The sequence below is a fragment of the Halobacteriovorax sp. HFRX-2_2 genome (genome assembly GCF_043196705.1).
Lineage (GTDB): Bacteria > Bdellovibrionota > Bacteriovoracia > Bacteriovoracales > Bacteriovoracaceae > Halobacteriovorax_A.
The window spans coordinates 11,030-99,506 of record NZ_JBEBMT010000005.1; the positions used below are offsets into that span (position 1 = coordinate 11,030).

Below are 88,477 nucleotides of genomic sequence, written 5' to 3' on the forward strand. Positions count from 1 at the left end.
ACTTGAAACAAAGCAAATCTTTGACTCAATTCAGGCCCAAATGGACACCGAACGTTACCTCATTATCAATAAATCATGGTATAACAACCTCTCATCATGGCAGCCAAAAACGGCGAAGATGAAAGAGTTTAAGAAAACAATAATTAAACAAGAAGAAATAAAAACTTCCATTTCGAAAAAGTCTAATATCGAAACTCTAACGTTTCCAGATCTTGTGACTTTTGATCCTATAGAGCAATTAAGGGCCCTACAGAAAAATTGGAAGCAAACGGAGAAAGAAGTATGATGAAAGGTGCTAAGGCAAACGTTGTTGAAGCAATTGGTAATACGCCAATCGTAAAATTAAATAGTATCGGAAAAGATACAAATTGTGAGTTCTACGTAAAATTAGAATATATGAACCCAGGTGGATCAACAAAAGATCGTATCGGTGCTTATATGCTTGATCGTGCCGTTGAAGAAGGCGTTCTTAAACCAGGTGGAACAATTATTGAAGGAACATCTGGAAACACAGGTGTTGGTCTTGCAATGTGGGCAGCAGTTCACGGTTACAAATGTATTTTCGTACTAGCTGACAAGCAATCAAAAGAGAAAATTGATAACCTAAGAGCATTCGGTGCAAAGGTTGTTGTCTGTCCAACAAATGTTGAACCTGAAGATCCACGCTCTTACTACTCTGTTTCTAAAAAACTTTCGGAAACAATTCCAAATTCATTTTATGTAAATCAATACGATAACCTACATAACAGAAATACTCACTACACTTGGACTGCTCCAGAAATGTATGAGCAAACGCAAGGTGACTTTGATGTTTTCATGGCAGCAGTTGGTACAGGTGGAACAATCAGTGGATGTGGCCGTTACTTCAAAGAAAAAATGGATAAGGTAGAAGTCGTTGGTGTTGACTGTGTTGGTTCAATCATCGCCGGTTACCACAAAACAGGAGAGATGGGTCAAGCTCACTCATATGTTCTAGAGGGTGTTGGTGAAGACTTTATTCCTGAAAACTACGACTTTGATCTAATTGACGACTTTGAAGTTGTTAATGATAAAGAATCATTTCTTATGACAAGAAAGCTTCTTAAAGAAGAAGGTATTTATGCTGGTGGTTCTGCTGGTGCCGTAATTGAAGGTGCTCTAAAGTACGCAGCTAAACAAACTGAACCAAAGAAGATCCTAATTCTTCTTCACGATTCAGGAAACCGTTACGCTTCAAAAATCTATAATGATGATTGGATGAGTGATGGTGGTTACCTTGATTCATCATTTAATGTTCAAATCTCTGAAGTATTAAATACTCTAGGTAAGGACGGAAATATTATTACAGTACAAGACACGACAACAATTGGTGAGGCCATTACGCTAATGGAAGAGAAAAACATCTCTCAAGTTCCTGTTCTAAACAAGGACGGTGATGTACTTGGTCTATGTACTGAAAGAAGTCTTATTAAACCTGTTATCATGGGCGAGTTCCAAAAAGATGATAATATTTCACTAGCGATCACAAATAAATACCGTGTTGTTGATTGTAATGAACTACTTGAGACTGTAGCTGATGCTCTTCTTAAGAAGGAAGTTGCAGTGATCACGAAAGGTGGAAAAGTTTCAGATCTACTTTCTGAAATTGATGTTCTTCAATACATGTCTGAAAAAGGCTCAAACTAATGAAGAAGCGCACACTGAAGTCTGCAGGTAAGTCATCAGTGTGCGTACATGCTGGTGGTCATCCAGATAAAGAAACAGGGGCAGTTATGCCTCCAATTTATCAGACGACCACCTATGCTCAAACAAGTCCGGGAATTCATCAAGGCTATGAATACTCTCGTTGCCACAACCCTACTCGCAGCAGACTCGAAGAATCACTTGCAGCTCTTGAAAATGCAAAGTATGCACTAGCAACCTCAAGTGGTGTCTCAATTGAAATGCTTATTATGCACGCACTACCAGTAGGTTCAACCATCCTATGTGGTGATGATGTCTATGGTGGTACGTACCGACTTTTTACAACAGTCTTTAATAAAATTCATAATTACATTTTTGTGGATACGACAGATATTAAGAAAGTTGAAGCGGCCTTAAAAGAGCATAAGCCTAAACTTATATGGGTTGAAACTCCAACTAACCCACTCTTAAAAATTTCAGATATCGAAAAGATATCAAAGCTAGCAAAAAAGCATAAGGCCATGACTGTTGTTGATAACACATTCATGAGTCCTTACTTCCAAAATCCACTTAATTTAGGTGCCGATATTGTCATGCACTCAATGACAAAATATATCAATGGCCACTCTGATGTTGTTGGAGGTGCTTGTATGTTAAATAACAAAAAATTCTATGAGAAGTTATGGACATTACAAAAGTCACTTGGCCCAACACAATCACCATTTGACTCTTGGCTTGTTCTAAGAGGAATTAAAACTCTTGCGATACGTATGGAAGCTCATGCAAAGAATGCTATGAAAGTGGCAAAGTACCTAGAGTCCCATCCAAAAGTCGAAAAAGTCTCATATCCTGGCCTAAAGTCTCACCCACAACACAAGCTTGCAAAAAAACAAATGTCAGGCTTTGGTGGAATGATCACCTTCTTCTTGAAAGGTGATATTAAGAAGTCTAAAAAGTTTTTACAAAAAGTAGAGATCTTCTCGCTTGCTGAGAGTCTTGGTGGAGTTGAAAGCTTAATCGAGCATCCGGCCATTATGACTCATGCTTCTGTTCCAAAAAATGTTCGTGAAAGTATTGGTCTGACAGATAACCTTATTCGATTATCTGTCGGTATTGAAGATGTCGATGATTTAATCGACGACCTTGAGTCGGCCTTTAAATCGATCTAGAAACTACCAGGTCCAGCATTCTCATCAATTTGAAAATCACCAGAAGATTCAGTTGTTGAATCTACCTGAGTACTCTCTTCTTTTGTTTCAGCTTTTTCTTTGGCCGCCTTAAATTCAGCTCTCTTTCTTTTGAGATCTTCTGGAATTCTTGCAATTGGCTTTTTTATCATTAGGTAATCATAATTACCATTACGGCCAAAGACTGTATTAGCATTTAAATACTCTTCAACTAAAAGCTTTGCACAAAATACACGGCCATGATCATCATTAAGACTATTCTTTGCACCTGAAGCGAAGATTAGGCCATCATCCTCAATAATCTTTTTAATCGTTTTATACTCATCACAAAACTCATTTGAAGTCGCGTGACACTCACCTTGTTTGCGATAAACATCAACAGAATTAGAAGTCGATTTCACGTGGATTGGATCACGACAAATATCAATAAGCCAATTACGATTCATGTACTTATACTGGTTATGAGCTATCTCTATTTCACACTCTTTCTTGCTAATAGTAATTGTCTTATTCAAAAGACCAAATGGCGCCGATTTATGTTTTACAGAAACATCAAATGTCGATTGAAAACACTCTGTTCCAGTAAAGGCCATGGCCCCAGTTGTGACAAGAATAATGATACTAGATTTTAGAAATTGCATTTTTATCTACCTCTACCATTAAGATGGTTTGATCATTTGGTAAGAAATCATCTTCATTATATCCCTTTTTACTCTGAAATGTTAATTCACTAATTAACTCGACCGGAGACGACCAATTTTTCTTAATAAAAGAAATATATTCTTCACCATTTACGATATGGTCATTATTTTTAAAGTATCCAGGAGACAGTAAAAGAACTCCTTTTCCTTTTTCTAATTGTATACTTTCTTTTTTAATTTCATATGAGTTAGGGAAGCTAAATTCATTAGACTTAATAAGAATATCATTATGAGAGAGAATTTCATGGCCGCCAATATTAACACTCTCAAGTGTGAGATCGGCCAGAGTTAATTTCGCAACAAGAATAGAAGCTTCTCCAAATTCAGAAAAATCTTCTTGGCGACTTTCTAGATGATTGAGAATCTTATCCATAGAAAGAGTGCCTTCTGCCTTCCATCCTTCAATCATTGTTAAGAAATTTCCAATTAACATATATGAGGAAGCGTGAAGAGAGATAATCCACACATCTCCACCAACCTTAAAGAAGTCAAAGAATTCACCGCCATTAGATGTTCCAGCACAAAAACGAGAAGTGATTCCAACACCACGGATCTTTTCACTTCTAAACGGTGCCATATTCTTATGCATCTCTTTGATGCTTTCTACTTGCCCAACAAGACCTTCCATAACACTATTCATTTTATAAAGAAGTTTCTTTTGTAATTCCATGGCCTTTAGCCCTTCAACAGCATTCTTCATGTTGAGCAGGTTCTCTTCTACTGTTTTATCAGCAAAAAATACTCCTAGGCACATTTCATTTTCTAAAATAGATTTGTCGATCTGATCTCCATCATTGAATACAATAATGAAATACTCGTCGTTTGATACATCGACTTGTGATTTGGTAAAGGCAACTTGACTTGCTGCTGACTCGTTATTTTCTTCTGAAATTTCTTTATTAAGATCTGAAAGCTCTAACAATTCTAGTAGATTATTGAGCTTACCTACGGCAATTTTATCGAGATTCGTCTCGACGATTCTAATACGCATAACTCTTCCTAAGTATTTAAAATTAAATAGCGATGACACGAATTTTTGGCATCTTGAAAATCCATTTTAGCATATTAAGCGACCAATATCATATAAATGAGCCGATTAAATTAAAGATTCCTTAAGAATGACCCGAAGAATTATTAGAATATGGGTATAACCCGACTGTAACACTAGGTCTTATAAATGAAGAAGAGTAAAATCGTAAATTTGGGAGAGAGACGCAAGAAAGCTAGTACGCGCAAAAGCACGTCAGCAAAGAAGACTCACTCCAAAACAATCTCTGGAAAAACCGTAGTTAATGCTAAGGGTGCAACTGATGACCCTACACAGAGATTAGAAGCTGAAAATAAAGCATTAAAGCTTGAGCAGAAAAAGATTTGTGAAATGGCCGCAAGAACAATTCTTCATGCCCTAGATTGTAAAGACCATTATACTTACGGACACAGTACACGTGTTGCCTATTTTAGTTTAACTCTTGGGAAAGAAATCGGACTGAACGAAGATGAATTATATGATCTAGAACTTTCGGCCCTATTCCATGATATTGGTAAAATTGGTGTACCAGACGAGGTATTAAATAAGCCTTCAAGACTTACAGAAGATGAATTTCTTCAAATGAAAAGTCATCCAGAAAAATCATTTGAAATCCTTCAAGGATTTACTCACTTTGAAAAAGTTGCAACATTTGCAAAATATCACCATGAAAGATGGGATGGGCGTGGATACCCAGACGGACTTAAGGGTGAAGATATTCCATTATTTTCTCGAATTATTCTAATTGCCGATACTTTCGATGCTATGACATCAACTCGAGTTTATCGTAAGGGACTTGATTATGAAGTTGCTTATGCTGAGCTAGAAGAGTTCTCTGGATCACAATTTGACCCAGAGTTAGCAAAGGCATTTGTAAGAGCGATGAAAAAAGAAGAAGTGAAACAAGAAAAGACTTTCACTCTTACAATCATCGACGGCCTATTTAAGAAAGACGCCGCTTAATTACAATTTGGCGTTTCAGCAACAGTATTAATATAGTACATCTGTAGAGTTCGACAGTCGTATTCTGATGCTAAAATCTTAGAAGTTGCGCACTCATTAGGCTTTCCTTCTTGCTTGGCCCAGTTCATATTACCTTCACATTTAATATAGGCTTCGCGATCAACACAAGCCCAGTGCTTTCCTTTACAGTTATAAACTAAACCTTGGCCAAACTCCGTATACTTTGGAGGAGCTACATAATCTAATTTCTTAACAACTTCTTCTTTCTCTTCCTCTAATTTATCAACAATTTTATCTAATTGATTATCGAGGGTATCGGCCTTTTCTTCGTCTTTATCATCTTGTTCTCCAAAACTGATATTAGAATCAACTGGAGTTGATGGGATAATGACTGGCTCAGGAGCAGGCTCAGTATTCTTTTCACCAAGATTCAAACTAGGTTCAGGTTGTTTTTCTTCTACCTGAGGTTCACTAGGAACCACTGCTGGTTCTTGCACTTGAACTTCAGGTTCTTGTACTGGTTGAACTTCAGGAGCAGGCTCAGGTTGAACTTCTTTAGTCGGCTCAGGCTGAACTTCAACTTGTTGTTGTGCTGGTTGCTCGACTTGAGGTTCAGCTTGTTCCACGGCCTTTGGTGACTCTTTTGTTTCAGTGACCTTCTTTGGTTTCTTCTTACGAGGTTTTTTCTGTCTTTTGACAGGTGGGACTTCCGGTACCTCATTATCACTTTCATCATTTAAAACAAATTGATCGATCGCTAAAAGAGCAACTGCAACGATAAGAACGATTTTAATTAGCTTACTTTTATCTTTGGCCTTTTTATCATCATCCTCATCTTCGTCATCGTCTTCATCATCATATTCGTCGCTATCTTCGTCTTCTTCATCTTCATCGTCTTTTTCTTTAGACGCTTTTTTCTTTAAAAGCTTAGCAAGGAATGGAAGCTGTTTTTCAAGGAAGGACTTATCTTCGTCATCATCCTCGTCCTCATCATCTTCTTCATCCTCTTCACTTTCAAGATCCTCATCGTCCTCATCTTCATTATCAGATGATTTTTTCTTAAAAAGCTTTGCTAGAGATGGGAAGTACTTTTCAACGAAAGATTCATCTTCTTCGTCTTCATCATCATCGTCGTCTTCCTCGTCATACTCTTCGTCTTCCTCTTCATCATCTTCATCCAAGACTTCCTCTTGAGATTGTGGAGGAATAACATCAGCTGCATCGAAGTCATCTTCAAGTTCAGTATCTTCTAATTCTTGGGCACTAGGAATTTTAACATCTGTTGATGTTGCATCATCAAAATCAGAATCAGAATCATCCTCATCAGATTCAAATTCATCTTCTTCAAATTCTTCGAGTAGCTCTTCATCTTCTTCAGACTTCTTTAGCTTCCCTTTCATCTTGTCAAAAAAACCTTTCTTGGCCACAAATACTCCTAATCTAAACCAAAGAACTCTTCCATTTTACTGTATAATTGAGAATCCTCGAAGGAATATTATCTATTTAGCATTCTTGTCCAACTACTTAACTCGGTTATAGTAGCAAATATTTTTTACGAAAGGTGGTGATAGAATGACAGAATCTTTATTAAGATACTGTTTATCACCAAAGTGAAGTGTTCCCTTACCTAGAGTTTTCGTTACATTGAAAATAACTTCACCCATGGTGCGACGATAATTTAACTCAACAAGTGGGCAAAGTTTTAACTCTCCACTCTCATCTTCATAAATCATATTATCGAATTGAATTTTTTGTATTGATTTATTTGGTAAGTTCTCTTTGATTAAATTGATAGTAGAGTTGAGGTCGAATTCCAATCCAAGCTCATCTAAATCGATCAGACATCCACCCTTAAACTGTCCATTTGGACCAGTTAAATTTTCTACAACAAAGAAGTCATCAGTTTTTAAATCGTAAGTAACCCCAAATGTTTTTATAACCTTAACATATTTAGACAGAACACCAGGTAAGTTCACACGCTCTAAATCCGCATGATTCTTAATAATCTTATTACCAATTCCGGAAAAGCTTTGATCAGGACGGTAGAAACGCCTACCATGAATTTCAACACTATCACCTTTATTGATAATTAGATCTTCTAAAGGCTTATACCAACTGGCCAACCAACACTTGGAGTTTAAAAGCTGGGCATTGTTAAAGTCTCTAAGATCACCCCACCAATTAAAATAATTACTCAAGTCTGTTGTTACTGTCCCTGTTATAAAACCAAAATGACCTAAGCTATCCAAGTACTCTTGTGAATAACTTAATTTTGTACAAAGAGTATTTTCACTAGAGTCATTAACTAAGAAGAAGATATACTCCAGCTCTGTTAAGTACTTATCAATTTTAATTTTTGGATTATTAGCAGCAAGTGCAGCATCAAAGTCGAGATTAACACGATACTTCACTTCCACTCCTTGCGATTTGTGACGATAAATTCATCTTTAAAGTTCTCAATACGAGAAATAAAGTCGTCATCCATACCTGTTCTTACTCGCCCCTCACGATCAAAGATCATTCCCTTTGCACGTGCAGGAGAAAGTAAATCTGGTAGAGACTGCACATAGAATTCCCATAAATTACTTTGATTACGCCACTTATTTAACCAGTGCACACCAAAGCCAACATGAGAAATCTCATCTTCGTAAACAACATTTAAAATTGCTGCTGACTTTTTGTCATCAACACCTTGAAAAATATCACGATAGAATTTTGCAAAATCTAAGTTGGCCGCTTCAAAAGTTAAGGCCATCACAGCAAAGTACTCTTCAAAGCTTGTGATTTTTTGCATCTGTCGCCAAAAGAAGTCGTTAACAGGTAGATCTCCAAAATCAATCCCAAAGTCATTCATTCTTTTGCGATAAAGATTAAAATGTTTAATCTCATCATCAATAGTTTGTAGCAGGCCTGAGGCGATCCTCTTGTATTGCGACTTATCTTCTATTGGAATATACATCAAAGCAGTGGCCATCATTTCGATTGCCAAAAGCTCATGATTTGCAAAGAAGTGAAGGGCCATGGCCTTCTTTTCATCTAAATGAAAACTGCCTCTTTTTGGAAATTTTAGTTGTTCGCAAGAGAATATGATTTTCCCCTCTCTCGCTGGACGAAGATCTTTTATTCCATCTTGTGTTTTATGGTAATTTAGATCCGTAACAACATCAGATGTTGTCAGCTTATCTTCAAGAAATGGAGATTCTAGCAATAGCCTTGCGTACTCGAAAGTATTCATTATCTCTAAGGTTTAGAAGTAGTATTTTTTCTCTTACGACTTACATTTCTTTTTCGACTCTGTCCAGGACGCCCTTTACCTTTGAAGTTTCTTCCTGTTGATCCTTTAGAGGCTCCACCCTTCCCAGGTTTACCTTTAAATCGTCCTCCACCAGGTTTACGTCGATTGGCCTTACGCTTCTCAAAACACTCTTCACAGATAGGAAAACGAGAGTCTTCTGGCAGCTTAACACTACATGAAGAACATCTAGCTATAATCTTTTGTGAAAGAAGTTCATTTAGTTGATCGATAGCAAGCTGCTTATTATTTAAGAGCTCAACTTCAGAATAGACAAAGTTTTTATTATTAAAGTGTCTTGAAAGCCATTGATATAGCTCAACACATTTAATCGAAGTTTCAAGGTAATCAATATCATTTGAACCGTGTTCAATCGGTTCACAAGGAATCCCTTCCATATTAACGTATTTATGAAGGATCCAATTATAGAATTGAACATGATCCATTAGGCCCAGGTTTACTGGAGCACAAGCAAATCCAAAGATTTCAGCATCAGTAAGAATACCGTTTGAATCAGCATCTTCTACCATCTCTGCTAACTCAATCATCTCCTTCATATCAACACAATAAAAAGGAGCTTGGAAAGTCATCGTGTTAAATAGACGTAGAAATTCTGAAAGCTTTAGCTTTGGTAAATTATTATCAATTAGTGCTTTGTTAACTTGGTTGAAGATATCAAGGTCAGGACCAACCATACACTGATCACTTTGTTCAAGTGTCGCACTCAATGCTTCATTGATTGACTCAATTCCGTCTTCGACCTTTCTTAGACAAGTTACTGTTCCGCGAGGAAATCTCTGGAAACGTCCAGCACGGCCACCGATCTGCTTTATCTCACTTACAGAAATATCATGTTGATGGCCATCAAAGAACTTAGAAAGAGTTGAGAAAACGACTCTTTTAATTGGTAAGTTCATACCCATCGCAATAGCATCAGTTGAAACGATAACGTCAGTTTCACCCTGATCAAATTTACGGGCCTGCTCTCGACGTACTTCAGGAGAAAGTCTTCCATAAACAATCGAAACTTTATAACCTAAACGCTCTAAGTCTCTTTTATGTCTTAGGGCATTCTTTCTTGAAAATACAATAAGGGCGTCGTTCTTTTGCATATCAGCTAGAACAATTGGATGCCTCTCAACTGATAGCTCAGTCATACGAGTGTATTCATTAATAATTAGTTCATCGCCACAAAGATCAACAATCACTTTAACAAGATCAAGAGCAGAAGCATCACCACAAAGGTGAACCTCATCGGCCATAATATTAACAAGTGCTCTCGTCCATGCCCAACCACGTGAAGGATCAGTAATCATTTGAATCTCATCAATTACACAACAGTCAAAGACTTCTTGTAATCGCGCCATTTCAATAGTTGACGAGTAGTGTGTTGAACCTTCTCTCTCAATAACTTCTTCACCAGTAAGCAGAGTTGTGACAGCACCTTTTGAATTTAGTGTATCGTAAAGCTCTGCGGCCAGAAGTCTTAGAGGGGCCAAGTAGCAACCTTTAGGGACACTCGATAACTTTTCAATTGCGTGATAAGTTTTTCCAGAGTTAGTAGGTCCCATATGGTAGACGATCTTTCTCTTCATTTGCCTGGCATTTGAATGTGTCCAGAACTCCCCAAGATACTCTTGAAGAATTGTCGACGAGACGTCTTTCTTCTTTAGAATGATAATTGATTTTACGAATTTCTTAAATTCACGCTCTAGGTATCTTTCATTTCTCCAGTAATGAGTTGAAAGAGAGCGGTAGAATTTGTCATACTCCGCATCCGTAATTAGATCAGTACTTAGCTCATTTGCTTCTAAGTATTGATCAAATAACATACTTACATTTCTTCGGTGAAGAGAAGCAAGTTCTGATGGATAAGCAAACTCTGATTTAAAATATTGCTTAACCTGATTCTCTAACCTATTTAGAGAAGATCTTTTAATAGTATTTCTTAATTTGTAGAAATTCTTATCGAGAGTTTTTTGAAGATTGAATACGATATCTGAAACAACATGAATTCCATTATCAATCTCTTCTCTAATTTGCTCTTTCGTTGATTCAATGATTTCAACACAACTTTCATAGACTGAATCTCTAAGAAGTGCTCTAAAGTCATTTACACACTTAATACACTGACACTTCAGCTCACTGATTTTATGTTTTGTTAAATCAACATCTGAACGAATAAAGGTTTGAGTCTCATTATGCTGATTTACAACCTTTTGTCCCCACTCATAGAATGTTTTCTCGTGAAGAGAGAGGATATTTTGAGACAGCCCACCATCTTGACCAAAGAAGATTGCTTCCTTTTCTGGAATCATACAATCATCAATAAAAATCAAATCAAGGATATTATCTTGTTTAATTAATAAATTAAAATTGGTGAAGTCTTTGTTAAAGAAATAAACTAAAGATGGATTCTCATCAAAAACTGTCCATAACTTAGTTAGCGTTGACTCAAGAAAGCCAAGAACGACAAGAGCATCTTCACTTGCTCTAACATAACTATCATCATCGGAAAAATTATTGACCTTAATAATCGTTTTACGTTCTGTTTCTATATTTTCTCGAATTGCGGAGAAGTCAGGTAGCTTATTTATTTCTTGTGAGCTCATTCTTTAAGAGTACGTTGAGGGAAGAAATTGTGCAAGTAATCTTAGGTGTTAAATACAAAAAAATACATTATAATTAAGCAATAAACATATAGAGAATGGATTGCATATGATGAAAACATGGCTAACTGAAACTTTTAATATTAAATACCCTATTATTATGGCACCGATGTTTCTTGTGACTAGTATTGATATGCTAGTAGAAGCTTCTAAAGCAGGTATTATGGGTTGTATACCGGCACTTAACTGGCGAACTCCAGAAGAATTTGAAGAAGGCCTAAAGGAATTAAAAGAAAGATGTGAAGGTCCATTTGGAATCAATATCATTGTAAACCAGTCAAACATTCACATGCACAAACAAATTGATCTTTGTGCTAAGTATGCACCAGACTTCATCATCACTTCACTTGGAAACCCGAAAGAAGTTATCGAAAAATGTCGTCCACAAGGAACTAAGATCATCTGTGACGTTGTTGATTTAAAATATGCTCAAAAGGTACAAGATCAGGGAGCCGATGCGGTTATCGCTGTAAACTCTGGTGCCGGTGGGCACGCAGGTCCAACACCTGCAAGTATCCTTGTTCCTCTACTTAAGAAGAACTTAGATATTCCAGTTATCTCTGCAGGTGGGATTGCAACAGGATCAGGCCTATTTAGTATCATGGCACTAGGATGTGAAGGAGTCTCTATTGGGTCACCTTTTATTGCCACTAAAGAATCAATTGTATCTGATGCATATAAAGAAGCCGTTGTTCAATACGGAGCTAAAGATATTGTGATGTCCAATAAGATTTCAGGTACACCTTGTACAGTTATCAATACTCCTTATGTTCAAAAAATCGGAACTGAACAAAATATTGTTGAAAAGGCCATGAGCAAGAATAAGAAGCTAAAAAAATATGCAAAGATGCTTACTGGTTACAAGGGAATGAAGGCCGTTGAAAATGCAGCTTTCGGAGCCACATATAAAACAGTATGGGTTGCCGGTCCTTCTATTGAGTTCATTGAAAAGATTGAAACAGTAAAAGAGATTGTCGATAGAATTGTTTCAGAATTCGATACTTCCGTTGATGAATTCTTAGCTAAAAGATCCTAATTATGTTCAAGCTTCCTAAGGTTTTACGTTATCAAAATTTTAGAAGGCTCTATATTGCAGGTCTGACATCTGAGCTTGGCTCATTTGTTTCAGAAACAGCGCTAATGCTCTTAGTATTTGAGTTATCAAATCATAATAAGAGCTATCTTGGTGCCGCACGTGCAGTATTCCTCTTCTTTCTAACAATCGGAAACTTAATTGGTGGGGTCATCGGCGAGAAATATAATCGCAAGAATGTCCTTCTGTTTACGAACTATATTCGTATCCCAATTATTTTCACTATTATCTTTGCTAAAACTCCTGAAGTGGTCATTCTATGTGACGGCCTGATCGCTCTTTTTACAGGGATGTACAACCCCACTAGACAGGCAATGGTAAATGATATTGTTCCACAAAAAGATATGAATCGTGCCAATGCACTATTTGGCTCGGCATTTGCTGTTCTACACATGATTGGGCCATTTCTTGGTGCAACAATGTTTACGGCTTTTGGTGGTATTAAGGAAGTCGTCGCCCTCGATTTTCTAACCTACATTGTTGGAATCTACTTTATTATGAGCTTAACTTATAACCCCCCAAAACAAGAGGGTGACAGTGAGAGCTTCTTATCTGAAATAAAGAATGGTATTAAATATGCCCGAACACAAAAAGAGCTCTTTGCCGTCATTTCAAATGTCATCATTGAAGGTTTAGTACTTGGGTTTATGTTTCCCCTAATTCTTCCATATCTTACTGAAACCCTCGGGGCCACAAAGCAAGATTACGGGATAGCCTTAGCGCTCTTTGGCCTTGGTGGCCTATTTGGTGGTTGGGCCAGTTCTACAATTTTCAAAGATAAACCTGTTGGGAAATTAATTATTACGACACTCTATTTAGAACCTGTTCTCATGGCAATATGGCTATACACGGCTTCTTATACTGCAACATTAATGATTTTCTTTGTTTGGGGATTTGTTGTATTCGTTCGTATTACAAATCAACTAAATTATGTTTCCCTTAAAGTCGAAACAAAGTATCTAGCGAGAATATTTGCCCTACTAGATCTTGGCTTCGTTGTCCCAAATATATTAGGTGGGATTATCCTTACATTTATTGGAAATCAATATGCTACAGAAGAGATCCTTATTGTCGTCTGTATTGCATTCTGTGCACTTATTTTCCCGAGAATGTTATTTTCAGATATGAAAGCATTATTTAACTTAAACAACGAAACCGTCGATAGGGATACATCAATACAGGATAAAATCTAATTAAAGACAAGGTTATTAAATATGACAACAGTATGGTTAAGAGATGAAGATAAGGCATTTGAAAAAAGAACTCCTCTAACACCAGAAAATGCAAAAAAGTTAATCGATGCAGGCTATAAAGTAGTCGTCGAAAAATCAAATGATCGAATTTTTCCAATCGAAGAATATGAAAATATTGGCTGTGAAATAAAAGAAAGTCATGCTTGGGTTACTGAAGCACCAGTTGGTGACGATATTTTTATTCTAGGCTTAAAAGAACTAAAAGAAACGGATGAATTTCCACTAAAACACAATCATATTTACTTTGCCCATATTTACAAGGGCCAAAACGGATCTCAAAAAGTCTTTGATCGCTATCGAAAAGGTGAAGGAACCCTATTCGATCTCGAATTTCTACTAAACGAAGATAAAAGACGTGTTGCCGCTTTTGGTTACTGGGCCGGCTATGTTGGGGCTGCACTTAGTATTGAGAACTTCTTCTCAAATTCCCCTGCTACTCTGAGGCATTACTCTTCTAAAGATGAGTGGCTTAAAATCATTAACAACAAAAGACAAGGTAAAAGAAACCCTTGTACTTTTATCATCGGGGCCCTCGGACGTTGCGGAAGAGGAGCAAGAGAGTTACTTGATGATCTTGAGTTAGAGTCTATAAATTGGGATGTAGATGAAACTAAGAAAGGTGGCCCATTTGATGAAATTATCAATGCGGATATCTTTATCAATACAGTCCTTATGACTTCAAAAATTCCTCCATTCTTAGATAAGCAATTAATGGAAAAGAATCAAAAACTATCATATATCTGTGATGTTAGTTGTGATCCCAATAGTGACCTCAACCCTATCCCGGTTTACGATGTTCATACAACTTGGGACAGGCCACTTCATAAAATTGAAAGTTCGATTGATCATGAATGTAATATTATTGCGATTGATAATCTTCCTTCAGCGCTGCCGAAAGAGAGCTCGATTGATTACTCGAATCAGTTAATTCCTCATCTACTAGAGCTTAAGAATGCGAAGGAATACTTCACATGGTCACACGCTAAAGAGATTTTTGAAAATAAAAAAGGCTCCTAAAAGGAGCCTTTGCTTTATTTGTTAAGGGCTAGATTAAACCACCACGTCTAAGTAGTGCATCAACCTCTGGCTCACGTCCACGGAACTTCTTATAAAGATCCATTGGGTGTTCTGAACCACCTTTTTCAAGGATATTTTCTCTGAAACGGTCTGCAATTGTTGTATTAAAGATCCCCTCTTCAAGGAATAATTCAAATGCATCTGCATCTAGAACTTCGGCCCATTTGTACGAGTAGTAACCAGCAGAATATCCACCTGCGAAGATGTGACCAAATGAAGTTGAAACCATTGTTCCAGCAACTTTAGGAAGTAGTTGAACATCTTGAGTTGCAAGATTTTCAAATTCTTCTACATTTGTAATATTTGATGGATCACCTGAGTGCCAAGCCATATCAAGTAGACCTAGGCTTAGTTGACGAATAGTGTGACGTCCCTCTCCAAAGTTTGAACTATCTTTTAGCTTTTGTACTAATTCAGCTGGAATTAACTCTCCAGTTTCATAGTGCTTAGCAAATAGGTCTAAGCATTCTTTTTCAAATGCCCAGTTTTCCATAATTTGTGATGGAAGCTCAACAAAGTCCCAGAATACATTTGGACCAGACAGCATACGGTACTGACACTTAGTTAGGATACCGTGAAGCGCGTGACCAAATTCGTGGAATAGCGTTGTCACTTCATTGAAAGTAAGAAGTGATGGCTTCGTTGTTGTTGGCTTTGTAAAGTTACAAACATTTGCAATGTGAGGACGGATATCTTCACCGTTAAGAACATATTGTTCTCTAAATGCTGTCATCCATGCTCCACCACGCTTAGATGCACGAGGGAAGTAATCACCGTAGAATAGTGAAATGAAATTTCCATCACGATCAGTAATTTCATAAGTCATTACATCTTGGTGATACTTTGGAACATTAGATACTTCTTTAAAGTTTAGTCCATAAAGCTTAGTTGCAACTTCAAAAACACCATTTAGAACATTTTCTAACTTAAAGTATGGTTTTAGCATTTCATCATCAATGCTATATCTTTCTTTCTTTAACTTCTCATAGTAGTACATATAGTCCCATGAAGAGAAGTCTTCCACTCCGTCTTGCTCTTTAGCATAGGCTTTAACTTCATCCATATGCTCAATTGCTGCAGGCATTGCTTTTTCTTTTAAGTTATTTAGAAGATCAAAAACATTTTGTGCACTCATGGCCATACGTTCTTCTAAGATATAATCAGCGTGGCTCTTGTATCCAAGAATACCAGCTCTTTCAAAACGAAGCTGAGCAATTCTTTTTACGTTTTCTTGATTATCAAGTTCATCACCTTTAGCACACTTAGTCCCAGAAGCGATTGTCATCTTCTTACGTAATTCACGATTTTGAGCATAAGTAATGAATGGCCCAAAGCTTGGGTAATCTAGAGTGAAAACCCACTTACCTTCGTGACCCTTTTCAGTTGCTGTCATTGCAGCAGCTTCAATAAGTCCTTCTGGAAGTCCTGCAAGATCTTCTTTGTTATCTAGAACCATTTCAAATTTATTAGTCTCTTTTAAAAGGTTGTCAGAAAACTCTAGACCTAGTTTTGAAAGTTCTTCATCAATCTTTCTTACTTTGTTCTTATCTTCTTCACTTAGAAGAGCACCATTTCTTACGAATCCTTTATAGATCTTTGTAAGAAGAGTCATCTGCTCAGCATTTAAGTCTTCATTTTCTTTGTTATCGAAAACAACTTTAACTTTTGCAAAAAGATCAGCATCAAGGTTAACGTCGTTACCATGAGCAGTTAATAATGGAGAGAATTCTTTTGCGATTTCATTCATCTCATCATTTGTGTTTGCTGACTTTAGGTTAAAGAAGATCATTGAAATATCTTCAATTGCACTTCCTGAGTTTGCATATGGCTCAATGATATTTACAAATGTAAGTTCACCATCAAAGTTTTTAATCGCTTCGATTTCTTCTTTGTGAATCTTAATTGCTTCGCGAATTGCTGGCATGTAATGCTCGTTTTTGATTGTATCAAATGGTCTTGCACCATGTGGATTTGTGAATTTTTCTAATAATGGATTAGACATATAAACTCCTAAATGAATCTTATTAAAGACATTACTCCGAGCGAAATTTAATGGCCATTAAGGCCGCTAGAACTAGCCAGAGTAACACTGATATTATTAGCATATTTTGAGTAAAAGCCAAACTTGTAAACACTAATAGTAGAGCTGAAATACCCATTTTTGACGCACGGTAGACAACCATATCCACGATATACTTGGCCCCGTACTTTTGTTCTTTGCTCAAAGGGAAATATAGCATCTCCTTGGCCGCCGAAAAGATCGAATAATCTAAACCTTTAAAGCCTACAAATAAAATTGCTGTTCCGAGTAATCCCAAGTATTCCATGCGATCCAAAATAATCAGGATAAAGAAAACAAATGGAATAAAGATATGGACTGATGAAACTTTAAAATATTTAAATGCAATTGGAATAATAACAATTTGAACAATTAGTGAAATGGCATTAATCGATGAATAAATATTGCCAAGATAGGCACCCTTCTCATTAGCATCTTTAAATACTTCAAGTCCTAGATTAAATTTATAATTTGCCAAGTTAATTACCACTTGGGAAAGAATAATTAGTCCACAAATAAAGAAGACATAAAGCTTCTTATCTGCGAGTGAAGAGATTGGAGACTTTTCTTTGAGTGCTAAGAATTGCTTTTGGGTAAAACTAAAAATAATAATAACTAGAGCTAGAATGAGTAGGCCACAAGAAGCAGCATAGAATACTCCCATCCCCTTCATTAGCTTTGTCGTAAGGAGTCCTCCAAAGATTCCTCCAAGAGAACCCAAGGCCCCTAGTGGACCATAGACGAGTTTTGCGACTCTAAAGTCAATCACAGAGTTAAGATACCCCAATGATAAATGGACGACTAAAATAATATAAACTTCCTTCCAAACGGCAAAGACAGCGCTTCCGTAAGCAACTCCATTTCCAAGTGCAATTAGAGCGCCTCCCATAAGGGCCAGCGATATTGCCACAATCCCATTAAAGATTATCGCAATGGAGAAGTACTTTTGTAGTTCATTGATGATACTAACGCTGAGACCAAGAAACATTACCGAAGATAACCAAATCCACGGTGTACTCTTAGCGCCAAAATTCTGAATAAAGAGAGCAGTTGAGCTCGAACGAATCATTGGGTATGAGAAGAATGCTAGAAAGAGTGTAAATGTAACTAAGAGAATATTTCTTCTCTCATCTTGAGATAGCCCAAAAAGACCAGCATTGATCTCCTTAACGGCCGTAATAATATTTTTCATTATTCAATCACCATAAGAGAGTATTCTTTATTTTCAAGCTTAGTCAGCGAAGTTAAGTCGACCCATTTTCCTAAACTAAAAGTTAAAGTCGTTAATTGGTCCTTATTCTTCTTACTTCTTAAATCGAGAAGATAAATACTCCCCTTCTTCTTACAAATTGCATGATAGACTTCACCGCCGAAGTCCATTTCAAAACTATTGCCTTGAGAACTAATAATGTCCGAGAGCTGCTCGTTGACCTTATCATTAAGCTTTGTCACTTCTTTCATTTTGAATTTACACATCTCTTGAGTGAAATGAGACACAGAGCTTTTCTCTAACTCATTTGGAAAGTATTTATTTACTAATTTTCGAAATAATTCTTGGCGATATGATTTAACTTCTAAGTTTAAGCAATTCTTATGAGAATCAATTTTGATTTTTTCACCATCAATAACGTATTTCAACAGATCCATACGAATGGTATGAATTGGCCGTTTACGATTAAAACAATACTCAGTTGCTGATGCAGTTGATAGTGATATGCCCAGAATTAAAAGAAATAAGAATTTAAGCGTCTTTCTCTTCCTGTAAGTACGTATCACCCTTTTGACCTTCCATAAATTCTTCAGCGGACTTGTAGTCACAAAGACTTAAAGTTGTCTGAAAATTAAAACCTTTAGGAAGTTTACCACTTTTTGCAAGATCGTCACATGAGCAAGAAAGTGTCTTCATGAATTCAAAGAATTTTGTACTAGTTTCCTCACTTAAAAGGTGCTCAATCATACAAGAGTCTTTTTCAGCAACTGCTTCTGAAACACCAACAAAGTCTTTTAGGAAGTAATAAAGAAGAGTACGAGAAGTTAAAGTCTTGTGAACTTCATCGTGACCGTCATCAGTTAAGAGAAGAAATTTTGTATCATCTTCCTCTTTAACTAGATTACGTTTTTTAAGATTATTAAGGGCCGTTGAAACTGATCCCTTAGTTAAACCTAAGTCTTTGGCAATATCTGTAACTCGAGCATAACCCTTGTCTTCTTTTAGCTTATGAATTGCTAAAAGATAGTGGACCATTGAGTGAGATAACTCAGCTTCACGCGGTTTTTTGTCATTAGTATTAGCTTTTGTTGATGTATTTGCCATGATATTTCTCACAAATTAGGTTATGCCTTTAATCTAGCAATTTCAGGTATTTTTGGCAACTAATGGCCCCTAGAAGATGCCCCAAATTATGTGCATCGTTTTTTCAGATTTCTAAAGCAACCACTTGCATAACCCATTGAATTTACGTGGTTTTTAATGAGGCATATATTACAGACCTCCCGAGTAACACCACAGCGTGTTAAAATCAAAGAGAATCTAAATAATTGGGGTTAGCTAATGTTGAGGCCAAAATCAAAAATATTCACCACTCTCGTGACGTTATTTTTAGTAACGAGTTCAATATTGTCTTATGGACAAAATAGCAACTACGAAGCTCCTTCGGAAGCCGATGTTGAGTCTGGAAATATTACGGACAGAGATAAGCATACAATGGAGAATTATACGCACGCCGGTTATCAGCAAAGAGAAGCTGATGAAAAGTGGGCCGAGGAATGTGGGACTTCTCAAGAGTGTGAAAGTATAAGAAAGGGTGGCGATGCAACTGACGGTGAGAAATTCATGGGAATGTCACCTTCAATGTTTAAGGCCGTAGGACAAGCCTACTCTATTATTATGCCGGCCATGTCTCAAGCTGGAGGCGGTGGTAAATTCAATCAAATCGATGTTGTGACTAAGAAAGATGTTGCTGCCAAGTACAGTGATAAGGGGATTAGTTTTAACCAAGAAGGTAAGGCCGAGGCCATGGCCGACTCTAGTGCTACACCTGAAGATCTAAAGGAAGCGCAATCAGAACATGACAAAGCAAGCGAGAAAGAAGGTACTGATTATTGCCAGTATATTCCGATGGGGGCCGAGGTTATTGCACGTGTGACTCAGCAAAAGAGTGATGAGTTTGCGCTTGCTACTGAACCAGATGTTGAAAATGCTCAAAGCCAGGCGCTTTATAAGCAAGCACGTTCACACCGTGATCGTCAAAAGTCTGTTGATATCCAGAGGAAAGGATGGGGAGCGACGACTGTTTGTTATATTGCCTCGATGGCCACACAAGGTGGATTCACAAGTGGCTGGAGTAACTGGGTAAAGCTAGGTGCTTCAACTCTTATGACGAGCTACTATATGTGGGAACACAAGATGCATGGTGATGCTGCTGACAAGTTAAATAACGTTGCCAATAAATTAAGTGGTAAAGGTAAATGTAATCCTGTTTCAGATCGTGATTGCTATTGTAGCCAGCCTGAAACAATGAATGATGTTAAGTATTGTTATCCGCAAATCAGACAAAGAACTGCTCAGAATAATAATTGGCAAGTTACTTGTGTCGACAATAATGTGAAAGAAGACCTTAACTGTACTTGTCGCCAAACAAATTCATGTCTCGATTCAAGAATCTCATCAAAGATTGGAGGAATGTATATTCCGGGTGGACTTGGAACAAGTCTAGATGACTTCTATAAAATGACAAACGGTATATCGACTCCAGGTGATAGCTCAAATAGCTTCAAGTCGACGTCAGGAAAGATTTTTGCGATGGCCAACGATAAACTAAAAGAAGGGCTTAACAAAATCAATCTACCAGATAATTACAAGAAGAAAGATGCAAAAATCGCAGAAGGCTTAAGACAACTTGGATTTGATGGTGCCGTTGCAAATGCGATTTCTGCGACTCCTGAGACGAATGAAAGTAAGTCAGCTGAAGCAAAACTTAAATCTCGTGCTTCAGGCCTTAGAGGAAAGTCTGCTAAGTACACTGCTTCTTATAAACCAAAAAATAATGGACTCTACTTTAGAGGTGGTAGCGGTTTAGATAATAAAAAGAAGAAAAAGAAAAAGACCGTAAATCCATACGCTCACCTACTAAAGAAGAAAAAGAAAGATAATGCAAATGCTAGTGCAGAAATTTTAGACTTCTCACAAAGAGCACAAAGAAATGCAGGAATTACAAAAGATAAATCTAGTAATATTTTTGAGATCATATCAAGAAGATATCGTTACTCAGCGACTAAGAAATTAGGAGCACAATAAAAATAAAAGGTTGTTTTCATGGAAGAAAATTACAAATTACCAATTCTCATTTTCGATGATGAATGTCCACTATGTGTCAGATTCAAGGATTCTCTAGCACGCTTAGAAGAGGCCAAGTCTGTTAACTTTGTAAGTGTTAACGATGAAAAGCTCTATCAAGCTTATCCCGAACTAAATAAAGAAGAATGCCAAGAAGTTGTTCACTACATCACAAGTGATAAGAAAGTTTTAAAGGGTGACGAAGTGATCACTCACCTTGCTAAGCTATACCCACTTGTAAATAAGTTTAGCTGGCTAATTGAAAGCAATATGGGCCAAAAGGCCACAAGCTACTTTCACAAGACAACTAGTGCTTACAGAAGAATGCTAAAAAGAAAATGTCCAAGCTGTGTAAAGCACGCTTAACTAACGAACAAGACTTCGACGAGAAAACATACTGCGGTTAAATGGCTCTAGTGTTAGGGCCGTTAAAACCCAAGTCAAACAAAACTCTGCAAATTGCACTTTATTATCACTAGGAATAAAAAGTGTAATCACAAGAAGAATCATGAAACTTATAATATGAGTTGCCTTTGGAACAGGCAGTGCAAATTTATCAATGAATTGCTTTGCCTTCTCAACTTTAAGATATGAAATAGGAACAGCAAAAAGATAAATAAATAGAATAACTCTTAGAAAGAGGTTCCAAGACTCATGAGAAACTCCACGAGCAATTAACCAATTTTGAAAATTTGTTTCGAGAAGAACACTATTGATATCCCTAAACATTTCAGGGGAATTCCAATCAAAGATACGTTGTCCCCAACTCACCTCTTCCAAGGCACAGATAACATAGAACACACCTTGAACAACGAGCATAAGAAGAAATTTTGAATCTCTAAATTTTGCGAGAACTCTGCGTCTGTAAAAATAACCAAATGAAATGAGACATAGGCCAACAAAAGTAAACCATTCGAGTAGTCCATTTTGTGCGCTAAGTACTTTATCAAAATAAGCTAAATCAGTTCTTGATATATATAGGCTATAGATACCAATAACTAAGATAACAAAGAATGAGATATATTCAGTCCATTTAACTTTAAACATAAGATTAATTTTCACCGAGGTCAGTGAACATGTCAATGCGAGTCTGATGTCTGCCGCCTTCAAACTCAGTCGATAGCCATACCTTAGTCATGGCCAAAACTTCTTCACTAGTTGAAATACGGCCACCAAAGCAAATTACATTTGCGTTGTTGTGCTCACGAGAAAGCCTTGCTAGATCGACGCTATGACAAAGAGCTGCTCTAATTCCTTTAAACTTATTGGCAACCATGCATACTCCAATTCCCGACCCACAAAGAAGGATACCTTTCCCCTCTTTTTGCACGGCCTTTGCTAAAGCGATTGCATACTCAGGGTAGTGACATGAATCTGTCGAATGCGTCCCAAGATCCTCTACTTCATAACCTTCTTCAATTAAGAATTTCTTAACTGCTTCTTTTTGTTCGAAAGCACCGTGATCTGTCGCTAGGAAAATTTTCTTACTCATTATTTGGACCTAAAAGTAAAAAGCCTCCCGAAGGAGGCTTGAGTATTTGTTAAATTAATAACGGTAGTGTTCTGGCTTGAATGGACCTTCAACTGGTACGCTGATGTATTCAGCTTGTTGAGGAGAAAGAGTATCGATTTCAACATTGATTCTCTCAAGGTGAAGACGAGCAACTTTTTCATCAAGGTGCTTAGGTAGCATATATACTTTGTTCTCATACTTACCAGCATTATCCCAAAGTTCCATTTGAGCAATTACTTGGTTACAGAAAGAGTTCGACATAACAAATGAAGGGTGCCCAGTTGCACAACCAAGGTTAACTAGACGACCTTGAGCAAGAAGGATGATTCTCTTACCATCTTTTCCTGTGTATAGATCAACTTGTGGCTTGATATTATCTTCTTCAAAGTTATTGTGAAGGTGCTTAATATCGATTTCATTATCAAAGTGACCAATGTTACAAACGATTGCACCATCTCTCATATTATCAAGGTGAGATGCATTGATTACGTGGTAGTTACCAGTCGTTGTAACGAAGATATCACCTTCAAGAGCTGCTTTATCCATTTTCATTACTTCGAAACCTTCCATTGCTGCTTGAAGAGCACAAATTGGATCGATTTCAGTAACGATAACTCTAGCTCCAAGACCTTTGAAAGATTGAGCTGAACCTTTACCAACATCACCGTAACCAACAACAACACAAGTCTTACCTGCGATCATAACGTCAGTTGCACGCTTGATACCGTCAACAAGAGACTCTCTACATCCGTAAAGGTTATCAAATTTAGACTTTGTTACAGAGTCATTGATATTGATTGCTGGCATCTTAAGAGTTCCGGCCTTAACTCTTTCATATAGTCTGTGAACACCTGTAGTTGTTTCTTCAGAAAGACCTTTGATTCCTTCGATTAACTCAGGATACTTGTCGTGAACCATATTTGTAAGGTCACCACCATCATCAAGGATCATATTAAGTGCTGATCCATCTGCCCACTTAAGAGTTTGCTCGATACACCAGTCAAATTCCTCTTCGTTCATACCTTTCCAAGCAAAAACAGGAATTCCAGCAGCAGCGATAGCCGCAGCAGCTTGATCTTGAGTTGAATAAATATTACATGAAGACCATCTTACTTCAGCACCTAGCTCAACAAGAGTTTCGATAAGTACAGCTGTTTGAATAGTCATGTGAAGACAACCAGCGATCTTTGCACCTTTAAGTGGCTTTGACGCTCCAAACTCTTTTCTTAGAGACATTAGTCCCGGCATTTCAGTTTCAGCGATTTTAATTTCTTTTCTTCCCCAGTCAGCTAGAGAGATGTCTGCTACTTTGTAATCTGTAAAGCTCATGTTTCCTCACTTTATGTATGAATAAATCTTAATATATTTTATGTCCGAAACTATAACAGTATATCCGTCAAGTTTGAAGCCTATACAGAGGAATTTAGCCTATTTTATTGAGGAAAATGAACGAATTTTTACCAACTTAAGGCTTTTTCTTTGACACATACCTAAATAAAGCATAAATCTCGCCTATGGAAAATTATAAGAAGTCGAACAAAGTCATTAATGACAAAAGTTTTTATTTTGCCTCATGCCCGAGAGGTTGTGAACAATACCTAGTAAACGAGCTACGAGCCAACGGAATCGAGGCCAAGGCCGGCCGTGGTGGAGCTGCATTTAAGGCCCGCAACAAGGCAACTATTGAATATATTTTCAATGCTAGAATTGCTTCTCGTGTTTTTAAGGAAGTTGGCTTCTTCTATATCCGCAACGAAAAACAAATCTACAAGAGAGCAAGTGAGCTTCCTTGGGAAGATTATATTACTCCAGAGCAAACTTTTAAAATCAATACTCTTTTAGATGGAGAAAGTAAGGAGCTTTTCAGAAGTTCAATTTTCTTATCTCAAACTCTAAAAGACTCTCTTGTTGATTATATGAGAGAGAAATTTAATAAGCGTCCAAATGTTGAGACTAATGAACCAAATGTGAGCTTTCTTCAACGTGTTGAAAAAGTTAAGGAAGGTTGCAAGGTTATCATCTATGCTGACATGGTTGGAACTTCTCTTGATAAACGTGGGTATCGTGAAAGTGGTCACCGCGCACCTCTAAGAGAAAACTTAGCCGCTTCCCTTGTCGCTGAAACAAAATGGGATTGCCAAGGGCCATTCTACGACCCAATGGCGGGTTCTGGAACGATTCTTATTGAAGCAATCTTCTACTACTTAAAATTATCGCCGGCCTTCTTAAGGCTTAAGCAAAATACAACGCCATATTCATTTACTGGGCAACCATGGTTTCACGATTCAAACCTGGTTGATTGGTACTTTGATAAAGTTCACGAAATTATGAAGGACTCTCAGGAAAGAATTGATTCAATTCCAAGTGATAAGTTCTATTGTAATGATGCCGATGTTGAAAACTTCAAGCTAATGAGAACTCACCTTCTCAACTGCTTTGGCCGTGTTGACTTCGTAAACTTTGGTTGTGAAAACTTCATTGGCTCTCAAGCGCCAGCAGGCTTTGAAAGAGGTATGATGCTATTTAACCCTCCTTATGGAGAGCGTATTCAAGCAATTGGTGGTCTTGATATTAACGACTTCTATTTCGAGATGGGTGAAACTCTTAAAAATAACTTCAAGGGTTCAACTGCATTCATTCTTACGGCTCATGGGCCACTGAGAAAGAATATTCGTTTGAAAACAAGTAAGAAAACTGAGTTTCTAAATGGTGATATCGAGTGTCGCTTACTTAAGTATGAGTTAATTTAAGTTAATACTTTAGAATATTGATATCCAACATATAGAAGGAAGAGTATTAAAACTCCTCCAATAAGAGTTTTCCTACTTAAAACAGCTCTATTGTTTTTTCTGAAGAGGTAAGTAGAAAATACTGTCGATATCAATACACTTATCGAATAGAGAATAATTATATGTTTCGAACTAAAGAGGCTAAAAAGCAAATTCGTAACGATTACAGTCGTTAGAATAAAAATAATTACTGTATTAATGACTTTTAACATTTTCTCTATCCACAGCTTGATCTACTAATTCCCTTCTTACACCAATGCAATTTTGGAAACCAGTCTCCGAAAAAGCACCAAGAACATGATACATTCGATCAAAGTTATCAAAGTTGCCTTGAAGCTCGCTTGCTTTATCAAGTATCGCTTTATCAAATGCCTTATTACCAACATGAGTTTTATCAATAGAGTAACCCTTTAATGAATTTCTGGATACTTCTTTTATACGTACTTCACCTCTCACAGGAGCACCAATAGCAGATAAAAGAACTTCCCCTGTAGTTTTCGGAACTAAGTCAATCTTAGTTAATGTATCACTGCCTGGTTGACCAACAAATAAAACACGATGAGCAGTAAGATTTCCAATAATAGGTATATCAACGGGTCTTGATGCTTCTATAGCATTAAAGCCTGTTGGATCAATGGAGTTAACAGGATCACCATTCGAGTATCGAACCCCATTTCCGTCGTCTAGATTAATCCCAGAAAACGTCTTAGGGGAAAGGATGCTCATATAATCCAAGTTGGCCCACTCACCTAATTCACTTAAATAAATTCTAGAGTCAGATACATAATAATTTTTTGCTCCTCTTGGCATAACCATACCAGCAAAGCGATAGCGAATATATTGAGCATTTTCTGACTTTTTAACAACTGTTTCTGTTAAGTCCCCATAAGCTGAGTAATCAAAATAAGACAGCATCTCACCTCTGTCATTCATAATTGCTCTTACACTATGTCTCCAGTCAGTTAGGATATGAAAATACTCTTCTTTGTAAGGTCTTCGACGATGACCTGTTTCTTTAACAACAAATGCACCAATTAATCTACCATCATTGTAGATATAGCGAACTAGAGCATCGCCAATAAGATGTGTATCCTTTTCGTAATAATACTCATTCCCAACACCTAAAATATCGCCATAACGGCTATAAGAGATACTCTTTTCATCTATAGAAACAGGTGAGTTCTTATTAAATTTAATTTTTAAGTTGTTATATTCTTTAATACGTCCTAACTCATCTCTTTGAATTGAAGGCTTTAGGGAAGTAATTAGCTTGTTAGCACCATCATAATTATACTTTTCTGATTTACTTGATCCGTCAGAAAACTTTGTTATACGAGAAACGATAAGATTGTCCTCATTATAAGAGTAAGTCTCATAAAAGAAATTATTTTCGATTTTTTCAATTCTAAATTCTGGACCATAGCTCCACTTCAACAAAGTTTTACGATCATCAATCATTAATTCAGTCATCTTTGCACGACCGTCATACTTAATTCCATCGACAAAGGTTAAATAAGTGTCTTTCTTTGCATACTGATCCTTACAAATACTATATTCTTGATTACTCCATGAAATAGGTGAAACGATACGTGACAGCCGTCTCTCAGAGAAACAAGACTGATAAGATTTACTATTATCCATAACAAAGAAACGGTTATTTCCGAGAGCATCATACTTAAAAGACATTTTGAAATTTTGTTCATTATTTGAAATTTCACTTCTTAGTTTAAAATTATGCTTAAACTGAGATTTTACTGAGAATTCAGCTCCCGCTTGGAATGAAGTGAGATTTCCGACAGCATCATATGTATATTCAACATTATTATTAGCACCATTAAACTCGTAAATTCTCATTTCATGGTCTATTTTTTCAATGAAGTTATTATGTTTTGTTTCATACTTAGTTCTATTTGCTTCATAGATTAAAGCACCATCATAGTAAGCGAGAGATGGTTTATCGAATATATCATAACCATATGTAAATTTATCATAAGAGGAAACAAGGCCATTTATTAAATATGATCTCTGAAAAGTACCGTTGTCGTGCTTTAATTTATATTCTTCATTCTTTAAACCTGTCGATACTTCAAATTCTTTTGCAGAAGGAAGTTTTTTTATCGACCTATTTTCAACATAGTTGAAAACTTCATTCTCATTACGTTCAACATTCTCAATATTTAAAACTCTGCCAAGAGAGTCATTTGTGTACTCCCTTAAAGGAAAGACTTGTCTCTTTTTCGTTTCTAAATTGTAGCCATCAAAATAGAACTTCTTCTTCTCTCCGAATTCATCAAATTCGAAAATCCCATTTAACACTAAGTTTTCATGATAAAAGTCGTAGCTTTGAGTCTCATTGCCATATAGGTCAGTTACGACTTTAGACTTCTTAGTTATCAGACTATCAAGATAGTTTTTTTGACGATTGGTACCAATAAATAAATGAGAACTTTCTTGTGCATCATCACTGTAGATAAGTGTTTGCTGTCTAGAGAATAATTGTCCATGTTGCTTTTGGTAGTAGTAAGTAGTTTTGTCTTCAGTCATAGAGTCAGCTAACTCACTAAAGTCATTATACGAGAATCTCTCCATTTCATATAAACAATCTAAACCACACCCAAGGTCATATGAACGAGTAATATAGCGATCACCGTAGTTATTATATAGATCCTCAATTTTATCTACAGGCTGCTTATTTCGATCCGTTGTAATAGTCGTATATTTTAATAACCCACTTTCAACTGATTTTTTCGTTTCAACTTTAATAGTACCATCAAAGACCGACTCAACTTCCCCTAGAGAGTTCCTCTTAGTTACTTCATTCAGTAATACTTTGTCATCACAAAGACTAACCTTCTTAGTGATCATCTCTAAGTTATTTCTTCTAATTGAGTAATTCGTACAAATTTTTGGTGTTGCTAGCCTTAAAGGATCGGCTTCAATCGACTCTACTAAATATACTTTTCCATTTATAGAATTAAATACTTGAGATAACGTAAATTCTTTTATGTCTTCGTTTCTTATTTGTTTTATAACTTTCTTATACTTACGAATACCCCAATCTTGTAATTCTAAATCTTCAAGCTTAGTCTCAACCTTCTCGTAAGTTTTACCTTCCTTACTTGAGCGACCTAAAATGGATAACTCATTGTAGAAGTAAGGTTTATTATTAAATGAAATCGACACTTTATTTACTGTATTATAACTTCCTTCAAAACTGGAAATACCATCACAAGGCTGTTTTAGGCACTGAGAAGAGTAAGCATTATAAGTTTCAAATTTTGGGCCAATATCGATTTGAGCAAACTCTTTAAAAAAGAATTTACTCTTATTTCCATTTGAAACTTTTGTTTTCACAGAACGAAATGATTCAAATCTCTTTCTAAACTTACTCGAAAGTTGACCTTCATATGAGAATAAAAATTCTAGTTCTGAATCAACATTCTTCATCTTTGAAAGTGTAAATCTACCATTTTTACTAGTATAGTCTAAGCTCCAATTAGCCTTATTTCGTAACTTGTAATTTTTCAACAGCTTTAAAGTTGGAACATAATTACATTTCTTATATCCACCATGACCATTATAGATTTCAAAAACCCCATCTCCGTCAATGTCGTAAGCTACAGTTGCTCCATGTCCGGCAGCATAAGGAATCCCATGTTCTCCAAATCTAATATTATTATTTCTAAACTCTTTTTTGAATTTATTTAAATCATTTTGGAGTCTTCTCAATACCTCTTGACGACGAAAGCCTACCTCTCCAGAGATTTGACTATAATTAACTGATACAAACTCATTAATATTATCAAGTTGATTCTTTTCTCTTAACTTGAAATAATCTTCAAGTTTTAACTTATAGTTTAGATCCGAATAGCTATAAAAAGATTCAGCATTTCCGCCATTCCCAACATAGAACTTATTATCTGTAACAAGATCACTAACACCATCACGATTTACATCGGTAACAATTGTTCCTCTTGAGCATATAAAACCGATCTCTCTTTTTGTGTACTTAACTTCACTATTGCTAAAGTATGATAAGAAAACTTCACCTTTCCTTTGTGAATTACAAAGCAAGTAATCAGTATAACCGTCACTGTTAATATTAACAGGAATAAGACTTGCATCTTCAACTAAACGTCTATCTCCTGGGTACTGATACTTCACTTGTCCAATATCAAAGTAGTCATAATCCTCAAATAATAACTTCTTATCTCCTACCTCATAACCATTCTTTCCAAGTATCCCTAAGCTAACATATATACTAGTACGCCAAGCATCCTTTGTTTCAATAGTTATAAAGTCTGTGATTCCATCGTCATTATGTTGCACAGGAAGAATAATTCCGTGATTTATTTCACCTTTAGTGTACTCATCAATAGACTTTACATTAAGAAGCCTAAACAGCTCTTTTCGTGTATAAACCTTTGCCTTTCGTCCTGGAACAATCGCTAGGATATCATTTCCTGTTACTCTTTTGTATTCATACTTCCCATCAAGAAGCTCTGATTCGTCATACACCTGTTTATCTGTGACACAAGAATATCTATTATACACATCATCACTAGAAAATGATTCATATGTTCCTGTGAAAAAAACATTATCGTAAAAATGCTTATTAACAACGAATCGATCCCAGCCAGCACTTATCAAATAACCTTGGTCATAACGAAAATTAATAGCTTTTTTTATGTCTTGGCGACCACTAATAAAATTTCTCTGACTTTCATCCACATCGTAAGCAACCGTCTTAAGACACTTGCGACTTTGACTTAAGACACCAGCATATACAAATGGAATGCTTCGATATTTTTGGCTGCTAAATAGTTCGCAATCCTCGTAGTTAAAATTTATTTTGACAGTATTGTATGTAATTTCAAGTAAAAGTGATTGATCCCATTTATAGTATATTTCGTGTCCTACATAGAATGATCTTTCATAAATGAGCTTTCCTGTATTCACATCAAATAACTTAATATCACCATTTGGATATGTAAGTTTGTTCCCCTTTAAATTTCTATAATTTAAAACACCTGAATGAGATTCAAGCTTTGCAAAAGTATTGTGAAATAATTCACTTCCATCACTACTATTAAAATATGACGTTTGTCCTTTATCATGAAGAATGTGTGTGTATCCTTCTCTACCCTGCTTCTTTTCTAAATATGGCAAATCAATCGTAAATCCAACTCCATAACCAAGGTTATTTTGAAACCTTGAATTATAATTAAATCCAATATTTTGTCTTATGTACTCAGTTCTTTTTTGAATTGGAATTTGAAAACCAACAATGGCATCACCCGTTGATGAAGCCTGGTCAAAGAGTTGCATTTGATTTTCATTAGAGTTTTCAGTAGATACAAATCCGTAACTATTAAAAGTAATCATTAATATTAAAGTCAGGATCTTAAACATTGGCCTTAATTCCGTTGTATTATTAGCTATTTATCTCTTAGATAAATAATAACTCAATAAAAAACGACCATGGCCAAAGTTGAACATCTTACAATGATGTCAAAAACATAAACAGATGTAATTTCAATAGGTTAAAGTAGAAAAGTGGGCCTATATTAGGCCCATTTCACTTATTAATTAGATCTTAGCTTTCTAAGAATTCAGTTAGATTCATCGCAAGCTTAGGAAGGGCGTATTTAAGAAGAGCATTCTTATTTACGACTTTATCCTTATGCTTTGTCGACTTAGAAAAGAAGTATGTTCCAATATCAGAATCTTTTAAGAATAAGGTATGTCCTTTTCCTGCAAACTTTCTAAGAACGTAGTCTGAGTCCAAGAGACAAATATCTCTAATCATAAAATTACGTGCAAGATAAATGATAATTACACTTGCAGAGAGATCACAAAGTGACTTTCTAACCTTTACACCTTTTGGTGAAGTTTGATCACCCCAGTGAACGACAACCTCAATTCTTTTTTCACCAACGTAGAAATCAAAGCCACGTTGAGAAGTCGACTTCTTCTGCATTAGTCCGAAGATACACTTTGCGTACCACTCACCTAACTGCACAGGGAGCTTCTTACCATTGAAGATAATACGTTCATCACGAAGGATGTCATAAACCTTATTAACTGTTTCAATGGCATCAAAAATTCTTTTATTATCTGGTAAGTGAATAATTAGAACTTGCTTAGCATGAGTTCTCTTCATCTTGCGAGAGAATTGCTTTTCATACCATTCTAAAAATTCTTTATCACCTACAAGCTCTAAGGAGTCATAGATAAAACCACGGCTCAGTAAGCCTTCCTCATCAAAGCCTTCAACTTTCTTCTTCATGAAGCTTAAAGGAGCATACTCTCCTTTTTTCTTCATAATATAAACATTGTCTTTGTAGTAGTCTGTACTACCACGAGTCGCCTCATTAAATAGGTCGACACCTTTTTCCATTATTTCCATCTCTCACATACCCTTGTGCTTAATCTTTAATTAAACATTAATCGAAGTTAAATCTTCCTCGAAGTTTAAAACACTATGTGCGAGTCCAATATTTCTAGTTAATTGGTACTGACAGAAAACTTTAAAATCATCGATTTTAGACTGATAATATTTCTTCTCTTCTTCACTTGTTGCTGTCTTTAACTCGTTTTGAGCAATACAAGCGTGTTCAAGAAGTAACCATGAAACAACAAGGTTTCCACAATAGCTTAAGAAATCAGTTGCATGTGCAAGTACTGCACTCTGATTTTTTGCTGCCATGAAAGAACCAAATTTCTTCACAACTTCTTCACTCATTTCCATTGATTTTCCAATCATTGAAACTTCGTGTGGATAAGCCTTCGCTTCTTCTCTATTCATTGTTGCGTGAATCTTCTTACCAACATTAAAGAATGTTTCACCCTTATCCATTAGGATTTTCCTCATGACAAAGTCGATGGCCTGAATTCCATTTGTTCCTTCATAGATTGTCGCAATTTTTGTATCGCGCATAAACTGCTCAATTCCATACTCTGTACAATAACCATAACCACCGTGAACCTGAACACCATCGCTGGCGATATTCACACCTTCATCTGTACAGAACCCTTTACAGATTGGAGTGAATAGAGCGATTTCTTTATCCGCTTCTTCATCACCCTTTTCGGCCTTATCAAATAGATTTGCCGTATAAAGAGACAAGGCCCTAAGCCCGCGTCCAGTTGATCTCATTTTAAGAAGCATTCTCTTAACATCTGGCATATTAATAATCTCAGTACCAAATTGAGAGCGCTCTTTTGCATATTGCTCAGTTAATTCAAAACAAAGATTTGACTGTGCTTCACCTTGAAGTCCGCAAAGAAGTCTTGCTTCATTCATCATGATGAACATATTCTTCATTCCATCAAACTCTTTCCCAATGAGTTCACCAACACACTCACCATCTTGCCCAAATGTAAGCTCACAAGTTGCTTGTGCATGGATTCCCATTTTGTGCTCAAGCTTCGTACACTTAACATTATTTGACTCACCAGTTTCAACGTTAAAGCGTGGGACGATAAATAGAGAAAGTCCCTTTGTTCCTTCTGGTGCACCTGGAGTTCTAGCAAGAACGAGGTGAATATTATTTTCGTAAAGATCACTCTCCCCAGAAGAGATGAAGATCTTCACACCATTAATTGCATATTTTCCGTTATCAAGAGGCTTTGCCGTCGTGTTTGCATTTCCAACATCAGATCCCGCACCAGGCTCAGTAAGACACATCGTGCCTCCCCATTCTCCTGTCATCATTTTGGTAACGAAAAGATCTTTTTGCTCTTGAGAGCCAACCTTAAGAATTACATTCATGGCACCTTGAGACAGTCCGTAGTACATCGACCACGCAACATTTGAACCAATTGCCATTGAAGTACATGCAACTTTCATTGCGTGAGGAGCTGGCATTCCACCAACCTCTTCAGGATAACCAAGTGCATACCAACCATTCTCATAGAAGGCCTTATTTGCTTGGTGAAAAACTTCTGGAACAATAACTTTTCCATCAACGTGCTTTACGCCAATCTCATCACTGATCTGACGAGTTGGATAAATTTCATTTTCAACGAATTTATCAAATTGAGTTAGGATATCTTTTAAATCAGCTTCACCATACCCAAGCTCGCTTGCTTCGTCTTGAATTTTGCACGCTTTAAATAGATTGAAATTCACATCCATTAAATCTGTACGATACTTTGCCATATAATAGTCCTTTTTTAATACTAAAACAGTTCTATTATAATGGATGTTCAGATTTCATGCACGTGTAGACACAAAATAGCCGGAGTAAATTAGGTTAAATTTAATAAAAAAGCGCAGACATTGCCGCGCTTTTTTGTCAGGTATAAATTTAAAGTCGTTTTTTATTGATTAGTAAGCAGAAACTCCAACGCTTGTAGCTCTTACAACAGGCTGGTTCATTAGTGAGCCTCGTAAATCGATAATCATTTTCTTACTGTTAACAGTGATCATCCAAACTGGTGAGTAAGCTGTAGCAACTTGGTTACAAAAATTATAATTTCCATTAAACTTGTTTCCAACCCAGTTTGCATCGTTACACATATTATCTTTGTAAGATACGAAACCTGCTCCATAGTACGTCTGAACATATTTAAATAGTCCATTATTAGCATCTGACTCTTGAACTTTATTTGCCAAGAAGGACGCTAAAGAAGCGATATTTGCTCCAAAACCACTATCAATAGATGCTCCTGCATTACTACGTGCAATTGTTCCATCATTATTTAATCCTCGATAACCACTTAAGCTACTATTGTTACTTGAAGTATTCGATGAAGTACAAATAGTCCCAAGCGATAAACCAAAGATTTCGAAGTCATCACAGTCTTGTGAATTACTATTACTTGCTGAGTTAAAATCGCTAACTGTATAAATACCGTATTGATAACCGGCCATGCTAGGTGTACCAAAATTATTATTCACAATTGCTTGAGATAGTTCATCAGCACTACTAAGGCTGCTTGGTAGACCTCTTGCTGTATCAACATATTCACTTGCTGAGCCTGCAGGGAAATTTCCATAGTTGAGGTTACCTCCAGCGCCACCTCCACTATCAGATCCACAGCTGACAAGCGAAGCTAGAACAATAACTGAAAGTATTGTGTTCTTAAGGTTAAGTTTCATAGTAATCTCCAATATTCTCTGTGTTTGTGTGTGTTTAAAGTATTTGCCTATATATATACAAGTTGTGTGCCAAGTTTTAAGATGAGATTACAGTCCTTTAGAAAGTCGTGGTGTTTAAAAAGTGAACACGATAGAGTATTTTGTCTAATCTTTGGGTAGTATTAGAATAAGGACTGAACAAGCTTTTAACGGGAAAATATTTATGTCGATCAAAAATATTAGTGAAAAGGCCCTTCTAATCATCTTAGATGGCTTTGGAATCAGTGAAAACACAGAAAAGAACGCGATTCGAGATGCAAAAACTCCAGTTTTGGACGGACTGTTTAAAGATTATCCATATACAACAATCCAAGCAGGTGGGGTTTTAGTTGGTCTACCAAAGGGAGTTGTTGGTAACTCTGAAGTTGGCCATATGAATCTTGGAGCTGGTCGAGCAATTCGCCAGGACCTTGTCCGTATTAATGAGTCAATTAAGAATCATACTTTTGGTGAACTACCTAAACTAAAGGAGCTCATCGACGTTGCAAAGAAGAATAACAATCGAATCCACTTAATGGGACTTTTATCTGATGGTGGGATTCACTCACATATTGAACATACAAAAGAAATCATTAAGTGCCTTAGGAAAGAAGGCATTGAAGTTTTCTTACATGCTTTTATGGATGGACGAGATACACCACCGGCATGTGGAGAGATGTATCTAAAAGAGATCGTAGATTTTGAAGGATCACACTTTGCTTCTATGCAAGGGCGCTCAATTGGAATGGACCGCGATCGCCGTTGGGAAAAAATTAAGAAAGCATACGATATGTTCCTAGGCTATGGTGAAGTAACAGACTTATCACCTCTTGATTACCTTAATAGTGAATATGAAGCTGGCCGCACAGATGAGTTCGTGGCACCAGCTCTCTTTAGTAAGAACTATGCTATTAAAGAAGGAGACTGCGTCTTCTTTACTAATTATAGACCAGATCGTGCCATTCAGTTAACAATGGCATTTAACTATCCAGAGTTTACTGAGTTTGAAAGGCCATTCTTTCCGGCCATGTTTCTTTGTATGACACCATTCATTCCTGATGAAATGGAGCTTCCAATTTTATTTGATAAAGAGAAACTTCAGGGAACAATGACTGAATACTTAAGTAGCATAGGAAAGAAGCAGTTAAAGATTGCTGAAACAGAGAAGTATGCACACGTCACATTCTTCTTTAATGGTGGAGAGAAGAAGCCATTTCCAAATGAGGAGCATTTTCTTATTCCTTCTCCTAAAGAAGTTTCGACTTATGATGAAAAACCACAAATGAGTGCGCCAGAAGTAACAGAGCAATTAATTGCAAAATTAAGTGACTTTGACTTTAGTGTTGTAAACTTTGCGAACTCAGATATGGTTGGTCACACAGGAAAGTATGAAGCGGCAGTTAAGGCCATTGAGACATTGGATGAATGTGTTGGGAAATTAGTCGAGAAGTGCCTTGCGGAAAATATCACAATTGTTATCACAGCCGATCACGGTAATAGTGATCAAATGACACATAAAGATGGAACGCCACATACTGCACACACAGGAGCACCTGTACCATTTTGTGTTGTTAATAGCGCATTAAAAGATAAAGCTTTTACAATTGCACCAGGAGACCATTCACTAATGGATGTTTCTCCAACGTGTCTTTATATTATGGGGATTGATCGTCCAGCGAGTTTTACTGGCCATCATATTTTTGAATAGGAATATTTATGAGCGAAGTTGAAAAAGATGTAAAGTCGATTAAAACAATTGCTGTCCTTTGCAGCGGGGGCGACAGCCCAGGAATGAACTGTGCGATTAGAGCAGTTGTTCGTACTTGTGTTGCAAATGATATTGAAATTTACGGAATTCGTCGTGGATTTGCAGGTCTTCTTGAAGGCTCACAACACAAGATGGATGCTGCAAGTGTGGGAAATATTCTGCAAAAAGGTGGAACAATTCTACAAACTTCTCGTTGCCCTGAATTTATGCAACCAGAGATTAGAAGAGAAGCTGCCCACATTCTTAAAAGAAAGAATATTGATGCACTAGTTGTTATCGGTGGAAATGGATCATTTAATGGAGCTTGGGAGCTTCACAAGGAACATGGTGTTCCAGTCGTTGGAATCCCAGGAACAATTGATAATGATATCGAAGGAACAGACTATTCCATCGGTTTTGATACAGCTGTACAAACGGCAATCGAAGCAGTGGATAAGATTCGTGATACGGCCCACTCTCATGATCGTACTTTTATTGTCGAAGTAATGGGACGTAAGTCACCGGCCATTGCTCTACACGTCGGTCTTTGTACTGGTGCTGAAAATATCATCTTCCCTATTCAAGATGAGAGTAATGTCGATGTTGATACAATTGCCGCAGATATTAAACGTGGACTAAAACGTGGAAAAGGTTCTTCAATCATTATCGCTGCCGAAGGTGAGACTGAAGGTCTTTCACACTATGTTCACAACAAACTATTAGAAGATCATAAAATTGATTCTCGTGTTTGTATCCTTGGGCACATCCAGCGTGGAGGTAACCCAACGGGGCGTGACCGCTTTATTGCAACTCAAATGGGACACCTTGCAGTTAAATCGCTACTTGAAGGAAAGACTGCAATTGTAACTGCTGAACAAAATGGTCAAGTTGTTATCGAGGACTTAGAGAAGTGTCTTGGTAAGAAATTTGAAGTGGAAGAAAAATACGTAGACATGGTAAGAACCCTGTCAAAATAAAACGAAGTTTAAAAGTATGACAAATATTTCAAATAAAAAATTATTTATTATTTTCACATTCCTTTTTTCAATTCTCTACTTCTGGGATATTGGAAATATCAGTGCTCCAAGGCAAGGAACTGAATCATTATATGTTCAGATCTCACAAGAGATGTATGACACAAATAATATAATGACTCCTCACTACCGCGGAGAAAGACATTGGTCGAAACCACCAGTTCACTTCTGGCTTCCGTTTCCGATTTATGTACTAATGGGAGAATCGTCTCTAACAGGCGCTCGTGCTTCTATGGCATTTTTAACAATCGCCCTGGGAATTTTAGCGGCAGTTTGGTTAAAGAGAAGATTTAGTGTTGAACCACTTTTGTCACTTGCCTTCTTCTTAGGAAGTTATGGTGCAATCAAGTTTGGCCGAACATTTATGATGGAGACATCACTATCGCTTCTTCCATTTATTAGTTCACTCTTTCTTTTTGACTACTTAAAAACAAAAGCAAAGAAATACTTTATCTGGGCAGTTCTCTTTGGAGCAGCAGCTGCGCTAATAAAAGGGCCTGTTACAATTGTCATGAGCTTTCTTGCCATGTCACTTTATCAAGTCTTCTTATTCAAGAAAGAAAAGCGCTTTATCATTAAAGAGTGCTTTTTCTACTTTCTTTCAATTACAGTCCTAAGTTGTCTTTGGTACTTCATTAGTTATTTAAACTATGGAGAAGAATTCTTTAATTACTTCTTTGTAAGAGAAAATGTTGGAAAATTTGATCAAAAGCCAATGCCAATGATTAAGGTATTCCAGGGCCTTATTCTATATGCACTACCATGGCTACTTGTTCTTCCATTTGCTTGGAAGAAAGTTAGAGAGAATTTCAAAGTCCTAAATGATGAAACATATTTCTTCTTTGTCCATTTTCTATGTTTCTTTATCACTTGGTTAATTCCATCACAAAGATCGCATCACTATGCAATCCCATCGATTCCATTTTTAATGGCGTTTATGCTATTACAAATTGACCTAGAGACCATTAGAGAGAAGGCAAAAGGTATTCTTTTAATCTTCTTACCAATCAACCTACTCTTCTTGGCCGTTGGTTTTCTCCTACTGTATTTTTCGGATGGAGTAACAATCGTTGCTAACTTACTATTTGTTTCTCTTATTATTGTGACAAATATTTTTATTTTCAAAAAGAAAATGCTTATTGCTTTCAATACAATGGGACTTTATTTAATTTTTCTTTGGTCAGTTGTTGCTTCACAATTCTATATTTTACCAGTTCCACAAGCCGCTCATGGCCTTTTTAAAGATAAGACAGTGGCACTAGTAGATCGTCGTTCATATTTTCATGAACAAACATTAGAGATGAATGTTGAGCCGATTAAATATAGTCAAATTGCAACTTTCTTAGAAAAGAAGAATGCCGTTGTGATTACTGCTGAATCAAAAACTCCACTTGAATATCGCAAGGATCTTAGAACTCTTGCAAAGTGGCAAAAATGGAAAAGAAGAGTAAAGTGGCCTCATATTAAGGCGGCGCTTAAAGCACGCTCTTATGAACCATTAAAAGAGGAAGTTTACTTACTATCAAAGTAATGTTCTTCAATCTTCTTTATGATCCACTCCGGATCATCAATAGGTAAATCGTGTCCCGCTTGTTCGTGAAGTTCAAGCGTGGCACCAAGCCTTTTTGAAATTTCAACACTACATTTATAATTTGCCAGCTTGTCTTGTTTTCCTGCAAGTAATAAAATATCGGCCTTTATTTTCTTTGGAAGACGATAGTGAGACGCCGCAATTAATTGTCTAACAAAGTTAACTCGATTAAGTGGCCTCTCTTCAAAGTAAGCTGCATAAGCATCAAGTAAGTCATCAGATAACTCTTTCATTTTAACTGTTAATGAAAGGGCCTTTCGTTCACGCTCGCGGTGATCTTTATTAAAAACAAGTTTTGAAAACGTTCTCATGGCCTCAATAGACATACGGTGATAGATCTTTCCAGAATCACTCGTTGAAGTATTCAAAAGAACCGCATGCTCAAAGTCATCGGCGTGGCGCTCACACCAATCGAGGGCCATCATTCCCCCCATTGAAATACCAATAACACTCCATGGGCCCTCATTTTCTTCTTTAAGCTTGAGCCATTCATCTCTCATATCTTCCACATAATCAGAAATTTTTAAAGGAGACTTCTCTTCGTTCTTGCTACCAACACCTAAGTAATCAATGGCAAAGACCTTTTGTGTGCCCTTCATTTTTTCCACATATTCTGGAAATTCATACCAGTGACGACTATCTCTTGCTAAGCCCCTAAGAAGTAACCAATTCATAACTTACCTTTTCACCCATGCCTTTGAACTTCCAACAGCTCGAAAGAGAAATTTGATTAACATAATATGCCTTCTCATCGTTCGATCATAACGATGAGATTTGAGAGGATTAAATAAACCTCCTCTTCTAAAAATCTGTAATGGATTCTTTTTAACCCAAATCCAACTTCCCATCTCAAGGGTTAACGGAAGATAAACTCCGTCTGGATTCTTCGCTATATACTCATCATATAGGTAATCCCAAGCATCACCCTGAATCGTATAGCTCTCAGAAGTCGGCTCAACTCGGTAAATATGATGAGGATGAGTTTCATTTAATAGGTACTCTAGATTCTCCATTTCCGTTATATGCTTAAATGGCGTAAGCGTTCGAGCATATGGATACCAAAGACGGTCTCTAAGACCAAAGCCTGAGTGAAAGTCCACGGAGATGGCACGTTGAGAAGAGAAGATATGCTCTCTCACATAGTCCACAAGGGTTTGAAGTTCATGCTCCATTTGCTCGCTATTTCCCTGATACCAAGGAAGCTTCTCTGAGAGTTTATGACCAGAAAGTAGAAATTTAGTCTTCTCATGAGTTCGTGATGGTGAGTTTCTCATGAGATCAACATTATTGGGATTAGAGCGACGGTGGTGATACATCCCCCATGGATTGATCAGAGGAATGGATACAATTCTAAATTTCTCTAGACTTCGTCTTAATTCTTCATCCCAAGAAAGCTGCTTAAATAGTGAAGAAAGATATGTCACGACAACTTGAGTACCGACTTTTTCAAGACCGTGAATACCACCAAATAAACCTAGAACAGGAGCACTAGTATCAGTGCTGCCAATTTCAAAGCTATGAATTGGGTAGCTATCACCTTCGTGACTGATTCGGGTAATTTCTCGACAACGAATTAGAGGATCTTCGATATTAGTTAACTCGCTTATGGCATTTAACTCATCGAAGTCCTTCATCTTACGACCTCTGGAAAGTCTTGTCGTTATAAGGGAATAAGAAGATAACGAAGAACATTGCACATCCTACAAGCTCTCCAACTTCACCTTTTTTACCATGATCAATTAGACTTACTAAGATAAACATTAGTAGGTAAAAGAATGAGTGCATTAACTTTGGAACAGGAACGGCAAAGTCATCAACGAGGTATTGAATAAATCCAATTGCTCTATATAAGAACGGAAGAATTAATACATAAACCCCAACGATAATTCCAATGATAAGACCAAAGATAATTTTATTAACTTTAAAGTCACCAAACTTTAAGTTGTGAAGTGTAATATCATTTTGCGTATTGTACTGCTGAAAGAACTCAGGTGCTGCAACATTGAAAATTCTCTGTCCCCAAGCAATCTCTTCTCCAAACCCAAAGAAGAAAAGGGCAGCAAATCCAAGAAGTGCAAAAGAGAACAACTTTGGCTTCGTACCTTTTAACTTAAAGTAGCGCCATAGACAGACAAATGAAACAAGTAATAAATAGATGGCCTGCTGTACTTCTAAGAATCCATCCTCAACGGTATAGACACCCGAAAACCACTCTGGGTTTGCACTTGCAAAATACATCCCAAAAATTACCATATGGGCGATTGATGTTAACACTACTGCTTCAAATATATTAATCTTGTCTTTAAATATGCTCATTTCGCCATTATAGTCACCTCTTCGACCAAAGGCAATAATAGTCATGACTAACGCTGCGCACTCTTTTTCGAAATAACTATGAGCATTTTGGTAGCTGGGCCCAACCTGTTACATATCTTTGCGAAACCATCTCTCGTCTCATCTTCCAAGCTTGATTGTCGACTCCACATGCCATGGACCTAACCATGCCGCTGCCTTCTCGTCGGTTTATCTTATCAATAACTTCCATTAGTTTCACACTTCGTGGATCATCCAATTCTTCAAAGAGACTTTGTTGAACAATCTCTGAATCAGAAAACTCTCCTAACTTAACCCCGGCCTTCTTAAAGCAGACTCCCATGCGAAAGAGATCATCAAGGGCCGCCCATGCGTATTTAATAATTTTTCTTGTGTCACTTGTTGGGCCAAGAAGCTTTACCTTATCTCTTCCATAGTAAGGAGTTTGATCAACCTTATGTGGATCGCTTAAGCAAAACACTTCAATTGTTGAGCATAGGCTTTGCTGGTTACGCATCTTCTCACTAGCATTTGTGACATAATTTGCTACTGACTCTCGTAAACTTTTTAAGTCCACAACACTTGAGCTAAAGCTTCGAGAACAAAGAATTTCCTTCTTCTTAGGCTGGGCCTCTTCTAGCTCAAAGCAAGTAATTCCTCGCAGTTCATCTTGGGTCATACGCCCTAATTTTGTTAGAAGCTTTTGGATAACATGAGTATTTTTAAATTTCTTAAAATCATATGCTGTTTTCACACCAATACTTTTAAGCTTAATACTATTCTTTCTTCCGACTCCCCAAACGTCTTCAATCGGTGTGCGCTGAAGAGCAATATCCTGCAACTTCTCATCTAAAATACAAACGACACCTTGGGCCTTCTGTGATTTTTTGCCAATATGATTGGCCACCTTCGCAAGAGTCTTAGTTGGTGCAACACCAATACTAACGGGAATCCCAGTCCACTGAAAAACTGTTTGGCGAATACGCTGACAGTATTCGTTTAAATCTCCGCTTACACCAGTTAAATCAATAAAGGCTTCATCAACAGAGTAGATCTCAATCGATGGAGCGAAGGTTGCGAGAACGTGCATTACCCGATCACTGATATTTGTATACAGAGAAAAATTAGAAGAAAAAACATGAACATTGTGTGACTCACAAAGCCTCCTTACTTTAAAGTATGGGTCCCCCATTTTTACTCCCAAGGCCTTAAGCTCAGGAGTGCGAGAGACAAAGCACCCATCATTATTTGATAAGACACCAACAGGTTTATTTCTTAATCCAGGTCGAAATAATCTTTCACAAGAGCAGAAGAAGGAATTACAGTCCACCAGCGCATACACTTTTTCCATAAAGGCCTCACAACTCTTTCATGTCACGGGCCACGGCCACAATTGGCCCCCACACCAAGAAGTCCATCTCTTCAGAGATGATAATGTCTCGATGCAGAGGATTGTGTGAGCGCAAAATGGTTTCCCCATCTTGTCTAATGAATCTCTTGCACAAGAACTCTCCGTCCAGATAAACCACGGCAACTCGACCACTCCTTACTTCTAAAGAACGATCGATAACCAGGACGTCACCGGGCATAATCAGTGGCTCCATCGAGTCACCTTGTGCTTCAAAGAAAAATGTCGCAGAACGATTCTGTACAAAACGATCATCTAAAGATTGATAATTTTGTATGTGATCCTCACTGATTCCAAAGAGTCCACAATTTGCAATCGGTAGTTTTGCTCTAATTTTCTTTTCCATGAAAGTTAGTATAACTTACGCATAACTTACGCACAAGCAAAAGAATTACTTTCCTATATGGCAAATAATTACAGTAACTTATGAAGCATCTGGAAACTTTATGATCTCATCAAGAGGAATAAAGTACGTAAGTCCTCGAAGATCCTGAGTGTAGCTTGCAATTACTTTTAAGCTCATAGCATCTAATCTTTCTAAGAAGGCCTGTGATGTTTCATCAAATCGAAATGGCTCGATCTTTCCTCGTGTTGAGATTCTTCCTGCACAAAGACAGTCATTTAAGTTTTGTATAGGAAGGACCCCGGCCATCGACCAGTAAAGAATTAAAAGTGGTAATTCAAGCCAGCGATAGAGTTCTTCTTTAGAACTTAAAGAGGCCAAAACCATATTATCATCAATGCAAAGAACATAGCGCTTCGGTGAGATCTTTAAGTTGTACTTCTTAGAGAGAAAAATAAATTTTTCTTTAATAGACTTCCCCTTTGGTCCAAGACCTACGATTTCCAGACCGGGTACTCCCTTTGAAGCATAACCATAAAGTTCTGTTAAATGTCCCTTACCTCCAAGAGGTAGAAGACCTAGCATTTGCTTGTGCATAATCCCTCCTATCACTAGAAGTGCAAGAGGTGTGAAAGAATTAGAAATTATAAATTACTAGAATTAGGGATCTTAGCTTTTGACTGATAAAAACATTTTAAATGAGGTGGGTAAATTTCTAGAATCATCGCTGAAGAAACTTCTAGAGAGTGAGCGAAGTCTTTCTTTAGGTTCTCACATGAACCTTTAGCATCCTTACAAAATTTCTCATACTTGTCCTTGCAAACCAACTCGAGGATAACAGTATCAGAAAAGTGACAAGATACTTTCCCATCAACAAGATCAAAGCGTGCTTTTGTATAGTTTAATTTTTTTGAAAATTTGGACTCACAGAATTTTACAATTTCAAATTCTTTGCCCATGCAATCAATCTTAGTTGAGGAAGATTTACTCATTAACATTGCATCTTTTACACCAAAGAATTCGCACACCTTTGCGTAGCTGAAAACTTTACGATCAGCGCCCGTAACAAGCTCACTAGTGACACTAGCAAGACAACAGAATGTAAAAAGAAGTGTTGCAATATATTTCATAATAAAAAAAAAGCGCGCCCTAAAAGGACGCGCCTATAATTGTCATATAAATATTAACCTGGGAAAAGACCTCTAAGTCTCATTGCTCTCTCTAGTCTTCTTAGAGCGGCAACGAAAGCGGCCTTCTTCATATCAATTTCATATTTCTGGTGAGCTTCGTAAACATTCTCGAAAGCATCTTTTAGGATGTCGTGAAGTTTCTTATTGATCTCTGAAAGATCCCAGAAGAAGTTCTGTAGACCTTGTACCCACTCAAAGTAAGAAACGATAACACCACCAGCGTTACAAAGAATATCTGGAACTAGGAATGAACCATTCTTAGTAACAATATCAATTGCTGCTTTATTAAGTGGACCGTTTGCACCTTCTGCAATGATCTTAGCTTTTACATTGTGAGCATTCTTTTCAGTGATAACACCATCGATTGCAGCTGGAATTAGAATATCAACATCAAGAGCAAAAAGTTCTTCGTTAGAAATCTTTTCAACACCTTCCATATCAGCAAGAAGGCCACCATTTTTGGCCCAATTAACTGCTTTTTCAATATCTAAACCATTTGGATCATAGATTGCACCTGAAACATCAGATACAGAAACGATCTTTGCACCTTGAGCGCTTAGGTCTTGTGCTGCAGGAACAGCAACTTTACCCCAACCGTGAATTGCAACAGTTGTATTCGTATCGATATTCATTCCAAGTTTCTTTGCAGCAAAGTTTACACAGAATGCAACACCTTTACCTGTAGCTTCACTACGTCCAAGAGAACCACCAACAGTAATTGGCTTACCTGTAACAACACCTGGTACAGTATAACCTTTTAGCTGTGAGTATGTATCAAGCATCCACGCCATTGTTTGTCCGTCAGTTCCAATATCTGGAGCTGGGATATCAATCGTTGGACCAATAATCATATTAATTTCAGTTGTGTATCTTCTCGTTAAACCTTGAAGTTCTTGACGAGAAAGTTTTGTTGGATCAACACAGATCCCACCTTTTGCTCCACCAAGTGGTAGACCAACAAGGGCACATTTAAAAGTCATAAGCATCGCAAGAGCTGCTGTTTCAGCTAGGTCTACACCTGGGTGAAAACGTACCCCACCTTTTCCAGGTCCAAGAGTCATGTTGTGCTGAACTCTGAATCCTTGAAAAGTCTTAACAGTACCGTCATCTAGACGAATAGGAACTGCAACTTGAAGTGCTCTTTTTGGGTGTTTAAGTCTGTCAGCAACGTTTGGGTCTAGTCCCATAATCGCTGAAGATTCTTCTAATTGCGCAATGGCATCCTGGTATAGTGGATTATCTAGAAGATTGCTCATTTTTTAATAACTCCGTTAAGCGTGTAAAATAATGACTAATTTACTTCAAATATAACGGATGAGCCAGCTTTTGGTTGAGGCAAAAGCTGACTTTTTTTGGCGAATTCGGTTAATTAGAAATTGAATGGTGCATGATAATTGACGCGAAACACATGATCAGCGTTACTTCCCCCAACCATATCGATTGAAGACGCTCTGGCCCTTAAGTTATTTGTAATGGCCTGTTCAACATATAATTCTACCGTCGTCCCAGCAGGGTTATAATCAATCGAAGCAATCGTGCGATTATCATTGAACTTTTTCTGTAATTGCATTGTCACGCCATCAGATAGAGAAAGGTGTGTGTTTGCATCGAGATATGGATTTACAAATTTAATCGTTGCAAGGCCTTTTAAAACCTTTGCTCTAAACTTAACTTTAAAATTTGGAAGTAGCTCAGCTTCTGAACTTGGAGAAAGTGTATCTTTCATATTTCCAACAGCGGCCATTGTTGAGCCTTTCTTTGCGGCCTTAATCGAACCTGAAATTCTCTTGTCGATATACTTTAAAAACTGCTTATTAAAGTAGCGCTTTCTCTCATCCATTGTTGAAAGACGGTACATCGTTGTCGTTGAAAGATCCCAATTCTTTACGTATTCATCACGCTCTTGCAGCTGTTGATAGTGATTAGACATACGCTGAAGAACACCTGCTCTATCGTAAACAAAGACGTAATCGAGAAAAGTCTTATATTCTTCAGGCTTTGGCGTATAGTCCACATCTGCATAAAAGCTCTGCGGTGTACGGGCCTTGGCCTGGGTGACCTTAACTCTTGGGTTGAATGACTTAAAAAGTGAAATATCACTTGCGGATGCCTGAATTGTGAACACTAACAAGCCAAATTGGATAAATTTTGAACAGTGTGTGTAGATTTTAGCCTTGTTTACCATCATAAGTCCCTTAAATTACGTTGAGTAATGTCTCTTCTGTATTATAACTTGCAATGGTGATGCCAAGAGTCAAACTTAGGCTAAGAAAATATAAAAGAAGAGCGAGGACTATGCCTCGCTCTCTTACTTTTTATTAAATTTAAAATCTATTAACTACATATCGACGATATTTTGAGTTTCTTTTAGAAGTTGGTTTAGAAGTGCTTGTGTTTCTTTATCAAGCTTTTTCGTTTTTGCCTGTGACTTAAGTGTTTTGATGAAAGCATTTGCCGTTAGTCCCTTAGGAACTTTAGGAGCCTTTTTAACTTTACCAGCTTTTAGTACACCACCATCTTTAATGGCCTTCTTAAGTTCAGCTCTCTTAGTTAGTTCGCCTTTATAAAGCATCTTAGTCAGTTTAGTTTTTAGAGCACCTTTTTCAAGAGCATCAAGCTCAAGAAGAACATACTTTTCAATATTAAATGCTTTTGCCGCTTCCTTTATTTTCTTGCCCATTTTAGCAATCATTAGAGAACGGTGTACTTCTGATTTTGAAATACCAAGTGCAGCTTGGATCTTTCTTTCACTTGCTTTCGTTGCCTTTTGGTAATTTAAAATACCATCAGCTTTATCAATATAGTGAAGCGCTTCTCTTGAAGAGTTTTCAGAGAATTGAATTGCCATTAACTCTTGTTCAGACTTCTTATCAAGAATGAAACAAGGACACTTCTCTTTATTAATAAGTGTCATGGCACGATAACGTCTCTCACCACAGATTAGAACAAGTCTACCAAGTTTATCCTTGTGAAGAACAAGCGGTTGAATTAGACCGTTTTGTTTAATATTTTCCGAAAGCTCTTTTAAAGAACTATCATTAAACTTTGTTCTTACCTGTTCTTTAACAACGATTTCTTTTAGAAAAACCTCATCAAGTTTTGCGCCCTGAAGAAGGCGGTCACCTGATAGTCTTTCAACTACTTTACTATCGAGACCTTCAGTTAGATCGATTGTCTTTCTTTTTCTTTTAGAAACTCTTGGAGCAAAGTCTTTTGCCATAAATTCCTCTTCCCTATGTTGAGACTGTTTTCCTTTAAAGAGGGCCAGTCACACACACATGGCCCCTTTAAAAGCGAAACACATCCATGTGTCTCAAAAATTATAGATTATAGATTTAATGATTCCCAAAGTGCCGTGTAGTCACCATGACCACGAGACTTTTTCCCCATCTTACAGATAGGTTTTCTTAACGAAATTGATTCTTGCATTTGAACAAGATTTCTAATTGGTGGCGTAATATTGAAAGACTGAGCAAGTTCTTCAAGTCTTTGTCTTTCAATTTTTCTTCTAGTATTAACCATTGATGGAATAATTGAAAATTCCAGTGATGGATTTTCAGTTTCTTTAATAATTTCAAAAGTATCCATTAACTCTTCTAGGCCATCAATTGAGTAGTCCTGTGCTTGCGTTGGGATAAGAATTCTATTAGAAGCAACTAGTGCCATAATAAGTTCATCACCAAGCATTGGAGGAGTATCAATTACAACGTAATCAAACATTCCTTGAGCTTGCTCAAGTCTAAGTCTCATAAGCCTTTCCTTACGACCAGCTTCCTTTCTAATCTCACCTTCTGAAAGGATTAGTAGTTTAGAAAGATTGGCCATATGACGGCTTGATGGAATAACAGTGATATTCTTATGAAATTTTCCCTTACCTTCTGATGGAACCATAACGTCTTCAATTGTAACGTCACCGATTAACCACTCAGGAATAAGAGTTCTGTGAATTTGTAGATTAAAAGTTGAACTTAGATTGGCCTGTGAATCTAGGTCAATAACAAGTACTTTGTTCCCTTTATTAGCTAAGTGTGTCGCTAATTGGTAGCACTGCATTGTTTTTCCAACACCACCCTTGTTATTTGCAACCGTAATAACTTCCATGTAAGCTCCCTCGGTCATCCCTTTGACCGTAATAAAAGACTATCTATATAAAATGTTAAGAAAACTATCACGCAACGTCAAATACCTGATAAAACATTTTTTTAACTTAGCGCAACACGAACTGGAATCAATTTTAAGGATGTTCAGGTGACAGGTTGGCCAGAATGTTTTAAATTCCAAAACGTCAATTATATAAGGAGATGACACAATGATTAACTTTATGGAAGTTGGTGAATTAAAAGATTTAATGGACAAGAATACAGACCTAATCTTAGTAGATTGTCGCGAACAAGATGAGTGGGATGCTGGCCATATTGATGGCGCAATCTTTATTCCTCTATCTGATTTCGCAAATCAATTTGGAAGTCACCTATCTGATAAGTCAAAAAAGATCGTTGTTCAATGCCGCAGTGGAAAGAGAAGCTTAACAGCATGTCAATTTCTACTAGAGGAAGGTTTTGAAGACCTATACAACCTTGAAGGCGGAATCCTTGCTTGGGGCGAAAGCGGTTACCCAATCAAATAACTTATTTAAAAATCGAGAAGGAAGAAAAATGTTAGATCTATTCGGAAAAGAAGAAGTTCACCGTCCGATAATTTCTCAAGAGGAGTTATCAGATGAAGAAGTACTAGTTGAGTTAAGAAAGATCAAAGAAGAACTTAAGGATCAAGTTGTGGTTCTTGGTCACCACTATCAACAAGATGATGTTATTGAATTTGCAGACTATAAAGGTGACTCGCTTAAGCTTGCCCAAGATGCTGCTAAACTTGATAAAGACTATATTATTTTTTGTGGTGTCCACTTTATGGCCGAAACAGCTGATATGCTAACTTCTGAAGATCAACATGTAATCCTTCCTGATATGCAAGCGGGATGCTCGATGGCCGACATGGCAAATCGTGAAGAGATCGATAAAGCATGGGCCTTCATGCAACGATCAACTAACGATAAGATCATCCCAATCACTTATATCAACTGTGCGGCAACGTTAAAGTCATTTGTTGGTGAAAATGATGGAACAATTTGTACTTCATCAAATGCACATAACATTATTAAGTGGTCATTTGATCAAGGACAAAAGCTTCTTTTCTTCCCTGATCAACACCTAGGTCGCAACACTTGTTTTGATCTTGGAATTCCACTAGAAGATATGGTTGTTTACAACCCAAATATGCTTAATGGTGGCTTGACTGCTGAGCAAATCGATAATGCAAAAGTCATTCTATGGTACGGATTCTGTTCTGTTCACCAAGGCTTTACTGCAACTCAAGTTGAACAAATTAAAAAAGATAAGCCTGATACAACTGTTATCGTTCACCCTGAATGTAACTTTGATGTTGTACAAGCAGCACACGATAACGGATCGACTGCTTACATCATTAATAAGATTAAGGATGCGCCGGCCGGTTCTAAGTTTGCCGTTGGTACTGAAATCAACCTTGTAAACAGATTAGCGAACGATTTCCCTGATAAAGAAATTACTTCACTGTCACCTTACCAGTGTTTGTGTACAACAATGTATCGAGTTAGACCTCGTTGGCTACTTGCCAGCTTTAGAGCAATTAAGGAAAATAAACCTATAAACATAATTAAAGTAGATGAAAAAACAAAAGAGTACTCATTAAAAGCACTTAATAAGATGCTTGAACTGAGTAAGTAATAGGTTTAATACACAAGAAAAGAAGAAGAGGGACAACATGCAAGAGATTTACGCTGATTACAATGGAAGTGCTCCAATTTGTAATGAAGTTAAAGAGTATATTATCAACCGACTTAATAAGGGGCCATTTGCTAACCCAAATGCCACTCACCACGTCGGCACTCGCGTAAAAGTTGCTATGGAGAATGCTCGTTCAGTTTGTGCCAAGCTTTTAGGTGCGCACATGAGTCAGCTAGTTTTTAACTCTGGTTCAACTGAAGGGATCTCTACTGTTTTTCAGTCTATTCTTTTAAATAATACAAAAAAGAAAATTATCATCTCAGGAATTGAGCACTCAGCGGTAAGCAACAATGCTCAATTCTATGCTGAGAATTTTGGTTGTGAAGTTTACACACTTCAAACAAAGCCAAATGGTATCGTTGATATTGAAGACCTTATCAATCATATCGACGACAATACTGCACTTGTTGCAGTTATGGCCGCCAATAATGAAACTGGTGTTATCCAGCCTTATAATGACATTGCAAAAATCTGCCAAGAACAAGGAGTCGCTTACCTTTGTGACACGACTCAATTTATAGGAAAAACTTGTTTTAACTTTGAAGAGTCAGGTATTGATTATGCAGTCGTAGCTGGTCACAAAATTGGTGGAATGACTGGTTCAGGTATTCTAATTGCAAAAGACCCAACAACTTTAAAGCCACTTATCATTGGTGGCGGTCAAGAGAAAGGTCTACGTGGTGGAACGCAGAACTACCTAGGTAATGAAACTCTTGCAGTAGCACTTACTTATTCGATGAATAACCTACAAAAGCACGATGCTATTAATAGCAAACGTGAAGAGTTTGAAAAAAATATAAAAGCTAAATTTCCACAAGTTGTTATCATTGGAGAAGAAGCGCCAAGACTTTCTTCAACAACATATCTTTCATATCCAGGAATCCACGGACAAGCTGTTCAGATGGAGCTTGAGTCAGAAGGAATTTATGTAACAACTTCATCAGCATGTTCTGACAATAATCCTCAGACATCTAAAGTTCTTAAGGCCATGGGAGTAACTGACGATATTGGTCGTGGCGTGGTGAGAATTTCTTTAGGGCTATGTAACGATCCGGCCCTCTATGATAGAATTGAAAATGCACTTACAATTGCATATGAAAAACTATCAAAAATTAAAAGCTACTAAGGCTTGAGAAGTTACTAGAACTTGAAAAAAAACAAACTACTAATATCTATATTGATACTTATCGGAGTTATCACTTCTTGTAGTGATAGCTCTCGAAAGTATAGCTATATGAAAGCTGAAAAGAGCTTTCTGTCTAAACAAGACTCAGACACTATCTACTTTGCTTATACTTCTAACTTAAATTCAAAAGTTGAGTCTCATAATGATGAATTGATTGTTTCTTCAAAGATTCAATTCGGTGGAGATGCACTTCTTTATAAATTTATTTCGGCCCTTAGAGAGAAGCTTAGTAATCTTGTTTTAATTGATGGTGGTCAAATTCTAGAAAAAGAATATGACCTGGCCGGTGAGTTAATCCTCAACCAAATGGCCAACTTTAATTACGATGCAATTTTATTATCTGATCATGAGTTAATTAATTTAAAAAGTAATCTACTTCCAAGAGAGCTTCCATTTGTGAACTCTAATCTTATTTCCCTCGATACGAACTCAGCTTTTACTCAATACGGGAACCAAGAATATATCATTAAGGAAGTTGGTGGAATTAAAGTAGGAATCATTGGGCTTACACCTTATAAGCCAAAACTAAAGAAAGAGGATGGCCTAGAAGGTATCCTTTTTGACGATATTGTCGCTAGAGTTATTGAAATCAAAAAACAACTTCGAGGAAAAACCGATCTTAATATTGCTCTCCTACACTCTCACACAGAGTGCAGCGATAAGATTGATTACAAGTTTAAGAATTGCTCTCTAGATAAGGAAACAACCGAGAAGATACTTAAGCGACTCCCTCCAGATACATTTGATTTAATTTTTACAGGAAATAGTTTTGAGCCTCATATGCAAGTGTCGGGCTATCCTATTATCTCAAACCTTGGGCAAGGTGAATTTATCACTCTCGTTAGGTTTAATAAGAAGACTAAAGAAGTAAAAGCAGAACAAATTAGAGTTTGCTCTCATTTCTACCAGGCCGTTGATAGCTGCTATATTGATCCAGAAGATATTGATGCTATTAAGAATGTTAGAAAGTCTCGTCTAAAGCTCAGGCCCGCTACTGTCTTTGGCAAAGAAATCTTATAGGCAAATTAGAATTCCCTCATCATTACAAAATGTACTAAGTCCCGGTGAGCAAAATCCCGCTGGAGAGCCATTGAAGCATAAAGACGGCAGCTTCGTATCAAGAACCTTATAGCCTCGAGGACAAGCCGGTTGGTTCTTCGTTCCACACTTATCCTTTCCACAATACTTACTTCCACTTTGCGCACAATTGAAGTCGACAACTTCGTAACTACCTTCCTCACAAAGATCGCACTTATACTTCACCACATCCTTACATTCGATATTTACACCATGACAAAGGGTTCCACTTTTTAGTGTTTTAGTTTTTAAGTAATCCAAACCACCATTAACGTAGACATTACCAAAGAATGATTTCTTTAGCTGATTATTAAAAGGTGTAAACTTTCTTGAGACAGAATGATTAAGTAGAGGATAGTTAAAACTTTCTCCATCAATGATAAGACTAAGCTTTATCTTTTCTTGGACATGAAGATTCATTTTAAAGTCTTTAATTCCCTCTTTCGAATAAATTGCATCATCGCTAAAGCTACACTTCCCTGCTTGTCTTTTTGTGATTCGAGACTCTCCAAGAGATTTGTTAAATGGGGTTTTATAGAAGTAGCAATACTTATTAAAGGTAAAAAGAAGAAGCCACGTATTCTTTGGTTCATAAACTCCCTTACTACCTTGATAGAGTTCATTCATTTCAAAATTTGTTGTAAAGGCCAGCTCATTTGCAAAGTCAAACTTCTCTTGCTGACACGACAAAAGGCCAAAAAGAAGAAATACACTTAGAATAAGCTTCATTACAATGTCCTCATACAACGAAAAGCAATCTTATACTCAGGGCCAATCTCTCTAGAGGTAAAGGGATCAAATGCAATATTATTAAGGCCAAAACCTTCTCCATCCCAATAGCCTCGCATCCCCGTTTGATGAGCTTTTTGATGCCAGCTAAAGTAGAATGAGGCCAATTTGATATTTTCACTAGGATGAATAATATTTCTTAAATATTCCAGTGGGCCACCAAAGACTTCATAAACACCGGCCCAAGAAACATTTCTGCTATCTTTTTGAATATAGTTTTGATCAAGGCATTCACTTGAATAATCTTTTTCACAAAGCTTAAGTCTTTCTTCTTTTGTGATCTCATCGATATGAAAATCTTTCATGCGTTGAATTTCATTTAAGAGGGTTTTGGTGTTCTTTCTCTCCCATGGATAAAAAGGAGCTCTTAAGTACTTTGTTGTCGTATCATTAAGATCTTCAGGATGAATTGAAACAGCATCAAAGACACGGGCACTTAAAATTGATTTTCCTTGAAAAGAACAATAGGCTTCCATTTCATCAATTGATAGGCCGTAGGCATAAGAGTACTTATTTCTCTCTTTTATTTTCTCGGCCGCTTGCTGGGCCAGTTTATGCTTAGAAGCTTTCGCCCAATTTAGAACTTCCCAATTTTGAACATGGTACTTATCAACAAAAATATTGCGATTGAAGTTATCCCATGAAATTGTCACATCCCTCTTATTGGCCAAGAATGGATAATATCTTTGTGGTACGTAAACTTCCTGACAGCTATCAACGAAGCTAAGCTTAAGATCTTCACTAAAGCCTTCGGCCTTGACTGTATAGTCGTAGTAGCGATAACTAGGCATCTGATGGTAGCGGTAACTCCCTTTCATCGTAATTGGTACTAATTTCTTATTAATATGGACATTAACGAGCTTCTTTTCGAGTAAGCAGGCCATATACTCAGGAAAGCATTGATAGTACTGGTCATCGACATAGCTAAGTTTCTTACACATCCCCTCTTTATCAAGGTGTGCATTCTCCCATTCAAACTTCAATGTTTTAACAATTTCGATAATTTCTTCGTTTGAAAGCTTAGGTCCTAAGTTTTTCTTCGTAAAAAACCAATACCCGAGTCCAACACTCAGAATAAGAATGGAAGTAAAGATTATTTTTTTAAACATTTCTCACTTATATGTAACACCCAATCAATGGTAAAATTATAACTAGAAATCCCTTATGTTAAAAGGATTCAAAGGAAGATTATGGATTGGTTAGATAGTTTAAATGATTTAGAAGTTAACGGAAATGAAACAATGTCATTTTTTGACTACTACGAACTCTTTAAAAAATTTCCAGACAGAGAATTAAGACCAACTTCGGCCTATCTTCAGGACATGGTGGATTACTTTGGGCGTGATGATCAGGGACATCTTAATGTTTTTCAAAAAGATGACCAAGATGCCCCAGCAGTTTTTGGCCAATACAAAATCGAAGAAAAAATAATTGAGCAATTAAGAAACTTCGCGGAAGAAGGATTCAATAACAAATTCCTTCTACTCGTTGGCCCAAATGGATCTTCAAAAAGCTCACTTGTTAAGCGTCTAATGAAAGGTGCTGAAGACTATTCGAAAACTGATGAAGGCGCCCTTTACACTTTTAGCTGGATCTTCCCAATCAACACTGTCGTAAAAGGAAACCTTGGGCTAAACCAATCTCACGCTTCAGTTAACTTAAATTCATATGCTTTATTAGAAGACAAAGATATCTCGGCCATCTTGGCCTCTGAGCTTAAGGATCACCCACTTCTTCTTATTCCAAAAGAAGTGAGAAAGGATCTTATTCACTCAGCGTTTAATGATCAGCCAGAGAAATTAGAAGAGATTGAAAAGTCGTATCTAGTACGTGGCGATCTCTCAAAAAGAAATCGTATGATCTATGATGCTCTTTTAAAAAATTATAAAGGAAAGCACGAAGAAGTTCTAAAGCATATTCGCGTTGAGCGTTATACAGTTTCTCGTCGCTACTCTCGTAGTGCAGTGACAATTGAGCCACAACTACATGTTGATGCAAAGATGCAGCAGATTACAATGGATCAAAGGCTGGCATCTTTACCTCCATCACTACAGTCATTAAACCTCTTTCAAATGTCAGGTGAAACGATTCATGCAAACCGCGGAATTCTAGAATACTCTGATCTACTAAAGAGACCACTTGATACTTTCAAGTACCTTCTTATGACAATGGAGTCCGGTTCAATCAATCTTGGTGGGATTCTAACAGAGCTTGATATCTTCTTTATTGGAACATCAAATGAAGTTCACTTAACAGCTTTTAAACAACACCCTGACTTTAATTCATTTAAAGGACGTTTTACATTTATTCGCGTCCCTTATCTACTCGACTATAAGTGCGAAATGGATATCTATAAGAAACAAATTGATAGTATCAAAGACCGTACCCGCTTTGAGCCAGGATCACTTTCGGCCATCGCAAAATTTTCAGTCATGACAAGGATTCGCTCATGTATGAGTAAGCACTATGAGGACAATAAGAAATTATCTGCGATTGTGACGACTCTTAATCCTCTTGAGAAATGTGCACTTTACTCAAGTGATCGCCAGCTTCCTGCGCACCTTAATGTTGAAGAGGCCCAACTTCTAAAACACAATATTTCGAAGGTTGAATCTGAATTTGAATTCGATAATCTCTATGAAGGTAAATTTGGTATCTCACCTCGCGATATTAAAAATATGATCTATCGCCTGGCCGATTTAAATAAAGATATTACATTTATTGAAGTTCTTGATTACTTTAAAAGAATTATTAATAAGAAGTCTGAGTATGATTTCTTAAATATGTCTGCTCATGGTGACTATCACAACCCTCAGAAATTTATTGAATTAATTAATGAAGACTGCCTTGATCAATTTGATCGTCAGTTAAGAGGATGTCTAGGACTTGTTGATGATCGTTCATACGAAGATTATTTAAAGAAATATATCCAAAATATCAATGCGCTTATTAAGGGCGAAAAGATCAAGAATGAAGTAACTGGTAAATATGAAGAAGGTGACACTTACCAAATTAAAGAATTTGAAAACAATATTTCTTTAAAAGAAGACCCTGCAACATTCCGTTCACATCTTATCTCTAAACTGGGAGCTTGGTACTTGGACAACCCAGGACAGCAAGTTGATTATCTAAAGATCTTTCCTGATGTTGTGGATCGTCTCAAAGAATCATTTAGACAAGAGCAAGAGAAGGTTATTAAGAATATTTCTAAGAACTTAGTCTTCTTTGAAGCTGAAAAGAGTGGCAAAGACGTACAAGGTCATATTCCACTAAAAGAAGATATCAAGAAAGAGATTCAACAAATCCTAGATAATCTTCAAACAACTTATGGTTATTCACAGAATGGATCATTTGCGCTAATAAAGTATCTAATTAAAGAAAGATATTAATACTTTATTAGTTTATGGCCATTCTCAATAAGAAATTTACAACGCAAGTATATGAAGTCACATACTATGTTGAGGAAACTCAGCATGGTATGAGACTGGATCAATATTTGCAGATCTATCTTGAGACTTGGTCACGCCAAGAAGTAAAGAAACGTATCAAGGCCGGCGATGTGAAAATCATTGGCCGTCCAGGAAAACATCGACCTTCAACAACTCTCCACTACAAAGAAAGAATCTTCTTCAAGATCGAAAGAACGACACAAGAGGATGAGTACTGGCGTGGTGAACTAATTGAACTCGATGAGAGGCCAGAGATTATCTTTGAAGACAAAGAGCTCATTGTGATGAATAAGCCTCCTTATATGGCCTGCCACCCTACTGGCCGCCACCTCTTCTACTGTGCAACAGTTATGTTTGAAGAGAAGTATGAAAAGACCATTCACTCGATTCACAGACTTGATCGCGAAACCTCAGGGGTTATGATGCTTGGAAAAGAGCCTCAGATTGCAAACCTTATGGGCGAGGAATTCATTCATGATCGCGTAAAGAAATGCTACTTCTTTATTGCCAAGGCAAATGAAGATTACAAAGGTGAGATCGAATTCTTTTCAGACGAGCGTCTTGGAGCTTCAGAGGAAGGACTTAAAAGAGTTTATATCGACTCTTACCCTGAAGATTCCCATGAAGGTAAACACGCCTACACAGACTTTAAGGTTTTATTTAAAGAAGGCGACTATGTCATTGGTCTAGCCTTTCCTCAAACAGGACGCCAGCACCAAATTCGTGTTCACGCCATGCTTAGAGGCCTACCACTTGTTGGTGATAAACTTTATCTTGGTTCATTTGAAATGTTCCAACGCTTTAAAGACAATCTTGCGAGTCCAGAAGAATATGATCAGATGGAGCATAACCGCCACTGCCTTCACGCGATTGGACTTAAGCTTCATTACAAGGGTGAAGATCGCATGTATATCTCCTCTCTACCAAAAGACTTCATCCCTTTAATTAAAGAGAGATTTTCAACTCCTGTTGAAGAAATTGAATCGACGATAAAAGACGCTGCTAAAGATTATTTTTCAGGTAGCTTAAAACCCCGCTAGGCCCTGCATTCTCACTTCCTTCAAGAATTACATGCGGCTTAACTGCAAGCTTATCGAGTACTGATTTAATATTTGAAACACCGATTGATGTCTTCACTTTATCAAACATTGATTGGTCATTAAGACTATCGCCAAAGTAGATTGCATCTTCGGCCATATTTAAATTTGGGTAGAATTTGTTGAAGAGAACCTTTGTTGCATTTGCCTTTGAAAGATTTCCACACCAAAAGTTTAAGTGCACATTTGATGTTGAGTAGTTAATTCCCTCTTCATCCATAAGATGGCAAATTTCATTTTTAAATTTATCATCTTCAAGATCACATAACTCTATAGCACGATCAGCAACTCTTCCAAGTGAATCACTTGTTAGATAAAGGTTAGGATATTTTTCTTTAAGCTTTATACAAAAGGCTTCAAGCTTTGCTAATTCACTTTCAGGTACAAGAAATTCATTTTGAATAAGCCCTGCTTCATCACGCCAACTAATTGCTCCCCCACCTTCTGAGATAACAATAGGAAGTGAAGTAAAGTGAGTGATAAGAAAGTGTGCCCAAGAAATCGAGCGGCCAGTAACAATGACAAAAGGAACTTTCTTCTCATCTGCTAATTTTAAAATATCGAAAAGCTCACTACTCATCTCAGTATGGTGAGTAAGTGTTCCATCAAAATCAGAGAGAATAATTTTTGTCATTGGATAGTCCTGTTAATTAAAAAGGCGACTCTAGGCCGCCTTCTTAGTTATATATAATTTCTGAAAGATATTATAGTGGAAACGATACACCAGCAAGGAATGCTGTGAATGAATCCTTAAGTCCAACTTGAACTTCCATTGTTCCGTTTAGGTGTTTGAAACCTTCGATTGGAAGTTGACCGTTGATACCAGTGTTAAGACTGATTGTTGTATCATAAGTTTTAGTGTCACCATTTAGTGAAAGTCCAACTGGTAGTGAAGCATATGGATAAGCTTCTTTACCCCAGAAAGAGAATCCCTTAGTAACAGTTGGTGCCATTGAGATTTTTGTGATCCCTTGGTCAAACTCAGTTGAACGCTCAAGAATCCCTTTCACAGAAACTCTTGGTTGTTGCATATAATCTGGATAGATTTCATAGTCAGCACCAGCAAATAGTCTTTGTGAACGCTCACCACCTGAGATACCAATCCCACCGTCTACGATTAATTTTTCATCTAGTTTTTGAGTGTAACGAACTTGCATACCCATTCCGCCTTTATCAGACGTAATTCCAGTAAGTTCCGTTGCGATTTGCTTGCTTCCGCTAAGCATTGGCATTGTTGATTGACCAATCCCGTAAGCAAAAATTGAAGCTTGTGAAAGCATCATTAGTGATAGAAATACCTTTTTCATATATCCTTCCTAGTTTTTTGGTAACTTCACTAATCATTTTAATGCCTTGGGGCATTTATATGCAAGATATTCCTAGGACGCTTTGCACAAACCTTACACATTATGCAATTAAGTGTTGACTCATAAGGCCCAAGCATTTATAAATAATTCCACATTCTTATGGTGACCGTAGTTCAGTTGGTAGAGCGCCAGATTGTGATTCTGGTTGTCGTGGGTTCGAGCCCCATCGGTCACCCCATTAAAAAAAAGCCCCTTCGAAAGAAAGGGCTTTTTTTTTTATATGTGGAGAATGATTGGGTTTTGTAGCAACGACAAAGTCGTGGGTGGCCCTCACGATGAGGGTCCCCCGCGAGGCCACGATGGCCGCAAAGCGGGGTCACCAACTCTGCATACCTAGTAACAACCTTCAATAAAATTCTCATTCTCATTAAGACAAAATCTGTAATATGGTTTCCAATTGATTGTTCGGCCATCCACCATCTTGAAGTTAAATGAATTATAGTTTTTATGGATAGCTGACGCTATTTTACCGTTATCATGAAACTTAATTTCACCACCTAAAATAATATCCTTCCCTTGTAAAACAGTTTCCATGCTTTCAATGCGTCCTCTTATTAAATTACCTAGATCATTGAACTCTACTTGACCAGTAAACTCAAACGATCTATCTGCTAAACCTACATTTACAGAGGACTCCGTTTTAACTAACTTTGCAATCTCACCCTCGTAAAAAGTAACCTCACTTAAGGTTTCAAATGAAATGCCATTAAACTCAAGATCTCTAGCTTCTCCAAAATTTATTTTTTTAAAACCAAGGTTTGTCTTTAAGCTAAATGAATTAACAGGGTTCCATTTATTTTGAAAAAACAAAAGCCCGCCGGCCCAGTCAGAAGAAGATGAACAAGTGAAATCTACGACCTTCCCCATAGAGACTTCCAGCTTTATTTTTCTTTTTCCAGAACATATTAGATTCGTTGAGGATAAATTTAAATTTACTTCAACATCTGTATTAATATTTTTTAAGTTACCATTTTTATTAAATACTATTCTCCAAATGTCTCCATTCAGTATTACCAAATCAAGATCATTTAATTTAAACTTCAATGGGTTATTTACAGAAAAGTCTCCCACTTCCTTTATCTGTGAGTTCTTGTAGAATGAGATCGACTGTGCAGGAAAGTCTATCTCATTACTCTCAATCTTTATTTTTTGATTTTCTTTGTAAGACTCTGCATACCCACTTTTTAACTTGAAATCATTATAAAAAGTTAAACCATTTTCTATTCTAGTACCGTTCCTCCAAGAAAAGAGCGAGAAAGTTACTCCATGTGCATCGAAATGACGAAAGTCAATAGACTTAATTAGTTCAACGTAGTCTCTCAGTGATTGGGATGAGAAACTATTCGTACTTAAACGAACGTTAAAATACCTTGCAGAAATAGAGTTCGTGTGGCCAGAAATGTTTACAGCTTCTCGAAGAATTAATTCATGCAAAATAGCTGAAGCCTTAGAAGTATTATCCATCAAGTCCCACAATTTTTTATCTATGGTATATCTTTTTTGACCTGGAAATCTTGGAGTCCTTTGAACAATAACTTGCTCCAAAGAACATGAGGCAGGTATTCGACCATCAATAGTGTCAGGAACATCAATTAAGTTATCTAAAGTGAATTCGGTTTCAGAGTAAAATGAGTTAAACCAATTTCTGTACAATTTTTTTCGGCTCGGGTTTATATCTTCAAGTCGATTTATTGCTAGCTCAACTTTACTTTCAACACTTAATGTCTCGGCTCCAAGATCAATATTTAATCCATAAACAGCTTTAGCCTCATATAGGTCATAAAATTGCACATAGGTCTTTCCATCTGCCTTAGTGCACAGTACACCATCTCCACCATTTCCTGTCTCATGCCCTGCATACACCGCTCTTGATGTGATAATAGACAAAAATAATAATAAAATCTTTCTATTCATTTTCGATCTCCTTACGCTTCCTACTTAAAGGGAATAATTGAACTGACAATTTATAAACTTCTTTTTTACTTCCAGTTTCGAGTTTCTTAGACAATCGCTTTCGAAACGACTTAATCATCTTTTTTGCTTCATCGATTTTAGAGGGGTCGATGGCCATTGTAACAGTGGAAAAATCCCTCTCTTCAATTGGATCATTGAGAACGGAATTCATAGCGAGTTCTAGAGTTTGAACTGTATGATTCTTTAATGAAACATTTAAGATATCTGTAGGTGTTTTATATTGGATGCCTGATGCTTCATAGCTTCCATCTTTGTTTTCCACTAACATCTCAAGTTTTATAAGCCTATCTAGAGCGAGCTTTGCTTCTCTCCGTGAAATATTTAATCTCTTCGATATCCATTCAGGCTGTGCTTTAAAATTTGGAATTTCGGCTAAAGATAGAATCGCAAAGTAATACCAATCAGAAATGGCCTTAAAATAATCCAATGACAAATTAGGTTCTTCTTTAGCTTTCGAACCTGACAATATTTTCTCCGACTCGATAGGATTAACTCCAAGACCAGACAAAATTTTTTGTCCCATTTTTTTTGTAATAGCTCTTTTTCCATTCAATATCTCAGATAAAGCTGAAACTTGAATGCCTAACCTATTAGAATATGCCCTCAGCGAATAAGATGGATTTTTTGCCCTTGAGTTTGCAAATTCATTTGAAAGTCTTTCTATTATCTCGTTTTGCATAAGAAGATTTTTGCAGATAATAAATAGAACAACAATAGATTTTAGAACAAAGTGTTCTGTTTAACTTTTAGAACACAGAAATATTATTCAACCATTTTCCAATACGTATTATTCTTTGCCACAGCCGGATGTGACGCTACGCTCGGGAAAGTTTTGGCCGCAAAGCGGGGTCACCAACTCTGCACTTCAATTATTCAACTTTATTGATAGATACTTTTAATATCAGTGACCGGAATTGAGACGACATCCTCAGGATTATCTATATCAAAAATATCAACACGACTCCCATCAGGAGATAGAGCAATTTCACCATCAAAGTTTTCACCAGTCTTTAGCTCTACTGTGACAAATTCGCCCTCAAATAATTTTACGTCTTGTCGTATTTTTTTGGTTTCCTTAGCACGGTTAATGATCGAGATATCGTAGATTTTCTCATAAGCAAAAGTCATTCTTCTGCCATCTTTAACTGATGTAAAGTTTAGAGTCTTCTCACCTATTTCAAAATCAGAACCAACGATATTAGAAAAGTCATAACCATTATGGTAGTGGATATTAGCTTGTTGCCCTTGTATTTTACTAATATCATCTTCGAGTAGCTTCTTATAGATTTCTATTTCACTCAGAATATCATTATTTATTTTTTCTACCTCAGAGTAACTAATAAGGTAGTTCCCTTTTTTTGAATTAATTTGAAATCCACCACGAGAGTAAGTAGCTATTTTACCTTCTATATTACGGCCATCTGTCATTAGAATACTGACATCACGTCCTACTTTGACATCATAATTTTTCAATAGCCCCTTTAAAGCATGAAAGCAATTACCGATAGGATTAAATGATGCCGTTGAACGTGATACATTAGAACTTTGATTAGAGGCATACCAAACAGCACTAAAAGAAATTGCAATAGCAATAAAACTTCGAATAAGTTTAGCGTTTTCTGATTTCATACAAAACTTATCGTATACTTGAGCCTAGAACTTTAAAGTATAAGAGACTGATATTATGAAAAAAATCCTCGTCATCGAAACATCAGGAAGTGGAAAAACCACTCTTTCAACTTGAGCGAGAAGATGCAAGATCAAGAATATGAGCATCTAAGCTTTCATCATTTGAAGAGTAGAAAAGAAATAAGAAAATTCTTCTTAAAATTTTAATAAACCCAGCCACAAAACCAACGCGCAACACAAAAAAGACATCAAATAAAAATTACACTACCCATTCACCGACCTACTCCAGAGTGCTAGAAACCGAAAAAACAAAAAGGGAGAAGGTATGAAAAATTTATTTTTAGCACTGGCGATTTTATTATCGTCATCATCAGTCTTTGCAATGAAATGCTCTAACGGAGACTATGGAATTAAAATCAACTATGGCTTTTTTAAGCTAGGTCAACGAATCAAATTTTACGAGAATGGAGACAAAGTTCTTAGTGAAAGATTTAAAGAACGTTATGGTGAAAGAAATGGTTCACTTGCTGAAGATGTGGCCTATGAGAAATTTCCATATTCAAGTCGTGACTATATGACTGTCTTAGAAACGAAGAATAGTGTTCTAGTTTATAGTGTTGTTGGAAACGATGATGCTAACCAAGCTGGTGAGCGAGATACAATTATCTTTCAATTTAAAGATAGCAATGAAGTTGTTATGTTTGATATGAATGATGACTGCGAGCTTGCAAAGCCAATTTTCTAGTAAATCAAAAAACGCACAACTTGCTCATTTAAAAAGCAAGTTGTGTGAATATAACTCTTAATTAATTCCTACGCTGCTTCTGACTTAGAAAATACCTCTGAAACTCTTTCACTTTCTGCAAGGATATCTTCATCAATAACTTGCTTAATCTTTCCAGGAATAATTTTACCTTCACCTTCAATTAGCTTTACTGTTAATTGTGACAGTTCATGTAATTTAGAGGCCAATGAGTTTACTTCTTGGGCCTTATTATATGCTTCCTGAGTGACAATACTATTTTCATTTGCTGATTGACTCAGTTGAGTTACAGCTGAAGTAATCTCATTCACTCCTTGAGACTGCTCAGTAGAAGAACTTGAAATTTGTTTCACTGACTGATTTACATTATCAAAGCTATTTAAAATATCATTTAGAATAACTTCGCATTCCTGAGCGGCCTTAACTCCTTCATCAACAGAAACCTTTCCTTTTTCTACAGATCTTAAAATCATCTCTTTAGATTTATCTACTGTACTTCGAACTTGAGTGATACTTCCAGAAAGAAGCTGAGAGATCTCTTCTGCAGCTTCACCACTCATGGCCGCTAGCTGACCGACTTCGTGTGCAACGACAGCAAATCCATCCCCATGCTCTCCAGCTCTTGCCGCTTCAACAGAAGCATTAAAAGAAAGAAGTTTCGTTTGAAAAACGATATCATTAATGACAGTTGTTTTTTCTGCAATTCTATTAATGACGTCGATTAGCCCTTCAATTTCGCGGTTACTATTTTCAATATTCTTAACAAGTTCTTCATTATTTGATTGGATATCATCCATTCTATTTCTAACAGTATTTACCGAGTCCTTTCCTTCGTTTGCAAAGTTCTTACTTTCTTCAGAAAGAGATGCCGTTTCCTGAGCATTTTGCGTATTGTTGGCAACCATACAAGAGATTTCGTGAATCGAAGAAGATGTTTCTTGTAGAGCAGCTGATTGCTGTTGATTAGCACTCGATAATTTATTTGCAGAATCATTTAATGAATTTGAAACACTATTTAAGTCTTTAGAACTAGTTTGGATTCCTTCATTAATTATAGCGATTGTTTTTGATAGATATGATACAAAGAACACAGCTAAGGCAATCCCTGTAATCAGTGCAATAATAGAAATAATAACAATGACAGTCTTTGCTTCAGTAAGGTGATCTTTTAACCTCGGTCCAAATTTGTCTTGAACGGATTTAATATCAAGCTTTACCTCTTCTATATTACTCGCAATCCTAGGACCTAATAGATCTAGCTTCTCTGTAATAATATTGTTTCTTTTATTAATAATCGTAACTAGCTTTTGAAAATCAGATGAGTAAGACTTCTCTATTGCTAAAATTTGGCGTAGTAATTTACGTCGTTCAGAATTCTGTAAGTTTTTCTCTAGTACACTGATATCTTTTTCAAACTCTCTTAGTTCGTGAACAACTTTATTTACAGAATCTCTATCATTTGTATCAAAAAACTTTGTAACATATAGTCTTGCAAGAAGTAAGTTTCTCATAGCAATACCAGCGTTATATGCGGCCACCATGTCTCTATCCCTTCTAGCTGTAAAAAGGATTCGAGAAAGCTTTTCTTCCATTAATTTACCATTAATATTAAGTTTTTCTGTAACAAGCCTATCTCGTTCTTTCATAAGGCCTACAACTTCATTAAAATGACTATGGTACTCTTTTAAATTTTGACTTGTTGATTGAAGAATCTTAGCACGACTTGGTTTTTGAATATCAAGCAATGCTTGATCCATCTTCTTAGTTGTCACATCAAAGTATTCGTTAAATTGTTTAATATCTTTTTCTGATGATGAAATGATAAAGTCCTTCACATTCATTCTAACCATTAACATATTGGACTGAACTTCACTTGATAAGTTTGAATCCATGGCCATCTCTCGATATGAGAAGAACTCAGAGGCCAAAGTAGAAAAGTTATAAGCAGCATAAATAGATATCAGCGTTATCAAGCTGATCATCGTTATAAAACTACTATATACCTTAAACTTTAAACTAAAGCTGTTTAACATTACTCTCTCCCTAAATATATTTGATATGCAGACATCTCGGTAAACAATTGATTATTATTAAGTTTTTTTATTGTTTGTTATTCGCAATTTGGCATTAACCAACCCTTAAATATTAAAAAAATAATTTCAACAACTTAGGCTTGTAACCTATATTTAAAATAAAGAACAAAAACACTCAAAAAGCCCTACTAGAGCCTCTCTAGACATTTTTACCCACTAACCACTTGAATTTTTATCCATATACTAAAAACTGAACATTATTTATTTTCGGAGATTAGATGAAAGAGATATTTTCTCAAAACCCTGTTTACGCGGTAATGGCCTTTGCAGGAACACTTTTATTTGTATTAAAGATGCTTCTTCTTTTTGTAACGGGTGATGGAGACACAGACTTCGATGGTGATATGGATATCGAACATGCTGATGGTGGTGATGCTTTTACCCTTGTCTCAATACAGTCGATACTAGCTTTCTTTATGGGCGCTGGCTGGATTGGCCTAGCAGCAAAACAAGAGTGGGAATTATCTGATGTTAATGGTGTTATAGCGGCCGGTGTCTTTGGTTTTGTCATGATGCTCTTTAGTTCATTCATCACTTTTCAAATTAAAAAATTTAACAATATTCCAAAAGTAAATATCAAAGAAGCAATTGGAAGAACAGGCCGTGCATATACAAATATTCCTGCTAAGGGTGAAGGTATTGGCCAAGTTGAAATCACAATTGGAAATAAGCAACAGATTCTACAAGCAAGTAGCAAGGGTGAAGCGATCAAAGCATTTGAGAGCATCAAAGTTCACTATGTTGATGACTCAGGAAATTTAATCGTTAAGAAAGCATAATACTTAAGGGAGATTACTCATGCTATTTAGTACTTTTGGAATTATGGGAATTATTGTTGTTCCTGTTTTAATTCTACTTTTTGCGGCCATCTTTTTATCAAAACAATATAAGAGATGTCCTTCAAACCAGATTCTCGTTATCTACGGAAGTGTTGGTAGTGGCCAGTCTGCCAAGTGTATTCACGGTGGTGGTTCATTTGTCATTCCACTACTTCAAGATTACACATATCTTTCACTAGAGCCACTAACAATTGAAATTGATTTGAGAAGTGCACTTTCTAAAAAGAATATTCGAGTAAATGTTCCTTCCACATTTACAGTTGGTATTTCGACAACTGCAAATATTATGACGAATGCAGCTGAGCGTCTCCTTGGCCTATCGACAGCGGAAGTATCAAACCAGGCCCAGGATATTATTCTAGGTCAAATGCGTCTTGTAATTGCAACTCTAGCAATTGAAGAGATTAACCAGGATAGAGAGAAATTCTTAGATCTAGTTAATAAGAACGTAAACCTTGAGCTTAATAAAATTGGTCTTGATGTGATTAACGTTAACATTCGAGATATTACAGATGAATCAGGATATATTGAAGCAATTGGTAAAAAAGCTGCAGCAGAAGCGATTAACAAAGCAAAGGTTGAAGTAGCAGAACAAGATAAAGATGGTGCCATTGGTGAAGCAAATGCTAACAAAGAAAAAGAAGTTCAAGTTGCGAATCAAGTTGCTGAATCAGAAGCTGGTCAAAAAGAAGCCGAAAGAAATAAAAGAATTCGTATTGCAAAATACGAAGCAGAAGGTATTACAGGAGAGGCCGCTGCTTTAAGAGAGCAGGAAGTGGCCCAAGCAAAACAAAGGGCCATTACAGAACAAGGAAAGAAAGAGGCCTTAAAAGAGCAGAGAGTCTTCGTTGCCATTCAAGAAGCAGAGTCTGTAAAAGGTGAAAATGAGTCGAAGGAAAGTATTGCTGAATACGATGCTACTCTAAAAGAGAAGCAAGCAGATGCGGCCAAGCGAGGGGAAGTTGCCCTGGCACAAGCGCAAAAGGCAGTTCTTGAAGCACAGAAGCTAGAGGAGATTGCGAGGCTTGAGAAAACAGAACTAGCACAAGAAGAGATTAATAAGAGAAAAGTTGAAATTACAGCAGAGGCAGAAGCAGAAAGACAAAGAAGAATTGCAAAAGGTGAAGCGGATGCAATTCTAGCGAAATATGAAGCTGAAGCTCAGGGTATTCAAAAAGTTCTCGAGGCCAAGGCCCAAGGTTACAACAAGATTGTTGAAATTGTTGGGGATGATAAGAGACTTGTCCCTACTCTACTTATGGTTGAACAATTACCCGAAATTATTGCTCAGCAAGTTAAGGCCGTACAAGACCTTAAAATTGATAAGGTTACTGTATGGGACGGTGGCGGAAATAGTCACAATGGAAAGAGTGCAACGTCAAACTTTCTTAGTGGGCTAATCAATTCCCTACCTGCTGTGCACGATCTTGCAAAACAGGCCGGTGTTGAGCTTCCTGAATTTCTTGGACAGCTAACACCACCAGAAAATAAAGCCATTGATAGTGTCCCTCCAACAAGTCACAATCAATAAAATAATGGCCTTCTTGGTATTAACTACTAAGAGGGCCTTGTTATTTTTCTAATAGCAGTTCTAACTAACATTAATAAAATTGAAGGAAGAGTCCTCAAATGCCGACGTGGCCTCAAAGGTGTTGAGTCAATTAATTTCTGGATGCGTTCTTTCGGAATTTTAACACGGCCATAGTGAGCGATTAAAAAGTCTGAGATTCCCATATCAATATAACGCTTAAGTGACTTCTTATATTCAGAAGGATTAAAAAGTGGATAAGGCCTTGCTGTAAACTTCGGCGAGTCAATAAAATTATCCGCAACATAAGCAAGTTTAGTACTAGGATGATAGATCGTTAAATCAATATCGGTATGCCCAGAAGTTTCAAGAATTTGCCAAGACTCAAAACCTGGAATATTCATACCTTCGCTTAAAACAAGATCAAGTTCAGTATGTCTTGGAAAGAGTACATTCTTAAATCCCCTCTTCTTATTAACAGCAACCATATAAGTGAGAAATATATCAACGCAATAAGTGAAGAAACCAGAGATACCCTTATACCAGTCATTAAGACCACAAGGGCCAGCAACGGCAACACCAAGACCTTTAAAGTAACTGAGCCCTCCAACATGATCGGGGTGAGCATGAGTTGAAATGACAAGCTTTAAACTTGAAAAAGGTTTTCCAAGATCTTTCTCAATAAAGTCTTTCACAAGCTCTACATCTGGACGACAACAACCATCTAATAGCAGAAGAGAGCCATTCTCCTCCACTATATAGATAGTTTGAATATAACCTTTTAATTCATGTATTTTGTAACTCATAGAATTACATTATACGCACAAAATTCTCATAGCGCACAGGTTTGCGGCCATTAGATAAAGCTGTTTTATAAGAGCTTAGGTTTGAGTGATCAATTGTTCCCCAAACAAAATCTGTCTCATTAGTATTTTCAACAACAAATTTTCTCTGAATTGCTTTAGCTAGTCCCTTACCTTTCCAATTCTTATCGATGAAGATCTCATGAAAATAGATACCATCATGGCCTAGAAACGCAGAACGTTCAGCAGCGATTAGACCAATTTGTTCTCCACCTAAGAAAACAAGTTGTAAAAGTCCTTGCTCCATTGAGTCTTCCATCGATTCATGAGAATTTGCTACTACTCTTTTAGAAAGCTCGGGAACCTCACGATTAAAATCCTCATAACCCTTCTTATACCAAGCGTGATAAGAGTCATCTCTAATGACCTTAAAACTTAACTTTTCTTCATAAGGCCAAGCTATAAGTTTTTTAATCTCTCGAGAAGAAGTGACCATGTGAGTTGCAGCAATCATATCAACATCTTCTAATTCCGCCGATGAGTGGAAACAGATATAAAGAGGGTTAAAATTAGTAAATTGAGGTTTTACACTTTCGTATAATTCTAATGCCTCCTTAGTCGTTAAGCTAAAGTTGGCAAGAAGTTGAACAAACGGAATATCGATATTTCCACCCATGTGGCGAATCCCGTAGACTAGTTTCTTATCACTTTCTAGTTCTATGATTCTTTCAGCGTAATCTTCAACAAGAACTCCCGATACACAAAAGTAAGAATGCCTTGCTTGCATTACCTCGATAGAATTTAGCTCTTCAAATTCTTCTTCGATTTCAACATTTATACTTCTAAGTGCTAATTCCTTAGCTATTTCTAATTCACTAAGATTAAAAGTATTTAATTGTGCCTGTGCAAATGAACACACGTCATTTTTATTTAAATTCATTTATTTACCCTTTGTAAAATTTGATCATTTAAAGGGCATAATTGAAATCTATTTTTGTCTGACTCGCAGAAATAGATTCAAGGTCGCCCAACAGTTTTCCAATTTAGAATATTTCATACTGGCCTCCTTGATTGATGGATATTATTTAATGATGCGGCAAAATAGAACGTTGAAGAATTAATGTCAATATTAATCTTTTTATAGATTTACTTTGGTGTCAGTGGACAAAGGGCATCTAAAATTAAAGATGGCGATTTAGTAAACTCATCAAACCATTTACACTCAACTAACTCGCGGTAATGATTTAAAAGAAAAGTTTGTCCATTCAATCTTTTGTTACAAAGTAAAACAGAGTTCTCTTCTCCACTTTGTAAGTTGGCCAACTTGTCTTGTAAGCTTTTTAGTGCTTCTTCAGTTAAAACTTGATAGATCGTGGCCAGAGCAATTCCTGCACCATCTGTATCAAGATGATTAACGAATAACTTTTTCTCATTTCCACGTAGTGGCCAGTCCCTTAACATTTGATTACGACAGACTTCAAATCGCCCAACGATATCTGATTCATAAGCAATAGCGTCACTCATTAGTCTTGCTATTTCCATGTTTTGATAAAAGTTAAACCACTGAGCTCTATTTGGTTCAGAAGGAATCGGTTCCTTACTATTTCGAACAAGAAAGTCATAAAAAGATTTTTGAAAAACATCATTATAACCCCAAGGAGTATATTCCAAGGCCATATAAAGGCCAGCATCTGACGCTAGCATGGCAGACTTAATTCTTGTAATTAAGGATCTAAATTCCGCTATATCTCTAAGATTTTGAATAGGTATAGTTAAAGGATTCACTCCTCTAAATTCGGCATAAAGAACCGCTGCACGATTAGCAAGTTCTCTATTTAATTGTGCCCTTATCTTTGGTTCTGCAGTTGAATCAAATAAACGAATATAAGCTTCAAGGAGATTTGTGAAAACAGAATCATCACTATCTGCACTTCGATTAAATACAATAGTAAACCATGCTCCTGCGTATTTATTAAAAGAGTTCACATAACCACTTCCACATAATTCACTAAATTTAAAAAAATCACCATTTGTTATCAGTTGATTATAACGTGAATTAATATCAACATATTCAGTATCGCGCTCTCGTGCATATGTTGTTTTATGTATGGCTATCTGTATTGTATTTGTAATCTTTTGATCTTGGGCCCTAAGAATTTTATCAACATGACTACTGTAGACATTATTATAGTACTTACTAAAGAAAGGGTTATAGAGATTTGTACCAATAACCTTCTGATGAAAATCTAACTGAATATTAGATTGTTGCGTCCCTTTGAAGTCCTGTAGATCGAAACATGTATTTGATTGTTTAAACAATTTCCTTGAGAAACCATCTAATAATTTCAGATGTCCATTTAGCTGTGTAACGCGTGGGTCATCAATATACAAAGAAGAATGAAAATTCTCTTCATTAATTGTGTTTTGTAGAGGCAGGGCCACTGCTTTGGCCCCACCTAGGAAAATTATTAAAAGTATATAAGCTATATTTTTCATAAGTTATGCATCATCAGGAATAATGACTCTTGCCAACTCTGGCATACAATAGTTATCTAAAAGAGGAGACACTGGCACCCCCGTTAATCTCGCATCGACACACGCAGGAATATTTCTAAAATGTACCTGATCAATACCTTGTTCATGAATCGATTTAATACAAGCTAGCGCACCTGTTTCGGGTTCAGGAGTTGGTTCTGGCTGTCCATAATTAAATATATAATTTGCGATCAAATATTCTTCGACCTTTTCAGTAGAAAGAACAGCATCAAACGCTTCCAGTGAAATCTCAGAGCTCTGACTATTTGGTTGAGATAAGTTAGAAAAGAATGTATTTTCGGGTTCATATCCTCCACCAAAGTCATCATCAATATTTAAATATTCATCTTCAAGAATTCGGCGACAATTACTTGCCTTAAAGTATTGATCGACTTGTGCTCTATCAATTCGATCGAGCTCGCTTATAATTTCAGCATTGGCCTCTAGATTCTTTTTCTTTTCAAATAGTAATTTTTCTTCTTCATCTTCTAACTCTAAAAGATCTTGGAATTGAGTATTTTCAATCCAAGGAGCGACTTCCATTGTTGTAATACGACCAGCATTTGGATCTTGCATCGTTTTTACAACATCACGTACTGAGTCTTTAAAGCTATCAATATCTGTTGGAATAATATCTGCAAGTTCACCTTTACCAAGTCCGTATGCCCAGATATTAATCTCTAGTCTCTTGGTCTGTGTTTCCGTTCTAAACTCTGTTGAAATTGTTGTATCAGTTGAACCACCTGAGAAGAAACCACGCATCTTCGACTTAAGTTCGAGTTCAAAATTCACATCTCTTTCAACTGATGTTGTTCGATAACGTAGTAAACCTAGGAAGCTCGAGTGACGACCGATTGAGCGTACATAATAGGGACCACAAGAATCAAAGAAACCAACAACGTCCCCTTTAGTTAAAAGACTTGCGGCACTCTCACTTAAATCACTATTTCCTTCTGAAAGTGAATGATAGTAACTATCAACATCAATATCGGCAAAGATATAGTGATAGTGATATGTTGTATTACCCTCTACTTCTGAAAAAACATTTACATTATTTTTTAAGAATAGAAATTTAAAAGTATTCTTTGTTTCAAAAGAGCGTCTATACTGGGTCTCCCAATCTTGTTCAATTTCAATATATCGATATTTTAAATCATATGATGGCTGAGTCGTTTCAATTTTACCCAAACATGTACTTTGATAAGTATTGGTCGCTATCGAGTATCCTCGCCCTAAGACAGGTGAAATTCCTAAATCTTTTAAACGGTTGTCACGAATTACTCTCGATGAAGCAGAAACAGACGTTGCAACCGTAGAAAGTACGGCCAGGGCAACTGCCATTTTTGTTAACTTTTTCACATATCCTCCTATGATATTGTTCAGTCCCGATAAAAAATGTATCTTTAATAAAAGCCACAGGGCAAATCATGTCAATTTAAGCTGTGGTTAAAACAAGACAACAAAAACTAAATCTAAGAATAAGGAGTCACTATGAGTGTAAGCGCGATTGGAATTGCTTGTAAGAATATTGAAAAAACTATTCAATTTTACAACTTATTAAACTTTGATTTTGAAGAATATGGAAAGGGCCATTATGAGGCCACGCAAGAAAATGGACTACGAATCATGCTAGATTCATTCGATTTGCTTAAAGAGATTAATAACGATTGGAAAGAGCCTATAAATTCTGGAATCACTCTATGTTTTCAACAAACAACCCCTAGTGAAGTAGATAAGCTATTCCAACGTATCGTCGACGCTGGTTTTGAAATCGAAAAATCACCATGGGATGCTTTTTGGGGACAAAGATACGCTTCAGTTAGAGACCCAAATGGAAATCAAGTTGACCTCTTTGCTCAGATTTAAGACCTTACAAAAAAAAGGCCCTCGCCAAATGCGAGGACCTCTTTTCTTGCCCACAGACAGAAGCTGCGAGCTGAGCAGTCCTCCCGAAGGATTCCTACCATCTTCATAATAGCATCAAAACAGGTTCATACATTTAATTTCATCTTAATTTTTCATAATGATAACTACGTAAAATCTAACCTATTGTTAAGTGGGTCGTGCTCTAATAAAATGGTTTTAGCTTAACTAGAGACTGGAGAAATAGATGTTAAAGTTTATCGTGCTTTTAAGCACCCTACTAATTACTTCATGTGCAACAAAAGTACATGGCCTAAGGAAGACGGCCGATTTCACATATACAAATGTTCAAGCAGAACGATTAACAATTGCAGGGATAGTCCATACTGGAGAGAACTGGGATCATAAGAAGCAAATAAGTACAGCAAATCAATTTCGTGTCGAATTACAAGAAAAAAGAAGAGACTTACTCGTTGATAATGCATCACCACTGATCAAAAAAATTGGTCGAGGACTCTATCGTGAGATACTACGTGAAATTGAAGAAGATGGAATTCTCAGTGAGAAATCCCTTACGATATTAGGACAAAATATAACGAAACGTCGCTACCTTGTCTTTGCCAGAATTGAAAGTGACATAATTGAAAATGATAGAACAGAATCAGCTATCACAAACGAAGAAGGAAAAGAAACTGGCGATCGTAATTTAACAACGACGACAAGAAGAAGTATGGATATTAACTTCTCTGTCTATGATATTAGAAATAAATACCTTGCCTGGAATGGTATAATAAAGAAATCAGATCGTAATGACTTAGAATACACAATTAGAAAAAGAGACGGTGTAGACAAGATCATTGATCTAGTCTCGGCTTTTTCATCTAAGAAGAACACTGAAAGTATGAATAAGAAATACCCATTCCCTAAAACACCAGTTGATCGTGATATCTTAGCCTATGCGTTTAGAGGCTTTGCCGAAAACTTACCAAGTAAGGACTAATGGAGATTAAATGAAGACAGAATTGATGACATCTTTCTTAGGTTATTGTGCAGTTATAAATATGGGTTTTTTATTACTTTCAACAGTAATGATTCTCATATTCAAAAAACAAGTAATTGAGATTCACGCTAGTATGTTTGGAATTAAAGAAAAGAAGTTCCCTAAGATGTATTTTAAATACCTAGCGAACTTCAAATTACTTGTGATTGTGTTTAATATAACACCTTATCTCGTTTTTAAATTTATTCTATAGAGTCATTACTGTATGACTAATTCAATCTCATCAAGAGGAATTTGCACGACTTCAGTTTCGTCATGAACGCTTGTAAGTTCTGCAAATTTCCTATCAGCAGATAGAACAATTACACCATCTTCAACGTCACCATTAGTCAAACGAACTGAAACAAACTCACCTTCAAATGTTTGTACTTCTTTTCTTGCAACATCAACTGGATCGATAGCAGAGAAGTGATAGATCTCTTCAAGTGGAATCTTATATTTTACACCTTGCTGATCTTGAAAACTAATTGTCACCCCATCTGTTTTGAAGTTATGACCTTTTATATCTTCAAACTCAATATTATTCAGGACACGCACCTGGATTTGATCAGAATTTGTTTTTCCAATTTCAGCAGCTAGAAGTAAACGATAAATTTCAACCGAGCTTAGTTCTTTGCCATTAATTGTTGAGATCTCATTATAAGAAACTAACTGATGGCTACCGTAACCTCTAATTTCAAAACCACTTCGAGTATAGCCTACAATCTTACCATTAACCTTGCGTGCATTTTCTTTTAACACAAGATTAACCTTTGCAAATGGCTCAATTTTCTTAGGTCCTAAGAATGATCCAACAGCATCAAGACAATTGTTGGCAACACCTTCACTAGCGATGGTTCGTTTTGCTTGCCCAGAGTCTGCTATATAGTTTTCAGTAAAGTAAAAAGTAGTCGCACCAATTGCGAGTACGGCAACACCGTACTTTAGGTCTTTTATATTCATGGAGTTCTTATCGACAACTTGAGCAATTTACTTGAGTATTATTTTTACCAAGCTTTAACTGTGACTGTAATGACATCCTCATAATCACCTGTCGATGCATTTGTTGGAACATTCCCTAATTTCACATAGATAGGATAGCTCTCAGCATTGATTGATGTGGCATTATTACGTTGAAACATGAAGGTCTCTTGTCCAGCATTTGAAAGAGATGCGTAATTGTTTGGTCCCACCTTAACTTGATAAGGAACGCTACTTGCTGCATTCTTTAACAGAGAGCCATTCTGTGAAGTCATATAAACACCGAAGCCTACATTACCCTTCACATTCAGAGTTGCACTCTTTACATCCTGACTCGTTAGATTTCCAAAATTCATTATATATTGAGTAGAGTTAGGATCATGAGGAGAACCCAAAGGAACTAAGCTTAGCTCAGCATATCTTGGAACAACTAACTGCAGATAAAAATACGCAGTCGTTTCATACTCAAGTTGGCCGTTGTTTTTAATACTATAGAAACTAATTTGAATATTATCGCCAAAGTAACCAGAGCCGCTTGAAAAGACAGTATCGAGATCAACCTGCTTAATATAAAAATTCGACTGATAAGAGTTGTATCTCACTGGTAAATTAATCACACTATACTCACCAGCTTGAGTTGCATCCGACACATCTTTAAGAACTGTAACCATATTACTGTCACTATATAAGTTATAAGGAATCGAATTATTAGAAGTCGATGCCATACGATTATAGTTCCCAGCTCCACCAGTACTATAGAAGGCCCTAATGACTTCACATTGAGCTGCGTTTCTAGAACGAGAAATTGTAATAGGGTGGGAAACAGCTTGAACGCTTGAAGATATTGTCCCAACAAAATTATTTACGCTAACATTTAAGTCGCATTTTGCCGCTAAAACAGATGAGACACAGAATGTAGCTACTAAAGCTTTAAACAATATCATATTAATTCCCCTCTATCTCAATCGTACCAATATCAATGATCCCACGGGATTCTTGATTTATCGAAATATTTTTAACTTCCTTACCACTTATTTTAAGTAGACTTGTTTCATTATCAACACCATCCACAAAGAAGTAACCTTCTCGATCAGTAAAGAAGACCTTCTCCCCTAACTGACAGATCTCCAGTGCAACCGGTCTTCCATTACGTGTAATTTTCCCCTTAAGACTTAAAAGGCCATTGTCACTAATATTGATAAGATGTCCTGATTGATAAGTCGGATAGAGAACAAACTTTTCTTTCTCCAGTGTTGTTCCATAATCAAGAGCAGTTGGGTCTAATTGTACTTCACGGTATTGATATGGAACCATATCAGTTATTGCAAGCTCGCCAAAGAGTGGAGTTTGAGTGTCTGCATGAACTGATGTTGACTTAATAATGAGCTTTTGATCTTTTAAAGATTCTTTAGTTTTAAAGAGGGCAAAACTATTTGTATTAGAACGAGATTGAGCGTAAGCAAGGCCATTATCATACGCGAATAATGAAGTCGTCGATATCCCGAATCCTATCTGATTATAATCTTCACCATTCTTTTCATGAGCATAAGATGCCTTGAAAAAGTAATCGGCCATAGGCGTTGGCATACTAGCACTTAAATTTAAGCGACTATTAACTTCATCGTCATCTGCGGAAACTGTATATCTCGGCTTATATAGCTCATTACTATTATCTTTTGTGTAAGATATTCGACTTGATTTATTTTCAAAATCTCTAAACATTGAAACATAGCTATTATGAGAAGGAAAAGACCATGTTAAAAAAGCAGAAACAGAGTGATCAGTCGGATTATTTAAATCTTTTGTGCTAGCAGCATAAAGATTTATATTTAGGTTATTAATTGGATTAATATTCAACGAGGTACGGATGAAATTTCGAGAACCATTTCCAGAATCACGATATTCTTCATGACCGGCCCCTAGATTTATCGAGCTATGAGAGAAAATAGGAAATGATAAATTAAGTTGATAGTTATTTTTAATCGAAGGCCCATTATAGTCGGCCGTAGCCCTAAAGTCTCCACCGAAAACTTCATAGCGCGCTGTAAATGATAGATTTTCAAGCAAGTATCCTGCGATATCCTGAAATTGCCAAGTCAAAGAAGTTGCATAGCCACTTACATTAAAATTCTTATAATCAGAATAAGCATTCCCCAGAAAGAAGTTTCCAAACTCTGTAGCAATACCATTATAAAGACCAGTTAATTGAAATTTGTCATCTTTTTGATAATAGGCACCTGTTGAAAATAGGTCAGTAAAACCATATTGAACAAGGCCACTATAAAACTCATTATTATCGACATAACTACGGGTTTTTCCAGAATCATCAGACTTTCTTCCCACACTTAATGAATAATCAAACTCACCTCTTTTTAAAATAGATAGTGATGTTGGGATATTAAATTCTAATAACTGTTTAACACCACTTCCATCATCAATTTCTACACGTACATTATTAATACCATTAACAAGTGGAAGATTTGATAAACGATAATTACCAGCAGGTAGGATTTCTTTTTTTACAAGAGTCCCGTTAACATAAGTGCTAACATTAGATCGTCTAACAATTTGAAACTCTTTCTCACCTTGCGTATAAGGTGTCTCATAGGGATTAATTGAAAACTGTTTCCTTAAATTAAAACCACCTATTGCTTTTGATTGCATAAAGCCTAAACGGCCCGTTGTAGTATCCCCTAACCTCGTTCGAAGGCGTGAGGATTCAAAATCCTTTGTTAAACTAAAGTCTCTTCGCGTCCAATATGGATCGCTACTATCTTCATCATCAACATAGAATCCATTCAACTGCAAAACATAGGTTTTTATATTTAAGAAGGAGTTGATATTCAAAGTTAGAGAATCACCACCAAGATACGAATCACCGAAATTCTTATCAAGAAGATAATTAATCGAACCAGCAAATGGGGCAGCCTCAATAGTTTGACCAGCGTATTTAATTTTTGGGTTTTCTTCTAACGAATAGAAAACAGATTTTAGACTCTCTACAGGTATATCTAATACCACCTGTAATGCCTCAGAATCATAACTTAGAGTATAAGGAATTGTTGAAGTAGCAACCCACTTCTTAGAAGTGTCGACTAATTTATATTTTTCATCCTTAACGATGCCTCTAATCTTTTCATTTAGTATGACACTATCAATATACTTTAACTGGCTTCCTTGAAGTTTTACTGGAATATCCCCAAGAGATTTCCCATGAAGAATAAGTTCTAATTGTGCTTCATAATTAACTTCACCAAAGACACTACGAAATAGCTCAGTTTCAGACTGAGCATAAGCAGTTAAAGGACTCAATTGAGACAGGAATGCAACAAATAGAATTGGTCTATAATTACTTATCAAAAGACGCTCTTAACTCATATCCATTTTTTAGGTTAATTGTATTATTAAATTCAAAGTATCGTGTCGTATTGGCCAAAATATTTTGTCCATTAAGCTTTGAGAGCTCTTTAGCTGGGATCGATAACTTCTGATCACCTTTTACAAATTCAAACCTTACGTTCTTTAGGTATTGATGAGAATTTCCCTTATTAGAAATATAAACTCGAATCTTTTTTCCAACATTATAATGACTCGCTCCAAGTTTAGGTTTAAATTCCTTCTTCGTTACATATAGAACATTCATATACTTGAGCAGCATCTTAATACCACCACGATTCTTATTATTAGTACTTCCACGCTTTAAAGGGACTTGCTCAGCAACAATTCGATAAACTTTTTCAGAAGAGATATTCGTATCTCCCTTCCAATCCACACGAATAGTTTTTCGATCCCCTGGCGAGATTATAAGTTGAGGAGGGAAAACACTCACATCATTTGTCTTAGGAAGGGACTCGCTTCCGTCTTCTTTTTGTATTCGTTCAAATACATTTACCGTTACAGGAATCATTTCAGATGACGTATTTTCGATTTGAAATTGAGTGGCCTTTTGCCCATTGCTTAGATCAATTGTTTGACTAGTAGGCCTGAAAGTAAAAGACATTAAAAGTGGGAAAAGTGCTAATAAAATAAGTAACTTCAAGCTTCCTCCATGACAGCTTAGACCCTATTCATTATACACAAAATTTAATTGAAGATGAATTAGTGAAAGGAAATTTCAATCATTGGATGGCCATTCTTCTCTGACTTTTTAACATCATAAGAATTCTTATCTAGATTAGACTTAATGGCATTATTTGGATCTTTAGTATCGACCTCATCGACCACAACAACGGACGCTGGAACTCTTCCTCTCAAGTGTAATTCCTTGGCCTCACTTCCGTAAATACTGAGTGAAAGAAGGGAGGTGACAAATAAAAAAGGCAGAGTAAAGTATTTCATCACTCTGCCTATCGGATATCTGACTAAAAAACTTAAGTATCAATTAGCTGCAATCGTTAAAGTAACTGTATCAGCGTATTCACCTTGAATAAGGTTTTGGTGATCGACACCAGTATAAGAAATTGCTAAATCCTTATCGACATTCACACTTGCCGCAGATGGGAATGTGAATACATCAGTAGTTGATAAATCAACAGCATTTCCGTCATAGCTTAATGCATAGTCGATTGACGATGAAGCAACTGAATTGTGAACTAGCTTTCCTTGGTTTGCTGAACTAAAAGAAACAGTATAACCACTATTTGAGTTTGAAACCTCGTTTACAGTAGCAACTTTAGAGTCCACTTGAGTAGTGTCTAGAGGAAGAGCAGATGCAACGGCCTCTGGTGTAACACTAATTGACAATAGTGCAGGAACTTGCCCTTTTAAAACAAGAGTTCCAGTTGTTGCCGCGTAAGCAGTTGAAACCATAACGAGTGAAGAGATGAATAAACCTTTAACAATTTTCATAATTTGCTCCTATATATTAAATAGAGATTAACTCTTAAACATACTGAAATTACTGCAACAATCATGCCACCAGTAGCCACAAGATTTCGATTAGATACATATCCATTATCTGCCTATAAATTAATCAAGTGTCATTTTTTGATCAACTTTAGGTACAAAAGTGTAAAGATCTTTGTCTAATTACAAAGATGTTCATATTATAATTTTACCTTTGATTTAAATGCACAGGGAACTAAGAAAATTACTCTCTTTCTTTTTTGGCACGAAGTATCTTTAAACAAGATAGAAATAAAATCACGGCCCCCGCTTCATCGAGGTTACCAATATAGGGAATATTATCTGGAATTAATTCGATAATTCCAGCGGTCGGATTTAGAAGATAGATCCCAGAGACAACAAGGCCTATGAGAGGAAATATTTTAGTTGAAAGTAACTTCATTTATTTTCTCATCAAGATTAGTTTTGCTTAGATAAACTGTAACAAATTTCGTTTCAAACTTACAAAATTGTTAGCGAAACGAGCCTAAAAACTGATTAACATCACTAACAAATACATTTCTTTTACCGAAGTTATAGCAAGAATCTTTAGAAATTGTATAGAAACTCAGGAGAATTATGAAAGCGTTAGTGAAAAGTCTAAGTTTAAACACGAAGATAATTCTGATGGCCCTCATACCATTTGTTATCTTCACTTCAATCTTTATTGCCTACTCTTATAGCTCAACAAAGTCTGCGCTATTACAGGAAAAGAAAAATCAAATTGAGGATGTGACTAAGACTGCTTATCACTTCCTTGAGTCAATGAACGAAAAAGTTGAAGCTGGTGAATATACATTAAAGGAAGCCAAAGAAATCACAAAACACTATATCGCAACAATACGATATGGACGTGATATGGATGACTATGTTTGGATCAATGACCTTGAACCAAATATGATTGTTCACCCAAGTGATAGCCTAAGAGGAAAAAGTGTAAAAACTTTCGTTGATAAAGGAGGAAAGCCCCTATTTAACGATGTAGTTGCATTAGTAAAAAAACAAGACAAAGGTTTTATTAATTACATCTGGAATAGCAAGGCTGATAGTAATGTATTTGTTGAGAAGTACTCTTACGTTGAGTTATTCAAGCCATGGGGATGGGTACTTGGTACAGGTATCTATGTTGACGACGTTAATGATTATATTTTTAGCGTCTTTCTAAATCAAGCAATGTTCGGTTTTATCGGCCTTATTGTTATTGGTGCATTATTTGCTTTCGTTTTAAAAACAAGTGTATCAAATCCTCTCCTAACAATGGCAAATCAACTTAAAGAAACTTCACTACAAGTCGCTAACGGTTCCAAAGTAACATACAACACATCAACTCAATTATCTGCTGCAACTAATGAGCAGGCTGCGTCTCTTCAAGAAACAGTTGCTTCAGTTGATGAAATATCTTCAATGATACGAAGAAATACTGAATTCGCTGAAGACTCTAAAAAGTCAGGTGAGCAGTCTGAGTACGAAGTACAAAACGGTAAACGCACTATCGATGAAATGCTTTACGCTATTGAGAATATTTCAAATAGCAACACAGATGCAATGAAGAAAATGGAAAGTAGTAACAACCAAGTTCAAGAGATCTTAAATATCATTAAAGAAATTGAAGATAAGACTAAAGTTATTAATGACATTGTTTTTCAAACGAAGCTTCTTTCTTTCAATGCTTCTGTTGAAGCTGCTAGATCAGGTGAAAGCGGAAAAGGTTTTGCTGTTGTCGCAGAAGAGATCGGATCTCTTGCATCAATGTCAGGAGCTGCATCTGATGAAATCAAAGTATTAATTGATGAATCAATCAAGAATGTCGAAGCAATTGTTTCAGGCACAACAGCAATGGTAAATGAAGTTATTCAAAGCAGTTCAAAAACTGTTGATGCTGGAAGACAGAAAGCCGGCCAGTGTAAAGAAGTCCTCGATAAAATCGTTTTCAATGTACAGAACGTAAATGGAAAAATTACTGAGATCGCAAGTGCATGTAACGAACAAACACAAGGTGTAAATGAAATTACAAATGCAATTAGACTCATCGATGAAACAACAATTCAAAATAATAACTCTGCACAAGAAGCATCTCGCTCGGCCGCAAATCTAAAAGGCCAAGCAGATAATCTCGATGATATCGTCAAATTAGTTATCGACCTCGTCGGTGGCAATAAAGCTGCCTAACCATAAATAACCTTAGTGAGTAGGGCCAACGCCCTGCTCACCTCCCTTATTTCAATAATTTAAATTAAACAAGTCAAAAAAGTTTCACTAATCAAACTTTTATTTGACATAATCTACATTGCTGATATTATAATTACAGATTTAGGATTTATATCGGTTAGATGATGTGTTTCAGTATACTTTTATTCACTTCTTCTTTCTTTTTTATAGCAATTCATTCTTATATTTCTTTTTGAACATTCCCAAAGACCTCATCTGACCGTATAAATTTCCTAATCTGATTCTTAACCAAATATCCTCGCCAATTCCTTTACTCTTCGTCTTTTAGCAAAGTAAAATATTTTTATGGAAAAAAAAATTGAAACATTATTTTATTTTATGAATGAAAATGTATCTGTTATTGAAGTAAAAAAGTTGGGATTAGCTGACGATGCTCCAAAGGCAGAAATCTATCACTGGTTCTTTATCTTGAATGAAGAGTTGTCTTTAGAGAAACTTAAGTTTGAATCTTCATTCGTAGATCACGTCAATGGTAATGAAATCAATGTGCGTACATTTGAGAATGCAGAGTTTCGTTTTGATGATAGCTTTGGTAAATTTCAAAACAAAGAAGGCGGCCACATTATCATGAAAGTTCCTAACAATATTCTTCCAAAACCGCTATCAGAGCTTATCTTAAACAACATATAAAGAACTTTTTTCTCTCTTAAATAAATTTTAATAATACTTAACAATGAATTTATTATTTATTTAAGGGAGAGGTATGAAGGTTTTATTTCCGATTTTAATTTTATTTTTTCTAACTTCATGTGCTGCAAAGTATGGAATTGTTGCTGGTGCGCAAATGCCGACTTATGAGGAAAAGACAACTATCGATAACCTATTTTCTCCGGATGTCAGTCTTGGTCCGTATAAAACAGATGGTACGGGCTTTCATATTGGAATTTCAGAAGAAACGAATTGGCTGTTAACAAAAATTTCTTACTATCAAAACACTTATGACGAAGCCACGTATGAATTAGAATCAAGCACAATCAAAACAGACTTGAAAGAAAGCGGTTTAATGGCAACTACGGCCTTTAAGCTCTGGTGGTTTCAGCCTCTATTTGGATTCAAGTACGTTAATCGCGAATATAGTAATAGTGATGTTTTAGAAGATGACTCTTACTTACTTTGGACTTTAGGAATGGATATTGAAATTCCAATGAGCAAACGCTTTTATATATATGGTGGTTATCACTATAGCTCAGGTTCTAATGTAAACTTCATCTACGATACCGACTTTACTGTTACAACAATGGTAATGGGATTACGTTATAATTTTTCGGAATAAACCTTTTTCCAAATTTCGAGTAGTTTAATTGGGATCGGTTCTTTTAATAGAGAAACTTTATATTGATCATATAAATATTTGTCTGCGAAATCTTCTGTTTTTTCAAATTGAAGATTTCGCTTTTCTTGAATATCTAAATCACTTTGACAATTTCCACCATCTTCTTGATTCGCCTCACATGGATTAAAGGCAATACAACCATAAGGTTTATGATCGACACCAAGTCCACAGCCAAAACTTGGATAGAAATAAAAAGGACACGTGTAGGACTTTCTAAAGTATTCACCTGGACCGATTTGAATATACTTATCAAGGCGAAATTCAGAAATACAATCTTCTAACCTTTTCTTAGTTTCATCGTTTAAGAGATCCTTTTCTTCAAGAACGGCCATTGCTTCAAGCGCTTCTATCGAAGTCATTTGCATTGAATTTGCTTCATATGTACAGCAGCGTCCTGTGCATTTAAGACAATCAAGACCAGAAGCTTCATTAGCAAACATTTGTTCAACAAGAAGTTCTCTGCGCTCTTTTGCTGGAGACAATTTTGTATTTGAATATACTTGTTCTAAGACATTTTTAAAGTTCAAAGAATTCCTCTTCTAGTATTAGCTTACTTCCACCTTCACTTCTTTTTACTTCTTCAAAAGAAAGGTGCTCTTTTTGAAAGGCCAACATTTCTTCTTCCGTTATGGCCTTAGTTACCTTCATCTTTTTTAAAATAGAATTAACAGTTGTGGATGCATATTCTGTTAATTTTTTATCTCGAAATGATTGTGAGTAAACCTTTGGATTAGGCAGTAACATAGCTAGGAAAGCAGATTCCTTTGGATTTAGGTCAGCTGGACGCTTCTTAAAATAATACCAACTAGCATTCTTAATACCATATAGTCCTTTTCCAAATTCAATAATATTTAAGTAAGTTTCAAGGATTCTGTCCTTTGTTAACTTCTCTTCTAAGTACATCGTCGTAAAAAGTTCGAAGACTTTACGCTCAAGGCTTCTTTCACTTTTTGTATAAAGATTCTTAGCTAGTTGTTGCGAGATAGTACTGGCACCCCTTAACTTTTCTCCATTTAAGTGATCTTTCACGGCATGATAAATTTGTCTAAAGTCCACTCCTTGATGATCGTAGAATGACCAGTCCTCACTAACGATGAAGGCGTAGTAAACATGCTTAGGCATAGTATTTAGATAGGCCCAATTTCGAGGTCTCTTAGTTGTTACCAAATACGAAGCAATTTCATCTTTTACAGAGGTCTTCACATAGCCTTGGGCCAGCTTATTAATATTAAGCACAGGCACACGCGATAGCACATAACCTGCTACGACAAATAGTGAGATGATAAATAGTAACGCAATTTTCTTGAACATTTAGCGCACTTTAGCACAAAAAGCCGACTCTTGAATAGTCTATCAAACCCAACAGCTATTACGTTCACCAACCTAAATTTAGACACTTACAGCTCGCTAAAGCGGCATTATTTACCCTTTTTTATCAGATCAGCACAAAACCTACGTAAAGGATGACTTTAACCCGATTTTGTTTGTAACCACACACAATCAAACGGAGTTGTTTATGTTGAAGAAGTCATGTCAAATGATTGCGGCATCGTATTGCCTAATGTTCACAAATATTTCCACGGCCCACGCCAATGAGCTTAACGAAAAACCAGCTTTTCCAATTGGAAAGATCAATCAATTAAATGCAAGCTACACAAGCCCTAAAGGAACGGGAACAAGTAAGGAAATTGCAATTGAAGGCTTTGGAGAATTTATCAATCCAACACTCGAAGTAGAAAATTACGGTGGAACGCTTATCTTTTCAGTAGATAATGAGTCATTTGAACTCGACCTTTCAACTCTCCAAATTAATGATGCTGATAGAATTGGAATTTCAAATCTCAATTATAATAATGGCGACACTAATATTGGACTTAATCTAAATCAAGTTCAAGCAAGTGGTGAAGGTTTCTCAACACGTCTTTCTGGAACGCGCCTAGAGTGCCAAAAGCAAAGTCGTGAAGGTAATGAATATGAGCAGCTTCTTCAAAATTGTTTTAACTTTCTAAGCCTAAATGTTGGAAGTGCCTATTTTAAAAGTAACGAAAGAAGTTTCTATAACTTAACAAATGAATATGAAACGCTTGGTAGCGCAGTTGAAATTGATGATCTAAAGCTTAATATCCGCGGTGGTAAATTTAGTGGTCACCTTAAAGGAAATGTTTCAAAAGGTGTTAAGGTTAAGTTTGAAGGACGCTCTTCTTATGACCTTGCTAACAAGATTATCAATATTAGAATTGATAAGGCAAAGGCGGGGCTATTTAATGTTCGTCGTACCATTTTCAAAGAGCTTGAAAGATTTGAAAATGATAAAGTTGAAATCGACGAACCAAATATTTATATAATTCTACAAGATTAATAAAACCGAGAGGATCTTAATTGATCCTCTCCATTAAATCTTCATTTGAATTTAAAATCGTAATTAATTCAAAGTGCTCTTTCGAGATAAATCCCTCAGCAACTGAATTTTCAATATGCTTAATTAAGTGATCAAAGTAACCATTTACATTAACTAAGTAGATTGGCTTCTTATGATATTGAAGTTGTGCCCAAGTTGTAATTTCAAATAACTCATCAAGAGTTCCAAATCCACCTGGATAAGTAACGAAGACATCTGAAAGCTCATACATTCTCTCTTTACGAGTATGCATTGTATCGACTTCAATAAACTCAGTTAGACCTTGATGTCCAACTTCCCAATCAATAAGTGATTTTGGCATAACACCAATAACATGGCCGTCTTTAGCAAGCATCGTATCTGCGATCTTTCCCATCACACCAATTGAGGCTCCACCATACACGAGATAGTGTCCATTACTAACAAGCTTCTCACCTAGGTCTTTGGCATAATTTAAATAAGCTTCACCTTTTCCACTTGATGACCCACAAAATACACATACTCTCATTTTATTCTCCAACTTCTTTATTCAATTCTTCTAGCGAAAGAAGAGATTTAGCGTTCTTCTTTAAATATAAAAAGTACTCTTGGTTTCCACTCTTGCGTCCTTTTATTACACAAGGTTTAAATCCAAGAATCCCAAGTCCCATGGCCTCACATTGAATCTTCATTTCTTCAACTGCCCTTAGAACATAACTATTATCTTTTACAATTCCCTTCTTACCAATACCATCTCTTCCAACTTCAAACTGAGGTTTAAAAAGAACGATCATTTCAGCATCGTCTTTACTGATATCAACTAAATTTTTCCAAATTAAGTTCAGGGAAATAAATGAAAGGTCTACAACACAGAGATCTACGGCCTCGTCTAATTTATGAAGCTCTCTAACATTTGTTCCTTCAAGGTTTACCACTCTTGCATCACTGACTAGGCTTGGTGCAAGTTGCCCATGACCAACATCAATGGCAAAGACTTTAGAGGCTTTGTGGTTTAGGCAAAATTGAGTAAAACCACCTGTACTGGCGCCAACATCTGCAACGAGCCTATTTTCAATGACAACATCAAATGCTTCTAGTGCGCCGGCAATTTTATGAAAGCCACGGCCAACTTCTTCACTACTCTCATTTAGTTGAATGTCATCACTACTTGTAACTTTATATGATGTTTTGGTAATTACTTTTCCAGCAACACTAACTTTACCATCACCTATTACCTGTTGGGCACGACTGCGAGTCGCAACAAGGCCAAGCTCAACGAGTTTTTTATCTAATCTTTCAAAATTTTCTTCAGACATTAATGAACTACTGGTTTGATTTTAATTTTTGTTTTCTGTCCAAGCTCAGGCTCACTGAAAACAACATCTCCTTCAGTCCCCAATTTTAGATTTAGCTCAAAGCTTTTTGAGAGAGTTTTTGATAGGACTCTCCCCTCAATTTTCACCATGGCACCCGGGCCATAGATCTCTTCACTATCAACAAATTGACCACTTAAGAGAAGATCAATTTTACTCTTCATTACAAATCGACTCATCTTTTCTGGCTGAATATTTTCAATGAAGTGAAGTTCACTCATAAGAATGGTTTGACCCTCAAAGTCCTTTTCGTGAGTCATCACAACTTCCACAAAAATTGTGGCATATGTGTTTAGACATAGAAGGAGAAGTACTAAAAACTTTTTAATCATTAAATTCACCAGTATAGACAAGTTTTGTCTGGCCACCAAGGTAGATGAAGCCATCGACTCTTTTGACGAATAGTATACCACCATTTGTTAGAAATTCTATTTCGTCTCTATGTTCATATTCCTTATCCCAGAGCATACAGGCCGCGGCGACATTTCCAGTCCCGCAAGCGAAGGTCTCAGCCTCGACCCCGCGCTCATATGTTCGTATACGCCACTCTCCTTCATCAATTTGATTAATGAAGTTAGCGTTCGAGCCACGAGGAAAGTCCTCATCAAAGCGAACACGTCTTCCAACGGTATCGACATCTACTTCCTGAGCGTCATAGACCATAAATACACTGTGTTCAACACCAGTATTAATATAGTACGAATCTTGAGCGTCTTCATATTTGTTCGAGAGGTCATATAGATCAGCGTCTTTAATGACGGCCATGTGAACCCAGATGACATTACCTTCAATACCTGAAGAGTAGAGCCCACTTCCCGTGGTAAATTTAAAGTCAGTATTCTTTGTTTGCGTCGTACGGCGATAGAAGTCAGTGATAGCACGAGTTGCGTTTCCACACATACTCTCTTCATTGCCATCGGCATTTAGGTAGCGCATATGAAAGTCATACTTGTCACTACTTTCTAAGAAAACAACACCATCGGCACCGATACCAAAGCAGCGCTGACATAGTTGCTGCCACTTTTGTGTATTGCTAACATCTTGGGCCCCATCGCGATTATCGATGAGAATGAAGT

Annotated in this window: 82 protein-coding genes and 1 tRNA gene; 30 read left to right on the forward strand and 53 right to left on the reverse strand. The window is 36.6% G+C overall.

Features of this window, described 5'->3' with window-relative positions; translation table 11 throughout:
- The 3 genes from ABMA79_RS14675 to ABMA79_RS14685 all read left to right on the forward strand — a co-directional run.
- A partial coding sequence (locus ABMA79_RS14675; protein ID WP_393093543.1) for a hypothetical protein occupies positions 1 to 286 on the forward strand: 286 nt, incomplete at its 5' end.
- A complete protein-coding gene (locus tag ABMA79_RS14680) occupies positions 283 to 1,665 on the forward strand; it encodes a pyridoxal-phosphate dependent enzyme (RefSeq protein ID WP_021265745.1) in 1,383 nt (460 codons plus the stop codon). The genes ABMA79_RS14675 and ABMA79_RS14680, both read left to right, overlap by 4 nt.
- Positions 1,665 to 2,831, forward strand: a complete 1,167-nt coding sequence (locus ABMA79_RS14685) for a trans-sulfuration enzyme family protein (RefSeq protein ID WP_393093545.1) — start codon at positions 1,665 to 1,667, stop codon at positions 2,829 to 2,831. Before ABMA79_RS14680 ends, ABMA79_RS14685 begins: the two co-directional genes overlap by 1 nt.
- Here the strand turns inward: ABMA79_RS14685 and ABMA79_RS14690 are convergent.
- Both ABMA79_RS14690 and ABMA79_RS14695 read right to left on the reverse strand, forming a co-directional pair.
- Positions 2,828 to 3,490, reverse strand: a complete 663-nt coding sequence (locus ABMA79_RS14690) for a hypothetical protein (RefSeq protein WP_392857595.1) — start codon at positions 3,488 to 3,490, stop codon at positions 2,828 to 2,830. The two genes, ABMA79_RS14685 and ABMA79_RS14690, sit on opposite strands and share 4 nt — an antisense overlap.
- On the reverse strand, positions 3,471 to 4,541 hold the full coding sequence (locus ABMA79_RS14695) for a hypothetical protein (protein WP_392857596.1): 1,071 nt from the start codon (positions 4,539 to 4,541) through the stop codon (positions 3,471 to 3,473). The genes ABMA79_RS14690 and ABMA79_RS14695 overlap by 20 nt, the downstream gene beginning before the upstream one ends.
- Positions 4,542 to 4,727: 186 nt before the next feature.
- On the opposite strand from ABMA79_RS14695, the gene ABMA79_RS14700 reads away from it, so the two are divergent.
- Positions 4,728 to 5,540: an HD-GYP domain-containing protein gene (locus ABMA79_RS14700; RefSeq protein WP_392857599.1), complete on the forward strand. Its 813-nt coding sequence runs from the start codon at positions 4,728 to 4,730 to the stop codon at positions 5,538 to 5,540.
- Here the strand turns inward: ABMA79_RS14700 and ABMA79_RS14705 are convergent.
- The 4 genes from ABMA79_RS14705 to ABMA79_RS14720 form a co-directional block, all read right to left on the reverse strand.
- On the reverse strand, positions 5,537 to 6,967 hold the full coding sequence (locus ABMA79_RS14705) for a hypothetical protein (protein WP_393093548.1): 1,431 nt from the start codon (positions 6,965 to 6,967) through the stop codon (positions 5,537 to 5,539). The two genes, ABMA79_RS14700 and ABMA79_RS14705, sit on opposite strands and share 4 nt — an antisense overlap.
- A gap of 93 nt (positions 6,968 to 7,060) precedes the next feature.
- A complete protein-coding gene (locus tag ABMA79_RS14710; RefSeq protein ID WP_393093550.1) occupies positions 7,061 to 7,951 on the reverse strand; it encodes a hypothetical protein in 891 nt (296 codons plus the stop codon).
- Positions 7,948 to 8,775 (reverse strand): DUF455 family protein, encoded by an 828-nt coding sequence (locus tag ABMA79_RS14715; RefSeq protein ID WP_392857603.1) that lies wholly within the window; start codon positions 8,773 to 8,775, stop codon positions 7,948 to 7,950. Before ABMA79_RS14715 ends, ABMA79_RS14710 begins: the two co-directional genes overlap by 4 nt.
- A gap of 5 nt (positions 8,776 to 8,780) precedes the next feature.
- The gene (locus ABMA79_RS14720; RefSeq protein ID WP_392857605.1) at positions 8,781 to 11,444 is read right to left on the reverse strand and encodes a helicase-related protein; all 2,664 of its coding nucleotides are present in this window, start codon (positions 11,442 to 11,444) and stop codon (positions 8,781 to 8,783) included.
- A gap of 106 nt (positions 11,445 to 11,550) precedes the next feature.
- Here ABMA79_RS14720 and ABMA79_RS14725 point away from each other — a divergent pair, with 106 nt between their 5' ends.
- From ABMA79_RS14725 to ABMA79_RS14735, 3 genes are read left to right on the forward strand one after another with little or no spacing between them, the layout of a single operon-like run.
- Positions 11,551 to 12,537: an NAD(P)H-dependent flavin oxidoreductase gene (locus ABMA79_RS14725; protein WP_392857608.1), complete on the forward strand. Its 987-nt coding sequence runs from the start codon at positions 11,551 to 11,553 to the stop codon at positions 12,535 to 12,537.
- Positions 12,538 to 12,539: 2 nt separating this feature from the next.
- Positions 12,540 to 13,787 carry an MFS transporter gene (locus tag ABMA79_RS14730; protein WP_393093552.1) on the forward strand — a complete coding sequence of 416 codons (1,248 nt, stop codon included), beginning with the start codon at positions 12,540 to 12,542 and terminating at the stop codon, positions 13,785 to 13,787.
- Between the two features lie 21 nt (positions 13,788 to 13,808).
- Positions 13,809 to 14,864: a saccharopine dehydrogenase gene (locus ABMA79_RS14735; protein WP_393093555.1), complete on the forward strand. Its 1,056-nt coding sequence runs from the start codon at positions 13,809 to 13,811 to the stop codon at positions 14,862 to 14,864.
- Between the two features lie 28 nt (positions 14,865 to 14,892).
- On the opposite strand, the gene ABMA79_RS14740 is transcribed toward ABMA79_RS14735, so the two are convergent.
- From ABMA79_RS14740 to ABMA79_RS14755, 4 genes are all read right to left on the reverse strand, one after another.
- Positions 14,893 to 16,926: a M3 family metallopeptidase gene (locus tag ABMA79_RS14740; RefSeq protein ID WP_392857614.1), complete on the reverse strand. Its 2,034-nt coding sequence runs from the start codon at positions 16,924 to 16,926 to the stop codon at positions 14,893 to 14,895.
- A gap of 31 nt (positions 16,927 to 16,957) precedes the next feature.
- On the reverse strand, positions 16,958 to 18,175 hold the full coding sequence (locus ABMA79_RS14745; RefSeq protein WP_393093558.1) for an Npt1/Npt2 family nucleotide transporter: 1,218 nt from the start codon (positions 18,173 to 18,175) through the stop codon (positions 16,958 to 16,960).
- Positions 18,175 to 18,630 carry a hypothetical protein gene (locus ABMA79_RS14750; protein ID WP_393093560.1) on the reverse strand — a complete coding sequence of 152 codons (456 nt, stop codon included), beginning with the start codon at positions 18,628 to 18,630 and terminating at the stop codon, positions 18,175 to 18,177. The genes ABMA79_RS14745 and ABMA79_RS14750 overlap by 1 nt, the downstream gene beginning before the upstream one ends.
- Before the next feature lie 94 nt (positions 18,631 to 18,724).
- The gene (locus ABMA79_RS14755) at positions 18,725 to 19,297 is read right to left on the reverse strand and encodes a metal-dependent transcriptional regulator (protein WP_393093562.1); all 573 of its coding nucleotides are present in this window, start codon (positions 19,295 to 19,297) and stop codon (positions 18,725 to 18,727) included.
- Positions 19,298 to 19,570: 273 nt separating this feature from the next.
- Here ABMA79_RS14755 and ABMA79_RS14760 point away from each other — a divergent pair, with 273 nt between their 5' ends.
- Both ABMA79_RS14760 and ABMA79_RS14765 read left to right on the forward strand, forming a co-directional pair.
- Positions 19,571 to 21,280, forward strand: coding sequence for a hypothetical protein (locus ABMA79_RS14760; protein ID WP_393093565.1), 1,710 nt, complete (start codon positions 19,571 to 19,573; stop codon positions 21,278 to 21,280).
- An 18-nt stretch (positions 21,281 to 21,298) separates the two neighbouring features.
- Positions 21,299 to 21,685: a thiol-disulfide oxidoreductase DCC family protein gene (locus ABMA79_RS14765; RefSeq protein WP_393093568.1), complete on the forward strand. Its 387-nt coding sequence runs from the start codon at positions 21,299 to 21,301 to the stop codon at positions 21,683 to 21,685.
- On the opposite strand, the gene ABMA79_RS14770 is transcribed toward ABMA79_RS14765, so the two are convergent.
- From ABMA79_RS14770 to ahcY, 3 genes are read right to left on the reverse strand one after another with little or no spacing between them, the layout of a single operon-like run.
- A complete protein-coding gene (locus tag ABMA79_RS14770; protein WP_393093571.1) occupies positions 21,686 to 22,366 on the reverse strand; it encodes a hypothetical protein in 681 nt (226 codons plus the stop codon).
- Positions 22,367 to 22,370: 4 nt separating this feature from the next.
- On the reverse strand, positions 22,371 to 22,811 hold the full coding sequence (gene rpiB / locus ABMA79_RS14775) for a ribose 5-phosphate isomerase B (RefSeq protein WP_392857629.1): 441 nt from the start codon (positions 22,809 to 22,811) through the stop codon (positions 22,371 to 22,373).
- 54 nt (positions 22,812 to 22,865) lie between these two features.
- Complete coding sequence (gene ahcY, locus ABMA79_RS14780) at positions 22,866 to 24,161, reverse strand: adenosylhomocysteinase (RefSeq protein ID WP_392857631.1); 1,296 nt, start codon at positions 24,159 to 24,161, stop codon at positions 22,866 to 22,868.
- 185 nt (positions 24,162 to 24,346) lie between these two features.
- On the opposite strand from ahcY, the gene ABMA79_RS14785 reads away from it, so the two are divergent.
- A complete protein-coding gene (locus tag ABMA79_RS14785; RefSeq protein WP_393093574.1) occupies positions 24,347 to 25,582 on the forward strand; it encodes a class I SAM-dependent RNA methyltransferase in 1,236 nt (411 codons plus the stop codon).
- A gap of 234 nt (positions 25,583 to 25,816) precedes the next feature.
- On the opposite strand, the gene ABMA79_RS14790 is transcribed toward ABMA79_RS14785, so the two are convergent.
- The 4 genes from ABMA79_RS14790 to ABMA79_RS14805 all read right to left on the reverse strand — a co-directional run bounded on the left by ABMA79_RS14790 (position 25,817) and on the right by ABMA79_RS14805 (position 34,727).
- A complete protein-coding gene (locus ABMA79_RS14790; protein ID WP_393093576.1) occupies positions 25,817 to 31,033 on the reverse strand; it encodes a hypothetical protein in 5,217 nt (1,738 codons plus the stop codon).
- A 184-nt stretch (positions 31,034 to 31,217) separates the two neighbouring features.
- A complete protein-coding gene (locus ABMA79_RS14795) occupies positions 31,218 to 32,021 on the reverse strand; it encodes a hypothetical protein (RefSeq protein ID WP_393063860.1) in 804 nt (267 codons plus the stop codon).
- A 39-nt stretch (positions 32,022 to 32,060) separates the two neighbouring features.
- Entirely contained in the window at positions 32,061 to 33,785 is a 1,725-nt protein-coding gene (locus tag ABMA79_RS14800) for an acyl-CoA dehydrogenase (protein ID WP_393056690.1), read from the reverse strand.
- A 168-nt stretch (positions 33,786 to 33,953) separates the two neighbouring features.
- The gene (locus ABMA79_RS14805) at positions 33,954 to 34,727 is read right to left on the reverse strand and encodes a hypothetical protein (protein WP_393093578.1); all 774 of its coding nucleotides are present in this window, start codon (positions 34,725 to 34,727) and stop codon (positions 33,954 to 33,956) included.
- A 202-nt stretch (positions 34,728 to 34,929) separates the two neighbouring features.
- On the opposite strand from ABMA79_RS14805, the gene gpmI reads away from it, so the two are divergent.
- From gpmI to ABMA79_RS14820, 3 genes are read left to right on the forward strand one after another with little or no spacing between them, the layout of a single operon-like run.
- Positions 34,930 to 36,453, forward strand: coding sequence for a 2,3-bisphosphoglycerate-independent phosphoglycerate mutase (gene gpmI / locus ABMA79_RS14810; protein ID WP_393093581.1), 1,524 nt, complete (start codon positions 34,930 to 34,932; stop codon positions 36,451 to 36,453).
- A 38-nt stretch (positions 36,454 to 36,491) separates the two neighbouring features.
- A complete protein-coding gene (pfkA, locus tag ABMA79_RS14815; RefSeq protein WP_393093793.1) occupies positions 36,492 to 37,469 on the forward strand; it encodes a 6-phosphofructokinase in 978 nt (325 codons plus the stop codon).
- A gap of 16 nt (positions 37,470 to 37,485) precedes the next feature.
- Positions 37,486 to 39,057 carry an ArnT family glycosyltransferase gene (locus ABMA79_RS14820; RefSeq protein ID WP_393093584.1) on the forward strand — a complete coding sequence of 524 codons (1,572 nt, stop codon included), beginning with the start codon at positions 37,486 to 37,488 and terminating at the stop codon, positions 39,055 to 39,057.
- On the opposite strand, the gene ABMA79_RS14825 is transcribed toward ABMA79_RS14820, so the two are convergent.
- The 11 genes from ABMA79_RS14825 to ABMA79_RS14875 form a co-directional block, all read right to left on the reverse strand.
- Entirely contained in the window at positions 39,039 to 39,791 is a 753-nt protein-coding gene (locus ABMA79_RS14825; RefSeq protein ID WP_393056698.1) for an alpha/beta fold hydrolase, read from the reverse strand. The genes ABMA79_RS14820 and ABMA79_RS14825 overlap by 19 nt on opposite strands.
- A 3-nt stretch (positions 39,792 to 39,794) precedes the next feature.
- Positions 39,795 to 40,751 carry a DUF2817 domain-containing protein gene (locus ABMA79_RS14830; RefSeq protein WP_392857645.1) on the reverse strand — a complete coding sequence of 319 codons (957 nt, stop codon included), beginning with the start codon at positions 40,749 to 40,751 and terminating at the stop codon, positions 39,795 to 39,797.
- Position 40,752: 1 nt separating this feature from the next.
- Positions 40,753 to 41,433: a hypothetical protein gene (locus ABMA79_RS14835; protein WP_392857647.1), complete on the reverse strand. Its 681-nt coding sequence runs from the start codon at positions 41,431 to 41,433 to the stop codon at positions 40,753 to 40,755.
- Positions 41,434 to 41,509: 76 nt separating this feature from the next.
- The gene (locus tag ABMA79_RS14840; RefSeq protein ID WP_392857649.1) at positions 41,510 to 42,781 is read right to left on the reverse strand and encodes a Y-family DNA polymerase; all 1,272 of its coding nucleotides are present in this window, start codon (positions 42,779 to 42,781) and stop codon (positions 41,510 to 41,512) included.
- 7 nt (positions 42,782 to 42,788) lie between these two features.
- The gene (locus ABMA79_RS14845) at positions 42,789 to 43,184 is read right to left on the reverse strand and encodes a LexA family protein (RefSeq protein ID WP_392857652.1); all 396 of its coding nucleotides are present in this window, start codon (positions 43,182 to 43,184) and stop codon (positions 42,789 to 42,791) included.
- Between the two features lie 78 nt (positions 43,185 to 43,262).
- On the reverse strand, positions 43,263 to 43,778 hold the full coding sequence (locus ABMA79_RS14850; protein ID WP_392857653.1) for a hypothetical protein: 516 nt from the start codon (positions 43,776 to 43,778) through the stop codon (positions 43,263 to 43,265).
- A gap of 47 nt (positions 43,779 to 43,825) precedes the next feature.
- Positions 43,826 to 44,311 (reverse strand): hypothetical protein, encoded by a 486-nt coding sequence (locus ABMA79_RS14855; RefSeq protein ID WP_392857656.1) that lies wholly within the window; start codon positions 44,309 to 44,311, stop codon positions 43,826 to 43,828.
- A gap of 53 nt (positions 44,312 to 44,364) precedes the next feature.
- The gene (locus tag ABMA79_RS14860; RefSeq protein ID WP_392857658.1) at positions 44,365 to 45,627 is read right to left on the reverse strand and encodes a Glu/Leu/Phe/Val dehydrogenase; all 1,263 of its coding nucleotides are present in this window, start codon (positions 45,625 to 45,627) and stop codon (positions 44,365 to 44,367) included.
- A 113-nt stretch (positions 45,628 to 45,740) separates the two neighbouring features.
- Complete coding sequence (locus ABMA79_RS14865) at positions 45,741 to 46,496, reverse strand: hypothetical protein (protein ID WP_393093587.1); 756 nt, start codon at positions 46,494 to 46,496, stop codon at positions 45,741 to 45,743.
- A gap of 213 nt (positions 46,497 to 46,709) precedes the next feature.
- Positions 46,710 to 47,591 (reverse strand): ParB/RepB/Spo0J family partition protein, encoded by an 882-nt coding sequence (locus ABMA79_RS14870; protein WP_392857661.1) that lies wholly within the window; start codon positions 47,589 to 47,591, stop codon positions 46,710 to 46,712.
- A gap of 107 nt (positions 47,592 to 47,698) precedes the next feature.
- Complete coding sequence (locus ABMA79_RS14875; RefSeq protein WP_392857663.1) at positions 47,699 to 48,472, reverse strand: ParA family protein; 774 nt, start codon at positions 48,470 to 48,472, stop codon at positions 47,699 to 47,701.
- Between the two features lie 208 nt (positions 48,473 to 48,680).
- On the opposite strand from ABMA79_RS14875, the gene ABMA79_RS14880 reads away from it, so the two are divergent.
- Genes ABMA79_RS14880 through ABMA79_RS14895 form a run of 4 tightly spaced genes read left to right on the forward strand, consistent with a single transcriptional unit; the run spans position 48,681 to position 52,399 of the window.
- Positions 48,681 to 48,998, forward strand: coding sequence for a rhodanese-like domain-containing protein (locus tag ABMA79_RS14880; RefSeq protein ID WP_392857665.1), 318 nt, complete (start codon positions 48,681 to 48,683; stop codon positions 48,996 to 48,998).
- Positions 48,999 to 49,026: 28 nt separating this feature from the next.
- Positions 49,027 to 50,133: a quinolinate synthase NadA gene (gene nadA / locus ABMA79_RS14885; RefSeq protein ID WP_021265979.1), complete on the forward strand. Its 1,107-nt coding sequence runs from the start codon at positions 49,027 to 49,029 to the stop codon at positions 50,131 to 50,133.
- Positions 50,134 to 50,170: 37 nt separating this feature from the next.
- Positions 50,171 to 51,319 (forward strand): cysteine desulfurase family protein, encoded by a 1,149-nt coding sequence (locus ABMA79_RS14890; RefSeq protein ID WP_393093589.1) that lies wholly within the window; start codon positions 50,171 to 50,173, stop codon positions 51,317 to 51,319.
- Between the two features lie 51 nt (positions 51,320 to 51,370).
- Complete coding sequence (locus tag ABMA79_RS14895) at positions 51,371 to 52,399, forward strand: hypothetical protein (protein WP_393093591.1); 1,029 nt, start codon at positions 51,371 to 51,373, stop codon at positions 52,397 to 52,399.
- Here ABMA79_RS14895 and ABMA79_RS14900 read toward each other — a convergent pair.
- Both ABMA79_RS14900 and ABMA79_RS14905 read right to left on the reverse strand, forming a co-directional pair.
- A complete protein-coding gene (locus ABMA79_RS14900; RefSeq protein ID WP_393093594.1) occupies positions 52,394 to 53,185 on the reverse strand; it encodes a hypothetical protein in 792 nt (263 codons plus the stop codon). The genes ABMA79_RS14895 and ABMA79_RS14900 overlap by 6 nt on opposite strands.
- Positions 53,185 to 54,354, reverse strand: coding sequence for a hypothetical protein (locus tag ABMA79_RS14905; RefSeq protein ID WP_393093596.1), 1,170 nt, complete (start codon positions 54,352 to 54,354; stop codon positions 53,185 to 53,187). The genes ABMA79_RS14900 and ABMA79_RS14905 overlap by 1 nt, the downstream gene beginning before the upstream one ends.
- Positions 54,355 to 54,435: 81 nt before the next feature.
- Between ABMA79_RS14905 and ABMA79_RS14910 the strand changes: the two genes are divergently transcribed.
- Together ABMA79_RS14910 and ABMA79_RS14915 are read left to right on the forward strand one after the other, a co-directional pair.
- Positions 54,436 to 56,634 carry a hypothetical protein gene (locus tag ABMA79_RS14910; protein WP_392857676.1) on the forward strand — a complete coding sequence of 733 codons (2,199 nt, stop codon included), beginning with the start codon at positions 54,436 to 54,438 and terminating at the stop codon, positions 56,632 to 56,634.
- 14 nt (positions 56,635 to 56,648) lie between these two features.
- Entirely contained in the window at positions 56,649 to 57,734 is a 1,086-nt protein-coding gene (locus tag ABMA79_RS14915; RefSeq protein ID WP_392857679.1) for an RluA family pseudouridine synthase, read from the forward strand.
- On the opposite strand, the gene ABMA79_RS14920 is transcribed toward ABMA79_RS14915, so the two are convergent.
- Positions 57,697 to 58,425, reverse strand: coding sequence for an HAD family hydrolase (locus ABMA79_RS14920; protein WP_393093599.1), 729 nt, complete (start codon positions 58,423 to 58,425; stop codon positions 57,697 to 57,699). The genes ABMA79_RS14915 and ABMA79_RS14920 overlap by 38 nt on opposite strands.
- Positions 58,426 to 58,495: 70 nt before the next feature.
- Positions 58,496 to 59,098, reverse strand: a complete 603-nt coding sequence (locus tag ABMA79_RS14925) for a hypothetical protein (protein WP_393093601.1) — start codon at positions 59,096 to 59,098, stop codon at positions 58,496 to 58,498.
- 162 nt (positions 59,099 to 59,260) lie between these two features.
- On the opposite strand from ABMA79_RS14925, the gene ABMA79_RS14930 reads away from it, so the two are divergent.
- Positions 59,261 to 59,336, forward strand: a tRNA-His gene (locus ABMA79_RS14930).
- A gap of 155 nt (positions 59,337 to 59,491) precedes the next feature.
- On the opposite strand, the gene ABMA79_RS14935 is transcribed toward ABMA79_RS14930, so the two are convergent.
- The 3 genes from ABMA79_RS14935 to ABMA79_RS14945 all read right to left on the reverse strand — a co-directional run bounded on the left by ABMA79_RS14935 (position 59,492) and on the right by ABMA79_RS14945 (position 62,761).
- Positions 59,492 to 61,072, reverse strand: a complete 1,581-nt coding sequence (locus ABMA79_RS14935; RefSeq protein WP_393093603.1) for a hypothetical protein — start codon at positions 61,070 to 61,072, stop codon at positions 59,492 to 59,494.
- Complete coding sequence (locus tag ABMA79_RS14940) at positions 61,065 to 61,811, reverse strand: TIGR02147 family protein (protein ID WP_393093606.1); 747 nt, start codon at positions 61,809 to 61,811, stop codon at positions 61,065 to 61,067. Before ABMA79_RS14940 ends, ABMA79_RS14935 begins: the two co-directional genes overlap by 8 nt.
- Before the next feature lie 200 nt (positions 61,812 to 62,011).
- Complete coding sequence (locus ABMA79_RS14945; protein WP_393093608.1) at positions 62,012 to 62,761, reverse strand: hypothetical protein; 750 nt, start codon at positions 62,759 to 62,761, stop codon at positions 62,012 to 62,014.
- 325 nt (positions 62,762 to 63,086) lie between these two features.
- Here ABMA79_RS14945 and ABMA79_RS14950 point away from each other — a divergent pair, with 325 nt between their 5' ends.
- Positions 63,087 to 63,506, forward strand: coding sequence for a hypothetical protein (locus ABMA79_RS14950; RefSeq protein ID WP_393056724.1), 420 nt, complete (start codon positions 63,087 to 63,089; stop codon positions 63,504 to 63,506).
- A gap of 68 nt (positions 63,507 to 63,574) precedes the next feature.
- Here ABMA79_RS14950 and ABMA79_RS14955 read toward each other — a convergent pair whose 3' ends face one another.
- Positions 63,575 to 65,557 (reverse strand): methyl-accepting chemotaxis protein, encoded by a 1,983-nt coding sequence (locus ABMA79_RS14955; protein ID WP_393093611.1) that lies wholly within the window; start codon positions 65,555 to 65,557, stop codon positions 63,575 to 63,577.
- Positions 65,558 to 65,835: 278 nt separating this feature from the next.
- On the opposite strand from ABMA79_RS14955, the gene ABMA79_RS14960 reads away from it, so the two are divergent.
- Positions 65,836 to 66,396 carry a hypothetical protein gene (locus tag ABMA79_RS14960; RefSeq protein ID WP_392857697.1) on the forward strand — a complete coding sequence of 187 codons (561 nt, stop codon included), beginning with the start codon at positions 65,836 to 65,838 and terminating at the stop codon, positions 66,394 to 66,396.
- 19 nt (positions 66,397 to 66,415) lie between these two features.
- Positions 66,416 to 67,987: a flotillin family protein gene (locus ABMA79_RS14965; protein ID WP_393093613.1), complete on the forward strand. Its 1,572-nt coding sequence runs from the start codon at positions 66,416 to 66,418 to the stop codon at positions 67,985 to 67,987.
- A gap of 26 nt (positions 67,988 to 68,013) precedes the next feature.
- On the opposite strand, the gene ABMA79_RS14970 is transcribed toward ABMA79_RS14965, so the two are convergent.
- The 4 genes from ABMA79_RS14970 to ABMA79_RS14985 form a co-directional block, all read right to left on the reverse strand.
- Positions 68,014 to 68,790, reverse strand: coding sequence for an MBL fold metallo-hydrolase (locus ABMA79_RS14970; RefSeq protein ID WP_393093617.1), 777 nt, complete (start codon positions 68,788 to 68,790; stop codon positions 68,014 to 68,016).
- Positions 68,791 to 68,794: 4 nt separating this feature from the next.
- The gene (locus tag ABMA79_RS14975) at positions 68,795 to 69,727 is read right to left on the reverse strand and encodes a hypothetical protein (RefSeq protein WP_393093619.1); all 933 of its coding nucleotides are present in this window, start codon (positions 69,725 to 69,727) and stop codon (positions 68,795 to 68,797) included.
- Between the two features lie 206 nt (positions 69,728 to 69,933).
- Positions 69,934 to 71,283: a hypothetical protein gene (locus ABMA79_RS14980; protein WP_392857716.1), complete on the reverse strand. Its 1,350-nt coding sequence runs from the start codon at positions 71,281 to 71,283 to the stop codon at positions 69,934 to 69,936.
- A gap of 3 nt (positions 71,284 to 71,286) precedes the next feature.
- Positions 71,287 to 72,681, reverse strand: a complete 1,395-nt coding sequence (locus tag ABMA79_RS14985; protein WP_393056730.1) for a hypothetical protein — start codon at positions 72,679 to 72,681, stop codon at positions 71,287 to 71,289.
- A gap of 132 nt (positions 72,682 to 72,813) precedes the next feature.
- Between ABMA79_RS14985 and ABMA79_RS14990 the strand changes: the two genes are divergently transcribed.
- The 3 genes from ABMA79_RS14990 (at position 72,814) to ABMA79_RS15000 (ending at position 74,438) form a co-directional block, all read left to right on the forward strand.
- A complete protein-coding gene (locus ABMA79_RS14990) occupies positions 72,814 to 73,188 on the forward strand; it encodes a VOC family protein (RefSeq protein WP_103218809.1) in 375 nt (124 codons plus the stop codon).
- Between the two features lie 244 nt (positions 73,189 to 73,432).
- Positions 73,433 to 74,185, forward strand: coding sequence for a hypothetical protein (locus ABMA79_RS14995; protein WP_393093622.1), 753 nt, complete (start codon positions 73,433 to 73,435; stop codon positions 74,183 to 74,185).
- A 10-nt stretch (positions 74,186 to 74,195) separates the two neighbouring features.
- Positions 74,196 to 74,438: a DUF6868 family protein gene (locus tag ABMA79_RS15000; protein WP_103218807.1), complete on the forward strand. Its 243-nt coding sequence runs from the start codon at positions 74,196 to 74,198 to the stop codon at positions 74,436 to 74,438.
- Positions 74,439 to 74,443: 5 nt separating this feature from the next.
- On the opposite strand, the gene ABMA79_RS15005 is transcribed toward ABMA79_RS15000, so the two are convergent.
- The 7 genes from ABMA79_RS15005 to ABMA79_RS15035 form a co-directional block, all read right to left on the reverse strand.
- A complete protein-coding gene (locus tag ABMA79_RS15005; protein ID WP_393093625.1) occupies positions 74,444 to 75,187 on the reverse strand; it encodes a hypothetical protein in 744 nt (247 codons plus the stop codon).
- A gap of 44 nt (positions 75,188 to 75,231) precedes the next feature.
- Positions 75,232 to 76,149: a spore coat protein U domain-containing protein gene (locus tag ABMA79_RS15010; RefSeq protein WP_393093628.1), complete on the reverse strand. Its 918-nt coding sequence runs from the start codon at positions 76,147 to 76,149 to the stop codon at positions 75,232 to 75,234.
- A gap of 1 nt (position 76,150) precedes the next feature.
- On the reverse strand, positions 76,151 to 78,565 hold the full coding sequence (locus ABMA79_RS15015; protein WP_393093631.1) for a fimbria/pilus outer membrane usher protein: 2,415 nt from the start codon (positions 78,563 to 78,565) through the stop codon (positions 76,151 to 76,153).
- A complete protein-coding gene (locus tag ABMA79_RS15020) occupies positions 78,555 to 79,244 on the reverse strand; it encodes a fimbria/pilus periplasmic chaperone (RefSeq protein WP_393093634.1) in 690 nt (229 codons plus the stop codon). Before ABMA79_RS15020 ends, ABMA79_RS15015 begins: the two co-directional genes overlap by 11 nt.
- 59 nt (positions 79,245 to 79,303) lie before the next feature.
- A complete protein-coding gene (locus ABMA79_RS15025) occupies positions 79,304 to 79,543 on the reverse strand; it encodes a hypothetical protein (protein WP_393093637.1) in 240 nt (79 codons plus the stop codon).
- Between the two features lie 39 nt (positions 79,544 to 79,582).
- Complete coding sequence (locus ABMA79_RS15030; protein ID WP_392909874.1) at positions 79,583 to 80,053, reverse strand: fimbrial protein; 471 nt, start codon at positions 80,051 to 80,053, stop codon at positions 79,583 to 79,585.
- A gap of 241 nt (positions 80,054 to 80,294) precedes the next feature.
- Positions 80,295 to 80,492: a DUF1232 domain-containing protein gene (locus ABMA79_RS15035; protein ID WP_103218800.1), complete on the reverse strand. Its 198-nt coding sequence runs from the start codon at positions 80,490 to 80,492 to the stop codon at positions 80,295 to 80,297.
- Positions 80,493 to 80,668: 176 nt separating this feature from the next.
- On the opposite strand from ABMA79_RS15035, the gene ABMA79_RS15040 reads away from it, so the two are divergent.
- The 3 genes from ABMA79_RS15040 to ABMA79_RS15050 all read left to right on the forward strand — a co-directional run bounded on the left by ABMA79_RS15040 (position 80,669) and on the right by ABMA79_RS15050 (position 83,591).
- Positions 80,669 to 82,258 (forward strand): cache domain-containing protein, encoded by a 1,590-nt coding sequence (locus tag ABMA79_RS15040; protein ID WP_393093639.1) that lies wholly within the window; start codon positions 80,669 to 80,671, stop codon positions 82,256 to 82,258.
- Between the two features lie 378 nt (positions 82,259 to 82,636).
- Complete coding sequence (locus tag ABMA79_RS15045; protein WP_392857739.1) at positions 82,637 to 82,948, forward strand: hypothetical protein; 312 nt, start codon at positions 82,637 to 82,639, stop codon at positions 82,946 to 82,948.
- 73 nt (positions 82,949 to 83,021) lie between these two features.
- Positions 83,022 to 83,591 (forward strand): hypothetical protein, encoded by a 570-nt coding sequence (locus ABMA79_RS15050; protein WP_392857741.1) that lies wholly within the window; start codon positions 83,022 to 83,024, stop codon positions 83,589 to 83,591.
- Here ABMA79_RS15050 and ABMA79_RS15055 read toward each other — a convergent pair.
- Entirely contained in the window at positions 83,573 to 84,178 is a 606-nt protein-coding gene (locus tag ABMA79_RS15055; RefSeq protein WP_393093642.1) for a hypothetical protein, read from the reverse strand. The two genes, ABMA79_RS15050 and ABMA79_RS15055, sit on opposite strands and share 19 nt — an antisense overlap.
- Positions 84,168 to 84,962: a transglycosylase domain-containing protein gene (locus tag ABMA79_RS15060; RefSeq protein WP_393093645.1), complete on the reverse strand. Its 795-nt coding sequence runs from the start codon at positions 84,960 to 84,962 to the stop codon at positions 84,168 to 84,170. Before ABMA79_RS15060 ends, ABMA79_RS15055 begins: the two co-directional genes overlap by 11 nt.
- Before the next feature lie 205 nt (positions 84,963 to 85,167).
- On the opposite strand from ABMA79_RS15060, the gene ABMA79_RS15065 reads away from it, so the two are divergent.
- Entirely contained in the window at positions 85,168 to 86,010 is an 843-nt protein-coding gene (locus ABMA79_RS15065) for a hypothetical protein (RefSeq protein ID WP_393093648.1), read from the forward strand.
- A gap of 16 nt (positions 86,011 to 86,026) precedes the next feature.
- Here ABMA79_RS15065 and ABMA79_RS15070 read toward each other — a convergent pair whose 3' ends face one another.
- From ABMA79_RS15070 to dapF, 4 genes are all read right to left on the reverse strand, one after another.
- Positions 86,027 to 86,557 carry a TIGR00730 family Rossman fold protein gene (locus ABMA79_RS15070; RefSeq protein ID WP_393093651.1) on the reverse strand — a complete coding sequence of 177 codons (531 nt, stop codon included), beginning with the start codon at positions 86,555 to 86,557 and terminating at the stop codon, positions 86,027 to 86,029.
- Between the two features lies 1 nt (position 86,558).
- Positions 86,559 to 87,344, reverse strand: a complete 786-nt coding sequence (locus tag ABMA79_RS15075) for a TlyA family RNA methyltransferase (protein ID WP_393093654.1) — start codon at positions 87,342 to 87,344, stop codon at positions 86,559 to 86,561.
- Positions 87,344 to 87,733: a hypothetical protein gene (locus tag ABMA79_RS15080; RefSeq protein WP_392857753.1), complete on the reverse strand. Its 390-nt coding sequence runs from the start codon at positions 87,731 to 87,733 to the stop codon at positions 87,344 to 87,346. The genes ABMA79_RS15075 and ABMA79_RS15080 overlap by 1 nt, the downstream gene beginning before the upstream one ends.
- A partial coding sequence (gene dapF, locus ABMA79_RS15085; protein WP_393093657.1) for a diaminopimelate epimerase occupies positions 87,726 to 88,477 on the reverse strand: 752 nt, incomplete at its 5' end. The genes ABMA79_RS15080 and dapF, both read right to left, overlap by 8 nt.

Coding starts and splice junctions, on each gene's coding strand:
- ABMA79_RS15060 (WP_393093645.1), bottom strand. CDS start 84,962: ATGTTCAAGAAAATTGCGTTACTATTTATCATCTCACTATTTGTCGTA.
- ABMA79_RS14795 (WP_393063860.1), bottom strand. CDS start 32,021: ATGGAAAAAGGTGTCGACCTATTTAATGAGGCGACTCGTGGTAGTACA.
- ABMA79_RS14825 (WP_393056698.1), bottom strand. CDS start 39,791: ATGAATTGGTTACTTCTTAGGGGCTTAGCAAGAGATAGTCGTCACTGG.
- ABMA79_RS15005 (WP_393093625.1), bottom strand. CDS start 75,187: ATGAATATAAAAGACCTAAAGTACGGTGTTGCCGTACTCGCAATTGGT.
- ABMA79_RS14870 (WP_392857661.1), bottom strand. CDS start 47,591: ATGGCAAAAGACTTTGCTCCAAGAGTTTCTAAAAGAAAAAGAAAGACA.
- ABMA79_RS14730 (WP_393093552.1), top strand. CDS start 12,540: ATGTTCAAGCTTCCTAAGGTTTTACGTTATCAAAATTTTAGAAGGCTC.
- ABMA79_RS14875 (WP_392857663.1), bottom strand. CDS start 48,472: ATGGAAGTTATTACGGTTGCAAATAACAAGGGTGGTGTTGGAAAAACA.
- rpiB (WP_392857629.1), bottom strand. CDS start 22,811: ATGAGTAAGAAAATTTTCCTAGCGACAGATCACGGTGCTTTCGAACAA.
- ABMA79_RS14765 (WP_393093568.1), top strand. CDS start 21,299: ATGGAAGAAAATTACAAATTACCAATTCTCATTTTCGATGATGAATGT.
- ABMA79_RS14845 (WP_392857652.1), bottom strand. CDS start 43,184: ATGGAAAAGAAAATTAGAGCAAAACTACCGATTGCAAATTGTGGACTC.
- ABMA79_RS14890 (WP_393093589.1), top strand. CDS start 50,171: ATGCAAGAGATTTACGCTGATTACAATGGAAGTGCTCCAATTTGTAAT.
- ABMA79_RS14855 (WP_392857656.1), bottom strand. CDS start 44,311: ATGAAATATATTGCAACACTTCTTTTTACATTCTGTTGTCTTGCTAGT.
- ABMA79_RS14995 (WP_393093622.1), top strand. CDS start 73,433: ATGTTAAAGTTTATCGTGCTTTTAAGCACCCTACTAATTACTTCATGT.
- ABMA79_RS14750 (WP_393093560.1), bottom strand. CDS start 18,630: ATGGATCTGTTGAAATACGTTATTGATGGTGAAAAAATCAAAATTGAT.
- ABMA79_RS15030 (WP_392909874.1), bottom strand. CDS start 80,053: ATGAAAATTGTTAAAGGTTTATTCATCTCTTCACTCGTTATGGTTTCA.
- ABMA79_RS14860 (WP_392857658.1), bottom strand. CDS start 45,627: ATGAGCAATCTTCTAGATAATCCACTATACCAGGATGCCATTGCGCAA.
- ABMA79_RS14685 (WP_393093545.1), top strand. CDS start 1,665: ATGAAGAAGCGCACACTGAAGTCTGCAGGTAAGTCATCAGTGTGCGTA.
- ABMA79_RS15010 (WP_393093628.1), bottom strand. CDS start 76,149: ATGATATTGTTTAAAGCTTTAGTAGCTACATTCTGTGTCTCATCTGTT.
- ABMA79_RS14800 (WP_393056690.1), bottom strand. CDS start 33,785: ATGGCAAAGTATCGTACAGATTTAATGGATGTGAATTTCAATCTATTT.
- ABMA79_RS14905 (WP_393093596.1), bottom strand. CDS start 54,354: ATGTTTAAAAAAATAATCTTTACTTCCATTCTTATTCTGAGTGTTGGA.
- ABMA79_RS14695 (WP_392857596.1), bottom strand. CDS start 4,541: ATGCGTATTAGAATCGTCGAGACGAATCTCGATAAAATTGCCGTAGGT.
- ABMA79_RS14965 (WP_393093613.1), top strand. CDS start 66,416: ATGCTATTTAGTACTTTTGGAATTATGGGAATTATTGTTGTTCCTGTT.
- ABMA79_RS15000 (WP_103218807.1), top strand. CDS start 74,196: ATGAAGACAGAATTGATGACATCTTTCTTAGGTTATTGTGCAGTTATA.
- ABMA79_RS14790 (WP_393093576.1), bottom strand. CDS start 31,033: ATGTTTAAGATCCTGACTTTAATATTAATGATTACTTTTAATAGTTAC.
- ABMA79_RS15065 (WP_393093648.1), top strand. CDS start 85,168: ATGTTGAAGAAGTCATGTCAAATGATTGCGGCATCGTATTGCCTAATG.
- ABMA79_RS14920 (WP_393093599.1), bottom strand. CDS start 58,425: ATGACAAAAATTATTCTCTCTGATTTTGATGGAACACTTACTCACCAT.
- ABMA79_RS14980 (WP_392857716.1), bottom strand. CDS start 71,283: ATGAAAAATATAGCTTATATACTTTTAATAATTTTCCTAGGTGGGGCC.
- ABMA79_RS14785 (WP_393093574.1), top strand. CDS start 24,347: ATGGAAAATTATAAGAAGTCGAACAAAGTCATTAATGACAAAAGTTTT.
- ABMA79_RS14735 (WP_393093555.1), top strand. CDS start 13,809: ATGACAACAGTATGGTTAAGAGATGAAGATAAGGCATTTGAAAAAAGA.
- ABMA79_RS15080 (WP_392857753.1), bottom strand. CDS start 87,733: ATGATTAAAAAGTTTTTAGTACTTCTCCTTCTATGTCTAAACACATAT.
- ABMA79_RS14755 (WP_393093562.1), bottom strand. CDS start 19,297: ATGGCAAATACATCAACAAAAGCTAATACTAATGACAAAAAACCGCGT.
- ABMA79_RS14970 (WP_393093617.1), bottom strand. CDS start 68,790: ATGAGTTACAAAATACATGAATTAAAAGGTTATATTCAAACTATCTAT.
- ABMA79_RS14680 (WP_021265745.1), top strand. CDS start 283: ATGATGAAAGGTGCTAAGGCAAACGTTGTTGAAGCAATTGGTAATACG.
- ABMA79_RS14690 (WP_392857595.1), bottom strand. CDS start 3,490: ATGCAATTTCTAAAATCTAGTATCATTATTCTTGTCACAACTGGGGCC.
- ABMA79_RS14960 (WP_392857697.1), top strand. CDS start 65,836: ATGAAAGAGATATTTTCTCAAAACCCTGTTTACGCGGTAATGGCCTTT.
- ABMA79_RS15050 (WP_392857741.1), top strand. CDS start 83,022: ATGAAGGTTTTATTTCCGATTTTAATTTTATTTTTTCTAACTTCATGT.
- ABMA79_RS14915 (WP_392857679.1), top strand. CDS start 56,649: ATGGCCATTCTCAATAAGAAATTTACAACGCAAGTATATGAAGTCACA.
- ABMA79_RS14840 (WP_392857649.1), bottom strand. CDS start 42,781: ATGGAAAAAGTGTATGCGCTGGTGGACTGTAATTCCTTCTTCTGCTCT.
- ABMA79_RS14835 (WP_392857647.1), bottom strand. CDS start 41,433: ATGAGCATATTTAAAGACAAGATTAATATATTTGAAGCAGTAGTGTTA.
- ABMA79_RS14900 (WP_393093594.1), bottom strand. CDS start 53,185: ATGAAGCTTATTCTAAGTGTATTTCTTCTTTTTGGCCTTTTGTCGTGT.
- ABMA79_RS14820 (WP_393093584.1), top strand. CDS start 37,486: ATGACAAATATTTCAAATAAAAAATTATTTATTATTTTCACATTCCTT.
- ABMA79_RS14830 (WP_392857645.1), bottom strand. CDS start 40,751: ATGAAGGACTTCGATGAGTTAAATGCCATAAGCGAGTTAACTAATATC.
- ABMA79_RS14955 (WP_393093611.1), bottom strand. CDS start 65,557: ATGTTAAACAGCTTTAGTTTAAAGTTTAAGGTATATAGTAGTTTTATA.
- ABMA79_RS15025 (WP_393093637.1), bottom strand. CDS start 79,543: ATGAAATACTTTACTCTGCCTTTTTTATTTGTCACCTCCCTTCTTTCA.
- ABMA79_RS14945 (WP_393093608.1), bottom strand. CDS start 62,761: ATGAAATCAGAAAACGCTAAACTTATTCGAAGTTTTATTGCTATTGCA.
- ABMA79_RS15075 (WP_393093654.1), bottom strand. CDS start 87,344: ATGTCTGAAGAAAATTTTGAAAGATTAGATAAAAAACTCGTTGAGCTT.
- ABMA79_RS14880 (WP_392857665.1), top strand. CDS start 48,681: ATGATTAACTTTATGGAAGTTGGTGAATTAAAAGATTTAATGGACAAG.
- gpmI (WP_393093581.1), top strand. CDS start 34,930: ATGTCGATCAAAAATATTAGTGAAAAGGCCCTTCTAATCATCTTAGAT.
- ABMA79_RS14940 (WP_393093606.1), bottom strand. CDS start 61,811: ATGCAAAACGAGATAATAGAAAGACTTTCAAATGAATTTGCAAACTCA.
- ABMA79_RS14935 (WP_393093603.1), bottom strand. CDS start 61,072: ATGAATAGAAAGATTTTATTATTATTTTTGTCTATTATCACATCAAGA.
- ABMA79_RS14715 (WP_392857603.1), bottom strand. CDS start 8,775: ATGAATACTTTCGAGTACGCAAGGCTATTGCTAGAATCTCCATTTCTT.
- ABMA79_RS14990 (WP_103218809.1), top strand. CDS start 72,814: ATGAGTGTAAGCGCGATTGGAATTGCTTGTAAGAATATTGAAAAAACT.
- ABMA79_RS14740 (WP_392857614.1), bottom strand. CDS start 16,926: ATGTCTAATCCATTATTAGAAAAATTCACAAATCCACATGGTGCAAGA.
- ABMA79_RS14950 (WP_393056724.1), top strand. CDS start 63,087: ATGAAAAATTTATTTTTAGCACTGGCGATTTTATTATCGTCATCATCA.
- ABMA79_RS14975 (WP_393093619.1), bottom strand. CDS start 69,727: ATGAATTTAAATAAAAATGACGTGTGTTCATTTGCACAGGCACAATTA.
- ABMA79_RS14925 (WP_393093601.1), bottom strand. CDS start 59,098: ATGAAAAAGGTATTTCTATCACTAATGATGCTTTCACAAGCTTCAATT.
- ABMA79_RS15040 (WP_393093639.1), top strand. CDS start 80,669: ATGAAAGCGTTAGTGAAAAGTCTAAGTTTAAACACGAAGATAATTCTG.
- ahcY (WP_392857631.1), bottom strand. CDS start 24,161: ATGAGCTTTACAGATTACAAAGTAGCAGACATCTCTCTAGCTGACTGG.
- ABMA79_RS14910 (WP_392857676.1), top strand. CDS start 54,436: ATGGATTGGTTAGATAGTTTAAATGATTTAGAAGTTAACGGAAATGAA.
- ABMA79_RS14805 (WP_393093578.1), bottom strand. CDS start 34,727: ATGAAACTTAACCTTAAGAACACAATACTTTCAGTTATTGTTCTAGCT.
- ABMA79_RS14725 (WP_392857608.1), top strand. CDS start 11,551: ATGATGAAAACATGGCTAACTGAAACTTTTAATATTAAATACCCTATT.
- ABMA79_RS14720 (WP_392857605.1), bottom strand. CDS start 11,444: ATGAGCTCACAAGAAATAAATAAGCTACCTGACTTCTCCGCAATTCGA.
- ABMA79_RS14745 (WP_393093558.1), bottom strand. CDS start 18,175: ATGAAAAATATTATTACGGCCGTTAAGGAGATCAATGCTGGTCTTTTT.
- ABMA79_RS15035 (WP_103218800.1), bottom strand. CDS start 80,492: ATGAAGTTACTTTCAACTAAAATATTTCCTCTCATAGGCCTTGTTGTC.
- ABMA79_RS15070 (WP_393093651.1), bottom strand. CDS start 86,557: ATGAGAGTATGTGTATTTTGTGGGTCATCAAGTGGAAAAGGTGAAGCT.
- ABMA79_RS14770 (WP_393093571.1), bottom strand. CDS start 22,366: ATGTTTAAAGTTAAATGGACTGAATATATCTCATTCTTTGTTATCTTA.
- ABMA79_RS15045 (WP_392857739.1), top strand. CDS start 82,637: ATGAATGAAAATGTATCTGTTATTGAAGTAAAAAAGTTGGGATTAGCT.
- ABMA79_RS14850 (WP_392857653.1), bottom strand. CDS start 43,778: ATGCACAAGCAAATGCTAGGTCTTCTACCTCTTGGAGGTAAGGGACAT.
- ABMA79_RS14700 (WP_392857599.1), top strand. CDS start 4,728: ATGAAGAAGAGTAAAATCGTAAATTTGGGAGAGAGACGCAAGAAAGCT.
- nadA (WP_021265979.1), top strand. CDS start 49,027: ATGTTAGATCTATTCGGAAAAGAAGAAGTTCACCGTCCGATAATTTCT.